The organism is Streptomyces sp. NPDC053513, from assembly GCF_044544765.1.
Taxonomy (GTDB): Bacteria; Actinomycetota; Actinomycetes; order Streptomycetales; family Streptomycetaceae; genus Streptomyces; species Streptomyces litmocidini.
Window position 1 is genome coordinate 1 of sequence record NZ_JBITXP010000026.1, and the last position, 98,047, is coordinate 98,047.

At 72.3% G+C, this 98,047-nt stretch carries 74 protein-coding genes, 6 pseudogenes and 1 riboswitch; of the genes and pseudogenes, 47 read left to right on the top strand and 33 right to left on the bottom strand.

Annotated features, from left to right (window positions below; genetic code table 11):
• Positions 1–392 precede the first annotated feature (392 nt).
• From ACIGW4_RS31125 to ACIGW4_RS31140, 4 genes are read left to right on the top strand one after another with little or no spacing between them, the layout of a single operon-like run.
• Positions 393–1,148, top strand: coding sequence for a (5-formylfuran-3-yl)methyl phosphate synthase (locus ACIGW4_RS31125; RefSeq protein WP_123458884.1), 756 nt, complete (start codon positions 393–395; stop codon positions 1,146–1,148).
• Positions 1,149–1,156: 8 nt separating this feature from the next.
• On the top strand, positions 1,157–2,566 hold the full coding sequence (locus ACIGW4_RS31130; protein WP_399584328.1) for an aldehyde dehydrogenase family protein: 1,410 nt from the start codon (positions 1,157–1,159) through the stop codon (positions 2,564–2,566).
• Positions 2,563–3,684, top strand: a complete 1,122-nt coding sequence (locus ACIGW4_RS31135; protein ID WP_399584331.1) for an NAD(P)-dependent alcohol dehydrogenase — start codon at positions 2,563–2,565, stop codon at positions 3,682–3,684. Before ACIGW4_RS31130 ends, ACIGW4_RS31135 begins: the two co-directional genes overlap by 4 nt.
• Complete coding sequence (locus tag ACIGW4_RS31140; RefSeq protein ID WP_399584334.1) at positions 3,681–4,649, top strand: class I SAM-dependent methyltransferase; 969 nt, start codon at positions 3,681–3,683, stop codon at positions 4,647–4,649. Before ACIGW4_RS31135 ends, ACIGW4_RS31140 begins: the two co-directional genes overlap by 4 nt.
• A 76-nt stretch (positions 4,650–4,725) precedes the next feature.
• Here ACIGW4_RS31140 and ACIGW4_RS31145 read toward each other — a convergent pair whose 3' ends face one another.
• Together ACIGW4_RS31145 and ACIGW4_RS31150 are read right to left on the bottom strand one after the other, a co-directional pair.
• On the bottom strand, positions 4,726–5,259 hold the full coding sequence (locus ACIGW4_RS31145; RefSeq protein WP_123458883.1) for an EF-hand domain-containing protein: 534 nt from the start codon (positions 5,257–5,259) through the stop codon (positions 4,726–4,728).
• A 195-nt stretch (positions 5,260–5,454) separates the two neighbouring features.
• The gene (locus tag ACIGW4_RS31150) at positions 5,455–5,841 is read right to left on the bottom strand and encodes a hypothetical protein (RefSeq protein WP_123458166.1); all 387 of its coding nucleotides are present in this window, start codon (positions 5,839–5,841) and stop codon (positions 5,455–5,457) included.
• A gap of 347 nt (positions 5,842–6,188) precedes the next feature.
• Between ACIGW4_RS31150 and ACIGW4_RS31155 the strand changes: the two genes are divergently transcribed.
• Positions 6,189–6,629, top strand: a complete 441-nt coding sequence (locus ACIGW4_RS31155; protein WP_399584473.1) for a DUF6086 family protein — start codon at positions 6,189–6,191, stop codon at positions 6,627–6,629.
• 174 nt (positions 6,630–6,803) lie between these two features.
• Here the strand turns inward: ACIGW4_RS31155 and ACIGW4_RS31160 are convergent, their stop codons facing one another.
• Complete coding sequence (locus ACIGW4_RS31160; protein WP_399584337.1) at positions 6,804–9,032, bottom strand: RICIN domain-containing protein; 2,229 nt, start codon at positions 9,030–9,032, stop codon at positions 6,804–6,806.
• Between the two features lie 542 nt (positions 9,033–9,574).
• Here ACIGW4_RS31160 and ACIGW4_RS31165 point away from each other — a divergent pair.
• Positions 9,575–10,648 (top strand): LacI family DNA-binding transcriptional regulator, encoded by a 1,074-nt coding sequence (locus tag ACIGW4_RS31165; RefSeq protein WP_359586963.1) that lies wholly within the window; start codon positions 9,575–9,577, stop codon positions 10,646–10,648.
• 49 nt (positions 10,649–10,697) lie between these two features.
• Here the strand turns inward: ACIGW4_RS31165 and ACIGW4_RS31170 are convergent.
• Positions 10,698–10,805: pseudogene (locus tag ACIGW4_RS31170) on the bottom strand (carbohydrate ABC transporter permease); the annotation flags it as partial.
• Positions 10,806–11,181: 376 nt separating this feature from the next.
• On the opposite strand from ACIGW4_RS31170, the gene ACIGW4_RS31175 reads away from it, so the two are divergent.
• The 8 genes from ACIGW4_RS31175 (at position 11,182) to ruvB (ending at position 18,960) form a co-directional block, all read left to right on the top strand.
• Positions 11,182–11,787, top strand: a complete 606-nt coding sequence (locus tag ACIGW4_RS31175) for an antibiotic biosynthesis monooxygenase (protein ID WP_123458163.1) — start codon at positions 11,182–11,184, stop codon at positions 11,785–11,787.
• Between the two features lie 387 nt (positions 11,788–12,174).
• Positions 12,175–13,092 (top strand): RecB family exonuclease, encoded by a 918-nt coding sequence (locus ACIGW4_RS31180; RefSeq protein WP_399584341.1) that lies wholly within the window; start codon positions 12,175–12,177, stop codon positions 13,090–13,092.
• A gap of 259 nt (positions 13,093–13,351) precedes the next feature.
• On the top strand, positions 13,352–14,308 hold the full coding sequence (locus ACIGW4_RS31185) for an ATP-binding protein (RefSeq protein WP_123458161.1): 957 nt from the start codon (positions 13,352–13,354) through the stop codon (positions 14,306–14,308).
• Complete coding sequence (locus ACIGW4_RS31190) at positions 14,305–14,868, top strand: hypothetical protein (protein WP_399584344.1); 564 nt, start codon at positions 14,305–14,307, stop codon at positions 14,866–14,868. The genes ACIGW4_RS31185 and ACIGW4_RS31190 overlap by 4 nt, the downstream gene beginning before the upstream one ends.
• On the top strand, positions 14,865–15,647 hold the full coding sequence (locus ACIGW4_RS31195) for a hypothetical protein (protein WP_359586969.1): 783 nt from the start codon (positions 14,865–14,867) through the stop codon (positions 15,645–15,647). The genes ACIGW4_RS31190 and ACIGW4_RS31195 overlap by 4 nt, the downstream gene beginning before the upstream one ends.
• Before the next feature lie 223 nt (positions 15,648–15,870).
• Positions 15,871–16,374 (top strand): single-stranded DNA-binding protein, encoded by a 504-nt coding sequence (locus tag ACIGW4_RS31200; RefSeq protein ID WP_359586971.1) that lies wholly within the window; start codon positions 15,871–15,873, stop codon positions 16,372–16,374.
• Between the two features lie 61 nt (positions 16,375–16,435).
• The gene (gene recA / locus ACIGW4_RS31205) at positions 16,436–17,605 is read left to right on the top strand and encodes a recombinase RecA (protein WP_399584348.1); all 1,170 of its coding nucleotides are present in this window, start codon (positions 16,436–16,438) and stop codon (positions 17,603–17,605) included.
• A gap of 44 nt (positions 17,606–17,649) precedes the next feature.
• On the top strand, positions 17,650–18,960 hold the full coding sequence (gene ruvB, locus ACIGW4_RS31210; protein ID WP_399584352.1) for a Holliday junction branch migration DNA helicase RuvB: 1,311 nt from the start codon (positions 17,650–17,652) through the stop codon (positions 18,958–18,960).
• 293 nt (positions 18,961–19,253) lie between these two features.
• On the opposite strand, the gene ACIGW4_RS31215 is transcribed toward ruvB, so the two are convergent.
• Positions 19,254–19,385, bottom strand: coding sequence for a hypothetical protein (locus ACIGW4_RS31215; protein WP_399584355.1), 132 nt, complete (start codon positions 19,383–19,385; stop codon positions 19,254–19,256).
• Positions 19,386–19,947: 562 nt separating this feature from the next.
• Here ACIGW4_RS31215 and ACIGW4_RS31220 point away from each other — a divergent pair.
• Positions 19,948–20,244 carry a hypothetical protein gene (locus ACIGW4_RS31220; RefSeq protein WP_123458156.1) on the top strand — a complete coding sequence of 99 codons (297 nt, stop codon included), beginning with the start codon at positions 19,948–19,950 and terminating at the stop codon, positions 20,242–20,244.
• Between the two features lie 246 nt (positions 20,245–20,490).
• Here the strand turns inward: ACIGW4_RS31220 and gdhA are convergent, their stop codons facing one another.
• The gene (gene gdhA / locus ACIGW4_RS31225) at positions 20,491–21,849 is read right to left on the bottom strand and encodes an NADP-specific glutamate dehydrogenase (RefSeq protein WP_185094858.1); all 1,359 of its coding nucleotides are present in this window, start codon (positions 21,847–21,849) and stop codon (positions 20,491–20,493) included.
• A 496-nt stretch (positions 21,850–22,345) separates the two neighbouring features.
• Between gdhA and ACIGW4_RS31230 the strand changes: the two genes are divergently transcribed.
• The 3 genes from ACIGW4_RS31230 to ACIGW4_RS31240 all read left to right on the top strand — a co-directional run bounded on the left by ACIGW4_RS31230 (position 22,346) and on the right by ACIGW4_RS31240 (position 26,230).
• Complete coding sequence (locus ACIGW4_RS31230) at positions 22,346–22,879, top strand: (2Fe-2S)-binding protein (protein ID WP_399584359.1); 534 nt, start codon at positions 22,346–22,348, stop codon at positions 22,877–22,879.
• Entirely contained in the window at positions 22,876–23,877 is a 1,002-nt protein-coding gene (locus ACIGW4_RS31235; RefSeq protein ID WP_399584362.1) for an FAD binding domain-containing protein, read from the top strand. The genes ACIGW4_RS31230 and ACIGW4_RS31235 overlap by 4 nt, the downstream gene beginning before the upstream one ends.
• 229 nt (positions 23,878–24,106) lie before the next feature.
• Positions 24,107–26,230, top strand: coding sequence for a xanthine dehydrogenase family protein molybdopterin-binding subunit (locus ACIGW4_RS31240; protein WP_399584364.1), 2,124 nt, complete (start codon positions 24,107–24,109; stop codon positions 26,228–26,230).
• A 205-nt stretch (positions 26,231–26,435) separates the two neighbouring features.
• On the opposite strand, the gene ACIGW4_RS31245 is transcribed toward ACIGW4_RS31240, so the two are convergent.
• Positions 26,436–27,134: an alpha/beta fold hydrolase gene (locus tag ACIGW4_RS31245; protein WP_399584367.1), complete on the bottom strand. Its 699-nt coding sequence runs from the start codon at positions 27,132–27,134 to the stop codon at positions 26,436–26,438.
• 301 nt (positions 27,135–27,435) lie between these two features.
• Here ACIGW4_RS31245 and ACIGW4_RS31250 point away from each other — a divergent pair, with 301 nt between their 5' ends.
• Together ACIGW4_RS31250 and ACIGW4_RS31255 are read left to right on the top strand one after the other, a co-directional pair.
• The gene (locus ACIGW4_RS31250; RefSeq protein ID WP_399584370.1) at positions 27,436–28,023 is read left to right on the top strand and encodes an Imm21 family immunity protein; all 588 of its coding nucleotides are present in this window, start codon (positions 27,436–27,438) and stop codon (positions 28,021–28,023) included.
• 152 nt (positions 28,024–28,175) lie between these two features.
• Positions 28,176–28,733 carry a GNAT family N-acetyltransferase gene (locus tag ACIGW4_RS31255; RefSeq protein WP_398709553.1) on the top strand — a complete coding sequence of 186 codons (558 nt, stop codon included), beginning with the start codon at positions 28,176–28,178 and terminating at the stop codon, positions 28,731–28,733.
• Between the two features lie 295 nt (positions 28,734–29,028).
• On the opposite strand, the gene ACIGW4_RS31260 is transcribed toward ACIGW4_RS31255, so the two are convergent.
• The 3 genes and pseudogenes from ACIGW4_RS31260 to ACIGW4_RS31270 all read right to left on the bottom strand — a co-directional run bounded on the left by ACIGW4_RS31260 (position 29,029) and on the right by ACIGW4_RS31270 (position 30,502).
• A complete protein-coding gene (locus tag ACIGW4_RS31260; RefSeq protein ID WP_399584373.1) occupies positions 29,029–29,424 on the bottom strand; it encodes a hypothetical protein in 396 nt (131 codons plus the stop codon).
• 33 nt (positions 29,425–29,457) lie between these two features.
• Positions 29,458–29,879 (bottom strand): annotated as a pseudogene (locus ACIGW4_RS31265) (transposase); the annotation flags it as partial.
• Between the two features lie 41 nt (positions 29,880–29,920).
• Positions 29,921–30,502 (bottom strand): DinB family protein, encoded by a 582-nt coding sequence (locus tag ACIGW4_RS31270; RefSeq protein ID WP_123458151.1) that lies wholly within the window; start codon positions 30,500–30,502, stop codon positions 29,921–29,923.
• Positions 30,503–31,219: 717 nt separating this feature from the next.
• Here ACIGW4_RS31270 and ACIGW4_RS31275 point away from each other — a divergent pair.
• Together ACIGW4_RS31275 and ACIGW4_RS31280 are read left to right on the top strand one after the other, a co-directional pair.
• A complete protein-coding gene (locus ACIGW4_RS31275; RefSeq protein WP_399584375.1) occupies positions 31,220–32,371 on the top strand; it encodes a tetratricopeptide repeat protein in 1,152 nt (383 codons plus the stop codon).
• 119 nt (positions 32,372–32,490) lie between these two features.
• A complete protein-coding gene (locus tag ACIGW4_RS31280; RefSeq protein WP_399584476.1) occupies positions 32,491–33,531 on the top strand; it encodes a polyprenyl synthetase family protein in 1,041 nt (346 codons plus the stop codon).
• Positions 33,532–33,785: 254 nt separating this feature from the next.
• Here ACIGW4_RS31280 and ACIGW4_RS31285 read toward each other — a convergent pair whose 3' ends face one another.
• The 3 genes from ACIGW4_RS31285 to ACIGW4_RS31295 form a co-directional block, all read right to left on the bottom strand.
• Positions 33,786–35,537, bottom strand: coding sequence for a glycoside hydrolase domain-containing protein (locus tag ACIGW4_RS31285; RefSeq protein ID WP_399584377.1), 1,752 nt, complete (start codon positions 35,535–35,537; stop codon positions 33,786–33,788).
• 221 nt (positions 35,538–35,758) lie between these two features.
• Positions 35,759–36,493 (bottom strand): D-Ala-D-Ala carboxypeptidase family metallohydrolase, encoded by a 735-nt coding sequence (locus ACIGW4_RS31290; protein ID WP_399584380.1) that lies wholly within the window; start codon positions 36,491–36,493, stop codon positions 35,759–35,761.
• Between the two features lie 229 nt (positions 36,494–36,722).
• On the bottom strand, positions 36,723–37,607 hold the full coding sequence (locus ACIGW4_RS31295) for an alpha/beta fold hydrolase (protein ID WP_399584383.1): 885 nt from the start codon (positions 37,605–37,607) through the stop codon (positions 36,723–36,725).
• Between the two features lie 441 nt (positions 37,608–38,048).
• Here ACIGW4_RS31295 and ACIGW4_RS31300 point away from each other — a divergent pair, with 441 nt between their 5' ends.
• The 5 genes from ACIGW4_RS31300 to ACIGW4_RS31320 all read left to right on the top strand — a co-directional run bounded on the left by ACIGW4_RS31300 (position 38,049) and on the right by ACIGW4_RS31320 (position 43,218).
• Positions 38,049–39,533, top strand: coding sequence for an FAD-dependent monooxygenase (locus ACIGW4_RS31300; protein ID WP_399584386.1), 1,485 nt, complete (start codon positions 38,049–38,051; stop codon positions 39,531–39,533).
• Between the two features lie 261 nt (positions 39,534–39,794).
• Positions 39,795–40,736: a ScbA/BarX family gamma-butyrolactone biosynthesis protein gene (locus ACIGW4_RS31305; protein WP_399584388.1), complete on the top strand. Its 942-nt coding sequence runs from the start codon at positions 39,795–39,797 to the stop codon at positions 40,734–40,736.
• A 7-nt stretch (positions 40,737–40,743) separates the two neighbouring features.
• On the top strand, positions 40,744–41,586 hold the full coding sequence (locus ACIGW4_RS31310; RefSeq protein WP_399584390.1) for an NAD(P)H-binding protein: 843 nt from the start codon (positions 40,744–40,746) through the stop codon (positions 41,584–41,586).
• Positions 41,587–41,876: 290 nt separating this feature from the next.
• Complete coding sequence (locus tag ACIGW4_RS31315; RefSeq protein WP_123458143.1) at positions 41,877–42,281, top strand: BlaI/MecI/CopY family transcriptional regulator; 405 nt, start codon at positions 41,877–41,879, stop codon at positions 42,279–42,281.
• Positions 42,282–42,285: 4 nt separating this feature from the next.
• Positions 42,286–43,218, top strand: coding sequence for a M56 family metallopeptidase (locus ACIGW4_RS31320; RefSeq protein WP_359586995.1), 933 nt, complete (start codon positions 42,286–42,288; stop codon positions 43,216–43,218).
• Positions 43,219–43,242: 24 nt separating this feature from the next.
• Here the strand turns inward: ACIGW4_RS31320 and ACIGW4_RS31325 are convergent, their stop codons facing one another.
• The 3 genes from ACIGW4_RS31325 to ACIGW4_RS31335 all read right to left on the bottom strand — a co-directional run bounded on the left by ACIGW4_RS31325 (position 43,243) and on the right by ACIGW4_RS31335 (position 46,122).
• On the bottom strand, positions 43,243–44,184 hold the full coding sequence (locus ACIGW4_RS31325) for a hypothetical protein (RefSeq protein ID WP_399584395.1): 942 nt from the start codon (positions 44,182–44,184) through the stop codon (positions 43,243–43,245).
• 161 nt (positions 44,185–44,345) lie between these two features.
• Positions 44,346–44,801, bottom strand: a complete 456-nt coding sequence (locus tag ACIGW4_RS31330) for a tellurite resistance TerB family protein (protein WP_123458140.1) — start codon at positions 44,799–44,801, stop codon at positions 44,346–44,348.
• 337 nt (positions 44,802–45,138) lie between these two features.
• Positions 45,139–46,122 carry a sporulation protein gene (locus ACIGW4_RS31335; protein WP_399584398.1) on the bottom strand — a complete coding sequence of 328 codons (984 nt, stop codon included), beginning with the start codon at positions 46,120–46,122 and terminating at the stop codon, positions 45,139–45,141.
• Positions 46,123–46,558: 436 nt separating this feature from the next.
• Between ACIGW4_RS31335 and ACIGW4_RS31340 the strand changes: the two genes are divergently transcribed.
• The 3 genes from ACIGW4_RS31340 to ACIGW4_RS31350 all read left to right on the top strand — a co-directional run bounded on the left by ACIGW4_RS31340 (position 46,559) and on the right by ACIGW4_RS31350 (position 49,205).
• Positions 46,559–46,735, top strand: a complete 177-nt coding sequence (locus ACIGW4_RS31340; protein ID WP_399584401.1) for a hypothetical protein — start codon at positions 46,559–46,561, stop codon at positions 46,733–46,735.
• 131 nt (positions 46,736–46,866) lie between these two features.
• The gene (locus ACIGW4_RS31345; protein WP_399584404.1) at positions 46,867–48,189 is read left to right on the top strand and encodes a hemolysin family protein; all 1,323 of its coding nucleotides are present in this window, start codon (positions 46,867–46,869) and stop codon (positions 48,187–48,189) included.
• Positions 48,186–49,205 (top strand): hemolysin family protein, encoded by a 1,020-nt coding sequence (locus ACIGW4_RS31350; protein ID WP_399584406.1) that lies wholly within the window; start codon positions 48,186–48,188, stop codon positions 49,203–49,205. The genes ACIGW4_RS31345 and ACIGW4_RS31350 overlap by 4 nt, the downstream gene beginning before the upstream one ends.
• Before the next feature lie 710 nt (positions 49,206–49,915).
• On the opposite strand, the gene ACIGW4_RS31355 is transcribed toward ACIGW4_RS31350, so the two are convergent.
• The 4 genes from ACIGW4_RS31355 to ACIGW4_RS31370 all read right to left on the bottom strand — a co-directional run bounded on the left by ACIGW4_RS31355 (position 49,916) and on the right by ACIGW4_RS31370 (position 53,399).
• A complete protein-coding gene (locus tag ACIGW4_RS31355; RefSeq protein WP_399584409.1) occupies positions 49,916–51,088 on the bottom strand; it encodes a lanthionine synthetase C family protein in 1,173 nt (390 codons plus the stop codon).
• A 16-nt stretch (positions 51,089–51,104) separates the two neighbouring features.
• Complete coding sequence (locus ACIGW4_RS31360; protein ID WP_359587015.1) at positions 51,105–52,667, bottom strand: hypothetical protein; 1,563 nt, start codon at positions 52,665–52,667, stop codon at positions 51,105–51,107.
• 59 nt (positions 52,668–52,726) lie between these two features.
• A complete protein-coding gene (locus ACIGW4_RS31365) occupies positions 52,727–52,948 on the bottom strand; it encodes a hypothetical protein (protein WP_398709525.1) in 222 nt (73 codons plus the stop codon).
• 214 nt (positions 52,949–53,162) lie between these two features.
• Complete coding sequence (locus tag ACIGW4_RS31370) at positions 53,163–53,399, bottom strand: hypothetical protein (RefSeq protein ID WP_399584412.1); 237 nt, start codon at positions 53,397–53,399, stop codon at positions 53,163–53,165.
• Positions 53,400–53,659: 260 nt separating this feature from the next.
• Here ACIGW4_RS31370 and ACIGW4_RS31375 point away from each other — a divergent pair, with 260 nt between their 5' ends.
• The gene (locus ACIGW4_RS31375) at positions 53,660–54,307 is read left to right on the top strand and encodes a TetR/AcrR family transcriptional regulator (RefSeq protein ID WP_399584415.1); all 648 of its coding nucleotides are present in this window, start codon (positions 53,660–53,662) and stop codon (positions 54,305–54,307) included.
• Between the two features lie 494 nt (positions 54,308–54,801).
• On the opposite strand, the gene ACIGW4_RS31380 is transcribed toward ACIGW4_RS31375, so the two are convergent.
• Positions 54,802–56,409: an MFS transporter gene (locus ACIGW4_RS31380; RefSeq protein WP_399584417.1), complete on the bottom strand. Its 1,608-nt coding sequence runs from the start codon at positions 56,407–56,409 to the stop codon at positions 54,802–54,804.
• An 879-nt stretch (positions 56,410–57,288) separates the two neighbouring features.
• Between ACIGW4_RS31380 and ACIGW4_RS31385 the strand changes: the two genes are divergently transcribed.
• Positions 57,289–57,540 carry a hypothetical protein gene (locus ACIGW4_RS31385; protein WP_399584420.1) on the top strand — a complete coding sequence of 84 codons (252 nt, stop codon included), beginning with the start codon at positions 57,289–57,291 and terminating at the stop codon, positions 57,538–57,540.
• A gap of 22 nt (positions 57,541–57,562) precedes the next feature.
• Here the strand turns inward: ACIGW4_RS31385 and ACIGW4_RS31390 are convergent, their stop codons facing one another.
• Complete coding sequence (locus ACIGW4_RS31390) at positions 57,563–58,198, bottom strand: TetR/AcrR family transcriptional regulator (RefSeq protein ID WP_359587021.1); 636 nt, start codon at positions 58,196–58,198, stop codon at positions 57,563–57,565.
• A gap of 135 nt (positions 58,199–58,333) precedes the next feature.
• Here ACIGW4_RS31390 and ACIGW4_RS31395 point away from each other — a divergent pair, with 135 nt between their 5' ends.
• From ACIGW4_RS31395 to ACIGW4_RS31410, 4 genes are read left to right on the top strand one after another with little or no spacing between them, the layout of a single operon-like run.
• Positions 58,334–59,488 (top strand): VOC family protein, encoded by a 1,155-nt coding sequence (locus ACIGW4_RS31395; protein WP_399584424.1) that lies wholly within the window; start codon positions 58,334–58,336, stop codon positions 59,486–59,488.
• Between the two features lie 28 nt (positions 59,489–59,516).
• Positions 59,517–60,494, top strand: a complete 978-nt coding sequence (locus tag ACIGW4_RS31400; RefSeq protein ID WP_399584427.1) for a fumarylacetoacetate hydrolase family protein — start codon at positions 59,517–59,519, stop codon at positions 60,492–60,494.
• 19 nt (positions 60,495–60,513) lie between these two features.
• Positions 60,514–62,160, top strand: coding sequence for a bifunctional 3-(3-hydroxy-phenyl)propionate/3-hydroxycinnamic acid hydroxylase (locus ACIGW4_RS31405; protein WP_399584430.1), 1,647 nt, complete (start codon positions 60,514–60,516; stop codon positions 62,158–62,160).
• A complete protein-coding gene (locus tag ACIGW4_RS31410) occupies positions 62,157–64,130 on the top strand; it encodes an acetoacetate--CoA ligase (protein WP_399584432.1) in 1,974 nt (657 codons plus the stop codon). The genes ACIGW4_RS31405 and ACIGW4_RS31410 overlap by 4 nt, the downstream gene beginning before the upstream one ends.
• Positions 64,131–64,280: 150 nt before the next feature.
• On the opposite strand, the gene ACIGW4_RS31415 is transcribed toward ACIGW4_RS31410, so the two are convergent.
• Positions 64,281–67,004 (bottom strand): LuxR C-terminal-related transcriptional regulator, encoded by a 2,724-nt coding sequence (locus ACIGW4_RS31415; protein WP_399584435.1) that lies wholly within the window; start codon positions 67,002–67,004, stop codon positions 64,281–64,283.
• A 178-nt stretch (positions 67,005–67,182) separates the two neighbouring features.
• Between ACIGW4_RS31415 and ACIGW4_RS31420 the strand changes: the two genes are divergently transcribed.
• Positions 67,183–69,339, top strand: coding sequence for a M4 family metallopeptidase (locus tag ACIGW4_RS31420; RefSeq protein ID WP_399584438.1), 2,157 nt, complete (start codon positions 67,183–67,185; stop codon positions 69,337–69,339).
• A gap of 211 nt (positions 69,340–69,550) precedes the next feature.
• Complete coding sequence (locus ACIGW4_RS31425) at positions 69,551–70,837, top strand: phytase (protein ID WP_399584441.1); 1,287 nt, start codon at positions 69,551–69,553, stop codon at positions 70,835–70,837.
• A 1,113-nt stretch (positions 70,838–71,950) separates the two neighbouring features.
• On the opposite strand, the pseudogene ACIGW4_RS31430 reads toward ACIGW4_RS31425, so the two are convergent.
• A pseudogene (locus ACIGW4_RS31430) lies at positions 71,951–72,355 on the bottom strand (dihydrofolate reductase family protein).
• A gap of 714 nt (positions 72,356–73,069) precedes the next feature.
• On the opposite strand from ACIGW4_RS31430, the gene ACIGW4_RS31435 reads away from it, so the two are divergent.
• The 3 genes from ACIGW4_RS31435 (at position 73,070) to ACIGW4_RS31445 (ending at position 78,128) form a co-directional block, all read left to right on the top strand.
• Entirely contained in the window at positions 73,070–73,786 is a 717-nt protein-coding gene (locus ACIGW4_RS31435) for a peptidylprolyl isomerase (protein WP_399584443.1), read from the top strand.
• A gap of 1,080 nt (positions 73,787–74,866) precedes the next feature.
• A complete protein-coding gene (locus ACIGW4_RS31440) occupies positions 74,867–77,410 on the top strand; it encodes an alpha-mannosidase (protein ID WP_399584445.1) in 2,544 nt (847 codons plus the stop codon).
• Between the two features lie 49 nt (positions 77,411–77,459).
• Positions 77,460–78,128, top strand: a complete 669-nt coding sequence (locus ACIGW4_RS31445; protein ID WP_399584448.1) for an HAD family hydrolase — start codon at positions 77,460–77,462, stop codon at positions 78,126–78,128.
• A gap of 269 nt (positions 78,129–78,397) precedes the next feature.
• Here ACIGW4_RS31445 and ACIGW4_RS31450 read toward each other — a convergent pair whose 3' ends face one another.
• The 3 genes from ACIGW4_RS31450 to ACIGW4_RS31460 all read right to left on the bottom strand — a co-directional run bounded on the left by ACIGW4_RS31450 (position 78,398) and on the right by ACIGW4_RS31460 (position 81,389).
• Positions 78,398–79,837 carry an amino acid permease gene (locus ACIGW4_RS31450; protein WP_359587058.1) on the bottom strand — a complete coding sequence of 480 codons (1,440 nt, stop codon included), beginning with the start codon at positions 79,835–79,837 and terminating at the stop codon, positions 78,398–78,400.
• Complete coding sequence (locus tag ACIGW4_RS31455) at positions 79,834–80,511, bottom strand: FadR/GntR family transcriptional regulator (protein WP_359587060.1); 678 nt, start codon at positions 80,509–80,511, stop codon at positions 79,834–79,836. Before ACIGW4_RS31455 ends, ACIGW4_RS31450 begins: the two co-directional genes overlap by 4 nt.
• A gap of 86 nt (positions 80,512–80,597) precedes the next feature.
• On the bottom strand, positions 80,598–81,389 hold the full coding sequence (locus ACIGW4_RS31460; protein WP_399584452.1) for a gamma-glutamyl-gamma-aminobutyrate hydrolase family protein: 792 nt from the start codon (positions 81,387–81,389) through the stop codon (positions 80,598–80,600).
• 246 nt (positions 81,390–81,635) lie between these two features.
• On the opposite strand from ACIGW4_RS31460, the gene ACIGW4_RS31465 reads away from it, so the two are divergent.
• Complete coding sequence (locus tag ACIGW4_RS31465; protein ID WP_398711074.1) at positions 81,636–82,544, top strand: LysR family transcriptional regulator; 909 nt, start codon at positions 81,636–81,638, stop codon at positions 82,542–82,544.
• Between the two features lie 1,354 nt (positions 82,545–83,898).
• On the opposite strand, the pseudogene ACIGW4_RS31470 reads toward ACIGW4_RS31465, so the two are convergent.
• Positions 83,899–84,269, bottom strand: a pseudogene (locus ACIGW4_RS31470) (transposase); the annotation flags it as partial.
• Positions 84,270–84,868: 599 nt separating this feature from the next.
• Here ACIGW4_RS31470 and ACIGW4_RS31475 point away from each other — a divergent pair.
• Entirely contained in the window at positions 84,869–85,483 is a 615-nt protein-coding gene (locus ACIGW4_RS31475) for a dihydrofolate reductase family protein (RefSeq protein ID WP_399584456.1), read from the top strand.
• 88 nt (positions 85,484–85,571) lie between these two features.
• A pseudogene (locus ACIGW4_RS31480) lies at positions 85,572–85,809 on the top strand (hypothetical protein); the annotation flags it as partial.
• A gap of 166 nt (positions 85,810–85,975) precedes the next feature.
• On the opposite strand, the gene ACIGW4_RS31485 reads toward ACIGW4_RS31480, so the two are convergent.
• The gene (locus ACIGW4_RS31485; RefSeq protein WP_398711076.1) at positions 85,976–86,590 is read right to left on the bottom strand and encodes a hypothetical protein; all 615 of its coding nucleotides are present in this window, start codon (positions 86,588–86,590) and stop codon (positions 85,976–85,978) included.
• A 770-nt stretch (positions 86,591–87,360) separates the two neighbouring features.
• Between ACIGW4_RS31485 and ACIGW4_RS31490 the strand changes: the two are divergent.
• A pseudogene (locus tag ACIGW4_RS31490) lies at positions 87,361–87,555 on the top strand (ATP-binding protein); the annotation flags it as partial.
• A gap of 293 nt (positions 87,556–87,848) precedes the next feature.
• Here the strand turns inward: ACIGW4_RS31490 and ACIGW4_RS31495 are convergent.
• A complete protein-coding gene (locus ACIGW4_RS31495; RefSeq protein WP_399584458.1) occupies positions 87,849–89,372 on the bottom strand; it encodes an aldehyde dehydrogenase family protein in 1,524 nt (507 codons plus the stop codon).
• A gap of 44 nt (positions 89,373–89,416) precedes the next feature.
• Positions 89,417–90,742 (bottom strand): GAF domain-containing protein, encoded by a 1,326-nt coding sequence (locus ACIGW4_RS31500; RefSeq protein WP_399584461.1) that lies wholly within the window; start codon positions 90,740–90,742, stop codon positions 89,417–89,419.
• Positions 90,743–91,059: 317 nt separating this feature from the next.
• Positions 91,060–91,167: riboswitch (ZMP/ZTP riboswitch) on the top strand.
• 28 nt (positions 91,168–91,195) lie between these two features.
• Here ACIGW4_RS31500 and ACIGW4_RS31505 point away from each other — a divergent pair.
• Complete coding sequence (locus ACIGW4_RS31505) at positions 91,196–92,050, top strand: bifunctional 5,10-methylenetetrahydrofolate dehydrogenase/5,10-methenyltetrahydrofolate cyclohydrolase (protein ID WP_398711089.1); 855 nt, start codon at positions 91,196–91,198, stop codon at positions 92,048–92,050.
• 284 nt (positions 92,051–92,334) lie between these two features.
• Positions 92,335–93,222, top strand: a complete 888-nt coding sequence (locus ACIGW4_RS31510) for a hypothetical protein (protein WP_399584464.1) — start codon at positions 92,335–92,337, stop codon at positions 93,220–93,222.
• Here ACIGW4_RS31510 and ACIGW4_RS31515 read toward each other — a convergent pair.
• Positions 93,203–94,714 carry an SWF or SNF family helicase gene (locus ACIGW4_RS31515; protein WP_399584467.1) on the bottom strand — a complete coding sequence of 504 codons (1,512 nt, stop codon included), beginning with the start codon at positions 94,712–94,714 and terminating at the stop codon, positions 93,203–93,205. The two genes, ACIGW4_RS31510 and ACIGW4_RS31515, sit on opposite strands and share 20 nt — an antisense overlap.
• On the bottom strand, positions 94,711–97,845 hold the full coding sequence (locus ACIGW4_RS31520) for a DEAD/DEAH box helicase (RefSeq protein WP_399584470.1): 3,135 nt from the start codon (positions 97,843–97,845) through the stop codon (positions 94,711–94,713). The genes ACIGW4_RS31515 and ACIGW4_RS31520 overlap by 4 nt, the downstream gene beginning before the upstream one ends.
• Between the last annotated feature and the right edge of the window lie 202 nt (positions 97,846–98,047).

A 98,047-nucleotide genomic window follows, 5' to 3' on the forward strand; every position in this document is an offset into this window, starting at 1 on the left:
GGGGGCCCCCCCCGGCGGGGGGGCGCCCGGCCCCCCGCCCCCCCCCGCCCCCCCCCCGCCCCCCCGGCCGGGGGGGGGGGGGCCCCCCCGCCCCCCCCCCCCCCCCCCCCCGCCGATGGGGGCGACCTCGCCCTCGCGCACGAGCCGACGGAGGGCCCCTCGGCGGACACACAGGAGCGCCGGAGCACGCAAGTGCGCACAGGGAGCGGTCGGCGGGCTCGGTGGGCGCCGGTGCACGCCGCGTCCTGTGCGTGCCCTCGCGCGCCTCCCGGAAGGCCCGCGCGCCCTACCGGCGCCCACGGGGCGACGGAAAAGATGAGCGCACCGCACATGAACCAGGTGACCCGCACCCCTGCCCTCGGACAGGGGACACGCGGCGGAAGGAGCTCATGGTGTTGCTTCTCGTCTCCCCGGACGGCGTCGAGGAAGCCCTCGACTGCGCGAAGGCCGCGGAACACCTCGACATCGTCGACGTCAAGAAGCCCGACGAGGGCTCGCTGGGCGCCAACTTCCCCTGGGTCATCCGGGAGATACGCGACGCGGTGCCGGCCGACAAGCCGGTGTCCGCCACCGTGGGGGACGTGCCGTACAAACCGGGCACGGTGGCGCAGGCCGCGCTCGGCGCGGTCGTCTCCGGCGCCACGTACATCAAGGTCGGCCTGTACGGCTGCACGACTCCCGAGCAGGGCGTCGAGGTCATGCGCGCGGTCGTCCGCGCGGTGAAGGACCACCGCCCCGAGGCGCTCGTCGTCGCCTCGGGCTACGCCGACGCCCACCGCGTCGGCTGCGTCAACCCGCTCGCCCTGCCCGACATCGCCGCCCGCGCCGGAGCCGACGCGGCCATGCTGGACACCGCGATCAAGGACGGCACGCGGCTCTTCGACCACGTCCCGCCCGACACCTGCGCCGAGTTCGTCCGGCGCGCCCACGCCTCCGGCCTGCTCGCCGCCCTCGCGGGCAGCGTCCAACAGGCCGATCTCGGCCCGCTGACCCGCATCGGCACCGACATCGTGGGCGTACGGGGAGCGGTCTGCGCGGGCGGCGACCGCAACGCCGGGAGGATCCGGCCGGATCTGGTCGCCGCCTTCCGGGCGGAGATGGACCGGCAGGCCCGGGAGCACGCCCTCGGCACCCCCGTCGCGAACTGACCGCCGGGATGCCGACACCGGAAGCCGCCCGCGTCACCGGGCATCGCACCGCACGCCTCCCCGTCGTCGACCCCGCCACCGGGGAGGCCTTCGACGAGGCCCCCGACCAGTCGCCGGACGAGCTGGACGAGACGGTCGCCCGGGCCCGGCGGGCCTGGCACGGCTGGCGCGCCGACCCCGCCGCCCGCACCGCCGCCCTGCGCTCCGCCGCCGACGCCGTGGAAACGGCCGGCGACGACCTCGCCCGGCTGCTCACCCGGGAACAGGGCAAGCCCCTGGCCGAGTCGTACGCCGAGATCGCCCGTACGGCGGCCCGGCTGCGCCACTTCGCCGACCTGGCTCCCCGGACCCGCCGGATCGACGACGGCCGGCCCGTGCACAGCGAGGTCCGCTGGCGGCCCGTCGGGCCCGTCGCCGCGATCGTGCCGTGGAACTTCCCGCTCCAGCTCGCGGCGGCGAAGTTCGCGCCCGCGCTCGCCGCCGGCAACACCGTGGTCCTCAAACCGTCCCCCCACACCCCGCTCGCCACCCGGCTGCTCGGTTCCGTCCTCGCCACCGTCCTGCCCGAGGACGTCCTGACCGTCGTCACCGGCCGCGAACCCCTCGGCGCCCGCCTGGCCGCCCACCCGGGCATCCGCCACGTCACCTTCACCGGCTCGGTGCCCACCGGCCGGGCCGTCGCCGGGGCCGCGGCGGCCTCGCTCGCCCGGGTCACCCTGGAACTGGGCGGCAACGACGCCGCCGTCCTCCTGGACGACGTCGACGTGGACCGGATCGCGGACCGGCTGTTCTGGGCCGCGTTCCGCAACTGCGGACAGGTCTGCATGGCGGTCAAACGCGTCTACGCCCCCGCCCGGCTCCACGCCGAGGTCGTCGAAGCCCTCGCCCAGCGCGCGAAGACCGTCGCGGTCGGACCCGGACTCGACCCGGACACCCGGATCGGCCCGGTCAACAACGCCCCCCAGCTGGCCCGCGTCGAGCAGCTCACGCGGCAGGCCCTGGCGGCCGGGGCCCGGGCCGCGGCCGGCGGCCGGCGACTCGACGGAGCGGGCCACTTCTTCGCCCCCACGATCCTCACCGACGTCCCGCCCGACAGCCCGGTGGTGACCGAGGAACAGTTCGGACCGGTCCTGCCGGTACTGCCGTACCGGCACCTCGACGAGGCCGTCGACGCGGCCAACGGCACCGGCTTCGGCCTCGGCGGCTCCGTCTGGGGCACCGACCCCGACCGGGCCGCGGCGGTGGCCGACCGGCTCGAATGCGGCACGGCCTGGATCAACCACCACGCCGAACTCTCCCTCGCCCAGCCCTTCGCGGGCGTCAAGGACAGCGGCGTCGGCGTCGCGGGCGGATCGTGGGGCCTCTACGGCAACCTCCGGCCGTTCGTCGTCCACCGCCCGCGCGAGGAGGACGAGTGACGACGAGGTTCCGGGCGGCCGTACTGCGCTCGTACGAGGATCCGTTCACGATCGAGGAAGTGGCCCTGCGCGCGGAGCCCGACCCCGGCGAGATCCTGGTCGAGATCGCGGGAACCGGGATGTGCCGCACCGACCTCGCGGTACGGCGGTCGGCCGGCCGCAGCCCGCTGCCGGCGGTCCTCGGCCACGAGGGCGCCGGGGTCGTGGTGGCGACCGGCGGCGGCCCCGACAGCGCGCTCGGCGTCGGCGACCACGTCGTCCTGAGCTTCGACTCCTGCGGACACTGCCGGAACTGCCGGGCCGCCGCCCCCGCCTACTGCGACTCCTTCGCCTCCCTCAACCTCTTCGGCGGCCGCGCGGAGGAACCGCCACGACTCACCGACGCGGCCGGAAAGGCGCTGGCCCCCCGCTGGTTCGGCCAGTCCTCCTTCGCCGCGTACGCGCTCGTCCCGGCCCGCAACGCCGTCCGGGTCGATCCCGCCCTGCCGCTCGAACTGCTCGGGCCGCTCGGCTGCGGCTTCCTCACCGGTGCCGGAGCCGTACTGAACGCCTTCGCCGCGGGACCCGGCGACACCCTCGTCGTCCTCGGCGCGGGAGCGGTGGGCCTGGCCGCCGTGATGGCGGCCACCGCCGCCGGCGCACGGACCGTGGCCGTCGACCGGCACCCCGAACGGCTGGACCTGGCCGAACGGTTCGGCGCGACACCGTTGTCCGCCGGATCGCGCGGACTGTCCGAGCGGATCCGCCGACTGACCGACGGCGGAGCCCAGTACGCCCTGGACACCACGGCCTCGGCCCCGCTCGTCAACGACGCGCTCCACGCACTGCGCCCCACCGGCGTCCTCGGCCTCGTGGCACGCCTCCACACCCCGCTGCCGCTCGAACCGGGCACGCTCGACCGGGGCCGATGCATCCGCCACATCTGCGAGGGCGACGCGGTGCCCGGACTGCTGATACCCCGGCTGACCGGCCTGTGGCAGGCCGGCCGCTTCCCCTTCGACCAGCTGATCCGCACCTACCCGCTGGCCGACGTCAACGAGGCCGAACGCGACTGCGACGCCGGCCGCGTGGTCAAACCCGTCCTGCTGCCGGAAAGACCGGAGAGAAGAGACCGATGAGCGAAACCTCCACCACCGAGGAGTTCCCCCGTCCCGCCACCGGAGGAACCGGAGGAGACGCGGCCGCCACGGCGACTCGGCGGGCCGACACGGAAGGCGTGGACGGAGGCGTGGGACTGACCGCCCTCCTGGTCGCCGCGGCCCGCGCGATCGAGACCCACCGCCACGACAGCCTGGCCCGGGACGTCCACGCCGAACACTTCGTCCGCGCGGCCCCGGCGTGCGGGGGCTGGCCGGTACGCATCGGGCAGGTCCCGGAGGGGGACGACAACCCGCTGTGGGGCAGGTTCGCCCGCTACTTCGGACTGCGGACCCGGGTCCTCGACGACTTCGTCCTCGGGTCGGTGCACGACGGAGCCCGCCAAGTGGTCCTGCTGGGCGCGGGGTTGGACACGCGCGCCTTCCGGCTGGACCTGCCGCCCGACTGCGTGGTCTTCGAGGTCGACAGGGCGGGCGTGCTGGCCTTCAAGGAGCGGGTGCTCACGGACCGTTCGGCCGCCCCGAGGGCGAAGCGCGTCCCCGTGCCGGCCGACCTGCGCGCGGACTGGGTCACCGTGCTGACCTCCGCCGGCTTCGACCCGACCGCACCGAGCGTCTGGCTGGCCGAGGGGTTGCTCTTCTACCTGCCGAGCTCCGTCGAGACGTCCCTCATCGACACGGTGGACCGGCTGACCACCGGGGGCGGCGCCCTGGCCTTCGAGGCCAAGCTGGAGAAGGACCTGCTGGCGTACCGCGACAGCGCGATCTACGCGGCGACGCGGGAGCAGATCGGCATCGACCTGCTCGACCTCTTCGACCTGGGACCGCGCCCCGACTCGGCGGGGCTCCTGACGGCCAGGGGCTGGTCCACGTCGATGCACACGCCCTTCGACTTCACCCGCCGGCACGGGCGCGGCCCCCTCCCCGAGCCGAACGACGCCCTGGAGGGGAACCGATGGGTCTTCGCCCACAAGCCGGGGCGGTGACGTCCACCGGGCCGGCCGGCGTCCCGGGACGGTCGGCGCCGCCCCGGGACACCCACGAGCGAGCGGTGTCAGGGTGTCAGGCGGCCGGGGCGCCCACCAGCCGGTCGCCGGGGATCCCGGCCAGGTCCGGTGCGTAGTACTCCTCGATGCCGGCGGCCCACGTGGCCACGGTGATGCGGTCCTCGGAGTCGGGGCCGAAGGCGTCGAAGAGCGCGTGGATGTTGGCCTCCTCGAAGCCGATCGCCGTCATCAGCGAGAGGAAGAGCGGGCGCTCGATCAGGCCGTCCCCGTCCGGGTCGCCGAGCGCGGAGAGCGCCTCGGCGAACTCGGTGACCGTGGGGCCGAAACGCTCGGGGTCGAGCACGAAGGGGCGGAACTCGTCGACGGTGATCACGCCGTCGCCGTCGACGTCCAGCTCGGTGGCCAGCGTCGTCCACCAGCGGCGGAACGCGGTCCGGATGGCCTCCCTGGCGCCGGCGTCCGACGCGACCGCCGCCTCCAGAACGCGTCCCGTCATGAGGTCGAAGTCGCCGGAGTCGATGACTCCGTTGCCGTTGGCGTCGAAGAGGGAGAAGACCAGCTCGACCCGCTTGGCGGCCTCAGCGCGCATGTCCGTCACCTGTCTCGTACGGCCCGTCGGTCCCGGGCCTGGCTCAATGAGTGCTTCCACGTAACCGTGCCGAGGGCGGGGGCGTGACGGTGAGGCGGTCGCCATTACCGGAAGGAGTGAGTCCACCGACAATCGGTCCGGGCGGCGCGGACCGGTCGCGGGCAGCCCGCGGGACCGTGAAGCGGGGCCGGCCGATCAGCAGTGCGACGCCGAGCTGATCCTGATGCCGGTGAGCGTCTCCTCCGCATCGAAGTGGTCCATCGAGTTGGGGGCCAGACAGGTGTAGTAGGTCTGGCCGTATTCGGTGTAGCGCAGCCAGGCGACGTCGTCGTTGCGGGTGTTGTACACGTAGTTGGCTCCGCGGGCGGCGGTGCTGAGGTTCTGGTAGCCGGATGTGATGTCCTGGTACCTGGCGTCGGGGTTCCCGGCGTTCCACCTGTCGATGTTCTGGTAGAAGCAGACCTGGGGGTAGGTGCAGCCGTTCCAGGAACCGGCGGAGGCGCCGGGCGCCAGGACGAGTACGGTGCTCGTGAAGGCCGTGAGCGAGACCGCCACGGCGGCGATGCGCTTCGTGAACGTCATGAACCAGAAGTATGTCGGTGGAGGATCCGACTCCGCAGATCAGATCCGGCCCCGTGCCTCACCCTGCCCGAGGCTCTCCTCGCACACCCCGTGCCTCATCCTTCGCGGGTGCCGACGGGGACCGCGGGCCGGGCCGCGAGACGGCGGGCTTCGGCCATGACCGCGGCGCCGGCCTGGGCCACGGCCCTGCCGCCGTGTTCGAGCATGCCGTACTCGTCGTCGAGTTCGGCCGGCCGCTCGGGCAGGGGCAGCCCATGTCCGTGGCGCCGGTGGATCCGGAAAAGCTGACGACGGTGATGATCCGGCTGGATACGCTGACCTGCCATGACCAGCTGAAAGGTGCTGCGATGAGCCAGTACTTCGACATCGGCGAGGAGACGCTCTGGAACCCCTCCAACGGGGCCTCTCGTATGTTCCAGCGTCAGGTAACGGTCTTCGAAGCGGAGTTGGGTCTCCCCTCGGGCATCGGGCCGATGGAGAACGACGAGTGCCAGATCGACCCCGACACCTTCGAGACCTTCGTCGACGCCCTCCTGGCGAAGCACCGGAGCGTGAGCCACTCCGTCTGGCTCGCGCTCTCCGACGGCTTCACCGCCACCGTGCTGGTTCTCGCGGAACGCGCCGGGGTCGAGGTGGACTGGGCACGGCACGGAGCCGTGCCGGAAGGCCCGTTCGCAGACCTGCAGGTTTCCGCCCTCACGGGGATGTCCGGCCCGGTGGAAGGCGGAGCCTGGGCCGCGGGCCTGCGCGAGAAGGCGCGGGAGCTGGAACGGCGCATGCCCCGCTGACCGGGGCGGCCGCGTACGCCGAGTGGACGTTCCAGGGACGTGCGGGGAGGAGTTTCGGTCGGTCGCGCCCCGGCGAGGTCCGTTCATCCGGTGGCCGGAGCCGGGGTCGCGGCAGCGGGCCCGGAGGGCGCGGGTCGTGCGACCGGCGCCCTCCGGGCCCCCACGGTGACCGGGTCAGTTGATGGTCCACCGCTGCAGAGCGCCGCCGGTGTCGGGCTGCTGCGTCACGGCCGCCCCGTCGGTCGTCGACGCCGAGGTCAGCGACAGGCCGCTGAGGACCGAGGCGACGCCGTACGTGCCGGAGGACTGTCGTACGACGTTCCACCGCTGGTTGCCGCCACCGTGGCAGGTCCACTGGATGACCCTGGCGCCGGCGCCGGCGGAGCCGTTCTCGATGTCGGCGCACTTGCCGGACTGGCTGTTCCTGATCTCGTAGCTGCCGTCCGGCTGCTGGGTGAACGTCCACTTCTGGTTGTTGCCGCCGTTCGGGGTCCAGGTGATGAGCTGGGTGCCGTCGGCGGTGCTGCTGTTCGGGTTGTCGAGGGCCTTGCCGCCGGTGGTGAGGGTGTGGATCCCCGTGAGGGGCGCGGGGGCGGTGCCGGTGGCCGTCAGCGTCAGGCTCTGCTCGCCTGCCGTGCGGCCGGCGCCGACCGCGCTGCCCGTGGTGTCCGTCCAGGCGCGGACCGGTGTGGTCTCGGCGAGGCGGGTGGCATCGCCGGAGAGGCCGATGACCAGACCGCTGTACCGGTTGACCAGCTTCAGCGTGCCGGTCGGCGCGTTGTCGGCGGCCGAGGCGCCGCGGATGACGAACCACTCCTGACCGACGGTGGATCCGCCGGTGCCCGCCGCCGTGACCGTGGGCTTCGCCCCCCACGCGCGGCCGGCCGTACCCGTGGAGTCGACGCCGAGCAGCTGCCCGGTGGAGGAGTTGGCGATGCGGTAGGAGCCGTCGCCCTTCGCGGTGAAGATCCAGCTCTCCAGCGCCGAGCCGGTGGCGGCCGCCGTGGACGTGGTGGCCGAACCGCCGGCGACCTGGGCGAGGACGCGGCCGCCGGCGCCGGCGATCCGGTACGTCTTGGTCGTGTCGACGGGGGCGGCGGGTTCGTTCGTGCCGATGGTCAGGTTGACGTACTCGCTGCTGGATCCGTTGGAGCAGCCGAAGGAGCAGTACGAGCGGAAGTCCTTGCCGGTGACGCCGGAGCCGGTCTTGCTGCGGCTGTCGAGGAACCAGCGGTACCAGGAGGCGTTCTTGTAGCCGCCGGTGTCGCCGAGCCTGAACCACTTCTGGGTGGTCAGGTCGTCGGTGGCGTACAGCTCCTGCGAGGCGTTCCCGCTCTGGTCGACGGCCTGGGGCTCGCCGATGTACAGGCCGAGATAGGCGTTGTACGTGATGTCCATGACGAACAGCGGCGAGGTGGCGGGCGTCAGACCGGCGGCGACCTGCTGGGCCACGGAACCGGCGTGGGCCGGGTCGTACTCCTTCGCGGTCGGCACGTAGCCCGTGGTGTTGCCGGCGCCGACCGGGACCATGGTGGACTCCCGGCCGCCGACGCCGGGCTGGGACCAGGAGCCTCCGTACCACTTCTGCCAGGAACCGGGCGCCATCTTTCCGGAGATCGGGGCCCGGGCGACGTGCCCGTAGAACGCGGCCCAGCCGCCGCCCTTGTTGACGATCCGCGAACCGTAGAAGGCGTAGAAGTAGCCGGAGGCGGTGTCCACGAAGAGCCGCGGGTCACCGGTGCCGTAGTGGTAGGTCTGCTGCGGGAAGGCGGTGGTGTCGCCGCGCTTCGTGCTGTACGGCGAGGTGATGACGTGGCCCTTGACGGTCCACGTCCTGCCCTGGTCCTTGGAGACCGCGTAGTCGATGCCGTCGAAGTGAGCGGTGTCGCCGAAGGGCTGGGGGGTGAACTCGTTGTGCACGAGCCCGTACCAGTCGCCGGTGTCCGGGTCGACCCACATCCCGGTCAGGTCACAGTAGTTGCGGTGGGCGTAACTGCTGCCGGCCGGGGCCTGGGTGGCCTCCACGCCGGTGGGGCTGTTGTTGCAGCGCCAGGTGGTGTCGTTGTTGCGGTCGAGGGAGTTGGCCGGGTTCACCGCGTCGCTGATGGCGCCGGACCGGGTGGCGGTGTCGTGGTCGCCGCCGGTGTAGAAGCTCCACCTGCGGCCCTCGTTCGCTCCGTAGAGGGCGTGCGCCTGCTGGAAGTAGAAGGTGCCGTCCTTGTCGACGTACGGGCTCGCCGGAGTGTCGTCCGGGTTCGTCCACGAGCCCTTCGCGCCGACGGTGACGGTGTAGGTCGCCGTGGGCGAGACGGCCGCGGCCGACGGGACGGCCAGTGCGCCGCCGACGGCGGCGAGGGCCGCTGCGGCGACGAGGGCCACCGATCTGCTGACAGGAGTTGTCACGGGTACTCCCTGGTCGTGGAGCCGCGGGTGGGGCCGCGGCTCCGGTCGGATGCGACGCCGTGGACCGGCGTCGGCGGTGCCCGGGCCACCGTGGGGCGTGGCCCGGGCACCTCGCTCTCCCGCTGGGGCGGAGGAATTCCTGGGGGTGTCGCCGTGGGACCGGACGGAGAGGAGGCGGGGCGGGCCGGCTGAGAGGTCCTCGGCCGGTTCGGGTACCGGGCGAACAGCCGATCCCGGAAGGACTGCTCGCCGAGGTGGTCGGGACGCCGGGCGACGGCGGCCCGGAAGGGGCGCTGTCGGTCCCTGCGGACCGTCGGGCTCTCCCACGTCGTGGTGGAGCCGGTTCGTACGGCGGCTCCGGGTGTGCCGGTGTCACCGTGGCACGGACTCTAGGATCCCTTTGACCGGTAAAACAAGAGTCGTACGGAGGGAAGTTCAACTTCCGCGGCTTGAGTTCCGAGGGTCGCCGACAGCCCTTCCGACAGCCTTTCCGACGGCCTTTCCGAAGGTCGCCGGCGGCCTTGCCGACCCGTGGACCGGCCGTGCTGCGGCTTGACCGCGGCCGGGGGCGGGGATACGTTGCCGCCCCGGTCGACGATCAGCAGGACGGGGACGCCATGGTGACGATGCGGGACGTGGCCGAACGCGCCGGCGTCACCAAACAGACCGTCTCCAACGTCGTCACCGGACGGGTCGCCGTGCGCCCCTCCACCGAGGCGCGGGTGCGCGCCGCGATCGCCGAACTGGGCTATGTGCCCAACCTCGTGGCGCGCTCGCTCGCGACGGGAAGCACCCGCACCATGGGGCTCTTCGTGCCCACCGTCTCGGCGCCCTTCTACGCGGGCATGGTCGAAGAGGCCGAGGAGACCCTGGAGGAACGCGGGTATCACCTGCTGCTGTGCACCACACGCCGTGACGGGGAACGAGCCCGTCGGCATCTGGCCGGGCTGACGAGCCGTTCCGTGGACGCGCTTCTGATCGCCGGCGACCAGGGCCTGACCGACCACCTGCCGCTCCTCGCGGACGCCCGCTTCCCGGTCGTGCTGTGCGCGTGGGAGGCCGCGCTGCCGGACGGCTTCCCGGTCGTCACCATCGACTACGAGCACGGTGGACTGCTGGCCGGCCGGCACCTGCGGCAGCTCGGTCACGAGCGCGTGGCGGTCGTCGCGAGCCCCGCGCATCCGGTGCGCGTCGAGGGGTTCCGGCGGGCCTTGCGGGAGAACGGTCTCGTCCTGCCGGACGGCGCGGTCCATCTGGCCGCGGAGCCCACCTTCAAGGAAGGGGTCGCGACCACGCTGGAGGCACTGCGCGCGAATCCCGGCACGACGGCGCTCTTCGCGACGCACGACGTCCTCGCGGCGGCGGCCGTGGAGGCCGCCCGCAGCCTGGGGCGCTCGGTCCCGGGCGACCTGTCCGTCGTGGCGTACGACGACACTCCCGAGGGTCTCCTGTCGGGCTCGACGTTCACCAGCGTGGTGCTGCCCATGCGCGAGATGGTCCGGCAGGCCGTCGACCTGGCCCTCGGGGCGGTCGACTCCGCGGCCGGCCCCGACCTCCGTCCGCGTACCCTGCTGCCCGAACTCGTCGTCGGGGACAGCACCGCCCGACCGGGATGAACCCGCCGGCGCTCGCGCGGCGGCACCCCGTGAACCGGGACGACCGGGCCTACTTGATCGATCCGGCGGTCATGCCCGCGCGCCAGAACCACTGGAGGGCGAGGAACGCGATCAGCAGCGGTATGACGGGGACCAGCGACCCGATCACGACCGGCGGCGGAGGCACCGGGACGTGGCCGGCGTTCCGGCCGCCGCCGGCATCGAGAACGCCGCCCCGCGCCGCCGGCTACACGGTCGGCACGGCCACCACGACCTCACTGGACGCCTACGCCACCGAGGACGCGCTCTCGCGGCTGGCCGGCCAGGACGTCGAGGGCATCACCCTGTCGGTGCCGCCGATCCACGTCACCCCGCGGCAGGCTCTCGAACGACAAGGCCGAGGCGGCGCGCGAGCGGTCCGTCCCGCCTTCCTGCCGTTCGCCCGAACGGTCCGCCCGCGTTGCTCCCGGCCGCGTGGGCGCCTCGGATGGAAGCGGTGAGGACGAGACCGCCGCCCCGGTGAGCGTCGGCCCGATGAACAGGAGCGCACCCCCATGTACGTTCGCACCATCTACGCCATCGGTGATCCCGCCAAGGTCGACGCGTGTGTGGACGAGCTCCGCGAGGAGGCCCCCAGGGCGTTGGCCGGCCAGCCCGGATACCGGGGCTTCGCGCTGTTCGCCGACCGCGAGCTCGGCAAGATCCTCACGGGTTCCTGGTGGGAGAGCGAAGAGGCGGTGCGGAACAGCGACGAGCAGCTCAAGGAGCGACGCGCGACGATGCTGGCGCCGTTCGCGGACACCGTGACGGTCGACAGCTGGGAGGCGGCGGTGTTCACTCCTGCCGCGCAGGTCGGACCCGGCGCGGGTTTCCGCCTGACCCGGTTCGAGATCGACCCGTCCGACGCCGACCTGCTGGTGGAGACGTTCAGGAGCGCCACGCTGCCCAAGGTGCAGGCCATCGCGGGCTTCGAGACCGCGGCGATGCTCCTCGACCGGGCCGGGGGACGGGGCAGCGTGGGGGTGATCTACACCGATCAGGCCGCGCTGGCGGCCTCCCGCGGCAAGCAGTCGGCGGCCCGCAGCGAAGCGGTCGCGAAGGCGAGGGTGTCCATCCGCAGCATCGAGGAGTTCGAGGTGGTCACGCTCGAACGCCGGTAGGCCGTCCACGTGTGAGCGGGTGGCGAAGTACGGCCGCCCCGCACCGGTCCGGCGTCGTGACGCCGGAGTGACGGCCCATCGGGTCGGCTCCCGCTCGGGGGCCATGGCGATGGCCTTCCTGCCGAGGGGCGCCCCGGCGGGCCCCGTGCGCGCATGAGCCGTTCGACCGCTCGACCGTCCGGCCGTTCAGCGGGCGGCCTCGGGCTCAGCCGCTGCGGTCCCGCCGGATCCTGCGGGCACCGTGGACACGGCGGTCGGCGCCGAAGCACGAAGGCGTCGGCGGCCCGGCGGTCCGACGGCCTCCGAGGGGGTGGTCACGCGGCCACCGCCTCCGCGGGCGGGGCGACGCCGGAGCGGTGTGCCGGCCTTCGGCGTAAGGTCAGGGGTGTGCGACCGATCAACACCCCCGGCGCACCGGCCCCGCCCGCAGCGTCCCGGCCCGCCGCGCCGCCGTCGTCGCTGTCGCCGTCGCGGGCGGGCGACTTCATGCAGTGCCCGCTGCTCTACCGGCTCCGGGTGATCGACCGGCTGCCCGAGAAGCCGAACGCGGCGGCGGCCCGGGGCGTGCTGGTGCACGCGGTGCTGGAGCGCCTCTTCGACGTCCCGGCGGCGGAGCGCACGGCCGCCCGGGCCCGGGCCATGGTGGCGGGCGAGTGGGAGCGGCTCCTGGCGGCGCGGCCGGAGCTCGCGGAGCTGTTCGCGCGGGACGGCGGGGCGCTCGTCCCGGAACGGATCGCGGAGTGGCTGGCCGCGGCGGAACAGCTGGTCGAGCGGTGGTTCACCCTGGAGGATCCGGCCCGGCTGGAGCCCGCGGAGCGAGAGCTGTTCGTCACGACCACGCTGGACTCCGGGCTGAGGCTGCGCGGGATCATCGACCGGGTGGACGTGGCCCCGACCGGCGAGGTGCGGATCGTCGACTACAAGACCGGCCGGGCACCCCCGCCCGAGTACGCGGCGGACGCGCTGTTCCAGCTGAAGTTCTACGCCCTGGTGCTGTGGCGGCGGCGCGGCACCCTGCCGCGCCGCCTGCAGCTGGTCTACCTGGGCAGCGGGGACGTGCTGACGTACGACCCGGCGGAGGCCGATCTGCGGGCCGTGGAGCGCAAGCTGCTGGCGCTGTGGGACGCGATCGGGCGGGCGACGCGGACGGGCGACTGGCCCCCGCGCCCGAGCCGGCTGTGCGACTGGTGCCCCCACCGGGCGGTGTGCCCGGCCTGGGGCGGCACCCCGCCGCCCTATCCCCTGCCCGTCGCCCCGGACCGGGCCGCGGGGGAGGCGGAGCGCCCGGCCGCCGACGCCGGCTGAAGTCGGGGGCGCCTGACACCCGCACATGTGCGGCGTGCATTATACGCTTCATTGCTGACATTTCCCCCTTTCCTCTATTTTTCTCCCCGAAAAGGGTGGATTGTTACGTCTGGGGCGCCTAGCGTGGGGGCAGACAGTAATTCGAATGCATATTCGATCCGAGGACGGCTGCGCGGGAGCACGTCCTGCCGGACGAGGACCGCGTCCCCTGCCGGCCCGACCCGCCCGGAACCGCCGTCTCAGACGCCAGGAGAACGGCGTGAACCTCACCTTCACCACCGCCACCAAGGAACAGGCCAAGGCCCGCATCGCGCTCGCCGGACCCACCGGATCGGGCAAGACCTACACCGCCCTGGTCACCGGCACCGGGCTCGGCGAGCGGGTCGCCCTGATCGACACCGAGCACGGCAGCGCCGCCAAGTACGCCGACGAGTTCGCCTTCGACACGCTCCCGCTCACGACGTTCCAGCCCACCACCCTCGTCGACGCGCTCGCGGTGGCCGCCCACGAAGGCTACGACGTCATGATCGTCGATTCCCTGAGCCACTTCTGGTCCGGCACCGGCGGGATGCTGGAGCAGGTCGACAACGCGGCCAAGCGCCTCGGGGCGGGCGGCAGCTTCGCCGGCTGGAAGGAGGCCCGTCCCCAGGAGCGGGCGATGATCGACGCCCTGCTCGCCTACCCCGGTCACCTCATCGTCACCATGCGCACCAAGACCGAGTACGTCGTGGAGGCCGACGAGCGCGGCCGCAAGGTGCCGCGCAAGATCGGGCTCAAGCCCGAGCAGCGGGAGGGCATCGAGTACGAATTCGACATCGTCGGCGACCTCGACCACGAGAACACCCTGGTGATCTCCAAGTCGCGGGCGAAGCCGCTGTCCGGGACGGTGCTCCACAAGCCGGGCCCGGAGTTCGCCGAGGCCGTCCTCGACTGGCTGGAGGCCGGCAAGCCCGCCCTCTCCGTCTCCGACTACGTCACGGCGGCCACCGCGCCGGGCGCCGGCCACGAGGAGCTGCGCGCCCTGTACGAGGAGGCCCGCCGGCACAACCTGCTGGGCGCCGCCGTCCTGGACGACAGCGGGGAGACCTGCACCCTCGGCCAGTTGATAGTGCGCCACGGCACCGCGGCGGCGAGGAGCAGGGTCGCCGAGGACGTCGAGTCCGGGGCCGGGACCAAGCGGGGGAACGGGACCGAGCGGAAGGACAAGGTCGCATGAGCCTCAAGGAGCACGCCACCCGGGTCGCCGTGCTCCGGGTGCTGCGCGACACCGTCGACGCCGAGTACCGGACCGAGCGCCACGAGGTCCTCGAAGAGCTGCGCGCGGCCCGCGCCGAGCTGAACCTGAAGTCGGTCCGGGTGACCCTGCCGGACGACACACCGGTCGCCCTCCTCACCCTCGTCGACCCCAAGCCGACGGTCGTGGTCGCCGACGAGGAGGCCTTCACCGCCTGGGTGGCCGACAACCACCCCGGCGAGGTGGAGACGCTGGTCCGGGTGCGCCCCGGCTGGCAGCGGCAGTTCCTCGCCCGGCTGACCTGCCTCGATCCGGTCGCCGACCCGTACACGGGGGAGACGATCCCGGGGCTGGGCGTGTTGTCGGCCTCCGAACCGCGGTCGTTCAGCCTGCGCCCCCTGCCCGGCGGGTGGGAACGGATCGCCCGCGCCTGGCACACCGGCACGCTCGACCTGAGCCGTCTGCTCCCCCTCACGGGCGGGGAGGACCTCCCCCGCAGGGGTGGCGCGGACCTCTCCTTCAAGGGCGGCGAGGACCCGTGACCGCCGTCATCGCCCACCCGGACCGGGACGCGCTCGGCACGGTGTGGTTCCTGGTCTCCCAGACCGGTCACCTCGATTGCGGCCGTTGGACGTTCGAGGACGACAAGCGCCTGCGGTGCGCCTGCGGGGCCGTCCTGTACGTGTACCAGCAGCCGATCGATGCGGCGGGAAGCGGCGCACCGGCGTCAGCCGGGACGCTCCCCCGCGGAAGGGAAGAGCGCATGCTGCCGGCCGAGACGGCCCAGCTCGTCGCCCTGGTCGCGGCGATGTGCCCGTCGATGCACCTGGAGGACACCACGACGGACGCCTGGCACCTGCTGCTCGCCGACCTGGACGTCGCCGATGTACGGGCGGCCGTGACCAGGCTGGGCAGGGAGCGGTCCCGCATCGCCGCCGCCGACATCCGCGCCGAGGTGCGCGCGATCCGGGAGGAACGGCTCGCGCGCAACCCGCTGCCGCTCCCGGACAGCGACCCCGACGACCCGCGCCGTTATCGTGCGGAACTCCTCGACCTGGTGACCGCGATCGCCTCGGGACAGCGAGTCGAGCGCATACCCGCCGCCCCGGGCGGCCCGCCCTCCCGCCTCACCGGCTCGAAGCGCGACCCGCACGTCCGCTTCCTCCGCGTGCCCTGTCCCTGGTGCGGGGCCGCCGTGGGCCGTCCCTGCACCGTCCCCCGGCTCGGAATCCCGCTGAGGAGGGCCCCCGCCCACCAGGCACGGCTCCTCGCCGCCGGACTCGCCGAGCCCGGACCGGGGCAGGAGGGGGAAACGAGGTGAACCCGATGACCACCCCCGCTCGATGAAGGGCCGCCGCACCGGAGCCCTTCCCTCCCTCGCCACCGCGACCCCCCTGGAGACCCGCGCCGCCCGACTCGTCCCTCACACCCGGCCGGAGCGGCGCGGCCTCCCCCCGGGCGCCCTCATCACCGCCACGAGGCCGCCCGTCGCACTCGAACCGGCACGGGTGGGGAATCACCCGTCGCACGAGAGGAAAGCCGCCATGGTCGGTGAAACCGTCATCACCGTCGTCGGCAACCTGACCGACGACCCCGAGCTGCGCCTCACCCCGTCCGGCGACACGGTCGCGCACTTCACCGTCGCGTCCACGCCCCGCACCTTCGACCGGCAGAGCAACGAATGGCGGGACGCCGAGACGCTGTTCCTGCGCTGCTCGGTCTGGCGGCAGGAGGCGGAGCACGTCGCCGAGTCCCTGACCCGCGGCACCCGCGTCATCGTCCAGGGGCGGCTGCGCCAGCGGACGTACGAGAACCGGGAGGGCGAGAAGCGGACCGTCGTCGAGCTGGAGGCCGACGAGATCGGCCCGTCGCTGCGGTTCGCCGCCGCGACGATCGTCAAACCCCCGCACACCGGCGTCCCCGCCGGTTCCCGCGGCGGCCCCCGCCCTCCCGCCGAGGACCTGTTCACCCGGCCCGACGGCGCCGAGCGGCCGGTCCCCGCCGAGGGCGGACGACACGCCGCCCGCGAGGAGAGGGAGCCCTTCTGACGGACCGGCGCACCCGTGCGCCGGCCACGACCACACACCGCACCCATCCGAGGCGGACCCCATGAAGGAACAGGACCGCGAGGAAGCGCTCGAACTCGCCCTCGCCCAGATCGAAAAGCGGTTCGGCACGGGCTCGGTGATGCGCCTGGGCGATGAGCCGGGGGTCCCGATCGGGGCCATCCCCACCGGCTCGATCGCCCTGGACCTCGCCCTCGGCGTCGGCGGCCTGCCGCGCGGCCGCGTGGTGGAGATCTACGGCCCGGAGTCCTCCGGCAAGACGACCCTGGCCCTGCACGCCATGGCCAACGCGCAGAAGGCGGGCGGGACCGCGGCGTTCATCGACGCCGAGTACGGCCTCGACCTCGAGTACGCCAAGCGGCTCGGCGTCGACACCGACGCCCTGCTGGTCTGCCAACCGGACAACGGCGAGCAGGCCCTGCAGATCGCCGACACCCTCATCCACTCCGGCGCCCTGGACCTCATCGTCGTCGACTCCGTCGCCGCGCTGGTGCCGCGCGCGGAGATCGAGGGCGAGATGGGCGACCCGCACGTGGGTCTCCAGGCCCGGCTGATGAGCCAGGCGCTCCGGAAGATCGCCGGCGCGCTGGGCCACTCCGGAACCACGATGGTCTTCATCAACCAGCTCCGCGAGAAGATCGGCGTGATCTTCGGCTCGCCGGAGACCACTCCCGGCGGCCGGGCGCTGAAGTTCTACGCCTCGGTCCGCCTCGACATCCGCCGCATCGAGACCCTCAAGGACGGCACCGAACCGGTGGGCAACCGCACCCGCGTCAAGGTGGCCAAGAACAAGGTCGCTCCGCCGTTCAGGCAGGCCGAGTTCGACATCCTCTACGGCCGGGGCATCAGCCGCGAGGGCGAGCTGATCGACATGGGCGTCCAGCAAGGTCTCGTCCGCAGGTCCGGCACCTGGTACACGTACGAGGGCGACCGGCTCGGCCAGGGCAAGGAGAACGCCCGCGCCTTCCTCAGGGACCACCCCGACCTCACCGACGAGATCGAGAAGAAGATCAGGGAGAAACTGGGCATCGGGGCGAAGCCGGAGGACCCGGCGACGGAACCCCGGGCGGACACGGCGAACCGAGTGGCCGCACCCGGCACCGTACCGTTCGACTCGGTCGCGACCGGTCGGCGCCTCACCGGGACGACCCCGTCGGCCCCGAGCGGTCCGGCCCCCCGCGTCCTCCTCGACGGCACCCCGGCGGGGCCGTGAAGACCAGCCCGCCGCTCCCTCACCCCGGCGCGAGGCGAACGCCGGTGAACCGGGGCGGCACCGCGCTCCCCGGCACCGCCACGCCCCGGGGCGAGACGCCCCGGGACGAGATGCGGCCCCGGGGGAACACGCCGCTCCTGGGTGGGACGCCGACGCCGGGGAGGACGTCGCCTCCGGGCGGGACACCGACGCCGGGTGGGACACCGACCCGGGGCGGACCCGCCGTCGGCCGGCCCGCCGTCGGTCGGCCCACTGCGGCGGACCCGGCCCACCGGCTGGTCGCAGCCCCCGCCGACGGCGAGGACCGGGCCACCGAGGCGGCGCTGCGCCCCAAGGACCTGGACGGGTTCATCGGCCAGGAACGGGTCCGCGAGCAGCTCGACCTCGTCCTCAGGGCCGCGCGGCAGCGGAGCGCCACCGCCGACCACGTGCTGCTCTCCGGCGCCCCGGGGCTCGGCAAGACCACCCTGGCGATGATCATCGCCGCGGAGATGGAAGCCCCGCTGCGCATCACCTCCGGCCCCGCCATCCAGCACCCCGGGGAGCTGGCGGCGGTCCTGGCCTCGCTCACCGGCGGCGAGGTCCTCTTCCTCGACGAGATCCACCGCATGTCCCGGCCCGCCGAGGAGATGCTCTACCTGGCGATGGAGGACTTCCGCGTCGACATCGTCGTCGGCACCGGCCTGGAAGCGACCGCCATGTCCCTCGAGCTGCCGCCGTTCACCCTCGTCGGCGCCACCACCCGGGCCGGCCTCCTGGTCCCGCCGCTGCGCGACCGCTTCGGCTTCACCGCCCACATGGAGTTCTACGAACCGGCCGAACTGGAGCGCGTCATCCACCGCTCCGCCCGGCTGCTGGGGGTGGAGATCGAGCCCGCGGGCGCCACCGAGATCGCCGGCCGTTCCCGCGGCACGCCCCGCATCTCCAACCGGCTGCTGCGCCGGGTGCGGGACTACGCCCAGGTCACCGCGGACGGGGTGGTCACCCGCGAGATCGCGGCCGCGGCCCTGGGGGTCTACGAGGTCGACTGCCGCGGCCTGGACCGCCTGGACCGGGCCGTGCTGAACGCCCTGCTGAAGCTGTTCGGCGGCGGACCGGTGGGCCTGGCCACCCTCGCGGTCGCGGTGGGGGAGGAGCGGGACACGGTGGAGGAGGTCGCCGAACCCTTCCTCGTACGGGAGGGCCTGCTGGCCCGGACGCCCCGCGGCCGGGTCGCGACGCCCGCCGCCTGGGCCCACCTCGGGCTCGCACCGCCGCCCGAGCCGTCCTGGGTCGCGCCCCCGGGCCCCCACCGGAACGGCGATTCCGACAGGAGGGCCCGCCCGGAAGGCACACCGAACGGACCGCCTCCCTGACCACCCCCCACCACCGGCCCCCGCCACGGTGAGCCCCACGGCCGCCGCTCGTACGAGAACCGCCGAAGACCGGCCGCCCCACCACTGCGCCGAGCCGTTGAAGCGGACTGGTCCGGAAACGGTCCGGATCCTGGTGCGCGCTCCTGGGCCGGCGGGAAGTTCCGAGTGCGTTCACGAGCGGGGCACCGGGACGCAAGGCGGTGGCGCGGCCGCGCAGCCGTCCAGGCCGTACGCCGACCCCCGCTCGCCGCGGGGACCGCCCCTGCGTTTCCGTGACTCGGAAAGGGCGGGCCTCAGCGAGGCCCCGGTCCCGCGACGGCCAGCGCGTCCACCACGAGGTCCGCGATCCGTCGGGGTTCCTCGTTGGGGAGGAAGTAGCCGGTGCCGGGGATCGTGACCACCGTCGCGTGCGGGCAGGCCTCCAACGTGCGCCGTTCCTCCGGGGTGAGCCCGCCGTCGCCCTTCTACGCGTGCGCGACCCACACCGGCACTCCGGCCGCGCACAGGCGCGCGGCCGGTCGCTCGTGCCCGTGGAGGTGGTCCAGGTAGCAGCGGAGAATTCGGCGTACACCGGGCCACCCGATCAGACCGGGCGCGGTCCGGATTCCGTGCGCTGGGCCGTTGTCGCGAACCTTGCCGGCCGCGGAGGACGGCGGGGTGCCTCGGCCGCGGTCATGCCGGCTCGGGGCAATGATCGGCGGCGGTTTCCGGCGGCCTCGTGCCTTGCGAACGGTCGGGCGAGGACGGCGCCCGTCTCCGTCAACTGCCGCGCGGCGGGGGAGAGGCGTCGCCGACGGCGGGCCACCCGGGCGCGGAAGTCCTCCGGCAGCGCACCGGGCGTGGCGCGGGCGAGACCGCCCTCGACCGGCACCCGACCTGTTCGCGCAGACAGCGCGGACAGGACCCTCGGAGCGTGCCGCCGGCCCCGGCGGAGCCGGCCCTGTCGTCCGTGCTTCGGTGTCAGTGGTGTCTGGGAGGCTGACCGGTATGAATGGCGACGAGCAGCTGTTGCGCGGCCGGGTCTACGGCCGTGACCACGACGACCCCGATCCGGGTCCGCGGCCGGGCCGGACCTACGCCGAACTCGTCGGCGGCCCGCTGGACGGCCTGCTGCTGGACATCCACGGGTGGATGCCGGAGGAGGTCGACCAGGGCGTCGCCCTGACCACAGAACTCGGCCGGTGGCCCGGAGGCCGCGCGCTGTACGATCCGCGGCCCGGTGGACAGCGCGCGCCGGGCCCGGGAGTCGCCTGCCGCCTCTACTACACCGGCGACATACCCTGACCGACGCTCCCTGACCGCCGGGCGCCGGAGGTGAAGGGCAGACATGGCCCCGGAATCCTCCCCGCCTCGATGGGCCGCGTCCGGTTGCCCGTCGGCGTTTCGCCCCCGCGACCTCCCCCGGGCCTTGGACGAGGCCACCCGTCGATCAGCCCAAGGCCCGTACGGAACGCGGGGGCGCCGACGGGGTCCTCCTCCACGCTCTGCGCGAGGAGGACCCTGCGGTACACGCGTCGGGCTGCCGGAGGGTCAGATGACGCCCTGGGCCAGCATCGCGTCGGCCACTCGTTCGAAGCCGGCGATGTTCGCGCCGGTCACGTAGTCGCCGGGGGCGCCGTAGCGTTCGGCGGTCTCGTGACAGGTGGCGTGGATGTCGTTCATGATCCGGGCGAGTTCGCCCTCGACCCGTTCGGCCGTCCAGGACGTCCGCGCGTGGTTCTGCGCCATCTCCAGCGCGCTGACCGCGACGCCGCCCGCGTTGGCCGCCTTGCCGGGACCGAAGGCGACGCCCGCCTGCTGGAACAGGCGGACGGCCTCGGGGGTGGTCGGCATGTTGGCACCCTCGGACACGGCCTTCACACCGTTGCGGATCAGGACCGCGGCGTCGCTCTCGTCCAGCTCGTTCTGGGTGGCGGACGGCAGTGCGATGTCGGCCGGCACCTCCCAGACCCGCCCGCCCGGCACGAAGCGTGCCGAGGAGCCCCGGCGTTCCGCGTACGCGTCGACGCGGCCCCGCTCGACCTCCTTGACCTGCTTGAGCAGCTCCAGGTCGATGCCCTTCTCGTCGACGACGTAACCCGACGAGTCCGAGCAGGTCACGGCGTTGGCGCCGAGGGCGGCCAACTTCTCGATGGTGTAGATCGCGACGTTGCCGGAACCGGAGACGACGGCCGTCTGCCCCTCCAGGCCCTCGCCGCGCTCGCGCAGCATGGCCCCCGCGAACAGCACGTTGCCGTAACCGGTCGCCTCGGGGCGGATGAGCGAGCCGCCCCAGCCGTTGCCCTTGCCGGTGAGGACGCCGGCCTCCCAGCGGTTGGTGATGCGGCGGTACTGACCGAACAAGTAGCCGATCTCACGGCCGCCGACGCCGATGTCGCCTGCGGGGACGTCGGTGTGCTCACCGATGTGCCGGTACAGCTCGGTCATGAAGGACTGACAGAACCGCATGACCTCGGCGTCACTGCGTCCGTGCGGGTCGAAGTCGCTGCCGCCCTTGCCGCCGCCGATGCCGAGACCGGTCAACGCGTTCTTGAAGATCTGTTCGAAGCCCAGGAACTTGATGACGCCCAGGTTCACCGAGGGGTGGAAGCGCAGGCCGCCCTTGTACGGGCCGAGCGCGCTGTTGAACTCCACCCGGAAGCCGCGGTTGACGTGCACGCGACCCTTGTCGTCCTGCCACGGCACCCGGAAGACGACCTGCCGCTCGGGCTCGCACAGTCGCTCCACGAGCCCGGCCTGTGCGTACTCGGGGCGGGCCGCGAGCACCGGCGCGAGCGTCTCCAGGACCTCGTGGGCGGCCTGGTGGAACTCGGGCTGTGCGGGATTGCGGTGTTCGATCTCCTTGAGGAGGTCGTCGAGGACGGTCTGCGTCTCGGATCGAGTCGTCACAGAAAGCCTTTCTGGCGCGGCTGTCACCGGATCCACCACAAGGTGCGGCTCGCTCGGGTCCGGTCCATTGATGGATGTTACGGCGCCGTTGCCGCACACAGGACGAATTAAGTGTCACGCCCATGTAAATCGGTGACCAGAGTGCGGCCAGGAGTGCTCACAATCCGAGACGGCCTCCCTTCGAGACGGCCTCCCTTCGGGACCGCCGGTCCGTGTCGACCGCGAAGCCCTCACACCGGGAACGGACATGGGGAAGCTGGGGACGGGCCCGGGCCCGGACGCTTGGCTCGCGGGAGGCGGGGAAGGCGGTCGTCGCATAGCGTCGACGCAGGCGCGTACGGACGGACGCGCCGACGATGCGCCTCCGCACCCGCGTGCGGACGGCCCGGCGGGCCTGCCGAGCGGCGACCCGGTCGGTCGGGTCCTTCCACGTGCCGCCACCCGGCGGACGTCAGGGCCCGCGTCGGCGAAGGCCCCGAGGTGAGGAGGAAGGCCCGTGGACCAGACCCTGCCGGAGCGCGCGTCCACGGTGGCGCTGCGCGTCAACGGAGCGGACCACTCGCTCCCCCTGGACCACCGCACGACCCTGCTGGACGCGCTGCGCGACCACCTCGACCTCACCGGCACCAAGAAGGGCTGCGACCACGGGCAGTGCGGTGCCTGCACCGTCCTCCTCGACGGCCGGCGCGTGAACAGCTGCCTGCTGTTCGCCGTCGCGTGCGCGGGCCGTTCCGTCACCACCGTCGAGGGCCTCACGGACGGCGAGCGCCTCCATCCGGTCCAGGAGGCCTTCGTCGGCCGGGACGCCCTGCAGTGCGGTTACTGCACACCGGGCCAGATCTGCTCGGCCGTGGCCCTGCTGGACGAGGCGGCGCGCGGCGAACCGTCGCACGTGACACCACCGGAACGCCCGCCGGGCGACCCCGTCACCCTCACCCCGGACGAGATCCGGGAACGCATGAGCGGGAACATCTGCCGCTGCGGGGCCTACCCGAACATCGTGGCCGCGATCGAGGAGGCCGCACGGTGAAGCCCTTCGCGTACGTGCGCCCCGAACGCACCGAGGAGGCCGTCGCACACCTCGCGGCCCACCCCGGCGCCAGCTTCCTGGCGGGCGGCACCAACCTCGTGGACCTGATGAAACTGGGCGTCACCGGCCCGCCGCTGCTCGTCGACCTCGGCGCCCTGCCCCTCGACGGCATCACGGAGACCGCCGACGGCGGCCTGCTGATCGGGGCGACCGCGCGCAACAGCGACGTCGCCGCCCACCCCGCCGTGCGCACCCGCTACCCCGTACTGTCCCAGGCCCTGCTGGCCGGCGCCTCGCCCCAGCTCCGCAACGCGGCCACCACCGGAGGCAACCTCCTCCAGCGCACCCGCTGCCCCTACTTCCAGGACACGTCCACGCCGTGCAACAAGCGCGCGCCCGGTACCGGCTGCCCCGCCCGGGAGGGCGTCCACCGGGACCTCGCGGTCCTCGGCCACTCCGCGCACTGTGTCGCCACGCACCCCTCGGACATGGCCGTCGCCCTCGCCGCCCTCGACGCGGAGGTCCGGCTGCGCGGGCCGGACGGCGAGCGGACGGTGCCCGTCGCCGCGTTCCACCGGCTGCCCGGCGACCGCCCGGACCTGGACACCGTCGTCGCACCCGGCGAACTCATCACGGGCGTGACGCTCCCCGCGCCGCCGCCCGGCGCGCTCAACGCCTACCGCAAGGCCCGTGACCGCGCCTCGTACGCCTTCGCGCTCGCCTCCGTCGCCCTCGTCCTGACCGTCGAGGACGGCCGGGTGGGGCACGCCGCCCTCGCTTTCGGCGGCCTCGCCCACAAGCCCTGGCGGGCGCGGGCGGCGGAGGAGGTGCTGCGGGGCGCACCGGCCACCACCGAGACCTTCCGGCGGGCCGCCGACGCCGAACTCGCCGCCGCCGAGCCCCTCCGCGACAACGGCTTCAAGGTGCCGCTGGCCCGCAACCTTGCCGTGAACCTCCTGGGGAACCTCGCGTCCCGCGCCGCCACGGCCGCCCCGTGACGACCACGACGCGCCCGCGCCCGTCCGCCACGCCGCCCGGACGGAGGCCCGGCGCGGACGCCCGACGTCGCCCCGCCTGCCCGGCATCCGCCCGCCCGGTATCCATTCGCCCACCGAACGGCCGCCCACCGAACGGCCGCCCACCGAACGGTCGCCTACCGCGTGTCCGCCCACCGCACGTCCGACCGCCCACATCCCGCCGTACGCCGACCGGAGGAGGCTCCGCGCCATGACCCGCCACGAATCCGCGACCGCGCAGCCCCCGGCGGCCGTCCGGCGTGACGCCCGCCAGAAGGTGACGGGCGAGGCCCGCTACGCCGTCGACCGGACACCGCCCGGCTGCCTCCACGCCTGCCCGGTGCCCGCCGCCGTCGCCCGCGGGCGGGTCACCGCCGTCCACGCCGACGAGGTCCTGCGGCGCCCCGGCGTGCACGCCGTCCTCACCCACGAGAACGCCCCGCGCCTCGGCGACGCCGACGACCCGACGCTCGCGCTGCTCCAGGAGGACCGGGTCCCCCACCGGGGCTGGTTCGTCGCCGTCGTGGTCGCCGACACGCCCGAGAACGCCCGCGCCGCCGCCGACGCGCTGCGGATCGACTACGCGCAGAGCGAGCACGACGTCCGGCTGAGAGCCGACCACCCGCGCCTCTACACGCCCGAGAAGGCCAACGGCGGCCACCCGGCCGTACGCGAGCGGGGCGACTTCGACACCGCCTTCGCCGCGTCACCGGTCCGCCTCGACGCCACGTACACCATGGGCGCCCTGCACAACCACCCGATGGAACCGCACGCCGCCACGGCCTGGTGGGACGACGGCGGCCTGACCGTGTACGACTCGAGCCAGGGCGCGACGACCGTACGGGACGTCCTCGCGCGCCTGTTCCGGCTGCCCCGGCAGCAGGTCACCGTCGTCTCCGCCTACGTGGGCGGCGGCTTCGGCTCCAAGGGCACCCCCCGGCCGCCGGCCGTCCTAGCGGCGATGGCCGCCCGGCACACCGGTCGGCCCGTCCGGCTCGCCCTGCCCCGCCGCGACCTGCCCGCCACCGTGGGGCACCGCGCGCCCACCGTCCAGCGCGTCCGCATCGGCGCCGCCGCCGACGGGACGATCGAGGCCCTCGCCCACGACGTGGTCACCCAGACCTCCACGGTGAAGGAGTTCGTCGAACAGGCCGCCGTCCCGGCCCGCACCATGTACACCTCCCCGCACAGCCGCACCACCCACCGGGTGGTCGCCCTGGACGTGCCCACCCCGTCGTGGATGCGCGCCCCCGGCGAGGCGTCCGGGATGTACGCCCTCGAAGCGGCCATGGACGAACTCGCCGAGACGGTCGGCGTCGACCCGGTGGAGCTCCGGCTGCGCAACGAACCCGACACCGAGCCCGACAGCGGCAAACCGTTCAGCAGCCGGGGCCTCGCCGACTGCCTGCGGGACGGCGCGCGCCGGTTCGGCTGGGCGGACAGGGACCCGCGCCCCGGCATCCGGCGGGACGGAGACGTGCTGTCCGGCACGGGCGTCGCAGCCGCCACCTACCCCGTGCTCGTGAGCCCGTCCCGCGCCTCCGCCCACGCCGCCCCGGACGGCCGCTTCGTCGTCCGCGTCGACGCCACCGACATCGGCACCGGGGCGCGGACCGTCCTCGCCCAGATCGCCGCCGACGCCCTCGGCGCCCCGCTCGACTCCGTACGCGTCGAACTCGGCAGCAGCCGACTGCCCGACGCACCCGTCGCCGGCGGCTCCTCCGGGACCGCGTCCTGGGGCTGGGCCGTGCACAAGGCCTGTGCCGCGCTGCGCGCGACCCTGGCCGCCGACCCCGGCCGTCCGCTGCCGCCCGAGGGCGTCACGGTCGAGGCGGACACGCAGGAGGAAGCGGGGCGGACGTCCCCCTACGCCCGCCACGCCTTCGGCGCCCACTTCGCGGAGGTCCGCGTCGACACCGTCACCGGCGAGGTCCGGGTGAGCCGACTGCTCGGCGTCTACGCCGTGGGCCGGATCCTCAACGCGCGCACCGCCCGCTCCCAGTTCATCGGCGGCATGACGATGGGGCTCGGGATGGCGCTCACCGAACACAGCACCATGGACCTCGCCTTCGGCGACTTCCGCGAACGCGACCTGGCCTCCTACCACGTCCCTGCCTGCGCCGACGTGCCGGACATCGAGGCCCACTGGGTGGACGAGCACGACCCCCACCTCAACCCGATGGGCAGCAAGGGCATCGGGGAGATCGGCATCGTCGGCACGGCGGCGGCGATCGCCAACGCCGTCCACCACGCATGCGGCATCCGCTTCCGAGACCTCCCCCTGACCCCCGACCGCCTCCTCCCACCGCTCACCGCCCAGACGCCCACTCCCTGACGAACTCGTGCACGGTCAGCGGTGAGACGTCGAGGGCCCGGATCCGCGGTCTGCCGGTGGGAGAGCAGGCCGGTGACGGCCTGGACCACGGCGCTCGCACGCTCGCGTCGGCCGAGGCGACCGCCCTGTCACAGTCATCGACGAGTGGCTGTGACCAGCGCTCGTGATGCACGCCGACAAAGCGTCCGCAAGCGTGGAACCGCGGTCACTCCCCGACCGTGTCGAGGAGGATCTGCGCCAGTTCGCGCGGCCGGGAGAACATCGGCCAGTGGCCGGTGTCCATCTCGATCAGCCGCCAGCGCTCGCTGACCAGTAGCTCTGCCACGTCGTCGCTCGGCTCGGGGTCACCGAGCGTGCACTTGATGTACGTCGCCGGGAGGTCACTGAGCGGCCGTTCCAGCACGGCGGGTTCGGTCAGCGTGGCGCCCGGGTGCGGCGTCGAGCCGCGAACGATCCGTGCGATCTGCTCATCGGTGAGACCGTGGCCCTCGAAGTGGGCCGCAGGCGCGACCGGCCAGAATCCCTCGTTCTCGGCGATCGATGCCCTCACCGTCACCCCGCCGTCCGGCCAGGAGGAGACGAACGGCTCGCCATCGGCCGGAACACCGGAGTCGACGAAGACCACGCCTGCCAGCCGGTCGCCGACCCGCTCGGCGGCCTGACCGACCGGGATGCCCGAGTAACTGTGACCTACCAGGACGACCTCGCGGAGATCCTGACGCTCGACCTCGTCAACGATGTCCTGAACGTGGGTCCGCTGCCCGGCCGGCACGCCTCGCTTCTCGGCGAGACCGGACAGCGTCAGCGGGTGGACACCGTGGCCGGCCGCTTCCAGATGCGGCACCACCTCGTCCCACGCCCACGATCCGAGCCGCGCACCTGCAACCAGCACGTAGTTCACCATGGCCGCACCATAGCGAAGCGACCGAGCAGCCGCTCCAGACGAACTTTCGATACGTGCCCGGCACACCGTTGCAGCACTGGCACCGCCCCCCCCGGGCTTCCGGGAAGGCCGGCGGAAACCCGCGCCGACCCCGGCGCCACCACCGTGACTGATACACCGAGCGCTCAACACCCCCTCCCTCGCCTTGACGGCGAGATGGGGAAGCCCTGTAACCGCTGTTTGCCGCAGGCGCTGAGCCTTTCCCCGTGCTGGGCCCCGTGAGTGCGGGGACGTTGTCAGTGGGCAAGGGCACACTGACCGCATGATCACCTCTTCACCCGCCGCAGACGACGCCTCCCACCCCTCCCTTGTCTGGGTGGAGTCGATGGGCGGCCCTTTGATCGTCGTCCCCGTCGCCGCCCTGGCCGCCTGGGGCGGGTGCACGGAGAGTGGTCTTATGGCCGGAGACGCCACCGCTCCAGACGACTACGACCGGGCCTGCGCGGTGGACGGTCTGGCCGGTGTGATCCCCATCGACGAGAACGGTGCGCAGGCACTGGTGTTGGCGGACGAGCCGGCCACCAGCTGCTATCTGCCCGAGCACCGCGCGTTCCTGCGGTGGCTCGCCGCCGGAACCGAGGCCGGACTGAGGGCCGCGGCAGACGCTGTCCTCGCGGACCCGGCCACGGTGTGGGAGGAGTGCGGCACCTGGGTCTCGGACGGTCCGGCGGTGCTCATGGACTCCGCCGAGGCGGGTTCCGACCTGGGCATCGATTACCCCGACGGCGGAATGCCCGCCGAGGCATCGGTCCCACTGCCCGCCGGCCGCTGGAGGGTCCGCGCCACGCACACCAAGGTGGGTGAGGAGAACCGGGTCGGCCTGGTTCAGCTCCTGCCCGCCGAATTCTGAACGGACGGTGCTTCGCGGGCCGGGTGCGGTCGATCGCGGCGCGCAAGGTTCAACGGGCCGTCCAGGACGGCTCGGACGCTGTGATCACGCGTAACAGGGTCGAGAGCATCACAGGGCAAGACCACTCCTGGGGCAGCCCTTAGAGTGCGGTCGTGGAGATCACCTACGAACGCTTCGAATCGACCGACGCAGAGGAGCTGGTCGGCTTCCTCTCGGGCGACACGTGGCCATTTCACGGCTCGGACGTTGTCGACCGGGACGAAGTCCGGCAGTGGATTCGAGAGGGCCGCTATGACAACCAGGACAACCGGACGTTCTGGATCGTGACTGCCGGGGAGCGAACCGGCCTTGTCCGGCTGATGGACCTGTGTGACGACACGCCGCTGTTCGATCTGCGGATCCGCTCCGAGCACCGAGGGCGGGGACTCGGAGGACAGGCCCTGACCTGGCTCACCGGGTACGTGTTCACCGAGTTCCCCCAGGTCCAGCGGATCGAAGGCACCACTCGGCAGGACAACGTCGCGATGCGCCGTGCCTTTCGAAAGTGTGGTTACGTGAAAGAGGCGCACTATCGCGACGCGTGGCCGGCTGCCCACGGCAAGGTCCGTGACGCCGTGGGGTACGCGATCCTGCGACGTGACTGGCTCTCCGGCAGCACAACGCTTCCTGACTGGAACGATGAGCACATCCTTGGATCACGTGGCGTTTGACCAGGCTGCCGCTGCCTCTTCACGCCCGCCAGGACGCCGTTCTCGAATGGATCGCCGTCGCCTGCGCCCTCATCCACTGCCGCCGGCTGCACCCTCACGTGGCTGAACAACGGTGGGGCCCTGGGACCCGGAGCGCACCCGCATCCTGCAAAGCTGCATCGAGGACCTGGACCGAGTCGTCCCTCAGCTCACCGAACCCGCAGGAACCCAGTACTACGAGCGCCTGCGCCGGCTCGCCCTCCTCGTGGCAAGGACTCTGTCCGGCACCGGATGAGACGACCTCTGAGACGTCATCTCAGTTGGTGAGGTGCCGTCGGATGAACGGTGCCGTTCCCAGGGTGAGTGCGGCGAAGACGGCCAGTCGTTGAAGGCCGGGCTGCGCGGTGAGGTTGCTGTGCTGGATGCCGTGGACCGCGTACCAGTTGGCGGCGAGGTCGGTCGCCAGTACGGCGCAGGCGAGGTCGATTCCTAGGCGTTTCCCCCTGATCAGGAACGCGGCGGCGAGCGCGTCGAAGAGCGCCGGCGACGACCAGTGGAGGTTGAGCCGGCCCGGTGCCCAGTCGTAGGGGCGCAGACCGTGGCTGAGGAGGTCGGTGACGTGCGCGGAAGCGCCGACGAAGAGCAGGACGGCGGCGATGACGCAGACCGAAATGACCGTCCGGCGCGGGGTGTGGTGCATCCATCCGATCACGCTGTGGATCGTCCCATCTGCGGGCGCGGACCGTCAGGACACCAGCCTGCGGTAGCAGATGAGAGCGGCTGCGATGCCGGCGAAGGCCAGGAAGCACTTGGCCTTGCGTTCGTAGCGGCGGTGCAGGCGGCGGCCGCTCAGCCAGGACATCGTGCGCTCGATCGTCCAGCGATGACGGCCCAGCCGCTCTTGCCCCGGTCGACAGGATTCGGGCCTGCCAGGGCCTCCCCTTTCAGGGCCCGCATGTTCACCGAGTCGATCGCGCAGCGCGACCGGTCCAGGCCGCCGCGCGAGCCCATTTCGTCGAGGATGACGCGGTGCAGCTCGGCCCAGACCCGGGCGGTACTCCACTCGGTGAAGCGCCGGTGTGCGGCCGGCCCCGACGGCCCGAAGACCGGCGGCAGCTGCCGCCAGGTGCAGCCTGACGTGGCCACGAAGACGATCGCGGCCCGCACTGTGCAGGGCAGGCTACTCAACCCGCCACATGAGACGACGTCTAAGCCTTGATCGACACGGCCGACCTGGCGGCCTGCTCGATCTTCGCGCGGTAGGCCGCACGGGCTTCCTCGTCGATCCGCTGCTCGATTTCGGCGCGCAGTCCGGTCCGGCCGTCGAGGCCCTCGCGCAGGATGTCGGCGTGCCCGGCATGCCGTACGGACTCGCTGAGGACATGGAGCATGACGGCGAACAGGTTGGTGTCGCCGGGCTCCGGCCACCACGGCACATGGCCGGGGGCGTCGAGGGGAAGCTCGTCGATCGTCGCGTCCGAGTGCTCCCACGTGCGCCGGTAGAACCCGATGATCTGATCGCGGGTCTCGTCCTCGGCCGCCCACAGATCACTGCCGTCGGAGTCCTGCCACCGGGGCAGCGGTTCCGGGGAAGGGCGGCCGAAGACCTCGCCGAAGTACCTGGCCTCGACGGTGGCCACGTGTTTGACCAGGCCGAGGAGATTGGACCCGGTCGCCGTCAAAGGCCGGCGGGCGTCGTACTCGGACAAGCCGTCGAGCTTCCAGAGCAGCGCCTCGCGGTCCCGCCGCAGTCTCTGGTGCAGGTGGCCTTTCGCGAATTCATCGATCATGCGGCATGAGCCTGCCATGGGCTGCGCGTGGGCTCAAGCGAGCCGTGGGTCGTGCCGCTCGTGCTGCGACCGGCCGGCGAGTACGTACTGGAGAGCCTTGAGACGATCGGACGGGAGCTTCCCGGGCTCGGCCCTCGTCAGGAGGCGTTCTTCGGGTGCGTGTACTGCGCGGCGATGCGGCCGGCGGAGGTCGTTCGCCTCCGGCAGAGACCGGAACCGGGTCGGCGCCCCCATGGACCCGGCAGTCTGTGGCACGACGTGGGCGCGGGCACGGGAGCGCGTGCCGACGCGCATGGGGCTCACCTCCGAACGGGCCGAACGGGCCTACGGTCTCCGGCCTGCCGGCATCTCGTTCTTGTCGTACTCCGGTGTGGACCCGGCCGAATGCGCCCGCCGCGCGAGCCAGAGCATCGAGGCCTCTTCCGCCACTACGCCAAGTTCCCGGACGGCGCCCGGGGCCGGCAATCGCCTCGTCGAGCAGTCCATCCGGGACCGGTCGTCCGCCGTTCGCGCCTCATCCCGTGCTGACCGGACCTGTCGGTCCGGGACCCCCGGCGTACATCGCGCTGGGGAGCCGTCGACAGCCGCGTAGCACTTGAGGACGATTCCGCGTCCGTATGGAGGCGGACTTCTCGACCGAGAGGGAACCCCGGCCCGCGGTCGCCGTCTTGGTCCTCGTGTCGACTTGATCGTCGAGTCGACGCGAGGAGGGGTGTGATGGTAGGTCAGGTGCGTGGGACGAAGCGGGCGAAGGCATCGGCGCCGGAGTACCAGGGTGCTCTCGAATCGTTGTCGGTGAACGCCTCACTGCCCGAGGTGCTGGCGCGGGGCATGGAGGAGCTGCGGGCGGCGGAACGGGCCGGGGACCGGCGGGAGGAGGCGCGCTGCGGGCTGGCCGTGGCGGAGGCCTGCCGCAGGCTCGGGCGCGTCGAGGAGGCCGACCGGGCGTGGAAGGCGAGCTACCGGGCGGCGCGTTCGGCCGGTCACGAGGGGGCCATGGCATGGGCCCTGTGGAGCGGCGGCACGCTGGCCCGGCAGCGCGGTGCGTTCAGGCTGGCGTACCGGTTGCTGAGGCTGGCCGCCGAGACGGGCGAGCGGGGCGGTGACGTCGTCGTGCGCGGCTACTCGCTGGCGGGGCTCGCCGAGACCGGACGCATCCAGGGCGATTACGCGGCGGTGAGGAGGCTGCACGAGCAGCTGCTCGCCGAGGCACGCCGCCGAGGCGAGGCCCGGCACACGGTGTGGGCGCTGGAGGGCATAGCGCAGATCCACCGCAACACCGGCGAATACGACGAGGCCCTGGCCCTGTTCGAGGAGGCGGCCGAGACGGCGTCCCGAGCCGAGGACCGGCGCGGGTGGGCATGGGCGCTGCGCGGCATCGCGGACGTGGTGTCCGTGCGCGACGCAGACGCGGAGCGCGCCCTGTCGCTGCTGTCCCAGGCCGAGGAGGCCTGCCGGGAGATGCGGCTGTCCAGCGCGCTCGCCTACAACCACAAGATGCGCGGCAACGTGCTGTACCGGGCGGGCCGCTACGAGCAGGCCCGTGAGATGTACGCGCTGGCCCTTGAGGAGTTCCGCGAGATGGACGAACCGCGCGGGACGGCGCTGTCGCGACTGGGGCTGGTCAAGGCCTCCGCCCACCTGGGCCGCGACGCCGCGCACACTGCCGCGGACCTGGCCGGACTGCGCTCCACGCTGGACCGTATCGGGCTGCGGCATGCCCGGGACATGGTGGACAAGGCAGCGGCCGAACTGGGGGTCGGGCCGCTGCCGGACCACGAGGGCCACGGGCAGGGAGCCGCGAGGCCCGTGCTGCCGGCGGTCGGAGCCGAGGCGCTTCAGGCCGCCGATGCGGAGGGCCTGCGGTGAGCGCCGTCCCGACGCCGTTCTCGTCGGTGAGCTCGCCGGGCGCCGCAGTCGTGGCCACGGTGCGTTCCTCTCGTGACCACGCCGTTGATCACGACCTTGACCGCGACCTTGACCGCGACATCGATCACGCCGCAGCGCCGACCCGTGTCCTGGAGCGTTGTCGTGAACTCGTCGGGCCTGCGCTGGTGGAGGCGGTGGGGAGCCTCCATCCGTGGACCGGTGAGATGGCGGCGTACGCGCTGGGCTGGTCCGACCTGGCCGGTACTCCGGCCTCCGGCGGGTCCGAGGGCAAGGGAGTGCGCCAGGCGCTCGCCGTGCTCGGGGCGGAGGCGGTCGGGGCCGATGGCGCGGAGGCCGTTCCCGGCGCCGTGGCCGTCGAACTCGTGCACACCTTCTCGCTCCTCCACGACGACATCATGGACGGCGACGCCCTGCGCCGGCAGCGGCCTGCGGTGTGGAAGGCGTACGGGACCGGCCCGGCCGTCCTCGCCGGCGACGCGCTTCTCGCCCAGGCCGTGACCACCCTGGCCGAGACCCCGGGCCGGCACGCGGCGGCCGCGGTCCGCTGCCTCTGCCGGACCCTGAACGCGCTGGTGTCCGGCCAGGCACAGGACCTGCGCTTCGAACACCGTCCGTGGTACGGCCCCGGCGCGGTCGGACCGGAGCAGTACCGGTCGATGGCCGAACACAAGACGGGCGCCCTGCTGGGGTGCGCCGTCGCGCTCGGCGCGGTCCTCGGCGGCGCCCCCGACCGGACCGTGACCGCGCTCGAACGGGCGGGCCGCCATCTCGGCCTCGCCTTCCAGGCGGTGGACGACATCCTCGGCATCTGGGGCGACCCCGCCGTGACCGGCAAACCCGTCCACGCCGACCTGCGCAGGGGCAAGAAGACCTACCCGATGCTCGCCGCACTGGCAGGCGGGGGCAGGGCCGCGCGCGAACTGGCGGCGCTGCTCGACGCTCCCCAGCCGCTCGACCACGAGGCCGCCGCACACGTCGCGGCACTCGTGGAGGAGCTGGGCGGGCGGACCGCGACCCGCGACGAAGCGCGCCGGCACCTGGACACCGCCCGCCGCGCGCTGCGCGACGCGTCCCTCGCGCACACCGCCGCGCAGCAATTGGACAGGCTGTTCACGTACGTGCTCGACCGGACCAGGTGATCACCGTTCCGCCGCGGTGACCACCCCGTCGGTGACGGCTCGACGACGGGGACCCACAGCGGTGCGCGGGAGGGACCGGCCCTGAAGGCCCCGCGCGCTGAGGTGTTGTCCGTTACGCCGCTCGCGCTGCTGCCGGCCTTGTGCGGTCGACAGGCCCTTCGGCCGGCCGGAGGCCGTCGTCGCGGTTCCGACGGCACCCGTCGCCTTGCGCGATGCGGACCCGGAGGCCGGCACGACGGCGCTGCGCAGACACGTCACCTTCCCGACTGGAGGGCGCCCCAGGTACCGGAGCCGACGATGCCGTCGACCGTCAGAGCGCGTGAGGATTGGTAGTCGCGCACGGCCTGGTCGGTGCCCGGTCCGAAGGCGCCGTCGACGGTCACCGTCCGGCCGAGCGCGGCGGTCAGGGCGCGCTGGAGTCGGGTGACGGCTTCTCCCGTCGAGCCGCTCTGGACGGTGGGGGCGGTTCCGCGGGACAGCAGGGCGGTCCAGGTCTTCGACCCGATCACCCCGTCCGCGGTGAGCCCCGTGCCGTTCTGGAAGTTCTGGGTGGCGGTGGTCGTGGCGGCGCCGAACGTCCCGTCCGGGGCGCCCGGGTCGTATCCGGCGGCTTTGAGCAGGCACTGGGCCGCCTTGACCTGGTCTCCGGTCGAGCCGCTCCGGACGGTGGGGTACGCGGTGAAGTCGAGGTTCGTCCCCGTGCAGGTGGGCGCGGGCGGTGTGCCGGTGCCCACGTCCAGGTAGTCGCGGTCGATGTTGATCGAGTAGCCGCCGTAGGACTCGGTGACATTGCCCGCGTACTGGTGGATGCGCTGGTGACCGGCCCAGTAGGTGGACGGGACGTAGGAACCGGTGTCGGTGTCGGCGGCGCCGTTCCACCAGGCGTAGAAGATGTGGTCGACCCGCGTGTAGGCGCTGTTGCCGTACTCGCTCGCGGCGTCCTTGATGCCGGAGGACGCGCTGGAGTAGAAGCCCGACAGATAGCCGCCGCTGTGCAGCCGCTCGGTCCAGCCGGACAGGTACGACAGCACGGCCGCCTTGCAGGAGGCCGTGGAGGCGTATCCCTCGATGTCGCTGTAGACGGCGCTGCCCGCGGGGATACCGAGGTTCGCCGCGGCGGTGAGGGCGGCCGCCGCCGCGGTGACGCCCTGGGACTTGGCCGTGGCGGGGTCGGTGGACATCTTCAGCGAGAAGTTCGTGCACGGGGCCTGGCGGCCGACGTCGATGGGGATCAGCCGCCAGCCGTTGCCGGTCTGACCGGTCACCCAGCTCGCGGTCAGGTTCGGCTGCGCGCAGGCGCGGAAGGAGCCGCTGATGTAGACGCCGACCGCGCTGTACGGCGAGCCGGCCTGCCAGGCGTTCATGGCGGCCTGGGAGGGCGCGGCGCAGGTGTCGAAGCCCTTGCCCAGGTAGCCGCCGGGTTGCGGCCCGGCCGCGGCCAGGGGAGCGGCGTCGGGCCGCTGGGCCGCGCGGGGCAGCTCGGTGCGCCTGGCATCCGGGGTGAGTGCGGCCGAGGCCAGGACGTCCCGCACCAGATGCTCGGTCGCCGGGGTGTGGGCGGCGGTGACGAGGACACTGGCGTCCTCGACCGCGACCTGGATGGTGCCGTTGCTGGACACGGCGGTCGGGGCGGTGGCCTTGCCGCGCGGGGTCCTCGCGGTCGCGGCCGTCGCCTGTCCGGCGGAGCGGGCGGTGAGGGGCTCCACGACGATGCCTGCCGTACGGCCCACGAGGTGTGCGGGGCAATCGCTCTGCTCGGCGGGCTCGCCGAGGTAGACGGCGGGTCGGTCGAATCGGAGGCAGGCCTGCGGACTTTCGGCCAGATCGACGACCTGCCAGTCGGCGGGGACCTCGACGCGGTAGCCGTGGTAGGTGACGGTCTGCCGGCCTGTCCCGGGCGGGGAGGCAGCCGTGGCGGATCCGGGCGCGGCGAACGCCCCGACACCGGCGAGCACCGCCAGCGTGGCCGTTCCGGCACGGACGCGCCAGGGGATGCGGGAGGACATCAGGGCACTCCTACTCGATGCGGGGAGGGGAGAGAGTGGTGGGGCAGGTCTGTCGGGGCAGGGACGAGCGGTGCCCGGCCGGAGGGCCGGAGTCTTGCCGGCCCCGCGCCTCGCGGGCGGTGCGGGCTCTCCCCCGGGCCGGAGCCGGTCCGGGGGAGAGGGCCCGCTGCCAGAGACGTACGTACAGAGGAGACGTACGTACAGGGGGGTGTACGTACAGGTCAGACGCCGCAGTTGGGCGCGGACCAGGACCGGCTGGTGCGTCCGTCCACGTGGGTGTGGTCGTCGTGGTCGGGGTAGCCGGGGCCGAAGATGCCGCCGAAGCCGTGGTAGCGGGCCCGCTGGGCCAGCGTGCACAACGACGGGCTGCCGGTCAGGTCGGCGGCGTCACCGTACAGGTGCCGGCTGTTCGAGGCGCCGCCCACCGCGCTGTTGCAGGCGTACGAGCGGAATCCGCTGGTCACGGTCAACGGCACGTCACCCAGGGCGTGTCGCATGGCCTCCAGCTTCCACATCGTCCGCAGGCCGTTGGCCTTGGCCGTCGCGGCGCCGACCGCGCCGCCGGACCAGTCGGAGTTGCACTTGTTCAGTTCGGCGTAGGTGAAGTGGATCGGGGTGCAGTCCGGGTCCTGCAGGGCGTAGATCTTGCTGAACGTCTGGGAACCGGCGATGCCGTCCGCGGGCAGACCGTACGCCTGCTGGAACCGGGTCACCGCGGCCTTCGTGGCCGGTCCGAAGGAGCCGTCGACGGCGATGACCTCGCCGTACGCCGCGTGTCCTGCCACGCGGATCTGCAGCTGCGTCACGTCGGATCCCGACATGCCCTCGGACAGGGTGCGGCCCCAGGTGTAGCACTCGTCGGCCTGGGCGGATCCGGCCGTGGACAGCATTCCACCCAGCATTGCCACCATGGCCATGACAAGTGAGAGGGTGAGTCGGATGGTGCGCCGAAGCATCGCGTCTCCGTCCTGAGTCCTGATTCCCCGTCGAGGGGGCTGAGGCGAGTGTGAGACGTGCATGCGGTGCGTGTCCACACCGTCACCATATGCCACAGGACCAGACCTTCGGAACGACCCTCCCGCGGGTCGACGGTCGTGTCGGCGCCGATCGCACACCGGCCCGGATGCGCTCCTTTCCGCAGAATCGGACGCACGCCCGGACCGGTGTGTCACATCGGATCCGGTGCTACATCAGCTTCAGCTCCGCGCGCACCGCCTCCGCGACGGCTGCCGTCGCGTTCGCCGCGAACAGGATCGTGTAGTGGTTGGTGTCGTCGACCCGGCGGGTGGTGATCCGGTCCGGGGAGAGGCCACCCGCGGCCAGCCGCCCCTCGTCGTAGAGCCCCTGAGGCTCGTTCATCACTCCTCGCTCCGCCCACAGCATGGTGCCGCGCACCTCCGGCCGGTGGATGGCGGCCAGCGTCTCGGGGTCGCCGATGGGGCCCGCGCCGTCGGCACGGACCGCCTCCAGGACACAGCTGCTGCGCATCTCCGGAGGCTCGCCGGCCAGGTCACGGTCCACGTACGCCTGGACGTGCGGGCCCCAGTGGGCCGTGAAGGCCGGGTGCTCACGGAAGAGCGCGCGGTACGCGTCGCCGTCCGGGAAGGTCGTCCTGAGCCGGCGCATCGCCGGGCCGATGACCGACTCGATCACCTCGTCGATGTCCGCGCCGCCCGGAATCGGGAATCCGAGGCCACCGTCGACGAGAACCACGCGCGGGAAGCGGTCCGGGTGCCGCGCGGCGGCCACCGCGGTGGTGAAGGCCCCCAGGGAGTGGCCGACGAGCAGAGCCTGACGCAGGCCCAGGTGATCGAGGAGGGCGAGGACGTCCTCGACGTGGGCGGGGATGCCGTAGGGAGCCGGCAGACCTGCGCTGCCGGCCCGGCCGCGCAGGTCCGGGGCGTACAGATCGATGTCGCCGAGCTGCTCGGCGACGGCGCCGAAGGACAGGCTGTTGCCCGTGATGCCGTGCAGGGCGATGACCGCGGGCCCTTCGCCGGGCCAGCGGGTCACGGCGAGGTCGCCTCCTCGTACGGGGACGGCGAGTTCCTGCGGAGTACGCGTGGTCATGCGGACCTCTCCCATCTGATCGGTCTCCTGCTGCCCGGCGCGGCGGCACCGCCCGCGGCCATGGAGACGGTCGGCACGAAGAGTGTCCCGGGGACGGGCACGGGATCAAGGCCTGTGCCCTGGCCGACGGCCGCTGGTCGCAGAAGGTGAGGAGGGTGAGGATCGCGCCGCCGAGCCCCGGCCCCCAGCGGATGCGTCCGCCGTCGAGCGCCCGGTCTGGAGGACCAGGCTCGCTCCGGCCTCGGAGTTCACCGCGCCGGGCCGCCCGTATCCCCTGGGCGACGCATGGCCGTGACCACCCCACGCAGTCGTACTGCTGTACTAGATTCGATCATGACGGCTGAACGGGAGACCCGGAGAAGGCCCGGCGGATCGGCCCGAACCACGAGGAAACGGCCCGCAACCGCTGCACACATCGACCGGCGGAGGAGCGAACCTGCCATGCGCACCACTACGCACACCGAGATAGTCGTCGTCGGAGGCGGGCCGGTCGGCATGCTGATCGCCGCCGAGCTGGGGGCGTACGGGATCGATGTCGTGGTGCTGGAGGGGAAGAGCGCGACATCCGGTCGGCCCAAGGCCGGGACCGTCCACGCCAGGGCCGTGCAGGCGCTGGCCCGGCGGGACTACCTCGGGCTGCCGCGGTTCTCGGATGCCCCGGTCACCGAGCAGTTCCACTTCGCCGGAATGCCCGGGCTGACGATCACGGTTCCCGCGGCCGAGCCGGAGCCCGTCCTCAAGCGCGCACAGGCCGATCTGGAGCGGGAGTTCGAGGAACGGGCCCGGGATCGCGGAGTGACCGTGCTGCGCGACCACCGGGTGACCGCGCTGCGCCAGGGGCCCGACGGGGTCGAAGTGGTGGCCGAAGGGCCCGGGGGCGAGCACACCTACAGCGCCGGCTTCCTGGTCGGGGCCGACGGCGCGCGCAGCACCGTACGCCGGGAGGCCGGCTTCACCGAGGACACCCACCCCGCGACGGTCTCGGCGATGATGGGCCTGGTCCGGTTGATCGAGCCCGACGAGGCGCCGCGGGGCTGGTGCCGTACCGAGCGGGGCTGGGTCGTCACGAAGCCCGTTCCCGACGGGCACACCCTCGTACGCACACTCGACTGCGACGGGCCCCATCCCCACCGGCACACACGGGCGACCGTGCAGGAACTGCAGGACGAGGCGTCCCGGATCGCCGGATACGACATTCCGATGGAGGACGCGCTCTCCGTGACGCGGTTCAGCGACTTCACCCGGCTGGTGCGCCACTACCGCAAGGACCGCGTGTTCCTGGCGGGGGACGCCGCGCACGTGCACTTCCCGATCGGGGGGCAGGGGTTGAGCACCGGACTGGTCGACGCGCTCAACCTGGGCTGGAAGCTGGCCCACGCCGTGCGTGGAACGGCGGGCAAGGGGCTGCTCGACACGTACGACGACGAGCGCAGGCCGGCCGCGCAGCGGGTCATCGACAACACTCGCGTCCAGCTGACGCTGATGCGTCCGGCCCCCGAACTGGACCCGCTCCGCGCGATGGTCGCGGAGCTGCTGACGCTGGAGCAGGCCCGCCGGCACATGGGCGACTTGATCAGCGCGCAGGAGACGGTGTACCCGGCCCGCTCGGGCTTCGCCTCCCGGTGGGAGGGGCGGTTCCTGGAGAACGTCGTGGTGAGGGGCGGCGCGGAGCCGCAGGACGTCACGGGGCTGCTGTCCGACGGCCGGCCTCTGCTTCTCCTGTCCGGCGAGTCCGGCGAGCGGGCTGCGGCGTACGGCGAGTCGGCCCGGGGCTGGGCCCATGTGCTGAACACCGTCGCCGCCTCACCGGACGCCGCCCTCCCGTGCGAGGCGATGCTGGTGCGTCCTGACGGCCACATCGCCTGGGCACCGGACGCGGGTGACCTCACCGACGCGCTGCGCCTGTGGTTCGGCGAACCCCGGTAGGCGCCGGCGGGCGGCGGCCCGCCGACGGATCGAGCCCCGGCCGGGGGCGCGGCGGAATCGGTGCCCGACCGGGGCGGCCACCACGGCCTTCCGCCGTGTTCGGGTCGCCCGATCCTGCCTCGCCACGCCGCCGCCTTCACGCCCGTGACCTGGATCTCTTCGTTGAGCAATAACTTGATCGACGCAGGATCACCCATCTGATTGGATCTTGTTTCGGGCGCGGCTCGCCTGTCGCCGCCGCCGGAGACCACGGGGGATTTCATGAAGACGACGACGATCGATGAGGGAAGCATCCAGTTGCCCAGCGGGCCGTTTCCCGCGTCACTGGCTCAACTGCATCGCGCCAGGGAGGCCGACGCCTTCCCGGTCAGCTGGACGCGGACGCGGGACGACCACTACTCGGTCCTCGCCCACTGGCCCGGTGAACACCCTTACTTCATACCGGTGCACGGGCACCGCTACGATCCACTGCTCGTCACCGAGACCATGCGCCAGGCCACCCTGCTCGTGCTGCACGCCGGGTACGGCGTTCCCATGGGGCACCACTTCCTCCTGGCGGAGCTGCAGTTCACCTGTCGCATGAACCGGCTCGCCATCGACGACGGGCCCGGGGAGGTGGAGGTGCAGGTGGTCTGCTCCGATGTGGAGCGGGCCCGTGGGCACGTCTCCCGGCTCAGGGTCGACATGGTCGTCCGCCGCGCCGGGTCGGCCGTGGCCACGGGCGTCATCCTGGGGCGGATCGTCGGTCCGGAGGCCTACCGCCGGATACGGGGCGACCGTGGCGTCCCGGGATTCGAGGTCCCGCGGACACCTCCGGTGACCGCCTCGCTCGTCGGCCGGTCACGCCCGGAGGACGTCCTGCTCTCGCCCACCCCGCAGGACCGGCTGTGGCAGCTGCGGGTCGACACCGGGCACCCGGTCCTGTTCCAGGGCGAGAAGGACCACGTGCCCGGAATGCTGCTCCTGGAGGCGGCCAGGCAGGCGGCCGAACTGGCGACGCCGTCGCGGCCGTTCGTCCCCTCCTCGGGACGCATGAGCTTCCAGCGCTACGCGGAGTTCGGTACCCCCTGCTGGATACGGGCCCACGTCCTGCCCGCATCGCGCGCCGGAACGACCGGCATCACCATCACGGGGAGCCAGGACGACGGCGCGGTGTTCCTCGCCGAACTCTCCCCGGCCCTTCCCCCTGCTGACGAACGGTAACGCAGACATGATCCTTGTCACCGGAGCAACCGGCACGGTGGGGCGGGAGGTCGCCCGCCTGCTGGCTCCCGCCCACCCGCTGCGCATCCTCACGAGGCGGCCCGAACTCGTCACCGCCCAAGGGCCCGCCGTCACCGTGGTCCGCGGCGGCTTCACGGACCCCGAGAGCCTCCACCGGGCGCTGACGGGAGTCCACGCCGCCTTCCTGGTCACCAACCGGGTGACGGAGGAGGACGACGCGCGGTTCATCGACGCGGCCCGGGCCTGCGGTGTACGGCACCTGGTCAAACTCTCCGCGGCCGCCGTGGAGGATCCGGAGGCGGACGACCTCATCACCCGCTGGCAGCGCGAGAACGAGCGGGCCGTGCGGGAATCGGGACTGGCGTGGACCTTGCTGCGCCCCCGGTCCTTCATGTCCAACACGCTGTCGTGGGCACCGGCCGTCCGTTCCGAGGGCGTCGTGCGCGCGCTCTACGGGGAGTCGGCCAACGCCTGCGTGGACCCGCGCGACGTCGCCGAGGTGGCGGTGCACGCTCTGACACGGGACGGGCAGGAAGGCCGCGTGCACGCGCTTTCCGGCCCGGAGGCGGTCACCGCGCTCGAACAGACCGCCGTGCTCTCGAAGGTGCTGGGGCGACCACTGCGCTTCGAGGAACTGGGGCCGGAGCGGGCCCGCTCCGCACTGCTGGACCGCTATCCCGAGGCGATCACCGAAGCGCTGCTGCACAGTGCCGGGCGCCAGCAGAACGGCGCGAAGGCACGGGTGGACTCAGCGGTGCCCGCGATACTGGGACGACCCGCACGGACCTTCGACACCTGGGCGGCGGACCACGCGCAGGCGTTCGCCTGACCGTCCGCCGGCCGACGGAGGGCAGGGCCCCTCAGGCTGTGCGGCGGGCCGGCGGGGCAGGCGCGGGCGGGAGGTCGCAGGACCTCCACGGTCGCGCGTCCCGGCGGGGTGAGGTCTGATGACGGCGCCCTCCGCACCGGCAGCCAGGGCGGGCCGCAGCGATCCGCCGGGTTTCCCTGCCGTACGACATCGTCACCGACACCACAGGAACGGGAGCAGGCCGAACCGTGCCTCCTCAGTACGATGAACCGCCCCGCACAGGCGGGACGAGTCGGCGGGAGGGCGGCGGAATGACGAAAGGCAAGCGGGAGGGGCAGGACGTGCCTCCCCGGCGGCGAGGTCAGGGCGAACTGGAGGCGCAAGTGCTGGCCGCTCTGCGACAGTCACAGGGCGCTCGGACCGCGGGATGGGTGCAGGAGCACCTGGGGGGCGAGCTCGCCTACACGACCGTCATCACGATCCTGACCCGGCTGCATGCCAAGGGAGCGGTGAGCAGGGAGCGGTCCGGTCGTTCCTTCGAGTGGACGGCGGTCGCCGACGAGGCCGGACTCGCGGCCTTCCGCATGCGGAAGGTGCTGGACGCCGAGGCGGACCGGGAGGCGGTGCTCGCCAGCTTCGTGACGGGCCTCTCGCCCGACGACGAGCGGCTGTTGCGGGACCTGCTGGCTCAGGAGCGCGCGGAGGGGGAAGGCTGACGGCATGGGGGTCTTCGTCTTCCTGCCGCTGGTCCTGCCCCTGACGGCGTGGCCGGTCGCACGCCTCGCCGAGCACCATCTGCATCCCCGGATGGCCACGTGGCTCCTCACCTGTCTCTCCGGTGTGCTCGCCGTGTGCAGCATGCTGTGCCTGGCTCTGCTGATGGTGGTCGGCACCGCGCAACTGCCCGGCAACCCCCTGCCCGACGGCTGGTCCGATCCCGAGGTCCGCGAGGCCGTCCCCTACGACGAGGTCGCGGGCAAGGTCGCCATCCCCGCCCTGATCGCCGTCCTCGTCTCCTGCACGAGAGCCGCCTGGCGACACCACCGCGTACGCCGCAGTGCGGGCCGGGCGCTGGCGGGCCTACCCGCCACACCGGTCGTGGTCCTGCCCGACGACGAGAGCGCCTACGCGTACGCGCTCCCCGGCCGGAAGGATCGGATCGTGGTCACGAGCGCGATGCTCGCCACGCTGACCGGCCCCGAGCGCCGCGCGCTGTTCGCCCACGAGCGTGTCCATCTGGACGCCCGGCACCACAGGTTCCTGCTGACCGTACAGCTCGCGGCCCGGGCCAACCCGTTCCTGCGCCCCCTGCGCACGGCCGTCACCTACACCACGGAGCGCTGGGCCGACGAGGAGGCCGCCACCCGGATCGGCAGTCGTCGTGTCGTGGCGCGGGCGGTCGGCAAGGCGGCGTTGATCTCCCGCGGAGCGCCGGTCGCGACACTGGCCGGCTTCGCCATGGCGGGTTCCGTGCCGCGGCGGGTAGCCGCCCTGTTGGGGCCCGCCCCCACGGCTCGCGCCTGGCCGTCGCTGTTCACCGGCGCGGGTCTCGCCGCATGGGCTGCGGCCGCCGGCACCACGGTCTCCGCGCTTTCCTCGGCCAACTCGGCCGTCACGCTCTTCCTGATCCTGAAGGCCGCCACCCCGCTCTGAAGACCGTCAGGATCCTGAGGACCGTCAGGCCACGAGCGCCCGGATCGGCATGATGACGTAGAGCGCCACCAGCCCCACCATCGCCGCCCCGAGGAGGGCGGCGCCGTCGGAGAACGTGCCTGAGAGGTAGGGCAGGGCGGCCAGCACGACACCCGTGACGGCGGTGGCGTGCACGGTCTGGGCGATCGGGGACCACGCCTGTTCGTGGAGGCTGTCGGCCTCCGCCGCGAGCGCTGTCGGGAGCATGCAGGCCAGCACCAGGAGGAGGGGCAGCACCACGACGCCCGCCCCGGACAGCGTGAGCCCCCAGCCGCGGTCCAGGTAGCGGTCGAACGACGTTCCCTCCTCCACCACACCGCCCAACTCGGGTGCGGCGGGCGCCCAGAGCGTCTGGACCCGGTCACCCGGCTTCGGCCGGTTCTCCGTGTAGGCGCCCCGGGAACGGATCCGGCTGCCGTCCGGGAGAGCCAGGACCAGGGTGGAGCGGTGGCCCGTCAGCACGTCCTCGTCGCGTATCTCCGTGATGTCGGCGGTCTCCGCCACGGTGGCAGTCGAGTACGCGGCTCCGGCCCGGACCAGTGAGCGGACGTGCTGGGACGCGTGCGACTCGCCCAGCGCGTTCAGCGCCGCAAGGGAGGCCAGCATCAGCGCCCAGACGGCGGACTGCCGCAGGTACACCCAGGGCACGCTCTCGTACTCGTACGCCGACAGTCGTCGCAGGAGGCCGGGACGTTGCCGCCGGTCGCCCCCGTCCTTCTCCAGGGAGACCGGCCGAGCCTCCGATGTGTGGGGCATCCAGTAGTAGTGGTCGTCCGACCACCAGATCCAGAGCGTGACGACCCGCAGCCAGACCAGACCGACCACGACCCAGGCCATGGTCACGAGCCCGGGTGCGGGCAGCGGAATGCCGGCCGGCAGTCCCGCGACCCACAGGCTCAGCGCGGCCGCCCCCGTGAAAGCGAGCACACTCGATATGCGGACGAGCCAGGTCAGCACGCGATTCCCCCCCGTTGGTCGATGACGGCCGAGTATCGCAGCCGCCGACCCCGAGGGGCACAGGTCGGTGGCGTTGTGGGCGGGGTGGGTCCCGTGACGACGAGGCGGGCCCCACCCCGGACGGTGGTGGACTACAGGTCGAACTCGTGCGGCGGGAGGCCGAGGGCGTAGCACGCCTCCCGTACGACCGCCTGCTCGTCCTTGTCGAAGTCGCCGTCCGCGCCGCCGATGATGATGCCGATCTGGATGACGGCGCGGGCCTCGGCGGGCTTCTTCTTCGCCTTGGCGACCTCCTGCAGGACGCTGACCTTGCCGAAGTCGAAGTCGGCGGTGAGCCTGTCGCAGTTGGCCTCGAAGCGGCGCTGGAGATCCTCCGCCGGGAAGTTCTGCAGCACCTCGTTGCTCATGATGAGCTGGGCGACCTTCTGCCGCTCGGACGGGTCGATGCTGCCGTCGGCGGCGGCGACGAGCGCGCACATCGCCATGCCGGCGTCACGGAACGCGCCGCTCTTCAGGTCGTTCTTCTTCGCCATCAGCTGCGTCTGCATGGTCGACGCCGATTCCTTGATGCGGTCCCACAGGGCCATTTCGGAGCTCCGTCACGTGTTGGAGGCGGTCCGGGCCGGAGGGGGCCGGCCCGGACCACCCGCATCTTCTACATCGATGTAGAAACTATCAGGGTCGGGCGACGCTGACGCCACCCCCGGTCGACTCCCCGGGGTCGCCCTTCTGGAGGGGGGATTCCTTGGCGAGTCGCCCATCGAGCGTGGTTCCGGTGGAGCAGAGGGCCTCCGCGGCGACCCCGGGCCTTGCTCTGCCGGCGGCGGGCCGATCGGCGAGCGCCGCGCGGTCGGGGTCGCGTGTCGACGCGATCGGCGGGGCGGCGATGATCAGGGCGAGGGTGAGGTGGCGACCGGCAGGGGCTCAGCCCTCGTCCCCCTCCTCTTCCTCGCCCTCGAAGAAGTCGCCGATCTCGTCGACGGCCTCGGCGGCGACCATGCCGCCCACGACACCGACGGCGAGTCCCGCCGCGACCGCGGTGCCCATGCCCGGGCCGGAGCGGTGGCCGTGCTCCTCGTGGTGCCCGCCGTAGGGGTGGTCTCCGTGACCGTACGAGTCATGGTGGCCGTACGCGGTGCGCTGTTCGACCAACTGGCGGATCCAGCCGTCGACCTCGGTGTTCCAGTCGGTCCGCTCGACGTCGTGGTGGCCGACCGTGTGGCGGTTCAGGGCGTCGTGGCCCTCGGAGAAGAAGCCGCCGCGCCTGTCGGCCTCCAGAACCACCTCCAGGCCGGCCGGTCCGGCCAGGAAGGTCACCTCGATCTCGTTGATTTGGTGCGCGTACTGCGGCGCCGGAGCGAGCTCGATCTCCTGGTAGAAGAGGAGCTGCTGGCCGGTGCCGCGGATGTGGCCGAGCTCCAGGTCGGCCGACTTGAAGCCGAAGCCCAGCTGCCCGAAGGCCTCGAGGACCGCCTCCTGCGCGGGCAGCGGCCGGACGGCCAGCGGGTCCATGTCGCCCTTGTCCTTCGCGCCGGAGACGCCCAGTTCGGTGCGGACGCCGAGGGCGATGCCCAGGCCCTGGCCGTACAGCTCGGTGATGGGCGTCTCCCACGGCAGCGGGAAGGAGAACGGCACGCTGCGCTGCTCGCCCTCGACGAGGCGGAAGTTCCCGCCGATGACGTGCCGGTGGAAGACGACCGTGCCCGTCGCTTCCCCGTCGTCGTGCTCGGCCTCGACGCGGGCCACGAGCTCCAGGGTGATGTGCTCGACGGTGAAGTCGGCGTTGCCGCCCTTGAGGTGGACCTGCCCACCGAGGACGCCGCCCGGCGTCGCCGCGCCCGGATCGAGCACCGTGTCCACTGCCGGACCGCCTACGCCGAGCGAGCCGAGCAGACGCTTGAACACCATGGGGCGTTCACTCCTTCACATCGCTTGTGTGGTTCGGCACTTGGGCCGTATGGCCTCTGGCCGTCTACATGCGTGTAGAAGCATAGGGGTGGGATGTCCGCCTCGGCGTCAGCCGAAGCGTGCCAGGGGACGGATTCGGACAGCGCCTGTCCGCCCCGAACGGTCCGGGCTCGTCGGCGCACGCGGGGACGGGCGACGGCAGGTGCGCTTCAGTGCGGACCCTCTCGGCACAGCCGTGCTGCGGCTCGTGGTCGAACGGCCCTCCAGGCGCGCGACACCGGGGTTCGCGCCGCCGGGCGGCGGAGGGTCGGCCAGGCGAGCGGCAGGGGTCCGGCTCCCGATGTCGGTTCGCCTTTCCTCTACAGTGGCGTAGAAGGATATGTGCCTGTCTGAGCACCGTTTCCGCCCGAGGACGAGAAGGAGTGAGCGACCGGCCATGGGTGAGCCTCCCCGGACGAGCCGGCCTCCCTCGCCCGTCGTCCGGCGGGGAGGGTCGCCCTGGAGCCGGCACCGCCGAGCCGTCGCCGTCACGGGCGCGAACGGGACCGTCCTGGGCCACGTGACCACGGAGGACGTTCTCGACGAGCTGGTGGGCCCGGCAGCGGCCCTGTGATTCACGCTCCCTCTTCCGCGCGACGGTCGGCCGCACGCCCGATACTCCCTTCCAACACCCTGTTCCCTCTGCAAGGAGCCGTTCTTGTTCGCCAGACCGACGTCCACCGGCGTCTCGAAGGGGTGCGGCCGATGAACGCCGCTCTCGGCCTGCTGGCCGTCCTCGTCCTGACCGCCGGCACCGGATACTTCGTCGCCCAGGAGTTCGCGTACGTCGCCGCCGACCGCCTCGCGCTCGCCCGCGAGGCCGAGGCGGGCGACAGGCGGGCCGCCCGCGCGCTGAAGGTCCTCGAACGGCTCTCCTTCATGCTCTCCGGCGCCCAGCTCGGCATCACCGTCACCGGCCTGGTCGTCGGTTTCCTCGCCGAGCCGTCCGTCTCCGCGCTCCTCAAGCCCGCGCTGGAGGGGATCGGCCTCCCGGAGGGCGTCGTCTCGACGATCTCGGTGGTCCTCGCCTTCGTCGTCGCCACCGTCCTGCAGATGGTGCTCGGCGAGCTCGCACCCAAGAACCTCGCCCTGGCCGTGCCCGAACGGCTCGCCAAGTCACTGGCCGCCTCCACCCTCGTCTACCTCAAGATCGTCGGCCCCGTCGTGCGCGTCTTCGACGGGGCCGCCAACAGGCTGCTGCGCAAGGTCGGCATCGAGCCCGTCGAGGAACTGCACCACGGCGCCACCCTCGAGGAGCTCAGCCACCTCATCGGCGAGTCCCACGAGCAGGGTCGACTCCCGGCTGACACCGCCGAGCTGCTCGACCACGCACTGGAGTTCTCCGAGCGCACCCTGGACGAGGTCATGGTGCCGCGCGCCGACGCCGTCTTCGTCCGCAAGGACGCCGTCCTCACCGAGGCCGTCGACCTGATCGCGCAGCACGGCCACTCCAACTACCCCGTCCTGGGCGATCACCCCGACGACATCGCCGGAGTCCTCGGCGTGAGCGAGCTGATGCGCCTGCCCGCCGGGCGCTTCCCGGAGCTGACGGCGGGGGAGTCCGCCCGGCGCCCGCTCCTCCTGCCCGACACGCTGCCGCTGCCGCAGGCCGTCGCGCAGATGCGGGAACACGACGACGAGTTCGCCGTGGTGCTGGACGAGCACGGCGGCGTCGCCGGCGTCGTCACGTACGAGGACATCGCCGAGGAACTCGTCGGCGACATCGCCGACGAGACCGACAAGGTCGTCGCCACCGCTGTCCCGGACGGCGACGGCTGGCGGATCGACGCGGGCCGCCGCCTCGACGAGATCGAGGACGCCACCGGCATCAGCCTGCCGGAGGACGACGACTACGACACCGTCGCCGGCCTGATCATCGACCGCCTCGGCCGCTTCCCGACCATCGGCGACCACCTCACCGTCGACGACGTCCGCATCGAGGTCCTCAGCCTCGACCGCCATGTCCCCGAGCGCGTCCGCATCCGGCGTGTCGCAGCCGCCGGATCCGCAGAGGAGACGCAGGCATGAGCTTCCCCATGGCCCTGTTCATCACGGTCCTGCTGCTGATCGGCAGCGGATTCTTCGTCGCCGCCGAGTTCGCGCTCGTCGCCGCTAAGCGCCACCGCATCGAGAAGGCCGTCGCCGACGGACAGCGCGGAGCCAAGGCCGCGCTCGCCGGCATGCGCGAGCTGTCCCTGATGCTCGCCGGCGCCCAGCTCGGCATCACCATCTGCACCCTGGGCCTCGGTTCCATCTCCAAGCCCGCCATCTCCCACGAACTCGACCCGCTCCTGGTCAAGCTCGGTCTGCCCACCGCACTCAGCTACGGCATCGCCTTCGCCGTCGCCATGATCATCGTGGTCTTCCTCCACATGGTCGTCGGCGAGATGGCGCCGAAATCCTGGGCCATCGCCCACCCCGAGCGCTCCGCCATGCTGCTCACCCCGCCCTTCCGCGCGTCGGTGAAGGTGGTGCGTCCGCTGCTGTGGCTCCTCAACAAGATCAGCAACACCCTCGTGCGGATGTGCCGCGTCCAGCCCCGGGACGAGCTGGCCGCCGTCCACAACCGCGAGCAGCTCACCCACCTCGTGGAGGAATCCGAGCGTCTCGGCCTCATCGACAAGACGGACTCGCAGCTGATCACGCGCTCTCTCACCGAGCCCCAGACCCCGGTAGCGGCTCTGCAGACCCCGGCAGACGACATCGTCACCGTCCCGGCCGACGCCGACCTGGACACGCTCCTCGCCCGCGCCGCCGAGGCCGACCGCTCCCGTCTCCTGGTCCGCGACGGAGACCGCGTCCTCGGCTCGGTCCACGCCCGCGACGCACTGGTGGCCCGGGCCCGCGGCCACGCCCGTACGGCTCGCGAACTCGCCCGGCCCGTGCCCGAACTGGCCCCCGGCACCACCGTGTCCGAGGCCGTCGAACAGCTGCGCCGCCGCCGCGCCTCCCTCGCCCTCGTACGGAACGCGGGCGGTGAGCTCACCGGTCTGGTGAGCCTGGACGACCTGCTGGTCCGGATCATGGGGCCGCAGACCGCGTGAGCCGGGAGCCGACACCCCCGCCGACGAGATCCTCGCGCACGCCGCCAGGAAGGGCCGGCACGTCAACGACGACGACCCGCGAGCCCCTGCATTCCCGGTGTCACCCTGGCCCTCACCCGGGACACCTCCCTGCAGGAGACGCACCACGTCTGAGCCGCAGAGACTCCGGTCCTCGGAGGGCAAGGCGGAGACGCGGTCCGGGAACGGTCCGGATCCGGGCCACGGCCCCGCCTGCCCGGGTCCCGGACGTTCCGTTCACGCCGCTGTGTCACGACGCGAGGAACGAGTTCGGGCATCTCGTGCTCTGCGGGTCTGGGGATGCGCCGTGGCCGACGTGTTCGACTCCTCGGGGAGAAGCGTCGTGACAAGCGCCGGCGACCGTCTGGTGGCCACCACGCGACTTGAGGAGGCGCCCGTCGACAGGCAACAGCACGAGGCTCACCATCACGAGGCCGGTGTCTGGGACCAGCTCCACCTGGTTCCGCTCAAGAAGCTGCGCCGTGTGAACGGACGGCTGCCTGCCGGTCCTGTCGGACCGTGTTCTGGCAGCCCTCGACTTCCCTGGCGAGACATTCCCCTCCAGCAGCGACGGCAAGGCCACAACGCGGAACCCCACCGTCACCGACCTCTTCGCCTCCGTGCACCGGGAAGCCCACGACATCGACCGCGAAGTCGTGGGACGCCTCGACACGTGGTTCAGGGCCGAGCCCTCACAGATCCACGAAGGCACGTTCGCCGGGGGCGACCAGCCGGGACAGGAACATGCCGATGCCCGCCGAGCCGGTCGCGTAGTCGTGGGCGATTCGGTTCAGCCAACGGCCAGGGAACGCGATCCCGTCCTCCTCCACGACGCGGAACCACAGGACGGTCCTGGCGACGGCATAGGCCCTGTCCCGGTACTCCTCATCGCCGGTGCAGCGGTACATGTCCAGCATGAACTCGCCGATCCCCGCCAGGCCTTCGAACAGACCGGGCGCGTAGGAGTACGTGACGAAGGTGTCGTCAGCCACCCGCCGGGCGAGCTCGCCGTACCGCTCGTCGCCGAGCAGCCGGTGGAACCGGACCAGCACACTGCCGACGCCCGCGCCTCCGTGGATCCAGTACGGGTACACCACGGGGTCGCCCTCGACCCGCTGCCACTGCAGGCCGAGGCCGCTCTCGCTCGCACGGCCCAGGTCGAACTCCAGACCCCGTACGGCGTACGTACGGAAGCGCTCTTCGCCGGTCGCCAGGTGCAGGTGGAGGAGGAAGAGGGCGATGCCGCTCGCCCCGTAGCCGTACCCGTAATGGACGAGACCGTCGAGAGAGGACCGCCACGAGCAGGTGTCGCCCTCGTGCTCGGCCGTTCTGAGGAGGTGCTCGCCCGCCTGCACGGCACGGTCGAGATGGAGCTGCTGCCCGGTCCGCGCGTGGAAGCGCAGCGAGGCGAGTCCCCATCCGGCGACGCCGAGGAACACACTCGGATCGTCGTACAGCAGGGAAGAGGAGCGCAGCAGGGTCATCACGGCCTCGCCCCGTTCCTCCCAGCCCAGGTCGTGGAAGGCCCATGCGATGCCGGCCAAGCCGACGTACAAGCCTGGCGGATAGGTGTCGTTGTCCAGCGGCCGCCCCAGCATCCAGGCGGCCACCTCGGCCGGCAGCCCGGCCGCCGGCGCCGCCCGGCCGCGCGTCCTCGAACCGAGCAGTAGCGCGGGCCCGCAGGCGCCGTAGGCCACGCTCAGGGGGTTGGTCGCGAAGACCGTGTAGTCGGCGGGCCAGAGGCGATCGCTGCGCCGCTCGTCGAAGGTACGGAGCAGCAGGCCGACGATCCCGTCGACGGTGCGCCGGACCTCCGCGTCAGGACAGGCCGGGACACCGTCCCCGGACCCACGCCTTTCGGTCACCAGGGGCGTCATGGCGTCATCCGTCCTTCCAGTCGGCCAGGACTCTCTTCGCCTCGTCGACCCGGGCGGCGGCCAGGCACGACACGACGGACCTCACCTGCGTGGGGACGCCGAGGGCGACGAGCTCGTCGAGGAAGAGGTCCTTCGCCGCGGGGTTGAGGCCGAAGAACGCGGTGGCGGGCACGACGGTGCTGTAGAGCAGCATGGCCGCGGCGTACCAGTCGTCGCAGGGGAGGAGCCGACTGCGCGAGGAGCGGTCCGGGTGGAGGAAGCCGGGCGTGCCCCAGCGGGTCCCGTAGGACAGCATCACCGCCTCGTCGTCCTCGTGGACGGCGCTCTCGAAGTCGATGAACCGCATCCGAAGCGTGTCGGCGTCGATCAGGACGTTGTTCGGCGAGAGGTCGCCGAGGACCACACCGCGGGCGTGCACCTCTTCGATCATGGGGACCAGACGGCCGGCGACCTCCCGGAACAGGGGCACGAACCGGTCCACCCTTCCCTCCCGTCGGATGTACGGAGCGAGGATGACCTCGTCGCGCGCCCAGAAGTCGTGGAACGCGACACCCTCCAGCCGTTCCTCCACCAGGAACGTGTGCTCCCATTCCCGGAACAGGTCCACCGCCCGGGGGACGGAGTCCAAGCCCTCCAGCCGGCGCAGTACCTCGTACTCGTGGCGCAGCATGTCGACCGCGTCGACCGTGCGGTCTCCGCTCGTCCAGCAGTTGGTGAGCCGCCGGGCCTCCTTCACGACGACCGGATCCCCGGTGAGCCGGTCGGTGCCGTGATAGACGCCGCCGACGTTGGAGAAGGCGAGGGCGCCCTCGACGAGATAGCGATCGTGGAGGAGCGTGCCGTCGGACTCCGCGCCGGACCGCGCCGCGGCCTCGGACGCCGGTCGCTCCGCCGGCTCCTCGGCGAAGGGGTCGCGGACCCAGGGCGGCAGCCGGAAGAGGGGCAGCCGTTCGTCGGCCACGTACGAGCCGTCAGGCGCCACCAGAAACGTGCTCTGCGTGCCGTCGATGTTGAGTCGCCGCGGCGGCCGGAAGCCCCCGTAACGGTAGAACAGCACCCTGCTGTCCCGGTAGCGCCGGTCGGAGAGGATGTACGGCCCCTCGACGGCTTCGTCGGCCGTGCACCGGTACAGGGTCTCGATCAGCTCGGCGAAGACGTGCTCGTCGGGCGGGTACAGCGTCATGAACTTGCCGGAGAAACCACGTTGCTGTGTCTTCGAGTTGAGTACGGCCAGCATCGTCGGGTCGGCGGCGGCCTTGAATTCGACGTGGTACGACACGCACACAGGGACCACGAGTTCGAACAGGCGGACGGCGTGCTCGGGGGCGGAGGAGACATGGATCTTGAAGCCCTGGGTGGGCGGCGGAGCCGACCGCCCCGTGGACCCCGGCGTCCTCCGCGCGTGCAGCCAGACGTCCCCGCGCTCCAGCACCCAGGCGTCCGGCAGCAGCCGGCGCAGCGCGTCGCGGTACTCGGGGGTGATGGCCCTGCGGGACAGCGGCTCGTAGTGCCGGGGATCGGCGAGGCCGAAGAGGTGGTGGGCAGCCAGGGCCGCCTGACGGTCCACGGGCGCTCATCCGCCGGGGCCCCGCGAGGGGCCCCGGCCGGCTCGTGATCCTTCCGCGGTCACATCTGCACCGTTCCGCCGCCACCGCCGCATGCCACGCTGTACGTGCTGCAGCCGATCGACTGGGTGCTGTGGAAACCGGCGACGGCGGGGGTGGCGGCACCCCCTTCGGGCTGCATCCCCTGCAGCCCCAGCACACGGTCGACGTCGGCGGAGGCCCGTTCAAGGCTCGCCTTGACCTCGTTCAGCGAGGCGGACCTCGCCTTGCCCTGCTTGGCCATGAGTTCCTCCTGTCTCCTGGCGGACGTGCTGCCAGGAAACGGCCGGCCCTCGTGCGCTGCCAGCCCGCCAGGCCTCCACCAGCCTTTCCTGACGGCTTCTCCACCGGGCCCGACCTGCGAGGACTCCGCCGTGCGACCCCCCAGCGGACCTGGTCCGAACGGGTTATCGGTCCGAGCTCTTCGCCGCTCGAACGAGACCCCACGCGCCGGCCGGTCAGGGCGTCGGTGGGACGATGCCGTGGGTACGGGTGGTGGTCAGGTCGCGTGTGGAGCCGGGCAGTGCGGGCGAGGCCCACAGCAGGTGGCTGAACCCGCACACCGCCGCCGGCGCGCGCTCCGTCCACCATCGCGCCGGCGACGCCTGCCTGCCGCGCAGCGACACCACCGCGCACCGCGTCGCGCCGCTTCCCCGGCCGGGGCTGCGGCGTACGGTGCTGAACTTCGTGTCCACCACCCCAGCCTCCCGCCCGCATCGCACCGATTCGGCTGCCGAGCCCCGTACCTGACGCCGCGCCGCGCCGCCCATCCCAGCTCCAGCGACTTCCGCCTCGGACTCGACGGCATCGAGCCCGAGGAGCCGTCCGACATCAAGGAGCTTCCCGCCTGATCAGGCAGGCCGATCCGGGCACGCGGCCACGGATCGGGGCGGGACTCACGTGTCAGAATGGATGCGCCCGTTCTTCGTCCGGCTTTCATCATCGAGGTTCATCCGTGTCCCAGCCCGTCGGCCGTGTTCCGCAGCGACGCAACGCACGGTCCAACCGGGCGCGCATCCTGGCCACCGCGCGCCAGGAGCTCGGGCGGAACCCCGACACCACTCTGGAGGAGCTGGCGCGCGCCTCCGGTGTCGTCAGGCGCACTCTTTTCGGGCACTTCCCCGGACGGGCGGCGCTCCTGGAGGCGCTGGCCGAGGAGGCCGCCGAGGCTCTCCAGGCCGCGGCGGCGGCCGGGGTGAAGGCGACGGACCCGGCCGAGCGGGCACTCGCGCGCTTCTCGTTGTCGATGTGGCCGGTGGGCGACCGCTACCGGATGCTCCTGGCGCTGGCTCAGCGGGACCTGGGCATGGAACGGGTCGCTGAGATCCTCGCGCCCGCCCGCGTCGAGGTCACCGCCATTCTGGAACGGGGGCAGCGGGACGGCGTCTTCCACTCCCACCTGCCGCCCGCGGTCATGGGTGCCGGCCTGGAGGCGATGACGATCGCCCTGCTGGAAGAGGTCAACACCGGCGCGCTGGAGGACGACGGGAGGCGTACGGCCGTCGCCACGCTCATCGCGGCCGGTGTGCCGGAGAAGCAGGCGCACGTCGTGGTCGATGACGTGGCCACCGCGGTCGCGGCGGAGGCCGTCGCCGAGAGCTGAGTCCCGGCACGGCTGTTGACGCAGAGGCCGAACGGACCCCGGTGCGAAGGCACCGGGGTTTTTCACGTGTGCCCCCGCCTCCGACGTTGTGGTGACGTCGTCCTCGGAAGTTCCGGTACGACGGGCTGTTGTGGAAGCGAGTCGGCCTGTACGGCGGTGGACCGCCCTCGACCACGGGGTCGCTGCGCCACTGGTCGCCGGTGGCCGTTCCGTGAGGCCTGCGGGGTTTCCCTGACGAGCCCGGGTCTGCCGCCGACGGGACCCCGTCATCGGGCGCGATGTCCGCGACCACGGCGATGTCCCGTGCCGGCTGACGGTGTCGCGGCTCGGCGTCCCCCGGTCGCATCAACAAAAAGGGACGGTGCCGGGTGCTCCCTCCCGGCACCGTCCGGGGCCGTGCGCCGCTCAGGCACGGCCCGTTCGGGGGCGGAGGAGGCCGGATCGGGTATCCGGCCTCCGGTCGGCGCTCATGGGTCGCGCCGGGCCTGTGGGGCTCAGGCGGCGCCCACGGTCTCGGCCTCCGCCGCCACCGCATCTTCCTGGCGGTGGTTCCCCTTCGCCTTGCGGCCGGGCAGCACCGCAATGACGATCAGGGTTCCGGCGCCCATGACGATCGCGCCGATGAGGCTGGTGTGTGCGATGGCGTGGGCGAAGGACTCGTGCACCGCCTCGATCAGGGTCTGGGCCTGCTGGGGGCCACCGCCCGGGGTCTCGGCGACGTGCTCGGCGACCGCGAGGCCGCCGCCCACCGAGTCCTTGGCGACGTCCATCGCCTCGGCCGGGAGGCGGCCGCCGATCATGTCGGTCAGCTTGTCCTTGTAGGACGTCGCGAGGAGCGAGCCGAGCACGGCGATGCCCAATGCGCCGCCGAGTTCCAGCGCGGTGTCGTTGGCGCCGCCGCCGACGCCCAGCTCGGACTCGGGAAAGGAGCCCATGATGGTGTCGGTGGCCGGGGACAGGCTCAGGCCGATCGCGAAGCCGAGCATCAGCAGGGGCGTCAGGAAGTCCGTGTAGGTCGAGCCCGACTCGATCTGCGTGAGCAGGAAGACGCCCGCCGTGCCGATCACCATGCCGGCGCCCACGACCAGCTTCACGCCCAGCTTCGGGGCCAGCCTGCCGGTGACCGCGGCGCCGACGAAGACGGCTCCGGCCAGCGGCAGAAGGCGTATGCCGGTCTCCAGGGCGTTGTAGCCGAGAACGAACTGCAGGAACTGGGTGGAGTAGTAGATCGAACCGAAGGTGCCGAAGAAGAAGAACAGCACGGCGAGCATCGAGCCGCTGAAGGGACGCTCCTTGAACTTGCGCACGTCCAGCATCGGGGTCGGGTGCTTCGACTCCCAGGCCACGAAGGCCGGCAGGCCGACAGCGGCGACGACGGCCGCGGTGATCGGGCCGGCGCCCCAACCGAAGTGCGGGCCCTCGATGGTCGCGTAGACCAGGCTGCCGATGAAGACGATCGAGAGCAGTCCGCCGATGTAGTCGATCCGGCCCATGCCCTCGGCCTTGGACGGCGGAACCAGGAGCAGTGCGCCGATGACGCCGAGGACCGCGATGGGGACGTTCATGAGGAAGGTGGAACCCCAGGCGTGCTCCTCAAGGAGCCAGCCGGCGGCCACCGGGCCGGCGGCGATGGCGAGACCGGACGTAGCGCTCCAGGCCGTGATGGCCTTGGCGCGCTCAGCCCTGGGGAAGATCGCGACCAGCAGCGACAGCGTGGCCGGCATGACGACGGCGGCACCGATGCCCATGATCGCGCGGGCGATGACGACCAGGGTGGTCTCGTGGACCAGGCCGCCCATCACCGAGCCGCCCGCGAAGACCAGCAGGCCCAGGACGAGTGCGCCGCGGCGGCTGTATTTGTCGCCGATCGCGCCCAGGACGAGCATCAGCGCCGCGTACGGGACGGTGTAGCCGTCGATGACCCACTGCAGGTCACTGCTGGACAGCCCCAGGTCCTTGGTCAGGTCCGGCGCAGCCACGACGAGCGACGTGTTCGCCATGACGACGATCAGCAGGCTCAGGCAGAGCACCAGCAGGGCCCACCAGCGCCGTGGATAGGGCCCGGTCATTTCTTCGGCAGGTGTATGCGCAGAGAGCGGCATCGAAAAGCTCCTCGACAGGAGGCGAAGCGGAGGCTTCGGGGGGTTCGCGGAGGGGGGCGAAGGGCGGCCGTGGCCGTGGGCCGGCGAGACACCGAGCAGTTAATTGCCCATCAATGTGCAGATTAGTTTATTGCCCATCGATGTGCAACTATCGAGCTGTCCCCGCCCCGTCCGCCGGAGGTTCCGACGTGACCCGCGCACACGTCGCAGATGCCTCAGGGCGTAGCCGGACCCGCCCCGCGAGGGCCCGCATCCTCGAGGCGACCAGGCAGGAACTCGGCCGTGATCCCGAGGGCGGCCTGGGTGACATCGCCGAGGCGTCGTGCGTCGCGCATCGCCCGGGGCAGCGGCAGGGAGCCTTCAGCGCCAGGGTTCCGCCCGGTCCTCTGGGTCGGGCACTGAAGGGACACCTGGTGGGGCTCCTGGAGTGTGTGGACGCCGGGACCGGGATCGATGACGGCACACGCACCGCGACCGCCGCCCTGATCGCGATGGGCGTGGACGGCGATCGCGCCGTCACCTGCGTTCGAGGGCTCGGTCGACCCGTGTTCCTTGGGGCCTGGCTCTCAGACGCGCATCCCGAGCACTTCCCGAGCACTCTCCGGAGAGGGCATTTCGTGTACCAGTCCCAGCCCGATGGTCAACTCGTCGGCGATCCCCACTGCAGCGGCGCCGTGTACGCGAGTCCACCGGCCCTGAGGAGGCGACGCCAGCTCATTGCCGTGGTGGCTTCCCCGTGCTGACGCGGCCGGCCGAGGGTGGTCTGAGCCACGTCGACCTCACTGCGCACGACATGCCTGCCGACGGCTCGGCGCTGCCCCTGCCGGTGGCGAGTCGGGCCGGATCGGCGCGACGGCCAGTCTGCCGCTTGTCGGCGACGTGGCCGTGCGTGCGGCCGCCTCCGCGGCGAAGGGCAACCGCATCGCCTTCGCGGACGTCCGTACGGTCCAGGGCGAGCTGATCCCGCCCTTGAGAGCGCTGCTCGACAAGGCCCTGGAAGAGCCCGTCCCGCTGGAGAACGTCCCCGAAGGACTGCACCTGCGCTCGGTCACCATCGCGGAGAACGGGATCGAGGCCCGCTTCACCGGCCGCTCGGTCACCTTCCGTCCGAGTTCGTCGGCCACCGCGTAGGGGGAGCGGGCGCCGGGGTCGGTCAGGCGAGGTCGGGGAGGGGGCGTCGGGCGACCTCGTGGGCGTCGTCCGGCGGGACGCCCAGCATGCGCAGGACCATCTCGGCGAGGTTCACCGCGGCGTCGTCGCCGTCCACATCGGGGCGGGCGAATCGCAGTTCCACCAGGGACAGCAGGGTTCCACCCAGCGCGGAGAGGGCCACTGTCGGGTCGACGGCGGTGAAGCGGCCGGAGGCCATGCCGACCTCGACGTCCCGGAGGGCCCGCCGGGCCAGGCCGTTCTCCGAGTGGATGTGGCCCAGGCCGCGGCGGCGCAGCACCTGCATCAGCTCCGGGTGCGACTCGGCCATGCGGGCGCTGAGCCGGAAGCCTGCCGCGACGAGCTCGGCGGGGTCGTCGATGCCGGCCAGGTGCTCGTCGAAGGTCCGGCCGAACTCCTCCAGGGCGTCCCGCACCGCGGCCTCGAACAGCTCCGTCTTCGATTCGAAGTGGTTGTAGAACGAGCCGAAGCCGACGTCGGCGCGCTCGGCGATCACCTGGATGCTGACGCCGGTGTCCCCGGTCTCGGCGAGTATCTGGCGGGCAGCGCGGACGAGCGCTCCGCGGGTCTCGGCGCGACGCCGCTCGAATCGGTTGCTGGGCGGGGCTGACGTAGGCATACGCCGAGTCTAACCGTGGAGACGATGACGATCGCAGTCCTGATGAATTCATCATTTCCTTCCGTGAACACCTTGACGACAGATCTGTCAGACTTGATGATTTCCTCATTAAGGTAATGCTGCTTGGAGGACACCATGTCCGAAACCCGCGTCAACGCAGTCGGCGTCCCGGACGTCAGGACGGCCCACCAGGACCTCCACAGCGCGCAGGGCGCCCTGCGCGGCGAACACCCCGGGCGGTCCCGCAACCCCGTGATCAAGGTGGCCGACCTGGCCTGGCTGGAGTTCGAGAAGCCCGACCTGGACCGGGCCGAGGTCTTCGCCCGGGACTTCGGCTTCGGCATCGCCGCCCGGAGCGAGAGCGAGCTGTGGCTGCGCGGCACCTTCGCCGGCTCACCGTGCATGGTGATCCGGCGCGGCCGGGCCTCCCGTTTCATCGGCCCGGCGTTCGGCGCCGCCGAGCGGGCCGACCTGGACCGGCTGGCCCGCGCCACGGGCACGTCCGTACGGGACGCGGACGTGCCCGGCGGCGGCAAGGTGGTCGACCTGCTCGACCCCTCCGGCTTCCCGGTCCAGGTCGTGCACTGCGGGGAGGAACTGCCGGCGCTGCCCGAGCAGCAGCCGCTCCCGCTCAACTTCGGCACCGATCACCGTCGCACGAACGTCACCCAGCGCCCGCCGCGTGAACCCTCCCGCATCCAGCGTCTGGGGCATGTGGTCCTGGAGACGCGGGTGTTCGGGCGCGCCCTCGACTGGTACCTGGACACCCTCGGGATGATCGTGTCCGACTTCCTGTTCCTGGACGGCCGGCGCGGCCGTGGTCCGACGATGGTGTTCATCCGCTGCGACCAGGGCAGCCGGGCCGTCGACCACCACACGCTGGCCATGCACCTGGGCCCGGGCAACGGCTACGTCCACTCCGCCTACCAGGTGACCGACCTCGACTCGATCGCCGCAGGCGGCGAGTACCTGGCCGAGCGCGGCTACCGGCGCAGCTGGGGCATCGGCCGGCACATCCAGGGCAGCCAGCTCTTCGACTACTGGCGCGACCCCGACCGCTTCATGCTGGAGCACTTCGCCGACGGCGACCTGTTCTCCAGCGACGTCGAGCCCGGCTGGGCCCCCATGTCGACCTCCGGCCTCGCCCAGTGGGGACCTCCTGCCACCCGCGACTTCCTCGGCGCGAGCCCCTCCCCGCAGCGGGTCCGTGACGTCGTCGAAGCCCTGCGAGGCGACAACGAGTTGGACCCGGCGCGCCTGCTGGGCCTGCTCAAAGCCTCCAGGTCCTGAACCCCGACCCCCTCACGAAGGTACTGACATGAGCACCAACGTCCTGCGCACCGCCGACGGATGGTGGGCCCTCCTTCCCCCGGCTCCCGACTCCGCCAGAGCAGGGGAGACCCCATTCGACCGGGCCGTCCCCGTCGACACCAAGGCCGTCACCACCGCCGAGCTGATCGCCGACCGGGCGGCCGTGCGCGAGGCCGCCCTCTCCGGGGAGGCGGGCACGCCCGTCGCCGACCTGGTCGTCCTCCCGCCGGTCACCACCCCCTGCCGGGTGGTCGCCCAGATGGTCAACTACCGCAGCCACGCCCGCGACTCGGGCTTCACCGGCGACATCCCGCCCGCCTTCTTCCGCAAGGCGTCAGGCTCGGTCAGCGGCCCGGGCGAGGCGATCGTCCGGCCGTCGCACGTGAAGTTCCTCGACTACGAGATCGAACTCGGGCTCGTCATGGGCGCACCCCTGCCCGTCGGCGCCGTGGTCGAGGAGCGTGACCTGCCGTCGTACGTCGCCGGGCTGGTGATCACGAACGACGTCAGCGCACGCGACGTCCAGCTGACCAAGACGCAGTTCTACGAGAGCAAGTCGTACCCGACCTTCACACCGACCGGGCCCTACCTGGCGCTGCTGGAGCCCGAGGACTTCACCCACCTCCTCGATCTGCGGCTGAAGCTGTCGGTCAACGGCGAGCTGCGTCAGGACCGCACCCTCGCCGACATGATCGTCCGTCCTGCACAGGCGCTGACCCTGCTGGCCCGCTTCCAGACCCTCGACCCCGGCGACCTGCTGCTCACCGGGACCCCCGGCGGCACGGCCCTCAAGGCCCCGCCCAAGGCGGTCGAGAAGATCGGCGCGCTGCTGCCGCCCGCAGTGAAGTGGAAGGCGTTCTTCAAGAGCCAGGCCCGTAACCCGCACTACCTGCACACGGGTGACGTGATCACGGCGACGATCTCGACCGCGGACGGGCGGATCGACCTCGGCGAGCAGCGCACGCCCGTCACGGACGCGAAGTAGAGCCCGAGGTGAGCCGCACATGACCGCCGACCAGGCCGGACGCCGGGACACCGCACCCGGGCCCGTCCAGAGAAGCCCCGCACAGACAGCCCCCGCACAGACAGCCCCCGCTCCCGTCGTGATCATCGGCGCCGGGCCGGTGGGGGTGACCGCCGCCCTCCTCCTCGCCCGGCGCGGTGTCCGCACCGTCATTCTGGAGCGCCACCAGGACGTCTACCCGCTCCCGCGCGCCGTCGCCACCGACGACGAGGTGCGCCGCATCCTCCAGGCCGCGGGCGTGGGCGAGGAGTTCGCCGCGATCGCCCGCCCCGCGAACGGACTTCGGCTGCTGGACGCCCGGCACCGGGTCATGGCCGAGTTCCGGCGCTCCGAGCACGGCCGTCACGGCTACCCGCAGACCAGCATGTTCGACCAGCCCGACCTGGAGCGACTGCTGCGCGACGCCCTGGCCCGCCGCCCGGAGTGCGAGCTGCGGGGCGGTGTCGAGGTCACCGGCGTCGGCCCGGACCCGGCCGGCCCCGTGCGCGTGACCTACCGCGACGCCGACGGTGAGCACCATCTGTGGGCCGAGGCGGTCCTCGGCTGCGACGGCGCGAACAGCCTCACCCGCGACGCGATCGGCGCCGCATGGGAGGACCTGCGCTTCGAGGAACGCTGGACCGTCATCGACGTCCGCACGCAGGCCGACGTCCGCTGCTGGGAAGGCGTCGACCAGGTCTGCGACCCGCACCGGCCAGCGACGTTCATGCGCGTCGGTGAGGATCGCTACCGCTGGGAGTTCCGGCTGCAGGAAGGGCGGCAACCGGTCCGCGAACTGATCGCCCCATGGCTGTCGCCCTCGTACGACGGGGACTTCGACGTCGTACGGGAGACGCAGTACACCTTCCGGGCGCGGGTGGCCGACCGGTGGCGCAGCGGACGGGTCTTCCTCCTCGGCGACGCCGCCCACCTCACCCCGCCGTTCGTCGGGCAGGGGCTGTGCGCGGGCCTGCGCGATGCCTACAACCTCACCTGGAAGCTCGCCCGGGTCCTCCAGCAGGGCGGCGACGAACGGCTGCTCGACACCTACGAGAGCGAGCGCAAGCCGCACGCACGGCATGTGATCCGGCTCGCGGTCGCCATGGGCTGGGCCATGACCGGCGGCCAGGACGGCGCCGCCGCACTGCGCCGCAGGATCCTGGCCGCGGCCTGCCGCATACCCGGCCTCACCGCGGCGGCGGGCCGCGACCTCAGCCCGCCCCTGACCGCCGGGCCCCTCGTCCGGCGCCGTAGGCGCAGGAGCCTCGTGGGCACCCACTGCCCGCAACCATGGGTGGCGCTCGACGGCCGGCGCAGCCGCCTCGACGACATGCTCGGCGACGGCTTCACCGTCCTGACCGCCGCCGAACCCTGGCCCTCGCTGCGCGCCCTGGCCCACGGGCTCGGCGTCCCGGCGATCCCCGTGACCGGCCTCCGTGACGACGGCACCCTCACCGCCTGGCTGCGCGCCGGCCGGGCGGACGCCGTCCTGCTGCGCCCCGACCGCGTCGTCACGGACGTCGTCCCGGCCGGGGGGCACGACTTCACGGACACCGCCGCCTGGGCGTCCCTCCTGCACACCACGCGCAGCCCCCACCCTTCCCCACGGACCGTAGAGAACAGCCTGCCGAGGAGCGCCACACGATGACCAGGCCGTATCCGGAACCCTTCACGACGCCCGATCCGCAGGCCGTCGCAGCCAGCCGCATCACGGACTTCGCCCGCCGCGCCGGGCTCGACGGCACCGACTACGCCGCCCTGCACCACTGGTCGGTCACCGACCTGGAAGGCTTCTGGGGCGCGGTGTGGGAGTACTTCGACATCGACGCGGACTCCCCGTACGAGCAGGTGCTCGCGGAGGAGCGGATGCCGGGCGCCCGCTGGTTCACCGGCGCCACCCTCAACTACACCCACCACGCCCTGCGCAACCTCGCCGACGACACCGTGGCGATCATCGCCCTCGACGAGACCGGCTCCAGTCACGAGGTGACCGGCGGCCGGCTGCGCGCCCAGGTCGCATCCGTCGCCGCCACCCTGCGCGACCTGGGCGTCGGCAAGGGGGACCGGGTCGTCGGCTACCTGCCCAACACCCCGCACGCGATCGTCGCCTTCCTCGCCGCCGCGAGCCTGGGCGCCGTGTGGTCGGTCTGCGGGCAGGACTACGCGCCCCGGGCGGCCGCCGACCGCTTCGCCCAGCTCGAACCCACCGTCCTGATCGCCGCCGACGGCTACCTCTTCGACGGCACCACCCACGACCGCCGCGACGCCGCCTTCGAACTCGCCGGTGAGCTGCCGACGCTGAAGGCCGCGCTGCTGGTGGACCACGTGGGCCTGCCGTGGCCGTCACACGCGTACCCGTCACTCGTGGTGCCGTGGGAGGAAGCCTCCACCCGCACCGAGGAACTCGCCTGCACACCGGTGCCGTTCGACCACCCCCTGTGGGTCGTGTTCTCCTCGGGCACCACCGGCCTGCCCAAGGGCATCGTCCACGGCCACGGCGGCGTCCTGCTCGAACACCTCAAGACCCTCGGACTGCACTCCGACCTCGGCCCCGGCGACCGCCTCCTGTGGTACACCACCACCCACTGGATGATGTGGAACCTGGTCGCCTCCACGCTGCTCACCGGCGCCACGACCTGCACCTACGACGGCAGCCCGGCGCCCTTCGCCAAGCTCGACGTCCTGTGGGAACTGGCCGCGCGCCACCGGGTGACCGTCTTCGGCACCAGCCCCCAGTACCTGATGGGCATGGCCAAGTACGGCATCGACCCCTCGGCGCACGACCTGTCGTCGATCCGCGTGGTCGGCTGCACCGGCTCCGCACTGCCGGCCTCCGCCTACCCCTGGGTCCGCGCCCATGTCGGCGACCACGTCCTGCTCGCGTCCACCAGCGGCGGCACGGACGTCGTCTCCGGCTTCGCGGGCAGCGCCCCGAACACTCCCGTCTGGGCCGGAGAGTTGTCAGCACCTCATCTCGGCGTGGCGCTGGCCACGTACGACGCCGAGGGCCTCCCGATCGTGGACCACGTCGGGGAGCTGGTCGTCACCCGCCCGATGCCGTCCATGCCGCTGTACTTCTGGAACGACCCCGACGGCACCCGCTACCGCGACGCCTACTTCTCCTCCCACCCCGGCGTCTGGCGGCACGGCGACTGGATCACCGTCACCGGACACGGCTCCGTGATCGTCCACGGCCGCTCCGACAGTACCCTGAACCGCAACGGCGTGCGCCTGGGCAGCGCCGACATCCACGACGTCGTCGAGCGCCTCCCCGAGATCACCGAGGCCCTCGTCATCGGCGCGGAAGAACCCGAGGGCGGCTACTGGATGCCCCTGTTCGTGGTCCTCGCCGCCGACGCGACCCTGGACGACCCGCTCCGCGAGAAGATCAAGGAGGCGATCCGGACCGGCGCCTCACCCCGCCACGTCCCCGACGAGATCATCGAAGTCCCCGGCATCCCGCACACCCGCACCGGCAAGAAACTCGAAGTCCCCGTCAAGCGCCTCCTTCAGGGCGCCCCGGTCGAGCAGGTCGTCAACCCCGCAGCCGTGGACGCCCCCGACCTCATCGACCACTTCGCCCGGATGGGCGCCGAACGCCGGGACCGGTCGACGTGACGACCGCGCAGACCACCCTCGCCGCCCTCCTGACCCCGGTCTTACGGCAAAACCGCCGTCACGCCGACTCCGACGATCCGTGGTGCGGGCCAGACGTCGTCGCCCGGTGCACGACGGAACCCGGCGGCCCTCGGAGCCTTATCGGGCGGGTCACTCACGTGCTGGTGTGACGGCGTGCGCGAGCTGGAAGCGTGAGTGCAGGCCGAGTTTCCGGTAGACGCGGGTGAGGGTCGCTTCGACCGTCTTGACGCTGACGGTGAGGGCGGTGGCGATGTCGCGGTTGCTCGCTCCGGCGGCGGCGAGTTCGGCGCAGCGCTGTTCGGCGGAGGTGAGGCGGGAGCGGGCGTTGTTGTCCGTGGGGGCGGCTTCCAGTCGGCTGAGGGTGTGCGCGGCGGTTTCGGCCCAGGGATGTGCTTGGTGGGCGGTGAAGAGGTCGATGGCGCTTTGCGCGGCGGTGCGGGCGCTGGCGCGTCGGCGTCCGCGTCGTTCGGTGTGGCTGAGCGCCAGCAGGGTCCTGCCGCGTTCGAGGGGGAGGTCGTGGAGGCGGTCGGCCGCGTCGGTGAGGCGCCGGGCCGCGGTGCCGTAGTCGCCGCGGGCGGCGTCCAGAAGTGCCTGGGTGCGTTCGAGCGAAGGGAGGACCGCGTCTCTGCCGAGGTCGGTCGCGGTGCGGCGGGTGTCGTCCAGCAGGCTCTGTGCCTGGTCGAGGTGGCCGAGGGCGACGAGGGTCTCGGCGAGTTCGGGATGCCAGCGCAGGACGGACGGGTCGCGGACCTGCTGGAGTTCCTCCAGGTCCCGCACCTCTTCCAGGGCCTCCAGAGCTTCTTTGGGGCGGCCGGTGACCAGAAGGAGGTGCCCGAGGGCGAAGAGGTTGCGGGAGAGGAAGACCCGGTTGTCCTCCTGCCGGGACGCGTCGACTCCGCAGCGTGCGCGGGCGAGGGCGAGGTCGGTGCGTGAGGCGGTGCCCTCGACGAGGGCGGAGGTGTAGCAGGCCGGCCCGGACGGCAGGCCCGCCCTGTCGGTCAGCGCTTGGGCGCGGGCGGCGTAGTCGAGGGCTCGGGCGCACCGTCCGGCACGGATCTCCACCTCGGCGAGGCTGCGCAGGACGTCCACGGTGCCCTCGGCGTCCCCGGCCCGCCGGGCCTGGACGAGCAGCGGCAGCAGAAGGGTTCGGGCATCGGACAGACGGTCGTCGAAGAGGGCGTGTCGGGCGGCGAGGTGCTCCGGAGTGGCGTTGACGGGGACGGCTGTGGTGCGGGCCAGGGACAGGGCGCGGTCGAGCGTGGCATCGGCTCCCGGGCTGCCGAGGACGCGCTGGACGCGCGCCTGCATCGTCAGGGCGAGAGCGGCGGTGGTGGTCTCGCCGGCGACCTGGGCGAGAGCGGCGGCCTGGGCGGCCAGGGCATCAGCCTGTGCGGGGGCGCCTTCGTTGACGTTGGCCCGGATGGCTTGACGGAGCAGGACCTGGGCGATCAGGTCCGGCCGACCGGCCGCCTCGTGGACTGCCTCGGCGAACAGTTCGTCCGCGCCGTTCAGGCGCTGTCCGCTCGCGTCGAGCAGGGCCAGGAGGGCGCTGACGCGTTGAGCGGGACTGCTGTCCTGTTCCAGGACGAGGCGGGTGGCGGCCTGGCTGCGCGAGAGGTCGCCGCAGTGCGCGGCGTCGCGTACGGCGGTCAGTGCTCGTTCGGTGAGCAGCCCGGTGCTCTCGCGCGGGGTGCGTTCGGCGGCGAGGAGGGAGAGTTCGGCGGCCAGTGAGTGCTCGCCGCGCAGCCTGGCATGGCCGGCGGCGCGCGCGGTGTGCCGGGCCGTGCGGGGGTCGGCGGTGTCGGTCGCCAGTGCGGTGTGCCGGTCGCGGCGGAGGGTGTCGTGGCTGGCCTCGGCCAGTCGCGTGTGCAGGAGGCGGCGCGCGTGGCCCGGCAGCCGGGCCACGAGTTCCGTGCCGATCGCGGAGGCGGTGAACCGTACGCTCCCGTCCGCCCGTTCGATCTCGAGCAGCCCTGCTGCCTCGGCCTGGGCGAGGAGGGCCTCGACTGCCGGGCCGGCGAGACGGCCGAGCAGTTCGAGGTCGGGCCGGTCGTCCAGGGCGGCGAACGTCAGCAGTTCCCGTACATGGGCCGGTACCTCGTCCAGCCACTCGCCCACCAGTCGGCGGGCCGTCGGCGGCAGGGCCGACTCGCTTCCACCGTCCCGGTCCGGGAGCGGGCGCGAGGCGCCGGCCAGCGCCAGGGCCAGGGCTGGATTCCCGCCGCTGCAGGCGTGGATCCGCGCGACCTCGCGAGGGGGCAGCCGGTAGGGCGACAGCAGAACCGTGACCTGGCCGGCCGTCAAAGCCGGAACACGCACCGCGTACGCGTCCTCCCCGCACCAGTGACCTCCGGCCTCCGGGCGCCAGGTGCGCTCGGCCGCGATGACGGGAAGGTCCGGGGTCAGGCGCAGCGCCCAGCCCAGGACGGCCCCGCTGGGCGCGTCCAGCCACTGGGCGTTGTCCACCACCAGCGTCATGGGCGGTGCCTCCCGCAGCAGGGCGGCGGTCTGTCGGCGCAGCCGCAGGGCCGAACCGGCATCGTCCGGGGAGCCCGGCCGTCCGGTGGCCTCGTCGAGTCCCGCCGTCAGCTCCCGTGCGGCGGGCAGCGCTTGGAGGGCCAGCGCGAGTTCGAGCAGCCCGGCACAGGGAACCCGGGCGTCCTGCGGACGCGGGGCCAGCCGCAGGACGGGCAGGCCCAGCCGTCGCCCCAAGGCCCCGGCCGCGGTGGTCTTTCCGCTTCCGGGCGGCCCGGACAGGACCACCCGGCGGGTGCCGTGCACGTCTTCCGGCACCACCGGCAGCACGGGACCGGCCTCGGGGGAGGCGTTCATCCACATCGCAGAGTCTGGCATCGGGCCATGGTGCGCCCGCCGGGCCTCCCCGTCCAGATCAAGGGGTTGCCCCGATGTCGGCCGCCTCCCGCGTCCCTAGCCTCATGGCCACAGCCGGGCCAACCGCTGCCGAACGCCCCCCGCACCCCAGACGACGTTCTGCGGCACATCCCCGACAAGGCCCGGCGGAAGGATCTCGATGAACCGCAAGAACGCCCTGGCAGCCGCTGTCGCGGCAGCCCTCGCCCTGGGCTCCGTGACCGTGGTGGCCCCCCAGTCCACCGCGGCCGCCGGCAACTCCGCCGCCCGCCCCGGCGCCGGGTTCCAGGCGATGACGGCCGACGCGCGCGGCGAGGCGATACGCACGGCCGGCCGGAACGCGGCCGCGACCGCCCGTGCGCTCGGCCTGGGCCCCGACGAGCGCCTGGTGGCCAAGGACGTGCTGATCGACGCCGACGGCGCCCGGCACGTGCGCTACGACCGCACCTACAGAGGCCTGTCCGTCATCGGCGGCGACCTGGTGGTGCACCTCACCGAGGACGGCACGATCACCGGCTCGGACCTGGCGCACCGGGGCGCGATCCGGATCGCCGACACCACGCCGAAGCTGACGGCGGCCGACGCCTCGGCCAAGGCCGTGAAGCACGCCAAGCACGTGAAGAACGCGAAGACCAAGGGCTCGGACGGCAGCACCCTGATGGTGTACGCGGTCGGCAAGGTCCCCGTCCTCGCCTACCGTTCGACCGTCACCGGCGCGGGCGAGACCGGCCCGGCCTCGCGGGAGGCGGTGATCGTCGACGCGACCAGCGGCGCGGCGCTGGACCAGTACGAGCTGCACCAGAGCATCACGGGCACCGGCAACGGCGTCACCGTCGGGCAGGTCTCCCTCGAGACCACCCAGTCCGGCAGCGGCTACACCCTGACCGACGCCGCGCACGGCGGCACCATCGTCTACGACTCGTACAACAGCCCGCAGTCGAATCCGAAGCAGAACGCCCGCGCCTTCTCCAAGACCACCAACTCCTGGGGCAACGGCACCAGCTCCAGCCGGGAGAGCGCCGCCGTGGACGCCTCCTACGGCCTGGCCAAGACCTGGGACTACTACAAGAACTCCTTCAACCGCTCCGGCATCCGCAACGACGGCCGCGGCGCCCCGGCGTACGTGCACATGGACAACAACGTGCTGAACGCCTTCTACGACGACGACTGCTTCTGCATGTTCTTCGGCGACGGCTCCTCGCAGAACGGCAACACCCCGGTCACCGCGCTCGACGTGGCCGGCCACGAGATGAGCCACGGCGTCACCGCCGCCACCGCCGGCCTCAACTACTCCGGCGAGTCCGGCGGCCTCAACGAGGCCACCAGCGACATCTTCGGCACCATGGTCGAGTTCTACGCCGACAACACCGGCGACCCGGGCGACTACTACATCGGCGAGAAGCTCAACATGTCGGGCGGTTACATGCGCCGGATGGACAACCCCTCCGCCGACGGCAACTCGCTGTCCTGCTGGACCTCCGGCGCCGGCTCGGTGGACGTCCACTACTCCTCCGGCATCGGCAACCACTTCTTCTACCTGGCCGCCGAAGGCACCGGCGCGAAGACCATCGGCGGACGCTCGCACAACGGCACCACCTGCAACAACGACACCTTCACCGGTATCGGCAAGGACAAGGCCGCCGCCGTCTGGTACCGCGCGCTGTCCACCTACATGACCTCCACCACCAACTACTCCGGCGCCCGCACCGCCACCCTGCAGGCCGCCGCCGACCTGTACGGCACCAACTCCCAGGAGCGGTACCTCGTCTCCAAGGCCTGGGCCGCCGTCGGCGTCGGCACCGCCTTGCCCGACCCCGGCACCGGCACCCCCACCCCCTCTCCGACCACCCCGACTCCCTCTCCGACCACGCCCCCCAGCGGGAACGCGCTGACCAACGGCACCTTCGAACAGGGCACCAGCGGCTGGACCCAGAGCGACGACATCATCACCAACTCGACTCTGCAGCTCGCGCGCAGCGGGTCCTGGTACGCCTGGATGATGGGCTACGGCGCCGACGCCGTCGAGTCCCTGTCCCAGTCGAACATCGCGGTGCCCTCCGCCGGCACCCCGAAGCTCACCTTCTGGCTGAAGGTCACGACCCAGGAGTCCGGCTCCACCGCCTACGACACCCTCAAGGTCAAGGTCAACGGCACCACACTGGCCACCTACTCCAACGCCAACGCGAGTTCCGGATACGTCCAGAGGACCGTCGACCTGTCCGCCTACAAGGGGCAGACGGTGAAGCTGGAGTTCGCCGGTACCGAAGACACCTACCTGTCGACCGTCTTCCTGGTCGACGAGATCGCCATCGGCTGACCGGTCCGCTCACACCGGTGCTCCTGCGGCCGGGGCCCCTGCTCGGGTGCTCCGGCCGCAGGAGCCACCACCTGCGCAAGGGCGGCCCGCTCCTCGCTCCGCGGGTTTCGCGATGTGTTCACCCACCGGTCACCTTTTGATCGTGGGCATGACAGATATGGCCGCGAAGGTCTTCCTTACCAGGGCAAACCACCTCATACAAGGAAGAAACGTGACTACACGTCTGGCATCTCGGGCCTCCGCGCTCGTTCTCTGCACGGCACTGGCGACCACCTTCGCCCTCCCGGCACAGGCCTCCGGGATCGACAGCGTCCGGCCGAAGGCCGAGACCGCCCCGCTGTTCGACGACGAGGCCGGCGGCAACGCCAACGCGGACGACCCGGCGATCTGGCGCAACCCCGCCGACCCGGGCCGCAGCCTGGTGATCGCCACCGCCAAGCAGGGCGGCCTGCGGGCCTACGACCTGGACGCGCGCCAGGTGCAGTCGATCCCCGCCCCGGCCGGCCCGGGCCCCGACGACAAGCCCGGTCGCTTCAACAACGTCGACCTGGTGCAGGGCCTGCGCCTGGGCGGCGCGCGCGCGGACGTCGCGGTGGTCAGCGACCGGGGCAACGACCGGCTGCGGATCTACCGCATCGACCGGGACAAGCCCGGCGGCCCGCTCACCGACGTCACCGACCCGGGAGCGCGGCCCGTGTTCTCCGCCGACCAGGCCGAGATCAACGAGCAGAAGACCGCGTACGGCCTGGCCACCTGGACCGACCGCACCACCGGCCGCTCCTACGCCCTGGTCAGCCAGCGCAACCGCACCCGGATCGCCCTGCTGGAACTGCTCCCCACCGCGGCCGGCACCGTCGACTACCGCCAGGTCCGCACCCTGGACCTGCCCTCCTCCTTCCGCCTGCCCAACGGCGCCTCCTGGACGCCCTGCGCCGAGCCGGGCGAACTGCCGCAGGTCGAGGGCATGGTCGTCGACCCCGCGGACGGCACCCTGTACGCGGGGCAGGAGGACGTCGGCATCTGGCGCATCGACGCGGGCCTGACCGGCACGCCGACCCTGATCGACAAGGTCCGCGAGTACGGCGTCCCGGGCACGTACGACGAGCAGACCGAGGAGTGCACGCCCGGCGCCGACCCCGGCTTCGGCGGCACGCACCTGACGGCCGACGTCGAGGGCCTGACCCTGGTCACCGAGCCGGACGGCGACGGCTACCTGCTCGCCTCCAGCCAGGGCGACAACACCTTCGTCGCCTACGACCGCGAGCGCGACGAGGACAACGAGTACGAGAACGGCTTCCGCATCGCCGCGGCCTCCACCACCCTCGACGGCTCCGAGGTCTGCGACGGCGCCGCCGCCCTCGACGCCCCGCTCGGCACGCGCTACCCCCACGGCCTGCTCGTCGTCCAGGACGGCCAGGAGACCCCCGGCGACGGCGACCGCGAGGCCACCGGCTTCAAGTTCGTCGACCTCGGCGAGGTCCTCGACGCCATCGACTGACGAACGAACGCCGCGGGCGCACGGTGACCACACCGTGCGCCCGTCCCGCCGTCACGCCTCGAAGAGACGAGTCGGCCATCCTGGGGCCGAGTGCGTCCGCCGGACCGGGCCAGAGCATCGAGGTCCTCTTCCGCTTCTGTGTCAAGTTCCTGGGCGGGGTCCGGGAGCAGGTCGATCTCCTCGTCGAGCAGTCGATGGAGGAATGGGACCGCATCCACCGGGGCGGGACTCCCGCCGATGGACCGGGCTTGAACCGGAAACAGACCGGAACAACTGGTCAGGAGCGGGACACGGGTGGGATGAACCGGGATTTCCGACGCAGGTCGGCTGCTGTGATGGATGAGGCTTCCGAGAGGCGCCTGCCGGGCAAAAGCCCAGGTCAGGCGCCTCTTTTCGTGCTCCTAGAAGAAGACGAGCTTCTTCGGGGAGTAGAAGACAAGGAGGTTCTTCGTCTGCTGGTGGTATGCGACTCGCGCGGCCGCTGACCAGCGGAAACGGCCACGATTCGAACCGGCTGCAGACGGCTGGTCCGCGTATGGCCCGGATCTTGGTCGGCCTCGTCCCTGGCCCCGAAGAGCGACCGCCATGCGGGAGTAGTTCGCACCGAAGGGCGAGGGACGCCGAGCCCGGCCAGGGAGCTCGACTTGGCTGTCCAGAAGAACCCAGCCCCTTTCGGGGAACAGCTGCAACAGCTGCAACAAAGGTTCTTCGTCTGCAAGTGGCACGACGACTGCGTCCGTGCCGACCAGCGCAAACGGCGGTGCGTGTGGCTCGGTGCAGGAGGGCGGGCCGGGATTGCTCCGGATCTTGCTGCGCGCGGCGTGTCAGGGTGGGCTTCGTCCCGCGGTCCGGAGTCGTTGATGGCGTTCACTCGCGCACGGTGTGTGTCTCCGGCACGAGTGGGGACCGTCTTCCGTCCCGTTCGGTGGTCCATTGAATCGCGGGGCAGGCCGGATCGCCAGACGGGTGAGGCTCGGGGTCGGAGCGCGGGCCTCTCCACCACGTCGGGTGATCACGTTCACGGAGAGACGACGCGGCGCCCTCTTTCGCGGCCTCTGCTGCATTGCGTATGTCCGCCAGTGGTCGTTGGCGAAGAAACCGCAGCAACCACCATCAGTAGCTGTCGTAGCCGGGTTGGCCGTTCGGCCGGTAGACGCCGACGACGGTGCCGCCCTTCGTCGTCGAGACGCTGACCGGCTCCAGCGCCGTGGGGATCGCGCCGGCGGCGAACAACCGCTTGCCGGTACCGATGATCACCGGGTGGATGGTCAGCCGGTACTCGTCGACGAGGCCGTGCCGCATGAGGGTCTGGGCGAGGTCGCCGCTGCCGACGACGTTGATGTCGCCGCCGTCGGACGCCTTCAGCGCCCGTACGGCATCGACGGTGTCGCCCTCCAGCAGCGTGGAGTTCTGTCAGCCGCCGTGCTCGAAGCCGCTCCCGGTGTCCTCGTCCGGACCGCCCGGCGCCTGCATGCCGCCGTCGAGCGTCAGGAACGTGCAAATGATGATCTTGCGCATGGTGCGCTCCCCTCGTTGACGGGTAGACCGCACAACCGCCGGAAACCCATCGCGCCACTTCCGCGGCACAGCACTACGGGGTCGCACCGCGATACCGGATCCGGTGTCCGTGCGACATCGACCGCGACCTTCGTGCACGACATCCGAGACCTTGCAACTCGTGGGTACGCCCTCGCGGCGTCGTGCGCCGTCACTATGCCCGGACGTTCCTCGTGGCTCCCGCGCCCTGTCGCCCGCCGACCCGGAACAGCCCGCGATCAGCACCAGATGCCTCCCGCGCTGTTGTGCGTTCGGGACCGGCTCCTGGCAAGTTCAGCCGGCGCCCGGCGAACGGGATGACCCGCAGCTGGGCATGGCTCCGGAAGGAGCGTCCGCGCCTGCGGCGGGACGAGTCGGCTGCGCCATGGCTCCGGCGGGGACGGGGCTGAGGCGCGGAGCGGCCAGGCGAATGCTGGATATGTGCCGACCCATACCGAAGGCGGCGCCTTCCCGGGCCCCGCGACAGGGCACCGTTGTTCCCCTCACCCGCGGGGTGTTCCCCGGTGCCGTCGATTCGGTACGGACCCCAGCGGTCCCGGCAAGGCCAAAAACGTCTCGTCTGAATGATGGGGCTCCGGTCATGCTGATCGGCCGGAAATCCCACTCCCGCAGACCACACCACGCCCTAGACTGCGACCGCTCCAAGACCTGGAGATCATCGGGAGGGCGTGCAAGATGAGACGAGCACTGATCAGTGCATTCGCGGCCGCGGCGTTGGTGGTGTCCGGGGGGAGCGTCGCCACCGCTTCCGACAGCGCTCCGCCGCGCACCACGCACGGTCCCTGCCAGTACACCCAGACCCCGGACGAGCCGCCGGCGCGTCCTGTTCCGCTGCCGCCCGACCCACGGCGCACCCCTGCTCGTGGCACGGTCGACTTGGCTGTTCCGACCAGTCAGGGACCGCTTCCGCTGCGTTTGGACCGGGCCAAGGCACCGTGCACGGTCCAGAGTTTCCTGCACCTGACACGGCACGGTTTCTACGACCGTACGGTGTGCCACCGCCTGACGGCGTACCCGACGCTGAAGGTCCTGCAGTGCGGAGACCCGACCGGCACCGGTGAGGGCGGGCCCGGGTACAAGTACAAGGACGAACTGCCGGTGGACCTGCCGCCCGCAGCCACCGACCCCACGGGCACGCGCCGCCTCTACGGACGCGGCCTGCTGGCGATGGCCAACGCCGGCCCGAACACGAACGGCTCACAGTTCTTCGTCGTCTACGGCGACTCCGCACTGCGACCGAACTACACGGTGTTCGGCACGGTCGGCCCCGCCGGTCTGGCGACACTCGACAAGGTCGCCGCCGGAGGCATCGAGCCGACCGCGGAGAACCCGGCACCGGTCGACGGCACACCCGCACTGCGGACCGAGCTGCTCCACGTCCGGCCGTCCTGACGGCACCGACGCACCGCGATGTCGCCGCGTCCACGACGAACATGCCTGGCGGCGTGCGGAGTCGGCTTGCGGCGACACTCGAAGGCCCAGTGAGTCCCCGGCTCCTCCATGGAGTCGGATCGATCGCGTCGCCTTCGCGTCACATCCGGGTCGACAGCAGACGCTGGTCCTTGATCCGGTTCAGTTGCGTATGCCGCTCGGTTCCGTGTCCGCCTCCGCGGTCCGCAAAGAGCCACACCTGCGTGTTCTTTGTCCCGCGGTATCGGTTGTAGGTCGCGAACACCGTGGCCGGGGGACAGGTCGGGTCCCCCGGCATCGGAGGCGGAGCGGCCGGCAGGCGGCGCCGAGGCCGCGGCGAGTTGCCTCGGTGTCCGAGCGGGCGTCGTCTACCTGAGGCGGCTCGCCGATGAGCTGTTGGCCGCCACCGCGACGGCCCGGCCCGCCGGGCGCTGCCGGCTGCTGAGTCCTGCCGCCGCCCGTGACGCCGTCGCCCGCTACGAGCGGGCGGGCTGGGCCCAGGTCACCCACCCCGCGCCCCGCGCAGCCGTCCCTCGCCCCTCTCACCCATCGACCAGAGCAGTGAGGTCCTCGCGCACCGCCAACGTCCGTCGGCGCTTCCTCGACCACTTCGCGGCTCGGGGAAAAACCGCTCCGTGGGAACAGATGGTTTCTGACCTCAGAAAACGCCGGTAATGCTCAATCTGTCGGGCGGATACCCCCGCCCGGACTGTGCCCCTCCCGCGGTACCGGCGCCGAGTTGTGGCCGGGGAGCGGGGTCCACAGGACCGTGACAGCGGCGAGGGTCGCCGTCAGGTCGGCCGCGCCGGTACGGCCGTACGCCCCAGCGGGCCCGGAAGTGGACGGGATTCTCGATCAGGAGCGTGGAGAGCCGGACGGCGGTGTGCGAGACGGCGGGGACGGCGGTGCGGGCCTGGCCGGTGCCCCTCCGGGTGCGGCCCGCCGCCCTCAACGTCCTGGCCGACACCTGGGCCGTGGACGTCGTGGTGCCGCTCATACGCCGAAAGGGGAGCCGTCCAAGGTCCAGTGGGGGTCGGGCGTGATGCCGAGGGCGGTGTACACATGGGCGGCCACGTCGGCGACCTTCTGTACCGACTGCTCCGCGCGGACCTCGCCGTCTTCGACACCCAGGTCTGGGAACTCGCCCAGGACCTGGACGTCCTCGGCGAGCTGATGCACGCGCTCCCCGAAGCCGACCCCCGCCGCTGGCAGCTCCTTCACACGATCGACCGGGCCTTGGACGCCGTCGACCTCCAGGACATCTCCGGCAGTGCGCCCGCCGCCCGCAAGGTGCTGCGCCCCGCCTTCGCGTCCCCGGCCGCACCCAGCGCCCACCGCGTCTTTGCCGTCGGACACGCCCACATCGACACCGCCTGGCTGTGGCCGCTGCGCGAGACCGTCCGCAAGGTCGCCAGGACGCTCTCCAACGTCACCCAACTCATGGACGACCAGCAGGACTTCCGCTTCGCCATGTCCCAGGCCCAGCAACTGGCCTGGCTCAAGGAACGGCGCCCCGAGGTGTACGCCCGCGTCCAGGAGAAGGCGAAGGCCGGTCAGTTCCTGCCGGTCGGAAGTCTCTGGGTGGAGCCCGACACCAACATCACCGGAGGTGAGGCGTTCGCCCGTCAACTGATCCACGGCAAGCGCTTCTACCTCGACGAGTTCGGCGTCGAGACCGAGGAGATGTGGCTGCCCGACACCTTCGGCTACAACGCGGCCATGCCGCAGTTGATGAAGCTGGCCGGTGTGCGCTGGTTCCTCACCCAGAAGATCTCCTGGAACACCACCAACAAGTTCCCCCACCACACCTTCCGCTGGGAAGGCATCGACGGCACCCGGATCTTCAGCCACTTCCCGCCCGTCGACACCTACAACGCCGAGATCACCGGCGCCGAACTCGCTCACGCGGTGGGCAACTTCCAGGACAAGGGGGCGGCCAACAGCTCGCTCCTGCCGTTCGGATACGGCGACGGCGGCGGTGGCCCCACCCGCGAGATGCTGGCACGTGCGGCCCGCCTGGGCGACCTGGAGGGCTCTCCCCGAGTGGTCGTCGAGCGGCCCGCGGACTTCTTCGCGCGCGCCGAGGCCGAGTACCCCGACGCCCCGGTGTGGGTGGGCGAGCTCTACCTGGAGTTCCACCGCGGCACGCTCACCAGCCAGTTGCGCACCAAGCAGGGCAACCGGCGCAGCGAGCATCTGCTGCGCGAGGCCGAGCTCTGGTCGGCCACGGCGGCCGTCCGTACGGACTTCCGCTATCCCCACGAGGAGCTCGACCGGCTCTGGAAGACCGTACTGCTGCACCAGTTCCACGACATCCTGCCCGGCTCCTCCATCGCCTGGGTGCACCGCGAGGCCGAGCGGACCTACACCGAGGTCCTCGCCGAGCTGGGCGGGATCATCGACTCGGCGCAGCGCGCGCTGGCCGGCGGCGGCGACGGAACCGTGGTGTTCAACGCCGCCCCGTACGCCCGTGGTGACGTACCCGCCCTCGGCGCGGCCGTCCGCACCACGCCCACCGATCCGACCGTCCGGCCGGTGGAGTCCGGCGACGGCTTCGTCCTCGACAACGGCCTCGTACGCATCGGGATCGACCCCCGCGGCCTGGTCGTCTCGGCGGTCGACCTGACGACCGGCCGCGAGGCCCTCGCCCCCAGCGCGGCGGCCAACCTGCTCCGACTGCACCAGGACTTCCCCAACGAATACGACGCCTGGGACATCGACGAGTTCTACCGCAACACCGTCCGCGACCTCACCGACGCCGACGAGGTGCGCGCCGAGCCCGGCGGAGTCAGGGTCGTCCGGACCTTCGGCGACTCCCGCATCGAACAGCTCCTCTCGCTGCGCGAGGGCTCCCGGCGACTCGACGTCGACACCGAGATCGACTGGCACGAGAAGGAGAAGCTCCTCAAGGCCGGCTTCCCGCTCGACGTACGCGCAGATCACTCCACCGCGGAGATCCCCTTCGGCCACGTCAAGCGCCCCACCCACACCAACACCAGTTGGGACGCTGCCAAGTTCGAGATATGCGCCCACCGCTATCTGCACGTCGGCGAGAACGACTGGGGCGTCGCCCTGGTCAACGACTCCACCTACGGCCACGACGTCACCCGCGACGTCCGCCCCGACGGCGGCACCACCACCACCGTCCGCCTCACGCTGCTCCGCGCACCCCGCTTCCCCGACCCGGACGCCGACCAGGGCCGGCACCGGCTGCGATACGGCTTCGTGATCGGAGCCGACGTCGCGGCCGCCGTCCGCGAGGGCTACCACGCCAACCTGCCCGAGCGGACCGTTCCCGGCTCGGCGGCGGTGACACTGCTGGTCGCCACGGACGACGACGCCGTCGTCATCGAGACGGTCAAGCTCGCCGACGACCGGTCCGGCGAGGTCGTGGTCCGCCTGTACGAAGCCCACGGCGGACGTGCCCGGACCGCACTGTCCCTCGCCTTCCCATGGGAGACCGTGACCGAGACGGACCTCTTGGAGCGCCCCGTGGACGGTGCGGTGCCCGTCCGGCCGGACGCGCCGGACGGAAGGGGACCGCATCTCACCCTCCGCCCCTTCGAGATCCGCACCCTCCGGATCGCCCGCCGATCCGACAACTGACGGGGCCGGCCGGCCCCCGAATCCTCCGTCATCCCCCTCGGGAGCCTCTTTGAGCACCGCACTGCAAGCCGTCCTCTTCGACATGGACGGCACACTTGTCGACACCGAGCGGCTATGGCTGCGGGCGGTCGAGGAGGAGGCCCTCGGTCTCGGAATCGTCCCCGCGGACGTGGACCTCGCCTTTGTCCTCGGCCGGGCGATCGACGACAGTGCCGCCCACCTCGCCGCCCGGTCCGCCGGGCGGGCTGATACGGCCCGGATCGGCGAGTCCCTCGAAAGGCGCTTCACAGAGCTCGTACGCCGACAGGTCGTCCCCCTACCGGGGGCCCTGGAACTCCTGACGGCCCTCGACGCCGAGGGACTCCCGGCCGCCCTGGTCTCGGCCTCGCCGCGACCAGTGGTGGACACCGTCCTCGACGCCCTCGGACGGCACTGGTTCACCACCTCGGTCGCCGCGGGCGAGACCCCGCGCACCAAGCCGTTCCCCGACCCCTACCGGGCGGCCCTGAACCTGCTCGGTGTCAGTCCGGCGGCATGCGTCGCCGTCGAGGACACCCCGACCGGCGTCGCCTCGGCAGAGGCAGCCGGCTGCGCGGTCCTGGCGATCCCCTCGCTGACCGCCATCGCTCCTGCCCCGCGTCGGACGGTCGTGCGCAGTCTGCTGAACGTGGACCTCGTCCTTCTCCGACGACTCGTCAGCGATTCACGGGCCGCGTGATTCCGTCACGTGTCCAAGCGCCATGGTGCCTGGCGAGGCAACCGCCCCTCCAGGAACCGGACTTCGCTGCTCTGGAAGAAGCCGAGCTTCTTGGGACTGCAACTCTGCAAGATGTTCTTCGTCTGCCGGACGGGGGCGTGCCGGGGCTCGCGGATCTCGGATGCGTCCGCGAGGAAACCGCTGCGCATCACTGCCTCGTTGTGGTGGGTCGTTGCCGACCGGGGGTGGCGACGGCCACCCCCGGCGCAGGAGGACGGGTGGCGTCCGGCTCAGCCGTCGCTCCCGGCGGCGGCGCGCGCCACGCGGCCGCGGACCGCATACCAGCCGGCGACCAGTGCCGCGGCGATCAGCGGCACGCACAGCACGGTGGTGCGTGCGGCCCCTCCGTCGGCGTACATGAGGACCAGGACGGAGGCGAGGAAGGCCAGCGTCACGAGTTCGGTCCACGGGGAGCCGGGCAGGCGGTAGGAGGGGCGGGTCAGCTCGCCGCTGCGGGTCTTCCGCCAGAAGAGGAGGTGGCAGATCATGATCATGCCCCAGGTGGCGAGGATGCCGATCGCGGCGAGGTTGAGGACGATCTCGAACGCGTCCGCGGGGACCACGAAGTTGAGCCCGACGCCCAGGACGCACATGCCGCTGGTGAGGAGGATGCCGCCGTAGGGGACCTGGGTGCGGCTGAGTCGGGCGGTGAACCGCGGGGCGGAGCCGTTGACGGCCATCGAGCGCAGGATGCGGCCGGTGGAGTAGAGGCCGGAGTTGAGCGAGGACATGGCCGCGGTGAGGACGACCAGGTTCATCACGTCGCCGGCCGCGGGGACTCCGATGTGGGAGAGCACGGTCACGAACGGGCTCTGGCCGGCGCTGTAGCCGTTCCAGGGCATCAGCATCGACAGCAGGACGACCGAGCCGACGTAGAAGAGGCCCACGCGCCACATGATCGAGTTGATCGCCTTCGGCATGATCTTCTCGGGGTTCTCGGTCTCACCGGCCGTGACGCCGACCAGCTCGACGGAGGCGTAGGCGAAGACGACGCCCTGGATGATCAGCAGCATGGGAAGCAGGCCGTTGGGGAAGATCCCGCCGTTGTCGGTGATCAGAGCGGGGCCGGGCACGGAGCCGTCGACGGGGTGCCGGGTCGCCAGGAGGAAGATCCCGATCCCCATGAAGAGGACCAGGGCACTGACCTTGACGATGGCGAACCAGAACTCCAGTTCGCCGAAGATCCGCACCGAGATGAGGTTCACGGTGAGGACCACGGCCAGGGCTATGAGGGCGATCACCCACTGGGGGACATCGGAGAACAGGTGCCAGTAGTGGGTGTACGTGGCGACGGCGGTGATGTCGGCGATGCCGGTGGTCGCCCAGTTCAGGAAGTACATCCAGCCCGCGGTGTAGGCGCCCTTCTCCCCGAGGAACTCCCGGGCGTAGGAGACGAACGCGCCGGAGGACGGCCGGTAGAGGACCAGTTCGCCGAGGGCGCGCACGACGAGGAACGCGAAGATTCCGCAGACGGCGTAGGCGACGAACAGGGAGGGACCGGCGTCGGCGAGGCGTCCGCCCGCGCCGAGGAACAGCCCGGTGCCGATCGCACCCCCGATGGCGATCATGTTGACGTGTCGGGGTTTCAAGGACTTGCTGTAGCCGGTGTCCCCGGCATCGACGTGACGGGTCGTGGGGCGCTTCTCGTCTTTGAGGAACTGCTCGCTCACGCCTCGGGTCTGCCTTCCGTAGGGGTGGTCGTGCGCTCGGGGCGCACGATGTTGGTGAGGGTCGTCTCGACCCGGAGCAGGTGGTGGGACATGGCTTCCACCGCGTCGTGCTCGCTGCCGTCGGCCAGCGCCTCCAGGATCGCCCGGTGCTCGCAGTTGGACTGCTCGCGCCGGCCGCCCAGTTCGTTGAGGAAGGTCGACTGACGCGCCAGTGCGTCGCGGATCTCCTCGATGACGCGGCGGAAGACGGGGTTGCGGGAGGCCTCGGCCACCGCCAGGTGGAAGACGGTGTCCATCGCCACCCACGCGGTGGTGTCGGTCTCCTGCTCCATCCGGTCCAGCAGATGGCTCAGATGGTCCAGGTCCTCGGGGGTGCGGCGCAGTGCGGCGTACCCGGCGACCGGGATCTCGACGTGCCGGCGCACCTCCAGCAGGTCGCTGGCGGCGTAGTCGCCGAACGTGGGGTCCTCGACCGTGTTGGCCACGACGAAGGTGCCCTTGCCGCTCTTGGAGACGGTCAGCCCCATGGCCTGCAGGGCCCGCAGGGCCTCCCGCAGTACGGGCCGGCTGACTTCGAGGGTGCGGCACAACTCGGCTTCGGAGGGCAGCTTGTCGCCTACGACGTACTGCCCGCGCTCGATGGAGCTGCGCAGGTGGCCGAAGACCGCTTCCATGGCGCTGACGCGCCGCGGAAGGGGACCAGTTGTCTGGCTGTCTGACAGGTTCACGCTGTGATCCTGCGGGGTGTGCTCCGGGGGTGTCAAGACACCTGTGTCGGCGAAATCCGCGCCGGCGCGCTTCGCGCCGTGCGGGCGTTCCGCCCCGCCGTCCGGGCGGGACCGGTACCTTCGGCGGAGCCCGCGGCGGCGACCAGGGCCTGCACGACCGGCGCGTCGACACCCATCTCCGGGTGCCATTGGAGGCCCACGGCGAAGCGGTACCGGGTGTTCTCGATCGCCTCGACGGTGCCGTCCGCCGCACGGGCGGCGGCGATCACCCCCGCGCCGAGGCGGTCCACCGCCTGATGGTGGTGCGTGGCGACCTGGTGCGTCCCCGGCAACAGGGCGCCGACCAGTGTCCCGGGCACCGTGGTCACGGCGTGGGCGCAGAAGTGGCCCCGAGCGGGGTTGTGGCCGTCGTGGCCCACACTGTCGGGCAGGTGCTGAATCAGCGTGCCGCCCTCGTGTACGTTCATCAGCTGCATCCCCCGGCACACCCCGAGCACGGGTATGTCGCGGGCCAGGCCGGCGGCCAGTACGGCCTGCTCCCACCGGTCGCGCTCGCGCACAGGCGGCCCGGTACGCGGATGGGGCACGGCCCCGTACAGTGCGGGATCGAGATCCTCGCCTCCCGCCAGGACGATCGCGTCCAGCCGCTCGACCACGTCGGCCGCGGCCTCCGGCGCGTCCGGCGGCAGCAGTACGGCGCGGCCGCCGGCCGCCCGGACGCAGTCCGCGTAGGCCGCGGGCAGCACGGCGGCGGGAAGGTCCCACTCATTCCATTGCGCGTGGGCGAGGTAGGTGGTGATTCCGATGAGTGGTGGCTGGGGCATACCACTTCCTTTCGGGGCATGAGGGGCGGCCGGTGACAGCCGGAGCCGAACCGAACGCCTCGCCGCGGCAGGCTGCCGCGGATGACACGGTGGTACGGGCGAAGGCGACCGGGACGGCGGGGGAGGGGTGTTCGCGGGCCTAGGGCGCGGGCTTGCGTTTTCTTGCCGCGAGCAAGAATCCTGCTGGCGTTCATCTCCAATCACAAGAAAACACATCTTCGCGACAGATAAGTGAGCCTTAACTCCGTGCACGGACTCGACCCCCGCCTGCTCGCCACCCTGGAAGCCGTCGTACGGCACGGCTCCTTCAGTGCCGCCGCACGCGAACTCGGTTACAGCCCGCCCGCCGTCTCTCAGCAGATCGCCGAACTCGAACGCCGCGCCGGCCTCAGGGTGCTCGAGCGCCGCCCCGTGCGCGCCACGCCGGCCGGCGAAGTCCTCCTCGGCGCGGAGCAGGGCGTCCGCAGTGCGCTGGCGGCGGCCTCGGCCGAACTCGGCGCCATGCGCGCCGGTACGGCCGGGCGGATCCGGCTCGGCGCCTTCGCCTCGGCCGCCACCGGCATCGTTCCGCAGGCGTTGGCCCGGCTCCACGCCGCCTACCCCCACGTCCAGGTCAGCCTCAGCCAGCTTGAGCCCGAGGCCGGTTACAACCGGCTCAAGCGGGGGGACATGGACCTGGCCTTGAGCTACGACTACGACTTCATCCCCGTCCCGCCGCCCCGGATGCTGCGCCGGACGCTGGTCGCACGGGATCCGGTGGTGGCTGTCGTCCCGGCACGGCACCGTCTGGCCGACCGGGAGGTCATCGACCTCGCCAGCCTCGCCTCCGAGACGTGGATCGCCGCTCCGGAGGCAGCGCTGCGCCTGGAACTGCTCTCGCAGATGGCCGACACGCCCGGCTTCCAAGCCCGCCTGCAATACGAGGGGGACGACTTCAACACCGTTCTCGGATTCGTGGCGGCGGGGCTGTGCGTGGCCGTCATGCCGCGACTCGCCCTGCCCCGCACCCATACCCAGGTCGTGGCCCGCCCCCTGGCCGAGCCACAGCTGACCCGCTTCATCTACGCCGTCCGCATCGACACCCGGCACACCCCGCGCGCCGTCCTGGACCTGGAAGAGATGCTCACCGCGCAGGCGCTGGCCGCGCTCTCGTAGGGAGCACGGCGCCCCGAGGGCGTGCGGGTGAACGGATCGTGGAGGCTCCGTGAAAAGCGGCCAACTTGGCGGCCGTCGCACGCGCGTAGACCCACCGACACGTCGGACTTCCCACCGTGTCCGACTACCGGACGCGGTGGCTGAAAATTGAACTATTGTGTGACGGGCGCACTACGTTTGCCGCGGTTGACGTTCCATCGAGAGGAAACCCCTCATGACCGCAGCCGACTGCCGGGCCGGAACGGCGCGCGTCCTCACCGGCTACCGCCCCGAGGACGGCTTCATGGCCGCAGCGCTGGACCCGCCCCCGGCCGAGTACGTTTGGCACGACGAGAACGCCGAGCATCAGGACCAGCGTTATGGCCCGGGAGTCGGCTACCGGCAGTGGCTGGCGGTGGACGCCCGCGACGGCGCCGTCTGGTTCGGCGACACCGACTGGCGGGTCCCGCAGGAGTCCCCTGACCGTCGGCTCCCCGGCATCCCCCGCAGGGCACTCGGGGACGGGACCGTCCCCGACCCCGGAATCATGGTGCAGCTGCTCGGCCACCTGAGTCACGACGAACAGCGCGGCTGCACGTGGCGCTTCTTCAACGCCGAGGAACTGCACGCGCTCGCGGTGCGCGTCCTGCCCGCCGTGCAGCGACTCGTGGACTCGATCCACCGGATCGGGCCCGCAGGCGAGCTGGAATGGTCGGCCGAGGCGGCCACCGCGTGGGACGACATCGAGGAGGCCGCGACCCCCGCGTTCGACCCCTCCGGGGAACTCCGCTGGCCCCGAACGCGCATGACGCCGGTTCCGGCCTGGCGCGTCGAGGTCGGCGCCTTCCTGGCCGCCAACCCCGCGCTGTGCGAACCCTCCTGGGACCTGGCCACGGACGCGGAACTCGACGCCTACGCCGACTACAGTCCCCGGGACGGCTATGGCGGTGTACCGGGGCGGATCTGCCGCGCCGCCGACCAACAGATCGAGGACGGCTTCACCTTCTACGGCAACCGCGCCGCCCTGTACGCCTACCGGGCACGGGCTTGTGGCGACCGTACTCCGACAGACGCCCGCGCCTGGCTGGAGGCGACGGAGACCGGGCGGGGAACCTGGGAGGCGGCCAAGCCCCTCGGAGCCACCCTCGCCGACGTCCCCGACTGCGTGCTGGCGTCCCTGGCCGAAAGGTTCCAGAACGCCGCGCACGAACACGGGCTGGCCCTGACGGGCCTGACCGCCTATCTCCGCGGGCTGCGCGGCGCGGAACGCTCTGCCGTCGATCAGCAACTCGTCCACGAGGGCGAGGAAGTCGAACGCCTTGAGAACATGCTCAAGGACTTCCGCGCCGCACGTAACCGCACCCTGGCGCGGATCCTGGCCTGGTCCGACGGACGAGGGAACGCGGAGATCGCCCGCCTGGCCTCCCTGCCCGAAGCGTACGTCGGTGACTGGAGGGCCCGCCTGACCGACGAGCAGACCACCACGACCCCCGGACCGTGAAGCACGCGCGGCCATCGGCCCACCGCGTCGTCGCGAACCTGGAGCTGCTCCGGCAACGTCGCCCAGACCGCGTCCGCTTCCCGGCGGGCGAACCGCTCGTAGACGGTCTGCCATGGCCCGTACCGTTCGGGGAGATCACGCCAGGAAGCCCCGGTCCGCAGCCGTCACGGCACACCGTCGGCCACCTTGCGGTGATCACGTCATGGACGGCCAAGGCCGCCCCGCTTCGGCAACAGAGATCCCATCCGCTCCCATGCCGCGTCCGTCGACTCGCCTCCCACATCGAACGATCCGGCGTGGCGCGGGACGGTCGGCTATTTCGGAACGGGAAGGGGAACCATGCGGATGCAGAGGCGTACGGCGTCACATGGGCGCGGGCGAGGGAGCGCGGGGCCTGACACGCCTGGAGTGCGCCGTTCCTGGACGGGGTCCAGGAGCAGGCCGACCTCCTCATCGAGCAGTCGATGGAGGAAAGGGACCGCATCCATCGAGGCGGGACCTTCGCCGGTGGACCGAGCTTGGACCGGAAAAAGACCGGAACAGCTGGTCAGGAGCGGGATACGAGTGGGATGAACCGATAGTGCCGAGCTTCTTCGGCGAGTACGACACGAGGAGGTTTTCGTCTGCTGGTGGTACGGGGTACCAGGTCGCTTCGACCTGGGGAATTGCGCGTCGTGGGGTCTTCGGTCGACAGCCTGGTCCGGCAATGGTCCGGATTTTGGTGCACCGGCCCCGAGCGAGGATGAGTGCAGGGCGTCCTCCACCGCGAACCGTGGGCCCGCAGCCGAGGGACGGTTTCATACAGCGCGCGATGAGTTCGGGCGACGGATCGGGTCCACCCCGCATGAATCGCATCATCGCTGACATCTCGGTCTCCCTCGACGGCTTCGTCACCGGACCCGACCCCGGCCCGGACAACGGTTTGGGTACCGGCGGCGAGGCCCTGCACACCTGGGCATTTTCCGACGACCCCGAAGACCGACGGATCTTGCGCGAGGGGACGGCCCGCTCCGGCGCCGTCGTCCTCGGGCGCCGACTCTTCGACGTGGTCGACGGGCCGAACGGCTGGGACGACGACACCGGCTACGGCGCCGGCGAGGTCGGCAAGCCGGCGTTCGTCGTCGTGACCGGCTCACCGCCGGAGTCGGTGCGGCTCACCGGCCTCGACTGGACGTTCGTCACCACCGGACTCTCCGACGCCGTCACCGCCGCGCGCATGCGGGCGGAGGCGTCGTCGTCGAACAGAGGCAAGGACCTCGACGTCGTCCTCATGGGCGGCGGCGCCACGATCGGCTCCGCACTCGATGCCGGGCTGGTCGACGTGCTGTCGCTGCACCTGGCGCCCGTCGTGCTGGGCTCCGGGACCCCCCTCTTCACCGGCGGAACACCACGCAGGCTGGAGCAACGGAGCGTGACCTCGACATCGACCGCGACGCACCTGACGTACGACATCCTCTGACGGCGCCGTTGCGGGACCTCTCCTCTGGGGAGGGGTGGCCCAGGGCGCGTGGGAATCATCAGGCATGCCGACATCGCCGGGGCGGCGGGTCTGGGATCGTGTGGGTGTCGTAGGCGGCGAACGGCTCGGCTTCGACACCGCGGTGCTGCTCGGGGCGGCCGAGCGTCAGCCGGAGGCCGAGCGGTCGACGGCCCCGGTGGCTCCCTGCTGACGGTCACGGAGACCACGGAGACGGCAACCGAAGCCGGCTTCGCGTACACCGAATGCTCGCGGACCGGCCGGGCAACGTCGAACCGTCGGCGGAAGCCGGCCGTCTGTTCGGTCGGGGCCGGCCTGACGGACCCGTCGGCCGCGAGCTCGGCCCCTCGCCGCGGACGGTGCACCGGCGCCTGCGCCGTCTCATGGACCTGGCCGGGGTGCGAACCCGGACTCAGTGGGGCGCCCCTGCCGTGCGAACCGGCTGGGCGGAGCCCTTGGGAGCCTGATCGAGGATCAGGCGAGGACGTTGACCGCGCGGGCGACCACCAGCCCGAGGATGAGCAGGGAGACAAGGGACTGAATGCCCATGGCGATCTTGGCCCAGGGGGCCAGGGGCATCACGTCGGTGGGGCTGAACGCGGTGGCGTTGGTCAGCGCGAGGTAGAGGTAGTCGACGAAGCGGGGCCGCCAGTCGGCGTTTGCCACTTCGGGGCTGAGCTGCTGTGGGAAGGCGAGCGCGGGCGTAGCGGGCATGTGGTGGACACGGGCCGCCGCCCCACCGCAGTCGAGCTCGAAGTACAGCAGGGAGAAGGTCAGAACCGTACAGGCCCACACCGTGCCGCCGCTCTGCAACAGGCTGGTGGCGGAGCTGGTCTCCTTGCCGCCATGGAGGATGTCGTCGACCAGCTGGACGGTGGACCAGACGGCGCTGAGTGCGAGAACGCACACCAGGGCGATCGACATGGTGCGCAGTACCGTCGAGCGTCGGTCGATCCTGCCCGGGTCGCCGGCGATGAGCGCGAGCAGGAGCAGTCCCTCGACGGCCGGAAGCACCCAGCGAGGCGCCAGACGGAGGTCGTCGGGGAGCAGGACGGTCAGCAGCATGGCGGCGACGACAGCGGCGGCCATCGGCCACCGGCTCTCACCGAAGGGCCCGTGCGCAATCGGACTCTCGGTTGGCTCGGGGATGCGTCCGGTCACGTGGCGGGCCCTTACGGTCGAGTGCGGAGTGGTTGTCGCCGTCCTGCTCTCGGAAGATATAGCGGGCCGGCGGGCGGGCCGGCGGGAGCGCTCCGTCGACGCGCCGCGGTGCGCCGCCGCAGACGAGATCCTCGCGCGTATCGCCGCGACCAGCGTGTGAACGGCGTATTCGGCGCACACCGCCTGGTCTTCGCCGCCCAGCTCACCACCTCGCGCCGGCTCGGGGTTCTCCCTGCGCGCCCCGACAGACGTGCCGGCAGGGGTCGTGGACCACGGCAGGGAGTTCTCCGAGGCGGAGGCCGAGCTGCCGGAGGACCGCGGTCGTCGCCTCCGGCCGGCGGCCCGACCACGCCGTCAGTGGTGGAAGTGGACGCGGGCAGAGCCGTGGGGGTTCCCCTTGTCGAGGTGTGTGATGGCCCGGCGCCGCATCCTCCCCGCGGCCTCGGCTGGTGGATCGTCGCCGTCAACCAGCTCGGCTCCGTCTTGTTCGTGGTCGCGGCGCTTGCCGCCTACACCCGCCCGTCACCGGCAGCGAGTACGACACCGGAAGGTTTGGTTTCTTGGTGGTACAGGAGCTATGAGGTCCTTGACCTGCGGATGCGCGCATCGGTTCGCCTTCGGTCGGCATCGTGGTCCGCGCACGGTCCGGATCGTCGTGGATCGGACCGGAGCGTGATCGGCGGCCGTAGGCGCGCCGGAGGCGCGTCGATGTGATCCTCGCCGACCTCGTCGGCAACGCCCTCCGCCACGGCCGTCCGCCGGTCACGGTCCGCGCACGGGCGGAGGACGGCACGGCCGTCCTCGCCGTGACCGACCACGGCCCCGGCATTCCCGACCATGCGCTGCCCCACGTCTTCGACCGCTTCTACAAGGCCGACACCGCCCGCACCCGCAGAACCCCACACCCTCCGGGAGCCCGTGGACCGTCCGCTGCGGTTCGAACGGCACGGTGACTCCGGTGACCGGCCGACCGGCCCACTGACGGGCAGGGCCGCCGGTCAGGCCTGCTTCATGGCGAAGCCCCGGTTCGGAGACCCGGGGCTTCGCTGTTTCGGCTGTTCCGACTGGTGGGCGCTGATCGCGTCGGCCGTAGGCTCACTGCCGGAAGCCGTCCACCGTCGGGCGCTGCCGCCGTCCGGGTGCGGCGCGGACGGGCTGCTCGCGAACCTCGTTCTGGAAGGACCAGTTAGAAGAACCCGAGCTTCTTGGGACTGTAACTCTGAAGGATGTTCTTGGTCTGCTGGTAGTGGTCCAGCATCATGCGGTGGGTCTCGCGGCCGATGCCCGACTGCTTGTAGCCGCCGAAGGCGGCATGGGCCGGGTAGGCGTGGTAGCAGTTCGTCCAGACGCGGCCCGCCTGGATCGCGCGGCCCGCGCGGTAGGCGGTGTTCGTGTCGCGGGTCCAGACGCCGGCGCCGAGGCCGTAGAGCGTGTCGTTGGCCGTGCGGATCGCGTCGTCGAAGTCGGTGAAGGAGGTCACCGCCACCACCGGGCCGAAGATCTCCTCCTGGAAGATCCGCATGCGGTTGTCACCCTCGAAGACGGTCGGCTGTACGTAGTAGCCGCCCGCCAACTCGCCTCCGTGCTCGACGATCTGTCCGCCCGTCAGGATCTTCGCGCCTTCCTTCTGACCGATCTCCAGGTACGAGAGGATCTTGCGGAGCTGGTCGGCGGAGGCCTGCGCGCCGATCATCGTGTCCGTGTCCAGGGGGTGGCCCGGGACGATCTTCTCCGTACGGGCGACCGCCGCCTCCAGGAAGTCGGCGTAGTGGCCGCGCTGGACGAGGGCGCGCGAGGGGCAGGTGCAGACCTCGCCCTGGTTGAGGGCGAACATCGTGAAGCCTTCGAGCGCCTTGTCGCGGAAGTCGTCGTCCGCCGCCCACACGTCGTCGAAGAAGATGTTGGGGGACTTCCCGCCGAGTTCGAGGGTGACCGGCTTCAGGTTCTCGGAGGCGTACCCCATGATGAGGCGGCCCGTCGTCGTCTCTCCCGTGAACGCGATCTTCGCCACCCGCGGACTGGACGCCAGCGGCTTGCCGGCCTCCTCACCGAAGCCGTTGACGACGTTCAGGACGCCCGGCGGCAGCAGGTCCGCGACCAGGCTCAGCCAGAAGTGCACCGAGGCCGGGGTCTGTTCGGCCGGCTTGAGGACCACCGCGTTCCCGGCGGCCAGCGCCGGGGCCAGCTTCCAGACCGCCATCAGGATCGGGAAGTTCCACGGGATGATCTGCGCGACGACGCCCAGCGGCTCGTGGAAGTGGTACGCCACGGTGTCGTCGTCGATCTCGCTCAGCGCGCCCTCCTGGGCCCGCAGCGCCCCCGCGAAGTAGCGGAAGTGGTCGATCGCGAGCGGGATGTCCGCGGCGAGCGTCTCCCGGACCGGCTTGCCGTTGTCCCACGTCTCGGCGACCGCCAGTGCCTCCAGGTTGTTCTCCATGCGGTCCGCGATCTTCAGCAGGACGGCCGCCCGCTCCGCCGGCGCCGTCCGCCCCCACGCCGGGGCCGCCGCGTGCGCCGCGTCGAGCGCGCGTTCCACGTCCTCGGCGGTGCCGCGCGCGACCTCCGTGAAGGGGCGGCCGTCGACCGGACTGGGGTTCTCGAAGTAGCGACCGCCCACCGGAGCGACGTACTCGCCGCCGATCCAGTGGTCGTAACGGGCCTGGTACGACATGAGCGCGCCCTCGGTACCGGGTGCGGCGTAACGGGTCATGGGCATGGCCTCCCTCGGACGCGCCGGCCGTCCCTGGCCGGCGCTCACGCCCGAGTGTGGTGAACCGTACGTTGCAAGCCCGTTGCACCGGCGGACAGTTCCGCCTCCAGGGAGTCGAGCCTCGCCCGTACGGGAGGGAGCTGCGACGCCGGTACCGCCGCGCACAGCGCCCGCCAGACCACCACGTCGTCCTCGCCCCACGCGCTGTACGCCCAGTCCGCGAGCAGCCCGGGATCGCCCCGGTCCACCAGCGCCGCCCGCATCCGGTCCGCGAGGCGCTCCCGCAGCCGCACCACCCCGGGCGCGATCGACGCGGGCAGCAGCGGGCCCGTGTACTCCCCGGCCGCCGCCGCCACGGTCCCCGAGGCGAGCCTCCGGTCGACCGTCGCGAAGTCCGCGTCCACGGGCGCGGCGAGCCGGTACGGCCGCGAGCGCAGCACGTCGGGGCCGAGCAGCGCGCGCAGTCGGGACAGCTCCGCCCGCAGCGTCACCGGCGTGACCGACCCGTCCTCGTACAGGAGGGTGAGGAGTTCGTCGCCGCCCACCCCCTCCGGCCGGTGCGCGAGGACCACCAGGATCTCGCTGTGACGGCGGCTCAGCCGCAGCCGCCGCCCGCCCACCGAGAGCACCGCCTCGTCCCGGCCGAGCGCCGACAGCCTGATCCGCTCCGGGTCCGGGGCCGGGCCGAGCAGGGCCAGCTGGGACTCGGCCGCGCGGGCCACCGCCTGGACGAAGCCGAGACTGTGCGGGTGCGCGAGCCGCTCCCCGCCGGTGATGTCGACCGCACCGATCACCCGCCCGCTGTGCGGGTCGTGCACGGGAGCCGCGGCACAGGTCCACGCCCGCACCGAGCGCCGGAAGTGCTCCGCGGAGACCACCTGGACGGGACGGTCGACGGCCAGGGCGGTACCCGGTGCGTTCGTCCCCGCCGCCGCTTCCGACCAACGGGCCCCGGCCACGAAGTTCATCCCCCGGGCCTTGCGCAGGGTGCCCGGATGCCCCTCGACCCACAGCATCCGCCCGGCGGCGTCGCAGACCGCGAGAAGGTGCTCGCCGTCCGTCGCGTACGCCCCCATCAGCTCCCGGATCACCGGCATCGCCGCGGAGAGCGGGTGGGCTTCCCGGCACGCGGCGAGCTCGTCCTCGTCCAGTTCCACCCGCGCCGCCCCGTCGGGGCTCACGCGCGCGCGTACGGACCGGCGCCAGGACGCGGCCACCAGCGGGCGGGCCTCCCGGACGGGCGGGCCGGCGCCCGGGCCCCCGCGGGTGGCCGTGCCCGGGGCGGTGTCCGGGGCGGTGTCCGGGCCGGTGTCCGTGTCCGGGCCGACGTGCGTGCGTCGGCGGGCGGCCGTGCCCCGGCCGCCGCCCATGCCCCCGCCGGTGCCCGTGTGCCTGTCCCCGCCCCGGCCAGTGCCGCCCGTGCCCCGGTCCGGCGATGCGCTCCCGGCGGTCGTCGCACCCCGGGCCGTCCCCGGGCGGGGAGTCGCTTCGGATTCCGCCGCCTCCGGTGTCCGTTCCGTCCGCGGCTCCGCGGCCCTCCACGCATCGCTCAACTCGGCCTCCTCGTCGAGGTCGTCCCGGCCCGTCGCGCTCATCGTGGTGCGCCCGCGGGCACCCGACAAGCCACCTCGCACCACGGCATGTGCACCCTGTCCGGGACCGGCCCCCGGCCGCTCACGTAGAGTGGGGTCCGGGCCGTGACTGGCGCTTGAGGTGGATCACCACCGGGGAGCGGCCCGGCGGAGCGTGCCGCAACGGCGCGACCGTGCCGATGCCGTGCGCCTGGGCGAACCACCGGTCAGAGACGACGCCCAGGAGTTTCCATGTCCATCAGCACCGCCACCCTCATGGACGGCACGGCCCTCGCCCGCCGCACGGTCGAGGAGACCGCCGCCCGAGCCGCCGAGATCACCCGCCGCACCGGTGTCACGCCGTGCCTCGCGACCGTCCTGGTCGGCGCGGACCCGGCCTCCGTCACGTACGTGAAGATGAAGCAGAACCGCTGCGCGAAGGCTGGAATCCGCTCCAAGCACGTCGAACTGCCCGCTGAGACGACGACCGAGGAGCTCGTCGCCGCCGTCACCGCCCTGTCCGAGGACCCCGAGGTCCACGGCATCCTGCTCCAGCACCCGGTCGGCCCCCACATCGACGAGCGCGCCGCCTTCGAGGCCATCGCCCCCGAGAAGGACGTCGACGGCGTCACCATGGCCTCCTTCGCCGCCATGGGCTTCGGCCTGCCCGGCTTCGTCTCCTGCACGCCCGGCGGCATCATGCGCCTCCTCGACGCCTACGACGTCGAACTCAGCGGCAAGCGCGCGGTCGTCGTGGGCCGCAGCGCCATCCTCGGCAAGCCGGCCGGGCTGCTCCTCCTCGGCCGCGACGCCACCGTCACCTACTGCCACTCCCGCACCCGGGACCTCTCCTCGGTGATCCGTGAGGCCGACGTCCTCGTCGCCGCCGTCGGGAAGCCGAACTTCATCAAGGGCGAGGACATCAAGCCGGGCGCCGTCGTCATCGACGCCGGCTACAACCCGGGCAACATCGGAGACGTCGACTTCGCCTCCGCCGCCGAGCGCGCCTCCCTCATCACCCCGGTCCCCGGCGGTGTCGGCCCCATGACCATCGCCGTGCTCCTCGCCCAGACGGTCGAGGGCGCGGAGCGCCAGCTCGGCCTGTAGGCGGCTGTGAGCGGGCGGCGGCGGTGACGGGAGAGCGGCGGGGGCGCGAGCGCGCGCGGTCGGCGATCGTCACGATTCTGTACGGGTCGGGCCCGGCGGCCGGTGAAAACCGGCCGCGCCGCCGCCGAACGGCGAACCTGGTCCCTGTGTCCCACCCGCAGACCGCCACTCCGCCGTCCGACCCGGGCTGCCCGGACCCCTCCGCTTCCACCGATACCGACACCGATACCGAAACCGGTGCCTATACAGGGGCTTCGGCTTCCATCCGTACGGATCCGGTCGACATGGATCCTGCCGCATCCGCATCGATCGCCCCCGCCCGGCGCCGTCCGGTCGAGTCCCTCACGGTCGCGCGTCTCACGACCGGTGCCGAGTCCGCGTGGTCGGCCCGCTTCGTGCGGCTCGGCGCGGCCCGACCGGGGCCTGCGGCGCGGCGCGCCCGCTGGTTCGGCGTGCCGCTCGTCCCGCTGCTCACGGCCGGCCTGGTGGCCGGTGCCTTCCTGACCGCACGGGGCGGGACGGCAGGTGGCGGACTCGCCGACGGCCCGCCGGGCGGGAATCCGGCCGGCGCGCCGTCCCCCGTCGTCACCGGCGAGGCGGAACCGGCCTTCCCCGCTCCGGCGACCGGAGCGGGGGCGGCCGACACGCCGTCCGCCGGGACGCCCACGAACCCCACGACGACACGCGCCATGCCGCGGCGAACGGCAGCCGGAGACCGAGCCGGGCAACAGCAGAGCGGTGCGTCACCGTCCCCTTCCCGCTCCCGGAGCACCGCCCCCGCCACCGGCACCACCCCGTCCGGCCGCCCGACGGGCGCTCCGGCGCCCGAGCGAGCCGTCTCCTACGAGGCGCTGCGCGTCGGCGACTGCTTCGACATCGACCGCGACGCGCCCGGCACCGCCCTCCGGAGGCACTGCGACACGCCGCACCAGGGCGAACTCGTCCTCCGTCTCCGTCTGGCCGGCACCTTCGTCACCGACGAGGCGGTACGCGAGGCGGCCACCGCGCTCTGCCGCCAACCACTTCGCCGCAAGGCCGCTCGGCAGCCGCTGGGCACGCGCTGGACGACCTTCGTCCAGTACCCGTACCGGACGAGTTTCCTCCTGGGTGAGGACACCGTCGCCTGCAGCCTGGCCGTCACCCACGGCACGCTCAGCCACCGGCTCCAATAGAACCGGGACCAGGGGCACCGGCTTCACCGGCATCGGCTCCACCGGCATTGGCTCCACTGACATCGGCTCCACTGACACCGGCTTCACCGGCACCGGCACCGGCGGCGAGCGCCGTCGTCAAGGCCGCCGCCGGGTCATGGTCCGGCGGACCGGCCGGGGACCAGCGGGACCCGGCCTTCAGGTACGGCCACCAGCGCCCGTCCTCGCCGAGCCGCAGCTGCGCATCGGCGCCCACGGCCGTCCACCGCGCACCGCCCGCGCGCCGCAGCGCCGGCCGGTCGTCCTCCGCCCACGCCTCGGCGAGCCGGACCGCGGCCCGTTCCAGTGCCTCGGCGTCCGGCACCCACTCCTCGTCCAGTACGGCGAGGGCGGCGGCGCCGCCGAATCGCCACGCGCGCGTGGCCTGCTCCAGCTCCGCCCGTGACCTGCCGGAGCCGGCGGCGAGCCGCGCCGCGATCGAGGGGGCGGGGGCGCCCGCCGCGAGCCGTACCGCGTCCTGGGCGACCGTCAGCCGTCCCGGACGCGGCAGTCCCGCCCCGCCCGGAGCGGTCGCGCCCACGCCGCCGGTCGACTCGCCGAGCAGCCGGTGCGCGCGTGCCGCCGCGTCGGCCGCGAGGAATTCGAGGGCCGCAGGGTCGACCCCCGGCTCCGGCGGCGTGTCCGTGTCCAGGGACGGCGGCCGGCCCGGCACGTCCGGGGCGGTCGGAGGGGCGGGCAGCGGCGGCACGAGGAAACCCGCCGCGAACACCTCCTCGGCCGACACGCCGGGCATCCCGTCGCCCCCTCCGCCCGGCGCGCCGCCGGTCCCCGCCCCGCCCCGCCCGGACGGTGCGGCGGCCCGCGCGGCACTGCGCGCCTGCAGCTGCTCCAGAACGGTGCGTTCGCCCCGTCCGCGCATCAGGAGGAGGACGAACGGGTCCTCGTCGAGGAGGCGGGCGACCTGGTAGCAGAGCGCCGCCGTGTGCGGACAGTGGTCCCAGGCCTCGCAGCCGCACTCCGCGTCGAGGTCCCCGATGCCCGGCAGCAGGTCGAGTCCGGCCGTCGCCGCGTCCTCCACCAGGTGCGGAGGCATCTCGCGGTCGAGGAGCGCGGCGATGTGGCCCGCGCTGTCCACGGCGAGGTCGAGGAGCCGTTCCCACTGCTCCTCCGAGAACTCCTGCACCAGCACGTCGCCCCGGTACGCCGTGCCGTCGCGGTCCTTGACCACCGCGGTGATCCGGCCGGGCCGCACCGAGACGGCGCCCACCGCCCCCGCGCGCGCGTACCGGCGTCCCGTCTTGAGCTGCTGTCCGTCGAGCGCCGTGTCCTCCAGGGCCTTCAGCCAGGCCCGTCCCCACCAGGTGCGGGTGAACTCGCCGCCGCGCGCCGGCGGGAGCGCCTCGAAGATCCGCTCGTCGTCCCCCTCCCCGTGTCCGCGGCCGTGCCCCTGCCCGTACTCGCCGTGCCCGTGCCCGTCATGCCCGTGGCCGTGCTCGTGCCCGTACTCGCTCATCGTCCGTCCCCTCGCAGTCGCACCAGCTCCGCCAGTTCGGCATCGGTCAGTTCGGTCAGCTCCGGCGGGGCGTCCCCGCCGGAGCCGAGGACCGTGTCCGCCAGCTCGCGCTTGCGGTCGAGCATCGCGGCGATCCGGTCCTCGATCGTGCCCTCGGCGATGAGCCGGTGGACCTGCACCGGCCGGTCCTGCCCGATCCGGTACGCGCGGTCGGTGGCCTGTGCCTCCACGGCCGGGTTCCACCAGCGGTCGTAGTGCACGACGTGTTCGGCGCGGGTCAGGTTGAGCCCCGTCCCGGCGGCCTTCAGGGAGAGCAGGAAGACCGGGACGTCCCCGTTCTGGAAGCGGGCGACCATCGCCTCGCGTTCGGCGACGGGGGTGCCGCCGTGGAGGAACTGCGTCCGCACGCCCCGCGCCGCGAGGTGCGCCTCCAGGAGCCGGGCCATCCCCACGTACTGGGTGAAGACCAGGGTGCGGGCGCCCTCGGCGAGGATCGTGTCGAGGAGTTCGTCGAGCAGCTCCAGCTTGCCCGAGCGGCCCTCGATCCTCGGCCGCTCCTCCTTGAGGTACTGGGCGGGGTGGTTGCAGATCTGCTTGAGGCCCGTCAGGAGCTTCACGACGAGGCCGCGGCGCTCCATGCCGTCGGCTTCGGCGATCGCCGCGAGGGTCTCCCGTACCACCGCCTCGTACAGACCGGTCTGTTCCGGTGTCAGGGAGACGGTCCGGTCGGTCTCGGTCTTCGGCGGCAGCTCGGGGGCGATCCCGGGGTCGGACTTGCGCCGGCGCAGCAGGAAGGGGCGGACGAGGGCGGCGAGCCGCGCGGCGGCGGCCGGGTCCTGCCCGCCCTCGACGGCGGCGGCGAACCGGGTCCGGAAGGCGCCCAGGCCGCCGAGGAGCCCCGGGGTGGTCCAGTCGAGGATCGCCCACAGCTCGGAGAGGTTGTTCTCCACCGGCGTGCCGGACAGCGCCACGCGCGCGCGTGCCCCGATGGTCCGCAGCTGACGGGCCGTCGCCGAGTACGGGTTCTTGACGTGCTGTGCCTCGTCGGCGACGACGAGCCCCCAGTTCCGGGCGGCGAGCCGCTCGGCGTCCAGCCGCATGGTGCCGTACGTGGTGAGCACGAAGCCGTCGGCGACCTCCTCCAGGTCGCGGGCCGCGCCGTGGAAGCGGCGCACCGGAGTGCCGGGCGCGAACTTCTCGATCTCCCGCTGCCAGTTGCCCATGAGCGAGGTCGGGCAGACGACGAGGGTCGGCCCCGCGGACGCCGGGTCGGTCTGCCGGTGCAGATGCAGGGCGATGACCGTGATCGTCTTGCCGAGCCCCATGTCGTCGGCGAGACAGCCGCCGAGGCCGAGCGAGGTCATCCGGTGGAGCCAGTCGAGACCGCGCAGCTGGTAGTCGCGCAGGGTCGCGGCGAGCGCCGCCGGCTGCGAGATCTCCGGGCGGCCGCCCTCGGGTTCGGTGAGCCGCTCCCGCAGGCGCTCCAGCCAGCCCGTCGCGGCCACCTCGACGGGGCGTCCGTCGACCTCGGTCGTGCCGGTGAGGACGGCCGAGAGGGCGTCGACCGGTGTGACCTTGCGGTCCTGATGGGCCCGGGCCCGGCGCACCTCGGCCGGATCGACGAGGACCCAGCGGTCGCGCAGCCGTACGAGCGGCCGTCCCGTCTCGGCGAGCCGGTCGAGCTCGGCCCGGGTGAGCTCGTGGTCGCCCACGGCGAAGCGCCAGTTGAAGGCGAGCAGGGAGTCGGCGGCGAGGAAGGAGGGCAGCGAGGAGGCGCGAGCGGCGCCGGTGGCCGAGGCGTAGGTGAGGTCCGAGGCGTCCGAGGCGCCCATGGCCTCCGAGGCGTTCGTGACATCCGTGCCGAGCCCGGGACCGAGACCGAGACCGAAGCCGAAGCCGTCACGGGACGCGTCGCCCTCGGCTCCCTCCGGGCCGATCACCGCGCGGGCGGTGAGCCGGTCGGCCAGCTCACGGGGCCAGTGGACCTGGACGCCCGCCGCCGCGAGGGCCGTGGCCGCCGGGCCCAGGAGCTCCGCGACCTCCTCGTCGGCGAGTTCGACGGTGTCGGGCACGGCCGCCGACAGCAGCGGGGACAGCGGAGGCCAGGCGCGGGCGGCACGCCGGAGGGCGAGGAGGGCGTCCATCCGGGCCCGGGGCCCGAACGCCGCCCCGGCGCGGCCCGACCCCGCCCACACCTCCGCCGCGTCCGCGACCAAGGTCGGATCGGCGGCGCCGTGCAGCTGGAGCACCGCCCGGAACGCGGGCGCCTCCCGGGACTCCGTGGTGAAGCCGGGCAGTTCCAGCCGGAGCGAGAGCCGGACGCCGGCGTCGTGCACGGCTGCCACGTCGGCGGCCCACGCCCGCTGCTCGGGAACGGTCTGCGGCGCGTCGGCCGCGAAGGCGGGCCCACCGGCGGCCAGCGGGGCCGCCGGGGTACGGGGCAGCGTGTCGGCCACCGCGTCGGCGAAGGCGCGCAGCAGCGCCTCGGGCTCGGGCAACAGCAGCAGGGGTTCGTCGTCGGACGGGGGCGCGTCGCCGTCCGGCGGTACGGGGGCGGGCAGGGGCACGGCGTGCGCGAGGGGCGGCATCGACGCGGCGAGCGTGCGGAGTTCGGCCAGTTCCCCCGGGCCGAGCGGCCCGACCCGCCACGCGTCGTGGTCGCCGGGTGTGAGGCCGGGCAGCAGCAGGCCGCGTGCGACGAGGTCCAGGGCGAAGAGGGACGCGGCACCCCAGAACGCGGTCGCGGGAGAGGCGGCGTCCGAGAACCGGGCGCGGACGAGGAGCGGCAGGGCGTCCCGTACGGACAGGGTTCGGGCGGCGACGGTCACGGCTTGGATCAGGTCGCCGTCGACGACGGTGATCTCGGTGTCGCCGGGTGAGGTGTCGCCGGAGGAAGAGACGCCGGAGGAAGAGACGCCGGAGGAAGGGGTGGTGGAGGAGGAGACGGCGGGGGAGGGATCGTCGGCGACGGGCAGGGGCTCACCGTCCGGCGACCAGAAGGCGATCCGTCCGGCGCGGGGCGGGTCTGCGGGCAGGAAGACGGCGGAGTGGCGGAAGAGCCGGGAGGTTTCGGGGGCGGGTTCGCGGACGGGTTCGGGGGCCGGTTCATCGGGTCCGTGCGAGAGCGACAACGCATTCCTCAAATTTGACTACCTGGAGACCGAGTCGCCGAGGATACCCGACGGGATCAATCTGCGCGCGCCCGTTCCGAGTGAGGTGCGTCACGGGGTGGGGGGGGGGGGGGGGGGGCCCCCCCCCCCCCCCCCCCCCCCCCCCCCCCGGGGGCGGGGGGGGGGGGGGGGGGGGGGGGGGGGGGGGGCGGCGGGCGGGGCG

Excerpts from the sequence above, each read along its gene's own strand:
- ACIGW4_RS31130 (WP_399584328.1), top strand. The coding sequence starts at position 1,157 with ATGCCGACACCGGAAGCCGCCCGCGTCACCGGGCATCGCACCGCACGC.
- ACIGW4_RS31140 (WP_399584334.1), top strand. The coding sequence starts at position 3,681 with ATGAGCGAAACCTCCACCACCGAGGAGTTCCCCCGTCCCGCCACCGGA.
- ACIGW4_RS31145 (WP_123458883.1), bottom strand. The coding sequence starts at position 5,259 with ATGCGCGCTGAGGCCGCCAAGCGGGTCGAGCTGGTCTTCTCCCTCTTC.
- ACIGW4_RS31150 (WP_123458166.1), bottom strand. The coding sequence starts at position 5,841 with ATGACGTTCACGAAGCGCATCGCCGCCGTGGCGGTCTCGCTCACGGCC.
- ACIGW4_RS31155 (WP_399584473.1), top strand. The coding sequence starts at position 6,189 with ATGAGCCAGTACTTCGACATCGGCGAGGAGACGCTCTGGAACCCCTCC.
- ACIGW4_RS31175 (WP_123458163.1), top strand. The coding sequence starts at position 11,182 with ATGTACGTTCGCACCATCTACGCCATCGGTGATCCCGCCAAGGTCGAC.
- ACIGW4_RS31190 (WP_399584344.1), top strand. The coding sequence starts at position 14,305 with ATGAGCCTCAAGGAGCACGCCACCCGGGTCGCCGTGCTCCGGGTGCTG.
- ACIGW4_RS31200 (WP_359586971.1), top strand. The coding sequence starts at position 15,871 with ATGGTCGGTGAAACCGTCATCACCGTCGTCGGCAACCTGACCGACGAC.
- recA (WP_399584348.1), top strand. The coding sequence starts at position 16,436 with ATGAAGGAACAGGACCGCGAGGAAGCGCTCGAACTCGCCCTCGCCCAG.
- ACIGW4_RS31220 (WP_123458156.1), top strand. The coding sequence starts at position 19,948 with ATGAATGGCGACGAGCAGCTGTTGCGCGGCCGGGTCTACGGCCGTGAC.
- ACIGW4_RS31240 (WP_399584364.1), top strand. The coding sequence starts at position 24,107 with ATGACCCGCCACGAATCCGCGACCGCGCAGCCCCCGGCGGCCGTCCGG.
- ACIGW4_RS31245 (WP_399584367.1), bottom strand. The coding sequence starts at position 27,134 with ATGGTGAACTACGTGCTGGTTGCAGGTGCGCGGCTCGGATCGTGGGCG.
- ACIGW4_RS31250 (WP_399584370.1), top strand. The coding sequence starts at position 27,436 with ATGATCACCTCTTCACCCGCCGCAGACGACGCCTCCCACCCCTCCCTT.
- ACIGW4_RS31270 (WP_123458151.1), bottom strand. The coding sequence starts at position 30,502 with ATGATCGATGAATTCGCGAAAGGCCACCTGCACCAGAGACTGCGGCGG.
- ACIGW4_RS31275 (WP_399584375.1), top strand. The coding sequence starts at position 31,220 with ATGGTAGGTCAGGTGCGTGGGACGAAGCGGGCGAAGGCATCGGCGCCG.
- ACIGW4_RS31285 (WP_399584377.1), bottom strand. The coding sequence starts at position 35,537 with ATGTCCTCCCGCATCCCCTGGCGCGTCCGTGCCGGAACGGCCACGCTG.
- ACIGW4_RS31290 (WP_399584380.1), bottom strand. The coding sequence starts at position 36,493 with ATGCTTCGGCGCACCATCCGACTCACCCTCTCACTTGTCATGGCCATG.
- ACIGW4_RS31295 (WP_399584383.1), bottom strand. The coding sequence starts at position 37,607 with ATGACCACGCGTACTCCGCAGGAACTCGCCGTCCCCGTACGAGGAGGC.
- ACIGW4_RS31300 (WP_399584386.1), top strand. The coding sequence starts at position 38,049 with ATGCGCACCACTACGCACACCGAGATAGTCGTCGTCGGAGGCGGGCCG.
- ACIGW4_RS31305 (WP_399584388.1), top strand. The coding sequence starts at position 39,795 with ATGAAGACGACGACGATCGATGAGGGAAGCATCCAGTTGCCCAGCGGG.
- ACIGW4_RS31310 (WP_399584390.1), top strand. The coding sequence starts at position 40,744 with ATGATCCTTGTCACCGGAGCAACCGGCACGGTGGGGCGGGAGGTCGCC.
- ACIGW4_RS31315 (WP_123458143.1), top strand. The coding sequence starts at position 41,877 with ATGACGAAAGGCAAGCGGGAGGGGCAGGACGTGCCTCCCCGGCGGCGA.
- ACIGW4_RS31320 (WP_359586995.1), top strand. The coding sequence starts at position 42,286 with ATGGGGGTCTTCGTCTTCCTGCCGCTGGTCCTGCCCCTGACGGCGTGG.
- ACIGW4_RS31330 (WP_123458140.1), bottom strand. The coding sequence starts at position 44,801 with ATGGCCCTGTGGGACCGCATCAAGGAATCGGCGTCGACCATGCAGACG.
- ACIGW4_RS31335 (WP_399584398.1), bottom strand. The coding sequence starts at position 46,122 with ATGGTGTTCAAGCGTCTGCTCGGCTCGCTCGGCGTAGGCGGTCCGGCA.
- ACIGW4_RS31340 (WP_399584401.1), top strand. The coding sequence starts at position 46,559 with ATGGGTGAGCCTCCCCGGACGAGCCGGCCTCCCTCGCCCGTCGTCCGG.
- ACIGW4_RS31345 (WP_399584404.1), top strand. The coding sequence starts at position 46,867 with ATGAACGCCGCTCTCGGCCTGCTGGCCGTCCTCGTCCTGACCGCCGGC.
- ACIGW4_RS31350 (WP_399584406.1), top strand. The coding sequence starts at position 48,186 with ATGAGCTTCCCCATGGCCCTGTTCATCACGGTCCTGCTGCTGATCGGC.
- ACIGW4_RS31365 (WP_398709525.1), bottom strand. The coding sequence starts at position 52,948 with ATGGCCAAGCAGGGCAAGGCGAGGTCCGCCTCGCTGAACGAGGTCAAG.
- ACIGW4_RS31380 (WP_399584417.1), bottom strand. The coding sequence starts at position 56,409 with ATGCCGCTCTCTGCGCATACACCTGCCGAAGAAATGACCGGGCCCTAT.
- ACIGW4_RS31390 (WP_359587021.1), bottom strand. The coding sequence starts at position 58,198 with ATGCCTACGTCAGCCCCGCCCAGCAACCGATTCGAGCGGCGTCGCGCC.
- ACIGW4_RS31395 (WP_399584424.1), top strand. The coding sequence starts at position 58,334 with ATGTCCGAAACCCGCGTCAACGCAGTCGGCGTCCCGGACGTCAGGACG.
- ACIGW4_RS31400 (WP_399584427.1), top strand. The coding sequence starts at position 59,517 with ATGAGCACCAACGTCCTGCGCACCGCCGACGGATGGTGGGCCCTCCTT.
- ACIGW4_RS31405 (WP_399584430.1), top strand. The coding sequence starts at position 60,514 with ATGACCGCCGACCAGGCCGGACGCCGGGACACCGCACCCGGGCCCGTC.
- ACIGW4_RS31410 (WP_399584432.1), top strand. The coding sequence starts at position 62,157 with ATGACCAGGCCGTATCCGGAACCCTTCACGACGCCCGATCCGCAGGCC.
- ACIGW4_RS31415 (WP_399584435.1), bottom strand. The coding sequence starts at position 67,004 with ATGCCAGACTCTGCGATGTGGATGAACGCCTCCCCCGAGGCCGGTCCC.
- ACIGW4_RS31420 (WP_399584438.1), top strand. The coding sequence starts at position 67,183 with ATGAACCGCAAGAACGCCCTGGCAGCCGCTGTCGCGGCAGCCCTCGCC.
- ACIGW4_RS31435 (WP_399584443.1), top strand. The coding sequence starts at position 73,070 with ATGAGACGAGCACTGATCAGTGCATTCGCGGCCGCGGCGTTGGTGGTG.
- ACIGW4_RS31440 (WP_399584445.1), top strand. The coding sequence starts at position 74,867 with ATGGGCGGCCACGTCGGCGACCTTCTGTACCGACTGCTCCGCGCGGAC.
- ACIGW4_RS31455 (WP_359587060.1), bottom strand. The coding sequence starts at position 80,511 with ATGGAAGCGGTCTTCGGCCACCTGCGCAGCTCCATCGAGCGCGGGCAG.
- ACIGW4_RS31460 (WP_399584452.1), bottom strand. The coding sequence starts at position 81,389 with ATGCCCCAGCCACCACTCATCGGAATCACCACCTACCTCGCCCACGCG.
- ACIGW4_RS31475 (WP_399584456.1), top strand. The coding sequence starts at position 84,869 with ATGAATCGCATCATCGCTGACATCTCGGTCTCCCTCGACGGCTTCGTC.
- ACIGW4_RS31485 (WP_398711076.1), bottom strand. The coding sequence starts at position 86,590 with ATGGCCGCCGCTGTCGTCGCCGCCATGCTGCTGACCGTCCTGCTCCCC.
- ACIGW4_RS31495 (WP_399584458.1), bottom strand. The coding sequence starts at position 89,372 with ATGACCCGTTACGCCGCACCCGGTACCGAGGGCGCGCTCATGTCGTAC.
- ACIGW4_RS31500 (WP_399584461.1), bottom strand. The coding sequence starts at position 90,742 with ATGGGCGGCGGCCGGGGCACGGCCGCCCGCCGACGCACGCACGTCGGC.
- ACIGW4_RS31505 (WP_398711089.1), top strand. The coding sequence starts at position 91,196 with ATGTCCATCAGCACCGCCACCCTCATGGACGGCACGGCCCTCGCCCGC.
- ACIGW4_RS31510 (WP_399584464.1), top strand. The coding sequence starts at position 92,335 with ATGGATCCTGCCGCATCCGCATCGATCGCCCCCGCCCGGCGCCGTCCG.
- ACIGW4_RS31515 (WP_399584467.1), bottom strand. The coding sequence starts at position 94,714 with ATGAGCGAGTACGGGCACGAGCACGGCCACGGGCATGACGGGCACGGG.